Origin of the sequence: Nisaea sp., assembly GCF_034670185.1 — a bacterium.
Taxonomy (GTDB): domain Bacteria; phylum Pseudomonadota; class Alphaproteobacteria; order Thalassobaculales; family Thalassobaculaceae; genus Nisaea.
Map to the genome: position 1 here is coordinate 1 of NZ_JAXMNY010000005.1, position 115343 is coordinate 115343.

The 115343-nt window shown below is 59.5% G+C and carries 100 protein-coding genes and 1 riboswitch (1 of these 101 running past the window's edge); of the genes, 43 read left to right on the top strand and 57 right to left on the bottom strand.

Annotation, left to right across the window (positions count from 1 at the left end; translation table 11 throughout):
• Positions 1 to 370 precede the first annotated feature (370 nt).
• From VOI22_RS19050 to VOI22_RS19100, 11 genes are all read right to left on the bottom strand, one after another.
• Positions 371 to 1465, bottom strand: a complete 1095-nt coding sequence (locus VOI22_RS19050; RefSeq protein WP_323798026.1) for a polyamine ABC transporter substrate-binding protein — start codon at positions 1463 to 1465, stop codon at positions 371 to 373.
• A 266-nt stretch (positions 1466 to 1731) separates the two neighbouring features.
• Complete coding sequence (locus VOI22_RS19055) at positions 1732 to 2745, bottom strand: Ldh family oxidoreductase (protein WP_323798027.1); 1014 nt, start codon at positions 2743 to 2745, stop codon at positions 1732 to 1734.
• Between the two features lie 93 nt (positions 2746 to 2838).
• The gene (locus VOI22_RS19060; protein ID WP_156901376.1) at positions 2839 to 2976 is read right to left on the bottom strand and encodes a hypothetical protein; all 138 of its coding nucleotides are present in this window, start codon (positions 2974 to 2976) and stop codon (positions 2839 to 2841) included.
• A gap of 13 nt (positions 2977 to 2989) precedes the next feature.
• Positions 2990 to 5023, bottom strand: a complete 2034-nt coding sequence (locus tag VOI22_RS19065) for a TRAP transporter large permease subunit (protein WP_323798028.1) — start codon at positions 5021 to 5023, stop codon at positions 2990 to 2992.
• A gap of 96 nt (positions 5024 to 5119) precedes the next feature.
• Complete coding sequence (locus VOI22_RS19070) at positions 5120 to 6145, bottom strand: TRAP transporter substrate-binding protein (RefSeq protein WP_323798029.1); 1026 nt, start codon at positions 6143 to 6145, stop codon at positions 5120 to 5122.
• A gap of 236 nt (positions 6146 to 6381) precedes the next feature.
• Entirely contained in the window at positions 6382 to 6981 is a 600-nt protein-coding gene (locus VOI22_RS19075) for a 2-hydroxychromene-2-carboxylate isomerase (protein ID WP_323798030.1), read from the bottom strand.
• A gap of 112 nt (positions 6982 to 7093) precedes the next feature.
• Positions 7094 to 8026 (bottom strand): ornithine cyclodeaminase family protein, encoded by a 933-nt coding sequence (locus VOI22_RS19080; RefSeq protein WP_323798031.1) that lies wholly within the window; start codon positions 8024 to 8026, stop codon positions 7094 to 7096.
• Complete coding sequence (locus VOI22_RS19085; protein ID WP_323798032.1) at positions 8023 to 8562, bottom strand: GNAT family N-acetyltransferase; 540 nt, start codon at positions 8560 to 8562, stop codon at positions 8023 to 8025. The genes VOI22_RS19080 and VOI22_RS19085 overlap by 4 nt, the downstream gene beginning before the upstream one ends.
• Positions 8559 to 10193, bottom strand: a complete 1635-nt coding sequence (locus VOI22_RS19090; RefSeq protein WP_323798034.1) for an acyl-CoA synthetase — start codon at positions 10191 to 10193, stop codon at positions 8559 to 8561. The genes VOI22_RS19085 and VOI22_RS19090 overlap by 4 nt, the downstream gene beginning before the upstream one ends.
• A 117-nt stretch (positions 10194 to 10310) precedes the next feature.
• On the bottom strand, positions 10311 to 12341 hold the full coding sequence (locus VOI22_RS19095) for an elongation factor G (RefSeq protein ID WP_323798035.1): 2031 nt from the start codon (positions 12339 to 12341) through the stop codon (positions 10311 to 10313).
• Positions 12342 to 12523: 182 nt separating this feature from the next.
• A complete protein-coding gene (locus VOI22_RS19100; RefSeq protein ID WP_323798036.1) occupies positions 12524 to 14239 on the bottom strand; it encodes an FAD-dependent oxidoreductase in 1716 nt (571 codons plus the stop codon).
• A 106-nt stretch (positions 14240 to 14345) separates the two neighbouring features.
• Here VOI22_RS19100 and VOI22_RS19105 point away from each other — a divergent pair, with 106 nt between their 5' ends.
• The gene (locus tag VOI22_RS19105; RefSeq protein WP_028466644.1) at positions 14346 to 15092 is read left to right on the top strand and encodes an SDR family NAD(P)-dependent oxidoreductase; all 747 of its coding nucleotides are present in this window, start codon (positions 14346 to 14348) and stop codon (positions 15090 to 15092) included.
• Positions 15093 to 15107: 15 nt separating this feature from the next.
• Here the strand turns inward: VOI22_RS19105 and pyrF are convergent, their stop codons facing one another.
• From pyrF to VOI22_RS19120, 3 genes are all read right to left on the bottom strand, one after another.
• Positions 15108 to 16058, bottom strand: coding sequence for an orotidine-5'-phosphate decarboxylase (gene pyrF / locus VOI22_RS19110; RefSeq protein WP_323798037.1), 951 nt, complete (start codon positions 16056 to 16058; stop codon positions 15108 to 15110).
• A gap of 24 nt (positions 16059 to 16082) precedes the next feature.
• Positions 16083 to 17498 (bottom strand): pyruvate kinase, encoded by a 1416-nt coding sequence (gene pyk, locus VOI22_RS19115; protein ID WP_323798038.1) that lies wholly within the window; start codon positions 17496 to 17498, stop codon positions 16083 to 16085.
• 72 nt (positions 17499 to 17570) lie between these two features.
• Positions 17571 to 18872: a glycerate kinase gene (locus tag VOI22_RS19120; protein WP_323798039.1), complete on the bottom strand. Its 1302-nt coding sequence runs from the start codon at positions 18870 to 18872 to the stop codon at positions 17571 to 17573.
• A 131-nt stretch (positions 18873 to 19003) separates the two neighbouring features.
• On the opposite strand from VOI22_RS19120, the gene VOI22_RS19125 reads away from it, so the two are divergent.
• From VOI22_RS19125 to VOI22_RS19135, 3 genes are all read left to right on the top strand, one after another.
• On the top strand, positions 19004 to 19774 hold the full coding sequence (locus VOI22_RS19125) for an N-formylglutamate amidohydrolase (protein WP_323798040.1): 771 nt from the start codon (positions 19004 to 19006) through the stop codon (positions 19772 to 19774).
• Between the two features lie 39 nt (positions 19775 to 19813).
• Positions 19814 to 20137, top strand: coding sequence for a DUF1244 domain-containing protein (locus VOI22_RS19130; RefSeq protein ID WP_323798041.1), 324 nt, complete (start codon positions 19814 to 19816; stop codon positions 20135 to 20137).
• A 79-nt stretch (positions 20138 to 20216) separates the two neighbouring features.
• Complete coding sequence (locus tag VOI22_RS19135) at positions 20217 to 20462, top strand: DUF2312 domain-containing protein (RefSeq protein ID WP_323798042.1); 246 nt, start codon at positions 20217 to 20219, stop codon at positions 20460 to 20462.
• A 3-nt stretch (positions 20463 to 20465) separates the two neighbouring features.
• On the opposite strand, the gene VOI22_RS19140 is transcribed toward VOI22_RS19135, so the two are convergent.
• The gene (locus VOI22_RS19140; protein WP_323798043.1) at positions 20466 to 20948 is read right to left on the bottom strand and encodes a PAS domain-containing protein; all 483 of its coding nucleotides are present in this window, start codon (positions 20946 to 20948) and stop codon (positions 20466 to 20468) included.
• A gap of 127 nt (positions 20949 to 21075) precedes the next feature.
• Entirely contained in the window at positions 21076 to 22227 is a 1152-nt protein-coding gene (locus VOI22_RS19145; protein WP_323798044.1) for an alpha-D-ribose 1-methylphosphonate 5-triphosphate diphosphatase, read from the bottom strand.
• 93 nt (positions 22228 to 22320) lie between these two features.
• Between VOI22_RS19145 and VOI22_RS19150 the strand changes: the two genes are divergently transcribed.
• Complete coding sequence (locus tag VOI22_RS19150) at positions 22321 to 23064, top strand: DUF1045 domain-containing protein (RefSeq protein ID WP_323798045.1); 744 nt, start codon at positions 22321 to 22323, stop codon at positions 23062 to 23064.
• A gap of 5 nt (positions 23065 to 23069) precedes the next feature.
• Here VOI22_RS19150 and hisC read toward each other — a convergent pair whose 3' ends face one another.
• Together hisC and mntR are read right to left on the bottom strand one after the other, a co-directional pair.
• Positions 23070 to 24200, bottom strand: a complete 1131-nt coding sequence (gene hisC / locus VOI22_RS19155; RefSeq protein ID WP_323798046.1) for a histidinol-phosphate transaminase — start codon at positions 24198 to 24200, stop codon at positions 23070 to 23072.
• A gap of 102 nt (positions 24201 to 24302) precedes the next feature.
• Positions 24303 to 24806, bottom strand: coding sequence for a manganese-binding transcriptional regulator MntR (mntR, locus tag VOI22_RS19160; RefSeq protein WP_323798047.1), 504 nt, complete (start codon positions 24804 to 24806; stop codon positions 24303 to 24305).
• Between the two features lie 167 nt (positions 24807 to 24973).
• Between mntR and VOI22_RS19165 the strand changes: the two genes are divergently transcribed.
• Genes VOI22_RS19165 through VOI22_RS19180 form a run of 4 tightly spaced genes read left to right on the top strand, consistent with a single transcriptional unit; the run spans position 24974 to position 28542 of the window.
• Complete coding sequence (locus tag VOI22_RS19165) at positions 24974 to 25888, top strand: metal ABC transporter substrate-binding protein (RefSeq protein WP_323798048.1); 915 nt, start codon at positions 24974 to 24976, stop codon at positions 25886 to 25888.
• Between the two features lie 16 nt (positions 25889 to 25904).
• Entirely contained in the window at positions 25905 to 26804 is a 900-nt protein-coding gene (locus tag VOI22_RS19170) for a manganese/iron ABC transporter ATP-binding protein (RefSeq protein WP_323798049.1), read from the top strand.
• Positions 26801 to 27685 (top strand): metal ABC transporter permease, encoded by an 885-nt coding sequence (locus tag VOI22_RS19175; protein WP_323798050.1) that lies wholly within the window; start codon positions 26801 to 26803, stop codon positions 27683 to 27685. The genes VOI22_RS19170 and VOI22_RS19175 overlap by 4 nt, the downstream gene beginning before the upstream one ends.
• Positions 27685 to 28542, top strand: a complete 858-nt coding sequence (locus tag VOI22_RS19180) for a metal ABC transporter permease (protein WP_323798051.1) — start codon at positions 27685 to 27687, stop codon at positions 28540 to 28542. The genes VOI22_RS19175 and VOI22_RS19180 overlap by 1 nt, the downstream gene beginning before the upstream one ends.
• 54 nt (positions 28543 to 28596) lie before the next feature.
• Here VOI22_RS19180 and VOI22_RS19185 read toward each other — a convergent pair whose 3' ends face one another.
• The 8 genes from VOI22_RS19185 to VOI22_RS19220 form a co-directional block, all read right to left on the bottom strand.
• Complete coding sequence (locus VOI22_RS19185) at positions 28597 to 28797, bottom strand: hypothetical protein (protein WP_323798052.1); 201 nt, start codon at positions 28795 to 28797, stop codon at positions 28597 to 28599.
• Between the two features lie 166 nt (positions 28798 to 28963).
• A complete protein-coding gene (locus VOI22_RS19190; protein WP_323798053.1) occupies positions 28964 to 30040 on the bottom strand; it encodes an NAD-dependent epimerase/dehydratase family protein in 1077 nt (358 codons plus the stop codon).
• Positions 30041 to 30072: 32 nt separating this feature from the next.
• Positions 30073 to 30501: an iron-sulfur cluster assembly scaffold protein gene (locus VOI22_RS19195; protein WP_323798054.1), complete on the bottom strand. Its 429-nt coding sequence runs from the start codon at positions 30499 to 30501 to the stop codon at positions 30073 to 30075.
• A gap of 11 nt (positions 30502 to 30512) precedes the next feature.
• On the bottom strand, positions 30513 to 30962 hold the full coding sequence (locus VOI22_RS19200) for a SufE family protein (RefSeq protein ID WP_323798055.1): 450 nt from the start codon (positions 30960 to 30962) through the stop codon (positions 30513 to 30515).
• Between the two features lie 79 nt (positions 30963 to 31041).
• Positions 31042 to 32091, bottom strand: a complete 1050-nt coding sequence (locus VOI22_RS19205; RefSeq protein ID WP_323798199.1) for a nucleotidyltransferase family protein — start codon at positions 32089 to 32091, stop codon at positions 31042 to 31044.
• Positions 32092 to 32166: 75 nt separating this feature from the next.
• A complete protein-coding gene (gene meaB, locus VOI22_RS19210; protein ID WP_323798056.1) occupies positions 32167 to 33201 on the bottom strand; it encodes a methylmalonyl Co-A mutase-associated GTPase MeaB in 1035 nt (344 codons plus the stop codon).
• A 26-nt stretch (positions 33202 to 33227) separates the two neighbouring features.
• A complete protein-coding gene (gene scpA / locus VOI22_RS19215) occupies positions 33228 to 35384 on the bottom strand; it encodes a methylmalonyl-CoA mutase (RefSeq protein ID WP_323798057.1) in 2157 nt (718 codons plus the stop codon).
• The gene (locus tag VOI22_RS19220) at positions 35381 to 37228 is read right to left on the bottom strand and encodes a methylmalonyl-CoA mutase subunit beta (RefSeq protein ID WP_323798058.1); all 1848 of its coding nucleotides are present in this window, start codon (positions 37226 to 37228) and stop codon (positions 35381 to 35383) included. The genes scpA and VOI22_RS19220 overlap by 4 nt, the downstream gene beginning before the upstream one ends.
• A gap of 279 nt (positions 37229 to 37507) precedes the next feature.
• Here VOI22_RS19220 and VOI22_RS19225 point away from each other — a divergent pair, with 279 nt between their 5' ends.
• Positions 37508 to 38977, top strand: coding sequence for an ArnT family glycosyltransferase (locus VOI22_RS19225; protein ID WP_323798059.1), 1470 nt, complete (start codon positions 37508 to 37510; stop codon positions 38975 to 38977).
• On the opposite strand, the gene VOI22_RS19230 is transcribed toward VOI22_RS19225, so the two are convergent.
• Complete coding sequence (locus VOI22_RS19230) at positions 38970 to 40169, bottom strand: class I SAM-dependent methyltransferase (RefSeq protein ID WP_323798060.1); 1200 nt, start codon at positions 40167 to 40169, stop codon at positions 38970 to 38972. The genes VOI22_RS19225 and VOI22_RS19230 overlap by 8 nt on opposite strands.
• A gap of 302 nt (positions 40170 to 40471) precedes the next feature.
• Here VOI22_RS19230 and VOI22_RS19235 point away from each other — a divergent pair, with 302 nt between their 5' ends.
• The 8 genes from VOI22_RS19235 (at position 40472) to VOI22_RS19270 (ending at position 48664) form a co-directional block, all read left to right on the top strand.
• Positions 40472 to 42007, top strand: coding sequence for a PfkB family carbohydrate kinase (locus VOI22_RS19235; RefSeq protein WP_323798061.1), 1536 nt, complete (start codon positions 40472 to 40474; stop codon positions 42005 to 42007).
• 62 nt (positions 42008 to 42069) lie between these two features.
• Entirely contained in the window at positions 42070 to 43200 is a 1131-nt protein-coding gene (locus VOI22_RS19240) for a DegT/DnrJ/EryC1/StrS family aminotransferase (RefSeq protein ID WP_323798062.1), read from the top strand.
• A gap of 15 nt (positions 43201 to 43215) precedes the next feature.
• Positions 43216 to 43536: a hypothetical protein gene (locus tag VOI22_RS19245; protein WP_323798063.1), complete on the top strand. Its 321-nt coding sequence runs from the start codon at positions 43216 to 43218 to the stop codon at positions 43534 to 43536.
• Positions 43537 to 43543: 7 nt separating this feature from the next.
• The gene (locus VOI22_RS19250) at positions 43544 to 44284 is read left to right on the top strand and encodes a hypothetical protein (protein ID WP_323798064.1); all 741 of its coding nucleotides are present in this window, start codon (positions 43544 to 43546) and stop codon (positions 44282 to 44284) included.
• 32 nt (positions 44285 to 44316) lie between these two features.
• Positions 44317 to 45438 (top strand): radical SAM/SPASM domain-containing protein, encoded by a 1122-nt coding sequence (locus VOI22_RS19255; protein WP_323798065.1) that lies wholly within the window; start codon positions 44317 to 44319, stop codon positions 45436 to 45438.
• A gap of 16 nt (positions 45439 to 45454) precedes the next feature.
• Positions 45455 to 46423 (top strand): thiamine pyrophosphate-dependent dehydrogenase E1 component subunit alpha, encoded by a 969-nt coding sequence (locus VOI22_RS19260; RefSeq protein ID WP_323798066.1) that lies wholly within the window; start codon positions 45455 to 45457, stop codon positions 46421 to 46423.
• A complete protein-coding gene (locus VOI22_RS19265) occupies positions 46410 to 47516 on the top strand; it encodes an alpha-ketoacid dehydrogenase subunit beta (RefSeq protein WP_323798067.1) in 1107 nt (368 codons plus the stop codon). Before VOI22_RS19260 ends, VOI22_RS19265 begins: the two co-directional genes overlap by 14 nt.
• Positions 47516 to 48664: a DegT/DnrJ/EryC1/StrS family aminotransferase gene (locus VOI22_RS19270; protein WP_323798068.1), complete on the top strand. Its 1149-nt coding sequence runs from the start codon at positions 47516 to 47518 to the stop codon at positions 48662 to 48664. Before VOI22_RS19265 ends, VOI22_RS19270 begins: the two co-directional genes overlap by 1 nt.
• Here the strand turns inward: VOI22_RS19270 and VOI22_RS19275 are convergent.
• The gene (locus VOI22_RS19275) at positions 48661 to 49632 is read right to left on the bottom strand and encodes a lysylphosphatidylglycerol synthase transmembrane domain-containing protein (protein WP_323798069.1); all 972 of its coding nucleotides are present in this window, start codon (positions 49630 to 49632) and stop codon (positions 48661 to 48663) included. The genes VOI22_RS19270 and VOI22_RS19275 overlap by 4 nt on opposite strands.
• Before the next feature lie 233 nt (positions 49633 to 49865).
• On the opposite strand from VOI22_RS19275, the gene VOI22_RS19280 reads away from it, so the two are divergent.
• Positions 49866 to 50570 (top strand): GNAT family N-acetyltransferase, encoded by a 705-nt coding sequence (locus VOI22_RS19280; RefSeq protein ID WP_323798070.1) that lies wholly within the window; start codon positions 49866 to 49868, stop codon positions 50568 to 50570.
• Positions 50571 to 50610: 40 nt separating this feature from the next.
• On the opposite strand, the gene VOI22_RS19285 is transcribed toward VOI22_RS19280, so the two are convergent.
• From VOI22_RS19285 to VOI22_RS19310, 6 genes are all read right to left on the bottom strand, one after another.
• Entirely contained in the window at positions 50611 to 51834 is a 1224-nt protein-coding gene (locus VOI22_RS19285) for a TIGR04372 family glycosyltransferase (protein ID WP_323798071.1), read from the bottom strand.
• 74 nt (positions 51835 to 51908) lie between these two features.
• Positions 51909 to 54581: a methionine synthase gene (metH, locus tag VOI22_RS19290; RefSeq protein WP_323798072.1), complete on the bottom strand. Its 2673-nt coding sequence runs from the start codon at positions 54579 to 54581 to the stop codon at positions 51909 to 51911.
• Complete coding sequence (locus tag VOI22_RS19295) at positions 54578 to 55642, bottom strand: homocysteine S-methyltransferase family protein (RefSeq protein ID WP_323798073.1); 1065 nt, start codon at positions 55640 to 55642, stop codon at positions 54578 to 54580. The genes metH and VOI22_RS19295 overlap by 4 nt, the downstream gene beginning before the upstream one ends.
• Positions 55639 to 56508, bottom strand: a complete 870-nt coding sequence (locus tag VOI22_RS19300) for a homocysteine S-methyltransferase family protein (protein WP_323798074.1) — start codon at positions 56506 to 56508, stop codon at positions 55639 to 55641. Before VOI22_RS19300 ends, VOI22_RS19295 begins: the two co-directional genes overlap by 4 nt.
• Positions 56505 to 57371 (bottom strand): methylenetetrahydrofolate reductase [NAD(P)H], encoded by an 867-nt coding sequence (gene metF / locus VOI22_RS19305; RefSeq protein WP_323798075.1) that lies wholly within the window; start codon positions 57369 to 57371, stop codon positions 56505 to 56507. Before metF ends, VOI22_RS19300 begins: the two co-directional genes overlap by 4 nt.
• Positions 57371 to 58333 carry a metalloregulator ArsR/SmtB family transcription factor gene (locus VOI22_RS19310; protein ID WP_323798076.1) on the bottom strand — a complete coding sequence of 321 codons (963 nt, stop codon included), beginning with the start codon at positions 58331 to 58333 and terminating at the stop codon, positions 57371 to 57373. Before VOI22_RS19310 ends, metF begins: the two co-directional genes overlap by 1 nt.
• Positions 58334 to 58611: 278 nt before the next feature.
• Here VOI22_RS19310 and VOI22_RS19315 point away from each other — a divergent pair, with 278 nt between their 5' ends.
• Positions 58612 to 58875, top strand: a complete 264-nt coding sequence (locus tag VOI22_RS19315; RefSeq protein WP_323798077.1) for a hypothetical protein — start codon at positions 58612 to 58614, stop codon at positions 58873 to 58875.
• Positions 58876 to 58947: 72 nt separating this feature from the next.
• On the opposite strand, the gene aroF is transcribed toward VOI22_RS19315, so the two are convergent.
• Genes aroF through VOI22_RS19335 form a run of 4 tightly spaced genes read right to left on the bottom strand, consistent with a single transcriptional unit; the run spans position 58948 to position 64413 of the window.
• Positions 58948 to 59868 carry a 3-deoxy-7-phosphoheptulonate synthase gene (aroF, locus tag VOI22_RS19320; protein WP_036554418.1) on the bottom strand — a complete coding sequence of 307 codons (921 nt, stop codon included), beginning with the start codon at positions 59866 to 59868 and terminating at the stop codon, positions 58948 to 58950.
• Positions 59869 to 59900: 32 nt separating this feature from the next.
• Positions 59901 to 61082 (bottom strand): glycosyltransferase, encoded by a 1182-nt coding sequence (locus tag VOI22_RS19325; RefSeq protein ID WP_323798078.1) that lies wholly within the window; start codon positions 61080 to 61082, stop codon positions 59901 to 59903.
• On the bottom strand, positions 61082 to 62890 hold the full coding sequence (locus VOI22_RS19330) for a tetratricopeptide repeat protein (protein WP_323798079.1): 1809 nt from the start codon (positions 62888 to 62890) through the stop codon (positions 61082 to 61084). Before VOI22_RS19330 ends, VOI22_RS19325 begins: the two co-directional genes overlap by 1 nt.
• Entirely contained in the window at positions 62887 to 64413 is a 1527-nt protein-coding gene (locus VOI22_RS19335; protein WP_323798080.1) for a glycosyltransferase family 4 protein, read from the bottom strand. Before VOI22_RS19335 ends, VOI22_RS19330 begins: the two co-directional genes overlap by 4 nt.
• A gap of 319 nt (positions 64414 to 64732) precedes the next feature.
• On the opposite strand from VOI22_RS19335, the gene VOI22_RS19340 reads away from it, so the two are divergent.
• Positions 64733 to 65452: a glycosyl transferase gene (locus VOI22_RS19340; protein WP_028466602.1), complete on the top strand. Its 720-nt coding sequence runs from the start codon at positions 64733 to 64735 to the stop codon at positions 65450 to 65452.
• On the opposite strand, the gene VOI22_RS19345 is transcribed toward VOI22_RS19340, so the two are convergent.
• Positions 65430 to 67118, bottom strand: coding sequence for a hypothetical protein (locus VOI22_RS19345; protein WP_323798081.1), 1689 nt, complete (start codon positions 67116 to 67118; stop codon positions 65430 to 65432). The two genes, VOI22_RS19340 and VOI22_RS19345, sit on opposite strands and share 23 nt — an antisense overlap.
• Positions 67115 to 68428, bottom strand: a complete 1314-nt coding sequence (locus VOI22_RS19350; protein WP_323798082.1) for a glycosyltransferase family 4 protein — start codon at positions 68426 to 68428, stop codon at positions 67115 to 67117. Before VOI22_RS19350 ends, VOI22_RS19345 begins: the two co-directional genes overlap by 4 nt.
• Before the next feature lie 199 nt (positions 68429 to 68627).
• On the opposite strand from VOI22_RS19350, the gene VOI22_RS19355 reads away from it, so the two are divergent.
• From VOI22_RS19355 to VOI22_RS19375, 5 genes are read left to right on the top strand one after another with little or no spacing between them, the layout of a single operon-like run.
• Complete coding sequence (locus tag VOI22_RS19355; RefSeq protein WP_323798083.1) at positions 68628 to 70391, top strand: type I secretion system permease/ATPase; 1764 nt, start codon at positions 68628 to 68630, stop codon at positions 70389 to 70391.
• A gap of 12 nt (positions 70392 to 70403) precedes the next feature.
• Positions 70404 to 71798: an HlyD family type I secretion periplasmic adaptor subunit gene (locus tag VOI22_RS19360; RefSeq protein WP_323798084.1), complete on the top strand. Its 1395-nt coding sequence runs from the start codon at positions 70404 to 70406 to the stop codon at positions 71796 to 71798.
• Between the two features lie 29 nt (positions 71799 to 71827).
• A complete protein-coding gene (locus VOI22_RS19365) occupies positions 71828 to 73141 on the top strand; it encodes a tetratricopeptide repeat-containing glycosyltransferase family protein (protein ID WP_323798085.1) in 1314 nt (437 codons plus the stop codon).
• A gap of 35 nt (positions 73142 to 73176) precedes the next feature.
• Entirely contained in the window at positions 73177 to 75561 is a 2385-nt protein-coding gene (locus VOI22_RS19370) for a hypothetical protein (RefSeq protein WP_323798086.1), read from the top strand.
• 11 nt (positions 75562 to 75572) lie between these two features.
• On the top strand, positions 75573 to 76400 hold the full coding sequence (locus VOI22_RS19375) for an FkbM family methyltransferase (RefSeq protein WP_323798087.1): 828 nt from the start codon (positions 75573 to 75575) through the stop codon (positions 76398 to 76400).
• A 17-nt stretch (positions 76401 to 76417) separates the two neighbouring features.
• On the opposite strand, the gene VOI22_RS19380 is transcribed toward VOI22_RS19375, so the two are convergent.
• The 5 genes from VOI22_RS19380 to VOI22_RS19400 all read right to left on the bottom strand — a co-directional run bounded on the left by VOI22_RS19380 (position 76418) and on the right by VOI22_RS19400 (position 83353).
• Positions 76418 to 77101 carry an acylneuraminate cytidylyltransferase family protein gene (locus VOI22_RS19380; protein ID WP_323798088.1) on the bottom strand — a complete coding sequence of 228 codons (684 nt, stop codon included), beginning with the start codon at positions 77099 to 77101 and terminating at the stop codon, positions 76418 to 76420.
• 87 nt (positions 77102 to 77188) lie between these two features.
• Positions 77189 to 78805, bottom strand: a complete 1617-nt coding sequence (locus VOI22_RS19385; RefSeq protein WP_323798089.1) for a calcium-binding protein — start codon at positions 78803 to 78805, stop codon at positions 77189 to 77191.
• Between the two features lie 459 nt (positions 78806 to 79264).
• Positions 79265 to 81145, bottom strand: a complete 1881-nt coding sequence (locus tag VOI22_RS19390) for a tetratricopeptide repeat protein (protein WP_323798090.1) — start codon at positions 81143 to 81145, stop codon at positions 79265 to 79267.
• A gap of 40 nt (positions 81146 to 81185) precedes the next feature.
• Positions 81186 to 82262 carry a Gfo/Idh/MocA family oxidoreductase gene (locus tag VOI22_RS19395; protein ID WP_323798091.1) on the bottom strand — a complete coding sequence of 359 codons (1077 nt, stop codon included), beginning with the start codon at positions 82260 to 82262 and terminating at the stop codon, positions 81186 to 81188.
• A gap of 71 nt (positions 82263 to 82333) precedes the next feature.
• On the bottom strand, positions 82334 to 83353 hold the full coding sequence (locus VOI22_RS19400; RefSeq protein ID WP_323798092.1) for an SDR family NAD(P)-dependent oxidoreductase: 1020 nt from the start codon (positions 83351 to 83353) through the stop codon (positions 82334 to 82336).
• A 123-nt stretch (positions 83354 to 83476) separates the two neighbouring features.
• Here VOI22_RS19400 and VOI22_RS19405 point away from each other — a divergent pair, with 123 nt between their 5' ends.
• The 3 genes from VOI22_RS19405 (at position 83477) to VOI22_RS19415 (ending at position 85796) form a co-directional block, all read left to right on the top strand.
• A complete protein-coding gene (locus VOI22_RS19405; RefSeq protein ID WP_323798093.1) occupies positions 83477 to 83914 on the top strand; it encodes a hypothetical protein in 438 nt (145 codons plus the stop codon).
• A gap of 135 nt (positions 83915 to 84049) precedes the next feature.
• Positions 84050 to 84421 carry a hypothetical protein gene (locus VOI22_RS19410; protein ID WP_323798094.1) on the top strand — a complete coding sequence of 124 codons (372 nt, stop codon included), beginning with the start codon at positions 84050 to 84052 and terminating at the stop codon, positions 84419 to 84421.
• A 268-nt stretch (positions 84422 to 84689) separates the two neighbouring features.
• Positions 84690 to 85796: a glycosyltransferase family 4 protein gene (locus tag VOI22_RS19415; protein WP_323798095.1), complete on the top strand. Its 1107-nt coding sequence runs from the start codon at positions 84690 to 84692 to the stop codon at positions 85794 to 85796.
• Here VOI22_RS19415 and VOI22_RS19420 read toward each other — a convergent pair.
• From VOI22_RS19420 to goxA, 7 genes are all read right to left on the bottom strand, one after another.
• The gene (locus VOI22_RS19420; RefSeq protein WP_323798096.1) at positions 85788 to 86705 is read right to left on the bottom strand and encodes a hypothetical protein; all 918 of its coding nucleotides are present in this window, start codon (positions 86703 to 86705) and stop codon (positions 85788 to 85790) included. The genes VOI22_RS19415 and VOI22_RS19420 overlap by 9 nt on opposite strands.
• The gene (locus VOI22_RS19425; protein WP_323798097.1) at positions 86702 to 87637 is read right to left on the bottom strand and encodes a glycosyltransferase; all 936 of its coding nucleotides are present in this window, start codon (positions 87635 to 87637) and stop codon (positions 86702 to 86704) included. The genes VOI22_RS19420 and VOI22_RS19425 overlap by 4 nt, the downstream gene beginning before the upstream one ends.
• A 23-nt stretch (positions 87638 to 87660) precedes the next feature.
• Positions 87661 to 88815 (bottom strand): UDP-N-acetylglucosamine 2-epimerase, encoded by a 1155-nt coding sequence (gene neuC, locus VOI22_RS19430; RefSeq protein ID WP_323798098.1) that lies wholly within the window; start codon positions 88813 to 88815, stop codon positions 87661 to 87663.
• Positions 88816 to 88819: 4 nt separating this feature from the next.
• The gene (locus tag VOI22_RS19435) at positions 88820 to 90004 is read right to left on the bottom strand and encodes a LegC family aminotransferase (RefSeq protein ID WP_323798099.1); all 1185 of its coding nucleotides are present in this window, start codon (positions 90002 to 90004) and stop codon (positions 88820 to 88822) included.
• Positions 90004 to 91002, bottom strand: a complete 999-nt coding sequence (locus tag VOI22_RS19440; protein ID WP_323798100.1) for a GDP-mannose 4,6-dehydratase — start codon at positions 91000 to 91002, stop codon at positions 90004 to 90006. Before VOI22_RS19440 ends, VOI22_RS19435 begins: the two co-directional genes overlap by 1 nt.
• Positions 91003 to 91118: 116 nt before the next feature.
• Positions 91119 to 92267: a glycine oxidase maturase GoxB gene (gene goxB, locus VOI22_RS19445; protein ID WP_323798101.1), complete on the bottom strand. Its 1149-nt coding sequence runs from the start codon at positions 92265 to 92267 to the stop codon at positions 91119 to 91121.
• The gene (gene goxA / locus VOI22_RS19450; RefSeq protein ID WP_323798102.1) at positions 92264 to 94318 is read right to left on the bottom strand and encodes a CTQ-dependent glycine oxidase GoxA; all 2055 of its coding nucleotides are present in this window, start codon (positions 94316 to 94318) and stop codon (positions 92264 to 92266) included. The genes goxB and goxA overlap by 4 nt, the downstream gene beginning before the upstream one ends.
• A gap of 305 nt (positions 94319 to 94623) precedes the next feature.
• Here goxA and VOI22_RS19455 point away from each other — a divergent pair, with 305 nt between their 5' ends.
• Entirely contained in the window at positions 94624 to 95427 is an 804-nt protein-coding gene (locus tag VOI22_RS19455; RefSeq protein ID WP_323798103.1) for an SDR family NAD(P)-dependent oxidoreductase, read from the top strand.
• 21 nt (positions 95428 to 95448) lie between these two features.
• Here VOI22_RS19455 and VOI22_RS19460 read toward each other — a convergent pair whose 3' ends face one another.
• Positions 95449 to 96777, bottom strand: coding sequence for a nucleotide sugar dehydrogenase (locus tag VOI22_RS19460; protein WP_323798104.1), 1329 nt, complete (start codon positions 96775 to 96777; stop codon positions 95449 to 95451).
• 54 nt (positions 96778 to 96831) lie between these two features.
• On the opposite strand from VOI22_RS19460, the gene VOI22_RS19465 reads away from it, so the two are divergent.
• Complete coding sequence (locus tag VOI22_RS19465; protein WP_323798105.1) at positions 96832 to 97698, top strand: phytanoyl-CoA dioxygenase family protein; 867 nt, start codon at positions 96832 to 96834, stop codon at positions 97696 to 97698.
• 106 nt (positions 97699 to 97804) lie between these two features.
• Here VOI22_RS19465 and VOI22_RS19470 read toward each other — a convergent pair whose 3' ends face one another.
• Entirely contained in the window at positions 97805 to 98725 is a 921-nt protein-coding gene (locus VOI22_RS19470) for a pirin family protein (protein WP_323798106.1), read from the bottom strand.
• A gap of 231 nt (positions 98726 to 98956) precedes the next feature.
• Between VOI22_RS19470 and VOI22_RS19475 the strand changes: the two genes are divergently transcribed.
• From VOI22_RS19475 to VOI22_RS19505, 7 genes are all read left to right on the top strand, one after another.
• Positions 98957 to 100603: a diguanylate cyclase gene (locus VOI22_RS19475; RefSeq protein WP_323798107.1), complete on the top strand. Its 1647-nt coding sequence runs from the start codon at positions 98957 to 98959 to the stop codon at positions 100601 to 100603.
• Positions 100604 to 100849: 246 nt separating this feature from the next.
• Positions 100850 to 101725: a shikimate dehydrogenase gene (locus VOI22_RS19480; RefSeq protein WP_323798108.1), complete on the top strand. Its 876-nt coding sequence runs from the start codon at positions 100850 to 100852 to the stop codon at positions 101723 to 101725.
• A gap of 8 nt (positions 101726 to 101733) precedes the next feature.
• Positions 101734 to 102276: a hypothetical protein gene (locus tag VOI22_RS19485; RefSeq protein ID WP_323798109.1), complete on the top strand. Its 543-nt coding sequence runs from the start codon at positions 101734 to 101736 to the stop codon at positions 102274 to 102276.
• Positions 102273 to 102953 carry a glycosyltransferase family A protein gene (locus VOI22_RS19490; RefSeq protein WP_323798110.1) on the top strand — a complete coding sequence of 227 codons (681 nt, stop codon included), beginning with the start codon at positions 102273 to 102275 and terminating at the stop codon, positions 102951 to 102953. Before VOI22_RS19485 ends, VOI22_RS19490 begins: the two co-directional genes overlap by 4 nt.
• Entirely contained in the window at positions 102950 to 103612 is a 663-nt protein-coding gene (locus tag VOI22_RS19495) for a hypothetical protein (protein WP_323798111.1), read from the top strand. Before VOI22_RS19490 ends, VOI22_RS19495 begins: the two co-directional genes overlap by 4 nt.
• Complete coding sequence (locus VOI22_RS19500) at positions 103609 to 104322, top strand: acylneuraminate cytidylyltransferase family protein (protein WP_323798112.1); 714 nt, start codon at positions 103609 to 103611, stop codon at positions 104320 to 104322. Before VOI22_RS19495 ends, VOI22_RS19500 begins: the two co-directional genes overlap by 4 nt.
• A 50-nt stretch (positions 104323 to 104372) precedes the next feature.
• Positions 104373 to 105320 (top strand): tetratricopeptide repeat protein, encoded by a 948-nt coding sequence (locus VOI22_RS19505; RefSeq protein WP_323798113.1) that lies wholly within the window; start codon positions 104373 to 104375, stop codon positions 105318 to 105320.
• A gap of 46 nt (positions 105321 to 105366) precedes the next feature.
• Here VOI22_RS19505 and VOI22_RS19510 read toward each other — a convergent pair whose 3' ends face one another.
• Complete coding sequence (locus VOI22_RS19510; RefSeq protein WP_323798114.1) at positions 105367 to 106536, bottom strand: glycosyltransferase; 1170 nt, start codon at positions 106534 to 106536, stop codon at positions 105367 to 105369.
• Between the two features lie 186 nt (positions 106537 to 106722).
• Here VOI22_RS19510 and VOI22_RS19515 point away from each other — a divergent pair, with 186 nt between their 5' ends.
• Positions 106723 to 107055, top strand: a complete 333-nt coding sequence (locus VOI22_RS19515) for a hypothetical protein (RefSeq protein ID WP_323798115.1) — start codon at positions 106723 to 106725, stop codon at positions 107053 to 107055.
• A 540-nt stretch (positions 107056 to 107595) separates the two neighbouring features.
• Complete coding sequence (locus tag VOI22_RS19520; protein ID WP_323798116.1) at positions 107596 to 108231, top strand: putative 2OG-Fe(II) oxygenase; 636 nt, start codon at positions 107596 to 107598, stop codon at positions 108229 to 108231.
• A gap of 3 nt (positions 108232 to 108234) precedes the next feature.
• On the opposite strand, the gene VOI22_RS19525 is transcribed toward VOI22_RS19520, so the two are convergent.
• Positions 108235 to 108612 (bottom strand): hypothetical protein, encoded by a 378-nt coding sequence (locus tag VOI22_RS19525; RefSeq protein ID WP_323798117.1) that lies wholly within the window; start codon positions 108610 to 108612, stop codon positions 108235 to 108237.
• A 117-nt stretch (positions 108613 to 108729) separates the two neighbouring features.
• A riboswitch (cobalamin riboswitch) is annotated at positions 108730 to 108958 on the top strand.
• 103 nt (positions 108959 to 109061) lie between these two features.
• Between VOI22_RS19525 and cobW the strand changes: the two genes are divergently transcribed.
• Genes cobW through cobO form a run of 3 tightly spaced genes read left to right on the top strand, consistent with a single transcriptional unit; the run spans position 109062 to position 114578 of the window.
• On the top strand, positions 109062 to 110090 hold the full coding sequence (cobW, locus tag VOI22_RS19530; RefSeq protein WP_323798118.1) for a cobalamin biosynthesis protein CobW: 1029 nt from the start codon (positions 109062 to 109064) through the stop codon (positions 110088 to 110090).
• A 40-nt stretch (positions 110091 to 110130) separates the two neighbouring features.
• Positions 110131 to 113889, top strand: a complete 3759-nt coding sequence (cobN, locus tag VOI22_RS19535; RefSeq protein ID WP_323798119.1) for a cobaltochelatase subunit CobN — start codon at positions 110131 to 110133, stop codon at positions 113887 to 113889.
• 47 nt (positions 113890 to 113936) lie between these two features.
• A complete protein-coding gene (gene cobO / locus VOI22_RS19540) occupies positions 113937 to 114578 on the top strand; it encodes a cob(I)yrinic acid a,c-diamide adenosyltransferase (RefSeq protein WP_416366268.1) in 642 nt (213 codons plus the stop codon).
• Here cobO and VOI22_RS19545 read toward each other — a convergent pair.
• On the bottom strand, positions 114575 to 115343 hold the 3' portion of the coding sequence (locus VOI22_RS19545; protein WP_323798121.1) for an FAD-dependent oxidoreductase. It continues 515 nt past the right edge of the window; the window shows 769 of its 1284 coding nt (coding positions 516–1284); its start codon lies beyond the right edge, outside the window; the stop codon is at positions 114575 to 114577. The genes cobO and VOI22_RS19545 overlap by 4 nt on opposite strands.

The window sequence follows — 115343 nt, forward strand, 5'->3', positions numbered from 1 at the left end:
TCTCTAATCATTCCAGAGACTTCGACCCCCGCCGTCGCGCCCCACTCAGTGGTCCGCTCCCCGACGGGAGGCGCCTTATACGACCCTCCCTCACAAACCGTCAAACACTTATTTAAAAAAAAATGACGTTCTAAGAAATTTCTCATGAAAACCTAGGAAAACCGCCAAACACGCCAACCAGACAACCGAACACCGACCGAGCCGCCCCTTTGGCAGCCCCTGCGTCACCAGACAATCAGCTCAGCGAGTCCCGCAGTGAGGTGCTCCTGCCCCTCAAATCCGGGCGCAAAAAATGCGGGCGTCAGGATAGCCCCCTGACGCCCGCACATACCGTCTTCAAGCCCAGCTAATGCTGGACCCAGGCCATGCCCTACTGGCCTGCCTTAAGCTTCGTCCAGCTGCGCTTCAGCAGCCTGTCGTACCGGGCCGAACGGGCCAGGGTCGGGAACAGGTTCTTTTTGATCTCGTCCGTCGGATAGATCGACGGGTTGGTCCGGACTTCCTCGTCGACCATCGGCAGCGAGGCCTGGTTCGCGTTGGCATAGAGTACGTAATTCGAGATATCCGCCGCGATCTGCGGCTGCATCACGAAATCGATGAAGGCGTGAGCATTTTCCGGATGCGGCGCATCCGCCGGGATGGCCAGCATGTCGAACCAGACGACCGCCCCTTCCTTCGGGATGACGTACTGCACCTCGACGCCCTGATTGGCTTCCGCTGCCCGATCCGATGCCTGCAGGATGTCTCCGGAATATCCCATGGCGAGGCAGGTCTCGCCGTTCGCCAGGTCGTCGATATATTGAGAGGAATGGAAATACCGGATGTGTGGCCGAACCTTGGCGAGCAGTTCTTCTGCCTTGGCCAGATCGTCCGGAGATTCGCTGTTCGGATCGAGACCGAGATATTTAAGCGCGGTCGCCATTACGTCGGTAGGTGCATCCAGCAGGCTGACACCGCAATCGGCGAGCTTCGCGACGACAGCGGGATCGAAGAACAAGCTCCAGGTATCCGCCGGCATTTCACCGAGCCGTTGCTTGATGGCCTTCACATTGTACCCGAAGCCGGTCGTGCCCCACATATAGGTGACCGCGTGCGCATTGTCCGGGTCGTGCAAAGCCACGCGCGCGCTGATCACCGGATCCATGTTCTTCAGGTTCGGCAATTTCGCCGGATCGAGCTTCTGGAAAATGCCGGCCTTGATCTGGCGCTCGAGGAAGTTGGCCGTCGGCACAACCACATCGTATCCGGTCGATCCGGTCAGCAACTTGGCTTCGACGATCTCGTTACTGTCGAAAACGTCGTAATTGACCTTGATACCCGTCTCCGCCTCGAATTTCTGGATCGTGTCCTCGGCGATGTAATCGCTCCAGTTATAAACGTTCAGAACCTTCTCTTCGGCGCTGACCACCCCGCCAAACATTGTTGCGGCAACGGTGGCCGCTGCAAATAACCCTCGTGACACCATAACGGCTGCTCCTCTCACGGTTCTGCAGATCCAAGATATTCCTATTGCCATAGCTCCCGTCGCCGGTCACGCGGAATGCTTGGCAACAATAACGGATGAGACGAATTTATTATTGAACACTCGCCCGCATACGTTATGATGACGAACTCCAAATGCCTTCAGGGCTAGATCAAGCCTCCGCCCTGTTCGACTTGGCCCGGGCGCGTCAACACGCGACCCGGTCCATTTTTATCCGGAGCACGTTTTCCCACCAAACCCGACTGCGCTCAGGGACCAACCAACTCCGTAAGGGTGCGGAACAGGCTCTGCGGAACCCGGATGCCCTCCCTGGCCGTCTTCGACCGGGCTTTGCGCCGCCGGTCGCCAGGCAACCGCACACCATCATCCGACAACATCCGCTCGAACAGCAGATCAGCGTGGGCTGCGAATCCCGCACCATCCCCGAACCGGGCCGGGTCGAGCGCGATAATCAACTCGCCGCCGGCAGGCGGGCCGCCATCGCCGTTATCCGCCGCCTCGGCCTCGAAACTGAGCTTGTCCCCGATCAGGGCGCCCACCAGCAACTCTACCATCATGGCCAGCGCCGCACCCTTGTAGCCGCCGAAGGCAAGCTGCGCGCCGCCATCGAGGATTGCCTTGGGGTCGGTCGTGTCCCTGCCGTTGCTGTCGATCCCGGCGCCGTAGGGAACGGAATGACCGTCCCGGGCGGCGATCATAATCTCCCCCCGCGCCATGGTCGAGGATGCCTGATCGAAGACCATCGGGTGCTTGCCGGGCCGTGGCCAGGCAAACGCCATCGGGTTGGTCCCAAAGATCGGCGTCCGGCCGCCCGGCGCGACGACATACGGGAAGGCTGCTGTGAAAGCGAATGCGACCAGCCCCTGATCGGCCAGCGCCTCCGTCTCAGGCCAGAGGGCCGCAAAATGATAGATATCGTTCAGCGCCAGTGCTGCGATGCCATTGCTCTTCGCCCGCTCCACCAATGCGGGCCGGCCTACCTCCAATGCCAATGGCGCAAACCCGCCATCGCCCGCCACCCGGACCACGGAGGGCGCGAGATCGCTGACAGTCGGCCGTGCCTTGCCATTCGCCTTGCCGCTCTTCAGCGAGGCGACATAGCCGGGAATCCGGAACAACCCATGGGAATGGCAAAGGTCACGCTCCGCCGCCGCGACGATATCAGCGACCGCGCGCGCGTTTTCCTCATCCGCTCCATGCTGGGTGAGGCACCGCGCCGCAAGCACGTGCGCCTCTTCCAAACTCATAGTGACTGACTGCATCGTCTCCCTCCATCCGTCTTTCCTCACAAAAGCACGGAAAGACGGATCGTGGAATCCGGTTCGCTCCAGATTGACGGGCTCGATTGCCAGGGATCAGGAAAATCCGTCGGCAACCGCAAACATGAAGACGATAAGAGCAATGCCGATCAGGACACCGATCACAGTCGGCGATATCCCATAGGACCCGGCGATAGCGTCTTCGTCATCTTCGTGCTGATCATACAACGACATGGGATATCTCCGATCAATTCAGCAACTGTGGCATCCACAGAGCGATCTGCGGGAAGAACATCACCAGGAGCATGCCGACGATCTGCAAACAGATGAACGGAATGACACTGACAAAGATTTCCTGCAGCGTGACGTCACGCGGAGCAACCGACTTCAACCAGAAGCAGGCGGGCCCGAATGGCGGACTGAGGAAATAGATCTGGATGTTCATGACGAACAGGATCCCGAACCAGACCGCGGCCCATTCCGGCTCCATACCAAGTTCGGGCGCCAGGTCCCGCACCACCGGTGCAAAGACCGGCACGGTGATGAAGATGATCGCAATCCACTCCATGAAGGTGCCAAGGATGACCAGGATCGCCATCATCACGAAGATCGTGCCGAAAGCCCCCAGACCGGCCCCCTTGATCAGGTCCCGCATGAAATCTGCACCGCCGATCAGGTTATAGAGACCGACAAACGCGACCGCACCGAGGATCAGCCAGATGATCGTCCCGACCACCGACATCGTATTGGCAAGGCAATCCCGGATCAGAGAGTAACTGAACTGAAAACGGACCGCGGCGACGACGATCGCTCCGAAGACACCGACTGCGGCCGCCTCCGTCACACTGGTGATGCCGCCATATATCGAGCCCATGACACAGAAAATCAGCAGAATACACAAGACAACTGCCCAGATCTGATGGCGACCGAGCTTGGTCTCCTCACCGGTTTTCGCAGCAATCTCGGCAGCAGTCGGCGCCAAGTCATGATTGAGGTTGCAGCGGACCAGGACATAGGTCACGTAGAATGCGGCAAGCATGAGCCCCGGGACGAAACCCGCCGAGAACAGGTCGCCGATGCCGACATTGGCGCTCAGGCCGTAAACGATCATGACGATTGAGGGCGGTATCAGGGTCGCCAGGGCACCGGCCGCGCAGATCAGGCCGATCGTCAGCTTGCGGTCGTAGCCGAGACGCAGCATCTGCGGCAGAGCCACCAGCCCCAGCATCACGATCTCGCCTCCCATCACACCGGACATGGCGGCCAAAATCACAGCCACGATTGTGGTCTGGAGTGCGACGCCGCCGCGCAGTCCGCCGGCGAAGATCGACATGGCATCGAACAGATCCTGTGCAATACCCGATCGTTCCAGAATAGAGGCCATCAGAACGAAGAACGGCACGGCCACCAGCGGATATTTTTCCAGCAGGTCCATAGCGTTGGTCGAGACCAGATACATGCCGGTGGTGCCGTAGAACATCAGCGCACAAACGACGGAGATGATCAGGGTCACAATGCCCAACGGCATTCCTGTCATCATCAACGCGAGCAGCGCGGCAACAATCAGCAGCGAGATCGTCGCGATCCCGACCTCATCTCGGTCGACATTGAAGTGATCCACGAAGGCGCTGCCATTCTCGGCTAGCGTCTCTTCGAAACCATACCAGAGGCTCTCGGTACCGCCGTAATGACCAAAGATTTGCAGCAACAGACGAAGGCAGATCAGCGCCATGACGGCCAAAACGGCTATCTGAAGAGGGCGGGTCCTGAAATGGCGCCTCAGATTGACCAGCAACTGCATGAGATAGAGGAACAGTCCGCTGACCAATACGGTCTTCAGGACCATCGGCAACGGCGAATTCCAGGCCGTCCCGCCGCGCTCCGTCAGATCGATACTCTCGAGCGCGCGGATCAGAGTGTCCGATACCAGCATGTAGAGAGCGAAGACGCCGACCACCATTGCGAACAGATCGAGCCACCAACGGACCCGGTCGGACGCCATCAGGTAGAAAACCGTGATTCCGATATGTCGTTTGCGGAGTGTCACGAAGCCGGCCGAGAGCATCCATGAGGAGGCGCACAGGACCATCACGACTTCAAAGACCCATTGGGTGGGGCTGTTGAAAACGTAGCGGGCGATCACTTCCCACAAGGTGCAGGCCGCCGCCAGCAAATAGAGATTGCTTACTGCCAGACCGAGGAACCTGCTGACATGGTCCACAGAGCGGCTGAATGTCGCGGCAACCGGTGCCCCGACCATTAATTCAGTATGTCCGGCCATCGTGCGTGCGCTCCGTTGGTCGTCAGAAAAACTGGGAAAGAAAAGGAAGGAGCCGCCGCACCCGTCAGGGCGCGGCGGTTTCAAGAGGAGATTTCTCTATTCCTTCAGAAGACCGACGCTACGCATGTAAGCGAGATGTGCGTCCAGAGCTTCCTTCGCCAACGGAGACTTGGCAGCAAAATCGTGCCAGGCACCGACAGCAATCTCACGGAACTTGGCGCGTTCTTCTTTCGACCAATCGATCACCGTGATTTCGCCACCAGCCCGCTGCTCGGCCGCAATGGCACGGTCCTGCAGATCGGCTTCACGCCGCATGGCGTCGTAAGCGGCCGAATACCAGACTTCGAGCGCCGTCTGGCCTTCCTTGCCGAGCTTGTCCCAAACCTTCTTGTTCACAATAAACTGAAGGACAGCCATGGAGTGGATACCCGGATAGATCGGGAACTTCGCCACCTTGTACATACCGGAGGCGTTGTTGTTGACGTGGGCAGACGCATCAGCAGCGTCGATCACACCTTTCTCGAGCGCCGTGTAGACTTCGGAGAATGGCAGCGACACAGGAGCTGCGCCGGCACGCTTGAATACTTCCGCGGCAAGGCCTTCCGGAGAACGGACTTTCACGCCCTTCATATCGGCAACGGTCTTGATCGGAATGGTGGAAACGAAAGCTTCCTTGGCATAGGGGCCACAGCCAACGACATGGACTTTGCCCTTGGTGTACTTGTCGTAAAGTTTCTGAAGGATTTCCTTGCCGCCACCATGCATGCAGAAGGTGCGGACCTGGTCGACGGTATCGTATCCAGCGATCAGATCGCCGATCACCGCGAAGGCCGGGTCACGACCGGAGAAATAGCTAACGGCATTCAGGTCGCCGTCGAGGATCCCGTTCGCCACCGCATCGATCGTCTCGCGATGGGGAACAACCGCCTTCGTCGGCAACACCTCGATCTTGACCGAACCACTGGTCATCTCGCCGAGCTTCGGCGCCCAGGTATCAGTCATGAAGCGGTGCGCCCAATCGCCCGCTTTCGAACTTGCCTGTACTTTCATTGTTTTCGCTTCGGCCACGCCCGTCAAAGCAACAAGCATGGCAGCGCTCAGAATCGCGATTCCGCGTTTCATTCTAGTCCTCCCTGTTATATCCGGCCCGATTTAATTCGGCCGTTCTTTGGAGCCCTATCCGCGACAAACGCCGTTTCGCGTCAGCCGAAGCAAAAGCTCTTTGCACGGGCAACCGTAAGGGAGGAGGCTCAAAGAGCCAAGCAACAACGTATACGTAATAATGCCTGAGAAGAATGATTGCCGTTACGCGAGCGCCCCCGCCTCACCACATTCACCCCTGCCGGATATACGGACGGTCAATCAGCGCCGAGTTTCTCGGCGACAAAATCGAGCCGGTCCTGCCCCCAGAACAGTTCCTCATCGATGATAAAGGACGGAGCACCGAAGACGCCGCGATGGAGGGCCAGTTCGGTATCCTCCGCAAATGCGGCCTTGGTCTCTTCGCTCTTGGCGGCCTTGATCAACGACGCGCCATCCAGACCGGCCTTCTGGCAGCATTCCGCCAGAACGCCTTCATCGTCGATCGAGCGGTCCTGCTCCCAGAGGCTTTCCAGAATCAGCGTCGACAACAACAAGGCATCGCCACCGGCAAGTCGGGCGGCGGTCACCAGGTGAGCCGACAGGGGTGTTTTTGCCGGGAAATTCTCCGGCTCGATAACGATGGGCAAGCCGAGGTGCCGCTTCCAGCGGGCAAGTTCGACAAGCCGGTAGGCCCGCCGCTGCGGCGCCCGCTTCGGCAGCGGCAAACCGCCGGACTGCGAAAAGATCTGTCCGAAATCGACCGCATAGACATTCACCTCGGCGCCGACCTTCTGGGTCATCGCCATGAACCGCCGGGCGCCGAGATAGCTCCACGGGCTGGAAGTGGTCATAAAATAATCGACGGTCACGGTCATGATCCGGTTTCCCTGCTGAAACGTTCATCCTGGATATCAGGAACGCGCATTCTACTCAGCTTTGGGCCACGCCGCGAAGAAGTATAAAGCCCGGATCGCGGACAAGAGCCTTTCAGACACCGGTGAGTTGCATTATGGCCCGTGCTGTCATCAGGTCGAGATGCGCTCCGCCGCCGTTCTTGAATAGGGTTATCTCCGCATCGCCGGTCCGGCCTTTGGCGCCGGAAGCCAGATCGTAGAGGTCGGCCCGGACATCCGCCGGCCCGATCAGCCCCGCAGCGATCGGGATGGCAAGATCGCCAACATCCGCGACTGTGGTCTCCCGGCAGTCCACGAACAGGCGCGCCCTGACGATCAGCGCATCGTCGGCCTCCCGCATCTCCGGCGTGAACCCTCCGACCAGATCGACATGAGCTCCGGGCGATACCCACTCCCCCATCAGAACCGGAGCGCGGGACATGGTCGCCGTCGCGACGATATCGGCATCGCCCACAGCGGCAGGCAGGCTATCAACCCGGATGACAGGCAAGCCGTCCCGGCGCAATTGCTCGCAGAGATCGTCAGCACGTTGCTGGGAGCGATTGTGGATCTCGATCCGCTCCAGCCCCGGGAACAATTCCGCATAGGCCCGAGCCAACGTACCCGCGACCGTCCCCGCACCGATAATGACCAGTTTTCGGCTGTCCGGACGGGCGAGGTAACGGGCGCCGAGAACGGAATCCGCCGCCGTCTTCCAGTCTGTCACCATGGTGCCGTCGAGCACCGCTTCAGGTGTTCCGGTGCCGTCCGCGAAGACCAGCATCGCCGCCTGCACGGTTGGCAATCCCGCCGCCGTGTTCCCCGGCATCACGCTGGCGGATTTCACCCCCATGCCGAGCCCGTCGACCCAAGCGCAGCGCGTCAGCAGCGCTTCGCCGTCTCTTTCAAGCAACTGATCGCCAATCCGGGCGCGCGGCAACCGGTGACCGGCGTCCAGCGCATCGACGATAGCCCGCCAGGACAGGCGACCGGCGACATCCTCGGGGCCGATATAGCGGAGCGTCATGCCAGCTCTTCCCGTTTGATCCGGTAAAGCACGTGCCGCCGGAGCGGGTCACCGGGCTCCAGCATCGGATGGTCAAAATCATTCGCGGGATCATGGTGCATGCCGATCTTTTCCATGACGGCCCTCGACCGGATATTCATCGGCACGGTGAAGGACACGATTTCCTCCAGGCCAAGCTGCCCAAAGCCATGGGCCAGTGCTCCCCGTGCAGCTTCCGTGGCAAAGCCCTGCCCCCATTGGGCGTGATCCAACCGCCAGCCGATCTCGACCGCCGGCATGAAAGGCGCCTCGAAGCGCGGCACGGAGAGGCCGGTGAATCCAATAAAGGCGCTCTTGTCTTTCCGCTCCACTGCAAAGAGACCGAACCCGCGCTCCTCGAAATGAAGCTCGATCCGGTCCGCCAGTGCATCCGACTCTTCCCGAGTGAGCTGCTTCGGCAAGAACGCGCAAACTTCGGCCGAGGCATTCAGCGACGCAAAAGGCGCGCGATCTGCCGCGCGCCAGCGACGGAGGATCAACCGCTCCGTTTCGATCACTCTCCCTCACGCTCCGCATCGTGCAGGGCACGGAGATCCTTGCGGACGATCTTGCCCGTGGTGGTCATTGGCAGCGAGTCGACAAATGCGACATGGCGGGGATATTCATGCGCTGCGAGACGGGTCTTCACATAGTCTTGGATATCCTTGGCCAGCACATCGTCGCCAACGCAGCCACTCTTCAGAACGATAAACGCCTTCACGGCCTGTGTGCGCAATGGATCCGGCACACCGATCACCGCCGCCATTGCCACCGCCGGGTGACCAACCAGACAATCCTCGATTTCACCCGGGCCGATCCGATAACCCGCCGAGGTGATGACGTCATCGTCGCGGCCGACATACCAGAAATAGCCATCGGCATCGCGCACAGCCTGATCGCCGGTCAGCAGCCAGTCGCCGGCGAATTTCTTCTCCGTCGCTTCGGGATTGTTCCAGTACTGCAGGAACATCACGGGATCGCCTTTCGCGATACCGACATTGCCCTGGATTCCGTCCGGCAGAGGGTTTCCGTCATCGTCGACAATAGCAACATCGTGCCCCGGAATGGCCCGGCCCATCGCCCCCGGACGGACTTCCATCACATCGGCGCAGTTCCCGACCACGACATTGCACTCCGTCTGGCCGTAGAACTCGTTGATGGTGAGCCCGAAAGTCTCCCGCCCCCAGTCCAGCAGCTCCGCGCCAAGCGTCTCACCGCCAGAAACCACCGAGCGCATATCGTAGCTGTACCTGTCGCGCGGACTCTCCACCTGGCGCATCAGCTTCAGCGCGGTCGGAGGCAGGAAACTGTTCCGCACACCGTGCTCCTGCATCAGCCAGAAAGCCTCTTCCGGATCGAACTTGCGGGCCCTGTAAGCCAGCACCGGAACACCGTGATGCCAGGCCGGCAACAACACGTCGATCAACCCGCCGATCCAGGCCCAGTCTGCCGGGGTCCAGTACAGATCCCCCGGTTTCGGAAACAGCCGGTTCGGAAACTCCACACCCGGCAAATGTCCAAGCAGGACCCGGTGCGCATGAAGCGCGCCTTTAGGCGGCCCGGTCGTGCCGGAGGTGTAGATAATGAGGGCTGGATCGTCCGCTTTGGTATCGACGATTTCGAAGCCGTCCGAAGCCCGCTCCAGCGCGGGCGTGAACGCCGTGAAATCATCGCCGTCCGCCGCCACGTCGGTGACAAAGATATGGCGCAGCGCGGGCACCTGATCCCGGAAGGTCCGGATCTTCGCCAACCCAAGCTCGTCAGTGACCACAGCGGACGCGCCGGAATTGACCAGCCGGTAGACCAGCGCCTCCTCGGCAAAGAGCGCAAAGAGCGGCACCGCGATCATTCCGGCCTTGTAGATTGCCGTATGGGCAAAAGCGGTTTCGGGGCGCTGCGGCAGCAAGATCGCCACCCTTTCCCCGCGCTTGAGACCACTGGCCGTCAGTACATTCGCAAACTTGCCGGAGGATTTCGCGACATCGCCGAAACTGTAGTGGGCGACCGTGCCGTCCTCGGTCCGGTAGATAAGCGCCAGAGCGCCCGCTTTCTGCCGGTCCGCGATATCGCGGCCGATATTGTAGCGCTCCGGAATACGCCATTCGAAGGCGTCGCGGATCGCGGCGTAAGTGCTGCCATTCGGAAGCATGAGACTGAGTTCCCTCCCCAAGGAATCAGGCCAAGAAGCCAGGAGGGGAAAAAGATCATGGAATGAGGCGCCCGGCCAGTGGAAAGCCGGTCGGACGCCTTCATTAAATGCTCTAGGTCACCCCGTCGCTACGGCAGTTCTGCCTTCCACAACCTGATCGGCGATCCGGCCGGTCAGTTCCGCCAGATGGTCGAACGCGCCGTCATAGAAACCGATCCCCCCAGTGTGGGAGCGGATCTCGATGATCAGGTCCCTGGTCTCGCTCTCCGGCAGATAGGCCTCGACCTCGTCCCAGCCGCTCCAGTCTTCCTTGGCCTTGAAGCCGAGGATCTGACCGCGCCGTCCGGAGATTATCCGCTGCACCCGCGCCGTCGCATCGTTCGGCACGGAGATCACCACTTTCTGGATCGGCTCCAGCAACACCGGCTTGCACTTGGGGAGACCTTCGTTCATGGCCATGCGCGCCGCCGTCTTGAAAGCCATGTCGGAGCTGTCTACCGCGTGGGCCGAGCCGTCACAAAGCTCCACCGCCACATCGACGACCTCGAAGCCGAGCGGGCCGCGCCGCATGAAATCCTTCACCCCCTCCTCAACCGAGGGAATGTACTGCTTGGGCACCGAGCCTCCGACGATACTGTTCCTGAAGGCGAAGCCCTCACCCCGGCCAAGCGGCTCGATCTTGATCTTCACGTCACCGAACTGGCCGTGACCACCGGTCTGCTTCTTGTGGCGCGCGTGCTGCTCCGCGCTCTTCCGGATCGATTCCTTGTAGGGCACACCGGGCTCGCGGGCCTCGACATGCAGTTTGAACCGGCTCTCCAGCCGTTCGATCATCACCCGCAGGTGCGTATCGCCCTGCCCCCGGATCACCAACTCGCCAAGCGCGGCATTGTGTTCGACCCGAAAAGAGGGGTCCTCCTCCGCCAGCTTGGCAAGCGCGCCGGAAAGCTTCACCTCATCGCCGCGATTGGTCGGCGTGATGGCAAGACCGTAAACCGGAGTGAGCGGTGCGGGCCAATCCAGCGCGGCGGCGCCGCCCGGAGTCAGCAAATCGCCCGTCAGGATTTCGTCCATCCGGCCGAAAGAAACAACATCCCCTACAGACGCAGAGCTGCATTTCTCCATTTTCGCGCCGGTCACATGGTTGATGCCGCTGACCCGCTGGCCGTTCAACTCCTCTCCGTCCTTCACCGTGCCGTGCCAGACCCGGACATAGGAGAGCTTGCCCATATGGGCCGCATGCACCGTCTTGAATACCTGACAGACCGCAGTATCCACCGCGCTGATACCGAGGCGCTCAGCCGTCGCCGCAACGCCCGGCGTCTCATGGCGCAGGGTCTTGAGCAACCGCTGCACGCCATGATCCTTTTCCGCCCCGCCGAGCAGAACCGGAACCACCAGATCGCCCTGAAGCGTCTCGGTCAGCTGGCCATAGACATCCGGCGCGGCCGGCTCGACATCCTCAAGCAGTTGCTCCAGCAGCGCGTCGTCGAAGTCCGACAGGGTCTCCAGCATCTCGTTCCGGGCTTCCTTCTCCCGGTCTGTTACCGCGTCAGGGATCTGCACAAGCTTTGAGGGCTTGCCGTTCTGGTACTGGTAGGCCCGTTCGCTCACCAGATCGACATAGCCGGTCACCGCATCGCCACTGTCGCGGATCGGTACCTGGCGCAGTGCCACAGGCCGGTCGGAAACATCCTGCAAGGAATGCATGATGTCGCGCATGCGATCGTTCGAGTCCTCGATCTTGTTGACGAAAATCACATGCGGAATGTCGTGGGCGTCGAGGAACTTGAGATAAGGGGTAAGGGCCGCCGCCTTGCCGATTTCCGGGTCGGCCACCACAATCGCGATATCGGCAACCATGCAGGCATTGCGCATGTCCTGATTAAAATCGAGACCGCCGGGCGTATCGATGAAGATCCAGTCCTCATCCAGAAACCGGCCCCGCCCGAGGGTGAGTTCCGTACTCGCCTGACGTTTGCGGGACTCTTCGGCACTATCTCCGACGGTCGAACCGTCCCTGACCACGCCCTTCTTGTGCAGGGTCCCCGTCGCCAGAAGCAGCGCCTCGAAAAGCGAGGTCTTGCCGCTCAGATAGGGACCCACAAGCACCGCGCAACGGGGTGTGTTTCCACTCTTGTCTGCCATTGTATCCTCCCTGTGATTTGCCGGTTCCGGATCCATGATCGGATCGGTACGACCCGCCTCTTTTCAAGGCGGTTTCAAGCCGGCGGTAGGCGCCAGCACCAGGGAGCGGCGCGAGCGCACACGCCGTCATCATTCCCGCACTTCCGGCGGCAAGAGGCAAGGAGATTCGCCGATTCGCGGGGTCAGGCATTACCTCCCGACATGTGCCGCGCAGCGATGTAGCCGAAGGTCACGGCCGGCCCGAGCGTGATACCACCACCGGGATAATTTCCGCCCATAATGCTCGCCGCATCATTGCCGGCAGCGTAAAGGCCCTGAATTGGAGACCCGTCGCTGTTCAGCACCCGGGCATTGCCGTCCGTCACAAGCCCCGCAAAAGTCCCAAGATCGCCAATCTCCAGCCGGACGGCGTAATACGGCCCGGCACCGATCGGGGCGACGCAGGGGTTGGGCTTGTGCTCCGGATCACCGAGCGAGCGATTGTAGGACGTGCTGCCCTTGCCGAATTCCGGGTCCTCTCCATGCTCTGCCGGGCCGTTATAGGCCGCGACAGTCGCCCACAAGGCCGCCGGGTCGGCACCGATGGCGCCAGCCAATTCTTCCAGCGTCCGCCCGGTCAGCAGATAACCGCTCCTGATATGCGGGCGGAATGGCACCGGGTATGGCTTCACGTAGCCGAGCCCGTATTTCCGGAGCGTACGGTGATCGACAATGAAATAGGCGCAGATCTCGCCGCCTTCCTCGGTACAGCGCACATACATGGCCTGGCAGAAATCATGATAGGACTCCGCCTCGTTCACGAACCGACGGCCGGACCGGGTGACCGCGATCACGCCGGGTTTCGAACGGTCGACGAAATGCGGAAAGGTGCCCTGCGTTCCATCAGGCCAGACCGGACGCGAGATCGGCACCCAGGCGGCAGCATTGGGCAGGTCATCCTGCACCGTCGCGCCGACACTCTCGCCCAGGCGCAACCCGTCCCCGGTATTTCCGGGAGGGGCCGGACTCAGATGCTCATGGCCCGACGGGGCGTGCGGAAAGAGCGCGGCGCGACGCCGGACATCCTGAGGAAATCCGCCGGCGGCCAACACGACGCCCTTGCTGGCCATAACCTCGACCCGGCCTTCGGGTGTTTCCACGACAGCGCCGACAACCCGGCCAGCATCATCCCGCAAGATCTCACGCACCGGCGCCCGGGTACGGATCTCAACGCCCTTGTCGAAACAGGATTTCGCCAGCCGGGCGACCAGCGCATTGCCGTTCATCAAGCGCATGGAGCGGCCATGGAACAGCACGTCGCGCATATACTTGCAGAACAGCACGGCGACGAAGAAAGCGGACACAGGCGAGCGTGTCACGTTGAAGAAATGCAGCAGCTCCTTGCCGGTGCCGATCATCATGCCAAGGAAAGTAATTTCCTTCAGCGGCTTGCGTAGCCGCTTGATCTCGGGGCCAAGCGCGCGGCCATCAAAGGGCCGGGCGACGATGGACCGGCCGCCATCAAGGCCGCCCGGTGCATCCGGGTGATAATCGGCGAAGGTCGGGCCGAGATCGAATTGCAGGCTGGTCTCGCTCTCGAAGAACTCGACCGCCTTCGGGCCGGCATCGAGGAAAGCATCCACCCGTTCCGGGTCGTAGAACTCTCCGGCTTCGTGCTTGAGATAGGTTTCCGCCGAAGCGCGGCTGTCCTCCACCCCGGCGCGCTTCGCCGGCGCATTCACCGGAATCCACATCCAGCCGCCGGACCGGGCCGTGGTTCCGCCGAACACAGGCTCTTTCTCAACCACCAGAACCTTAAGCCCGCGATGCGCTGCCGACACGGCACTGGCTAATCCACCTGCACCGGATCCAACCACCAAGACATCGACATTTTCCTGTCGCCCCGCCTGCCTTTTCATTCCCCGCCCTCCCGTTACGCATTTTTTCTTTTGACTCTACCCCCTTCCCTGCACCGGTCCATCGCCGTAATTGTCAAAGGGCTATTCGTGGCAGGGGAGGAATAGAATGATCGACGGTAAACTGGCGCTCGTCACCGGGGCCGGGCAAGGGCTCGGCGCCGCCATCGCAATCGGGTTCGCGAAGAACGGCGCCCGGGTGGTCTGCGCGGATATCGACATGGAACGCGCCCGCACAACGGTGCACGCCATCGAAGCAGACGGCGGCATCGCATACCCGATGCAGCTCGATGTCTCCGACCGCGCGGCAGCGGATCGCGTCGCGGCAGAAACCGAGACGAAGCACGGCCCGATCGACATTCTGATCAACAATGCCGGGATCTGCCCGCGCAACCGGATCGACAGTCCGGACGTGGAGGAGACTTGGCGCCAGGCAATGGCCGTCAATCTCGACGGCACCCTGCACATGAGTCTGGCATTCGTGGCGCAGCTTCGTGAAACCCAAGGCACGATCGTGAACATGGCCTCGGTCGCAGCCTTCGTCTCGACCGCCACCTCGCTGGCCTATTCGACGTCAAAGGCAGGGGTGAAAATGCTGACCCAGAGTCTCGCCCAGGAACTCGCCGCAGACGGCATCCGGGTAAACGCCATCGCGCCGGGGCCAATGAAGACGGATATCACCCTGCCAACCCGTGAGGACCCGGAGCGATACAAACAATTCCTGACCCGGATTCCGCTCGGCCGGTTCGGCGATCCGGAGGAACTGGTCGGCCCCGCCCTGTTCCTCGCCTCGGGCATGTCGAGCTATGTCACCGGAACCACGCTGGTGGTCGATGGCGGGTATCTCGCGGTTTAGCCCAAGTCCGCTTTTTTAAACCGAAACTGCTTCACCCAGCTCGGTGGCCGCCTGATCGATAGCCGCGTCGATAGCTTTCTCCCAGTCTACCGCGCTGGCGGTATCGCCGCTGGCCGGAAACAGGATGCCGCGCGAGGAGCTGACGATCCCGCCTTCGAGGCCGTTCGGGCCTTTGACAAAACCGTTCACGGCCGCAGCCGCACTGCCGCCCTGCGCGCCATAGCCCGGCACCAGGAAGATTGTGCGCGGCATGATCTGACGAATGCGCTCCGCTTCTCCGGGATAGGTCGCGCCGACAACGACGCCGAGGGAGGACCAGCCGGTCACCCCCCCTGTCAGCGCCTCCGCCTGGCTGTTCAGCGTGTCCGCGACAGTCTCGGCGAGGCTGCGGTTGCCGATCTTCAGGTCCTGAAAGTCCCCCGACCCCGGATTGCTGGTTTTCACCAGGATGAAGAGGCCGCGCCCATGCGCCTTCGCCGTCGTGAAGAACGGCTCCAGCGTGTCCATGCCGAGATAGGGGTTGAGGGTCAGGGCATCGGCCGGGAGCGGCGCGTCATCCGTCAGGTACGCTCCGGCATAGGCATCGGCCGTACTGCCTATATCGCCGCGCTTGGCATCGAGCAGGACCAGCATGCCGAGCTTGCGGGCATGAGAGCAAACCTCCTCCAGCGCCCGTAAACCGCGCCAGCCCATCCGCTCGAAGAAGGCGATCTGCGGCTTCACCACCGCCGTCTTGCCTGCTGCCCGGTCCAGCACCGCCTTCAGGAAGGCTTCCACGGCAGGTGCAGTCAACGGATTGCCCGGGGACATGTCACCGTCGCGAAACAGGGGCGGGATACGGTCGAGATATGGGTCGAGGCCAACGCAAAGCGGAGTGCCGAGCGCGCGCACGCGTTCGATCAGGGCATCGCCAAAATGCTGCATGAAAATCTCCGGAGAAGTTTCCAGCTTGTAAGGCAAACCCATCCGCCTTGTCCAGAGGGTGCGGGCTCAGATAATGCGTTCAACCCGAAGCACATTGGTCGATCCAGGCGTGCCCATCGGAACACCCGCCGTGATCACGATCTTGTCTCCGGCACCGCCGAATTCCTCAGACTTCGCCACCTCAAGTGCCCGCTTCACCACTGCCGAAAAACGCTGTTCCTGTTCGACATGTACCGCGTGCACACCCCAGGCCATAGCCAGGCGCCGGGCCGTACGCTCATTCGATGTTACGCAGAGGATCGGTACAGCCGGCCGTTCGCGCGACGCGCGGACCGTGGTCGAACCGGAGGTCGTGTAAGTAACGATGCAGGAGGCATTGACCGTCTCGGCTACCTGCCGCGCCGCCAGCGTGATCGCGTCGGAGACCGTCGGATCCGGCTCATCATGGCTGGCATTGATGATCTGCCGATAGTTCCGGTCACCCTCCACCTCGCGGATGATGCGGTTCATCATCTCGACTGACTCGACCGGGTAGTCGCCCGCCGCCGATTCCGCCGACAACATGACCGCATCCGCCGAGTCATAGACCGCCGTTGCCACATCCGAGGCTTCGGCCCGGGTCGGGGTCGGGCTGGTGACCATGGAATCCAGCATCTGCGTCGCCACGACCACCGGCTTGCCGAGCGAGCGGCAGAGCTTGATGATGCGCTTCTGCAGCATTGGCACCTTTTCCGGCGGCATCTCGACGCCGAGATCGCCGCGCGCGACCATGACACCGTCGGTCAGCTCGCAAATCTCCTCCAGCCGGTCGATTGCCTGGGGTTTCTCCAGCTTGACGATGATCGAGGCCTGATCGCCGATCAGCTTGCGGGCCTCCGCAACATCTTCCGGGCGCTGCACGAAGGAGAGCGCGACCCAGTCGACGCCGATACTGAGGGCGAAGGACAGGTCCGTCCGGTCCTTGGCGCTCAGGGGTGAGAGCCCGAGCATGACATTCGGGACATTGACGCCCTTGTTATTGGAGAGCGGCCCCCCGGTGATCACCTTGGTCTCGGCGAAGCCGTCACCGCATTTGGTCACGGTGAGGCGGATCTTGCCGTCGTCGAGCAAGAGGTCCGTGCCCTTGTGAATCGCCTCGAAAATCTCGGTATGGGGCAGGCAGACCCGCTTCTGGTCACCCGGAGCCCGGTCCAGATCGAGGCGGAATTTGGCGCCCGGCTTCAATTCGATCTTGCCGTCCGCAAAACTTCCGATGCGGAGTTTCGGACCTTGCAGATCCGCCATGACGGCGATCGGCCGACCGGTTGTCTTCTCGAGGTCCCGGATCACGCGCAAACGTTCGGCGTGATCCCGGTGCGATCCGTGGCTGAAATTCAGGCGGAAAACATCCACCCCGGCCCGGAAGAGCTCTTCGATGCGCTTCGGGGTTGAGCTCGCCGGCCCCAGGGTCGCGACGATCTTCGTGTTTCTATATCTTCTCATGATGCCAGTTAAACGCGACCACGGTTACAATTCAAATCGTCATTCACGAGGGACTCCGGACGGTCGCTCCGGTTACTCGATCAGGATGGCGCGAAAATCGTTCACATTCGTCAAAGTCGGCCCCGTCATGACGAGACCATCCGCCTTCTCGAAAAACCCGTATCCGTCATTATCGGCCAGATAGGGTTTCGGATCGTCGAGACCATTCTCCAGACGGTCGAATATCTTCCCGTCCATGATACAGCCCGCATTGTCTTCCGTCCCGTCAATACCGTCGGTATCGCAAGCAATTGCAGAGATCCTGTGGCGGCAATCCGGCATCCGCTCCTGCAAGGTAACCAGAAGCGAGAGCAAAAACTCCGCATTGCGCCCGCCTCGGCCAGAGCCACGCACGGTGACCGTGGTCTCGCCGCCGGAAAGCAGCACCAGAGGCGCCTTAGCGGGTTGATTGTGCCGGGCGACCTGGGCCGCAATGGCCGCGTGCATCTTCGCAACTTCCCGGCTTTCCCCCTCGATGGCATCGCCAAGAATAATCGCGCCATACCCCTTTGCCGCCGCAAGCTCCGCCGCCGCTTCAAGGGAGCGTTGTGGTGCCGCGACCAGATGGGTCTCGGTCCGTTCGAACACAGGATCGCCGGCTTTCGGCGTCTCGGAACCGGCATCCATCAGCAAAGCCGCGACATGTTCGGGAAGCTGGATATCGTATTTCGCCAGGATGGCGCGCGCATCGGCGAGCGTCGACGGGTCCGGCACGGTCGGCCCCGACCCGATCACGTCGAGATCGTCGCCGGGCACATCGGAAATCGCCAGCGTCACCAGCCGCGCCGGGGCGACTGCCGCCGCCAGCCTGCCGCCCTTGATGGCGGACAGATGCTTACGGACACAGTTCATCTCGTGAATGGTCGCGCCGGATTTCAGCAATGCGCCGTTCAGCGCCTGCTTTTCCTCAAAGGAAATTCCCTCGGCTGGCGCAGTCAAAAGCGCGGAGCCGCCGCCCGAGATCAGGCAGACGGCCAGATCCTCTTCCCCCAGCGTTCCGGCCAGCTCCAGAATCCGTGCCGCCGCCGCGCGCCCCTGCTCATCCGGCACCGGATGGGCAGCTTCGACGATCTCGATCTTCTCGCACGGAACCGCATGATCGTAACGGGTGACGACAAGCCCTTCGAAGGTGCGTCCCGGCAGGGCCTCGATGAGATAGTCCTCCACCGCCTTCGCCATCGCGCCGCTCGCCTTGCCAGCGCCGAGGATGACGATCCGCCCGGTCACTGGGCGCTCGAACAACGTGTCCAGGAACGGTTTCAGGCAGCGGACCGGGTCCGCTGCGGCGACGGCCGCGCCGAACAGTTCCTTCAATAATGCACCCTGCGGCCCCATGACCCCTCCCCCGGAAAAGAGACGGGAGTCTAGTCGGGCACTCTGTGCCGGACAAGCGTCTGCATTCGCTTGTCAGCAACAAGCAAAGGGGCTAGATCGCAACGATAAATATTTTCCTACTCCGGATTATCATGACCGCCATCCTGACTGAAAAGGACCTTTGTGCCTTCGGCGAACGCAACCCCGATGGCAAGTCGTCGATTCTTTTCATATCTGACCACCACCGGAACCGTGTCCCGGCCTCGCTCAATAATCTCGGCCTGTCGGAAGAAGAACTGGCGCGCCATATCGGCTACGACATCGGCATTGCCTGGATTGCGGAATATCTTTCAGACCGGTTCGACGCACCACTCGTCCACACGAATTTTTCCCGTCTGGTGATCGACTGCAACCGGGTGCCGGGAACGCCCGATGCTTCCCCGGCCGTCGCGGACGGCACGCGGGTTCCCGGAAACGAGGGCCTGAGCGAGGCCGAGCTGGACGCCCGCCGGACCGAACTTTTCGAGCCGTACCATTCCGCAATCCGCGCCCGCATGGACGTGATGGAGGTCGATGGCCGTAACCCGGTGATCGTCGCCCTGCATAGCTTCACCCCGATGATGAAGGATCGCGGCACACCGCGCCCCTGGGAGATCGGCATCATCTGGAACGAGGACGACCGGCTCGCACGGCCGGTAATCGAGGCCTTGCGCCAGAACCGGCAGTTGACGATAGGCGATAACGAGCCCTATTCGGGTCGCGATGGCGGGTTCTCTCTCTATGCCCACCCCGAGGCGCGCGGACATCCCCATATCGGGGTCGAGTTCCGTCAGGACCTTGTCGCATCCGAAAAAGACGCGCACAGATGGGCTGCGATTTTCGGAAACGCACTGGAAATCGCTGTTTCGTCGCTTACTCTCTGAGAAGAGAACGGAACCGTTAGGACCGAGGGAGAAGACATCATGGGTAATCCGGCAGACAAATTCGACGACCAGACACGGCTTGAGCTGGAAGCAGCGGCTTTCCGGCGGCTGCTGGCGCATCTGGACGAGCGCAAGGACGTGCAGAATATCGATCTGATGAACCTTGCCGGGTTCTGCCGCAACTGCCTGTCGAAATGGTATCTGGCGGAAGCCGGGTCCCGGGACCTTGAGCTCGATTACGGCGCGGCCCGCGAAATCGTCTACGGCATGCCCTATGACGATTGGAAAGCGAAGTACCAGTCCGAGGCCAGCGGCGACCAGAAAAAGGCCTTCGATGCCGAGATGGCGAAACAAAATCACTGAGTCCCGAAGCGGCGCTTGATGGGATCGGGCGCCGCGACTATTGTCCGGGCGATTTTCCTTCTATTGACGAGGATATTCCATGACCGAAGTCGGCGGTATCGCTGCGGAACAGCTTGTTTCCTACATTGAACGGATCGAGCGGCTCGAAGAAGAAAAAGCGGCTCTCGCGGCGGACATCAAAGATGTCTTCGCCGAAGCCAAGGGCAACGGCTTCGACGTCAAGACGATGCGCCAGATCCTGAAGCTTCGGAAGCTGGACAAGGACGACCTGCAGGAGCAGGAGCACCTGCTTGAGCTTTACAAGCGCGCGATCGGCCTCGAATAGGCTTTAATCCAGAGCCGCATGATATCCGAGGATCCGGCTGATCTGATTTCCGTCCTCGGATATCGGCACAAACGCGACTTCGAGGTTGATCTTAACCAGCTTCACTGTCCGTGCATTGTCCCAAAGTCCGTGCACCGGCTTCTTTGATGCAACGCAAAGCTTCAAGGCATCCAGAAGTGCGTCCCTGGTTTCGTGCGCACAGTCGACTTGCGACACGATTTGCCGGGTCACCAGTCCGTAAAGCTTCGCGAGACCAGTCCCAATCAAGCTGAACTCGAAATCCGAACCGTCGTCCATCACCTTGATCATTGAGATGTTCGGCAGGAATTCGAACAGATCCAAGGGATCGACTTCCCCCCTTTTCGGCGCCACCCTGTCCAGGCGGAGAGTCTCCCAATGGGCGACCAACCGCTCAACGACCGGGCTGTCAAATACGGTTGACTCGTCAATTACCGCATTGCGTCTTTCGGAATCCGTCGACGTCACTTTGTTGCCGCTTCACAATTACATTGGTTGATAAAAAACCGCCCACTGACAGCATTGCACGATAGCTGCGATATACCGGGCAGCCAAGATTGCATTTAATAATAATGCAAAGGTTTCGCCGGGATCGTCAGATCCAGTCCGAGACCATAACCGGTTTGCCCGCGCAAAAGGTTGCCTTCACCACCGCACGACCGCCGTCAGGCGGCGCCACGAGAAGGAAGTCGGCACGCTTGCCAGCGGCAACCTCCCCCCGGTCGTCCAGACCGGCGGCACGCGCGGGGTTTCGTGAGACAAGATCCCAGGCATCCGCCAGCGAGGCATCCCCTGCTTCGGCGAGAATGAACGGCGCCTGGGCCAGCGCCGGGTAGTAGTAATCCGAGACCAGCGCGCTGCATCGGCCTGCCCTAACCTCATCGGCCGCGCGAATGCCGCCGTCCTTCATGTGGCTGCCGCCACGCAACACATTGGGGGCGCCGAAGATCGCCGTATTGCCGAGCTTGCGACTTTCCTCCGCCGCCTCCAGCGTCAGCGGAAATTCCGCGATGCCGCAACCAAGCGCGTTGAAACGCCGGCGCTCGTCCGGCGTGCGATCGTCGTGGGACGCCATTGGAATATTATTGGCCTTGGCAATCTCCGCCAGCCGGCTCACCGTTGGCGCCACTTCATCCGTGCGGGCCTCGAGGCCGCGCACCAGAGCGAGGAAATCCTCCTCGGAAAGCCCCGTGCGGCCTGTATAGGTTCCAAGCGGCTCACCCCGGTCTGCCTTGCGCAGGATCGGCGCCATATGCTCGTTGAAAGCCAACAGATCGACCCGGCCGCGCTGCATCCAGTCAGCCACCTCGTCCGCGACATCCAGATTGTAGAGCTCAAAGCGTAAGTGAAAACGCGAGTCGGCCAGCAACCGGGGCCGGGCTTCATCCAGCCCGTCCACGATTGCGACCACGGTATCCCGACCGCGCAAGCCCGGCTCCCAAGAAAAGGTGACGGCATGATAGGCCGTGGTGATGCCATTGGAGATCAGTTGCCGGTCCGTGTCGGCGAAAGCCACCTGCATCGGGAAATGCACCCCGGGACGCGGCATGATCTGACGTTCGAAAGCATCGCCATGCAGATCGACCATTCCCGGCAGCAGCAGCAGGCCATCTGCATCGACGATCCGATCGCCCGGCCCCGCATCAACACCGACCGCCGCGATTTTATCGCCCTCGATCCGGACACTCGTTTCAACTATTCCCTCGCCCGGGACCAGCACCCGAGCCCCCTGAACCAACGCCCCCAACACACTTCTCCAAACGCCAGCACCATGCCATAAGGGCTCGACTATACACGGTAGGCCTGACAGTTAGATGACCCTTTCGGAGCCAATCTGATCATGACCAGCAGCTCGCCCCAGTTCCCGGCATTCGCCCCGGTCACGAACCCGGACGGTCCGCGTTATGCAATCTATTTCGCACCGGACACCAACCTCCCACTACACCGCTTCGGCTCAACCTGGCTTGGCCGCGATGCAGTGAGCGGCGCAGAGGTGAAGCAACCCAAACTCGATGGAATCGATGCCGCGCGGCAGGCCGAGCTGACGGCAACAGCGAACAATTACGGGTTTCACGCCACGCTGAAACCGCCGTTCCATCTGAGAGACGGCAATACGGCTGACCAGTTGCTCGAAGAGGCGGCGGCCTTCGCAAACGGGCGCACGCCGTTCCAGACACAGCTGGTGGCCCGGGACCTTTCCGGATTCCTGGCCCTGATGCAGAAGGAAAGCAAGGCGGAGATGCGGGAGCTTGCCGCCGATTGTGTCCGCCATTTCGATCCGATGCGCGCCCTGCCCGGCGAAGCCGAACTTGAGAAACGGCGGGCTGCAGGGCTCTCGGCACAGCAGGAACAGATGCTGCAGCGCTGGGGTTATCCCTATGTGATGGGGGAGTTCCGTTTCCACATGACCCTGTCAAAGCGGATCAAGGACGACAGCGAGCGCAACGCGCTGATGCAGGAGATCCTGAAACATGGTGCCGAGGCGCTGACGACACCGGTCACGGTGGACGCCATCTCGATCTTCCATCAGGAAAACAAGAAGGCGCCCTTTACCCGTCTTGGCCGCTTCGCTTTCGGAAGCTGACCGGCTCAGCCGGCCAGAACGTCTTTCAGGGCAGCGAGAAAGCCGTCGGTATCTTCATCGCTGCCGACGGTCACCCGGATATAATTTTCGTACCCCGGATGCATCAGCCGTCCGATCATGACGCCTTTTTCCAGAAGCGCCGCAACGATATCCGCCGCTGGCCGATCCATCTTCGCGGTGACGAAATTCGCCACCGTCGGGAACGATTCCGCACCAAGCGCCGTCAGGCCCGCGACCAGACGTTCCCGCTCGATCCGGGTTTTCTCCAGCAACATGTGGCGGTGGTCCTTGTCGTACCATGCCGCCAGTGCGCCCGCCTGTGCCACCGCATTGACGTTGAACACACTACGCATCTTCTGGAAGGCGTTCGCGATCTCGTCCGATCCGGCCAGGATATACCCAACCCGAATGCCGGCGAGGCCGTAGGCCTTGGAGAAAGTACGGAACACGGCCCAGGGGCCGCTGCGTTTCGCCATCACGGCCAAATGGTCCTCGCCTCCGTCATGGATGCCGAACTCGTAATAGGCCTCGTCCAGCACCAGCAGCGCCGTATCGGGAATACCGAGGGCCAGTCGCTCAACCTCTTCGGAGGTCAGCACGTTGCCGGTCGGGTTATTCGGAGAAGCTGCAAAGACGAGACGGGTGCGGTCCGTCGCGACCGCGATCATCGCGTCGACATCGTTACTGCCATCCGCCTTCAGCGGCACCGTCACAAGCGTTCCGCCATTGACTGCGGCCGCATTGTTATAGCTCGGGAAAGACGGCACCGGCACCAGCACCTCGTCGCCCGGCGAGACAGACAACCGGCCAGCGGAAACAATCGCCTCGTCGCTGCCATTGCCCATGACAATCCGGTGCTGCGGGATACCGGTCTCTTCCGAAATCGCCGCCGTCAGCGCACGCCATTGCGGGTCCGGGTAGCGGTTCACCCGAGTGCAGGCGTCCTGCATTGCCAAAATGGCTTTCGGGGACGGCTGGATCGGGGATTCGTTCAGATTCATCCGCCGGATCACCAGATCCGGATTGTTCCGCGCGATATCCGCCTCCACCGGAGGCCGCCCCGGATTGGGGAGCGCCCGCAGCGCGGGTTTCGGGATGGTCGGCTCATTGGAATTATCGGCGGAGAATTCAGCCATTGGATGGCTCCCGGACGTCACTAGAAGGGAATAGGGAACGCGCTGCATTCCCGAAAGGATATCTGATCCTATGGTCAATCAGAGAAACCGTACAGACGGTTTTCAGCTCTGATTGCCGCCATGCCCGGATGCCTTCTTCAGCGCCTCGGTTGCCCGCGCCAGGCAGTCCAGCGTCTGCGCCGACAGATGATGTTCCAGCCCTTCCGCATCGGCTTCAGCGATATCGGCCGGCACTCCGATCGTGTGCAGGAAATCGAGGACCATGTAATGCCGTTGGCGTGCATGCTCCGCGACAGACCAGCCTTTGTCCGTCAGAAATATCGAGCGATAGGGCTTGCTCTCGACATAGCCCTCTTTCTGCAACCGCTGGATCGTGTTGTTCACGGTCGGGCGGCTGACCCCAAGTAAATCCGCCAGGTCCACTAACCGGGCCTCTCCGTTGGTCTCGATCAGATCCGCGATCAGTTCGACATAATCCTCGGCGATCTCGACACTATGGTCGCGCCGGATACGCTCGAACAATGCTGCGCGCTTCCCGGAATCCTGCAGGTCAATGACCGGAGTGTCCCGATCTTCCACACTCTTGCTGTTCCGACTTCTGCCCACACCCCAGACCCTTCACCCGATTAAGTGCCACACTCAAACTTAGCATAGGCTAATTTTATATTGACCCACTAACATAATAAGCCATATCTGACATGTATCTATCGTAGCATGTCGTGCGTTAACAACCTGTTCCGTCTCGCGGGTTGCCCTTGGGAGCTAATCGAAGAATGAAAACCGGCAAACGCCTTCTGGCACTGGCTGCGGTCTGTGCCGTTCTGATTTCGGGAGCAGTGCTCTCCTCCCCGGCATCAGCCAAGATGAAAGTGGTCACCACCTTCACCGTGCTGGCAGACATGGCGGCGAACGTCGCTGGCGACGCGGCGGAAGTTGTCTCCATCACAAAACCGGGCGCCGAAATTCACGGCTACGAACCGACCCCGAGGGATATCGTGCGGGCCAGCGGCGCGGACCTGGTGCTTTGGAACGGGATGAATCTCGAACTCTGGTTCGAGCAGTTCCTGTCCCACCTTGGCGACAAACCGTCGGCCACCCTGACGGACGGCATCGTGCCGATCTCGATTGCCGCCGGAGCCTATGAAGGCAAACCGAATCCGCATGCCTGGATGGGGTTGAACAACGCTCTCATCTATATCGATAATATCGCCGCGGCCTTGTCCAAGAATGACCCGGCCAACGCGGCGACCTATAGCGCAAACGCGGCGGCCTACAAGGGCAGGCTGCGCGCCACCATCGAGCCACTCCAGGCACGGATCTCCAGCATTCCGGAGTCCGCGCGATGGCTGGTGACATGCGAAGGCGCATTCAGCTACCTCGCCCGCGATTTCGGCCTGAAGGAACTCTACCTCTGGCCGATGAACGCCGATCAGATGGGCACGCCGCAGCAAGTCCGAAAAGTTATCGACGGCGTGCGCGACAACAAAATCCCTGTCGTCTTCTGCGAAAGCACGGTGAACTCCGCACCGGCCAAGCAAGTCGCTCGGGAGACCGGCGCCAGATATGGCGGCGTTCTCTATGTCGACTCGCTGAGCGAGCCGGACGGACCGGTGCCGACCTATCTCGACCTTCTGACCGTCACTGCCAAGACCGTCGCGGACGGCCTCACCGACGCCACCGCGAACTGACCTCCGGATTCCTGCAATGCTCACCCAAACAGAAACAGACAACAGCCCGAAAATGGAAAAGGACAGCGCCGGCGGCATCTTCGCCCACGACGTGACCGTTACCTACCGCAACGGTCACACCGCTCTCTACGACGCCAGTTTCGAAATCCCGCGCGGCACGGTCACCGCACTGGTCGGGGTCAATGGCGCCGGGAAATCGACCCTGTTCAAGGCCATTATGGGCTTCGTGCCCACCGCCAAGGGCGAGATCCGGTTGCTCGGCCGGACCGTCAAGGAAGCGATGCGCGAGAGCCTGGTCGCCTACGTGCCGCAATCCGAAGATGTCGATTGGGCCTTCCCTGTCCTGGTCGAGGATGTGGTGATGATGGGCCGCTACGGCCATATGGGGTTCCTGCGCCGCCCCTCTACCGCCGATCATGCAGCGGTCGAGCAGGCTCTGTCACGGGTGAACATGCTGGATTACCGGAAGCGGCAAATCGGCGAGCTTTCTGGCGGTCAGCGCAAGCGCGTGTTCCTTGCCCGCGCCCTTGCCCAGGACGGACAGGTCATCCTGCTGGACGAGCCTTTCACAGGCGTCGACGTGAAGACAGAGGACCAGATCGTGGAGCTGCTGCGGGAGCTGCGGGACGAGGGCCGGGTCATGCTGGTCTCGACCCACAATCTCGGATCGGTCCCGGAGTTCTGCGATCGCACCGTACTGGTGAAAGGCACCGTGCTGGCCTACGGGCCGACCGAGACGACCTTCACCCGGAAAAATCTGGAGCGAGCTTTCGGCGGCGTGCTGCGTCATTTCACCCTCGGCGGCGAAGTGATGCACGAGGATGGCGACCCGCGCGAGGTCACCATCTTCACCGACGACGAAAGACCCTTCGTACATTTCGGCGAGCTGCCGGAGCGTAACGAGGACAAATCATGATCGCGTATCTCCTCGAGCCTTTCGGCTATGGCTACATGACCAACGCCATGTGGGTTTCCGCTCTGGTCGGCGGGGTCTGCGCCTTTCTTTCCTCCTACCTCATGCTCAAGGGCTGGTCGCTGATCGGCGACGCACTGTCCCATTCTGTCGTGCCCGGCGTGGCCGGGGCCTACATGCTTGGCCTGCCTTTCGCCCTCGGAGCCTTTATCGCCGGCGGGCTCGCGGCCGGTGCCATGCTGTTTCTCTCCGAACGATCGGGCCTGAAGATCGACGTCATCATCGGCCTGATCTTCACGTCCTTCTTCGGCCTCGGTCTGTTCATGGTTTCGATCAACCCGATGGCAGTCAGTATTCAGACCATCACCATGGGCAATATCCTCGCCATCACGCCGGAGGACACGCTGCAGCTCGCCCTGATCGGGTTCATCTCGCTGGCTGTCCTGTTGGCGAAATGGAAAGACCTGATGGTTACCTTCTTCGACGAGAACCACGCCCGCTCCATCGGGCTCCGGCCCGGCCTGCTGAAAGCCGTCTTCTTCGTGCTGCTATCTGCCTGCGTAGTCGCGGCGATGCAGACGGTCGGCGCCTTCCTGGTGATCGCCATGGTGGTCACACCCGGCGCGACCGCTTATCTGATCTGCGACCGGTTTCCCCGGCTGATCATGACCTCCGTCGCCATCGGTACGCTGACCAGCTTCTTCGGCGCCTATGCCAGCTACTTTCTGGACGGTGCAACGGGCGGCATCATCGTCACATTGCAGACCCTGATATTCCTGGTGGTCTTCGTCTTTGCCCCGAAGCACGGGTTGCTCGCCGCGAAACGCAAGGCAGCCGAAGCGTTGAAGCGCGGCAGCGGCCGGCCGGCAGGAGGGGTTATCTGATGGATCTTTCCCTCGACACCCTGCTGATGCCGTTCCGGTTCGGCTTCATGCTGAACGCCTTCTACATCTCCATATTGGTGGCGGTACCGACGGCGCTTCTTTCCTGCTTTCTCGTGCTGAAGGGCTGGGCCCTGATGGGGGATGCGGTCAGTCACGCGGTCCTGCCCGGGATCGTGCTCGCCTATATTCTCGGCTGGCCGCTGATCATCGGCGCTTTCCTGGCCGGCATGACTTGCGCGCTTGCCACCGGCTATCTCTCGCACAACAGCCGGGTCAAGCAGGACACGGTGATGGGGGTGGTGTTCTCCGGTATGTTCGGGATCGGCATCGTGCTCTACGTCTCAGTCAAGACGAACGTGCATCTCGACCATATCCTGTTCGGCAACATGCTCGGGGTCGATGCAGACGAGCTTTGGACTGCCGGTCTGATCTCCCTCGCCGTTTCCGGCGCCATCGCCCTTAAATGGAAAGATCTGCTGCTGCACAGCTTCGATCCGGCGCAGGCCCAGGCTATTGGTCTGCGGGTCGCCTGGCTGCATTACGGGCTGCTCGCGGCGCTGTCCCTCACCATCGTCGCCACGCTCTCCGCCGCCGGACTGATCCTGGCCATCGGCCTGCTGATCTCCCCCGGCGCCATCGCTTTCCTGCTGGTTCGCCGGTTCGGTGCCATGCTGATGGTGGCAATCGGCGTCTGCATGGTCTCGATGCTGCTCGGCACCTATCTCAGCTTCTTCGTCGACAGCGCACCCGCACCGACCATAATCCTGATCCTGAGCGGGCTTTTCGTGATCGCGTTTGTTCGCCGGATGGCGCTGACACGTAGCGCATCGCTTAAGCGGCGCGTAATAGGAGCTTAAAAACAAAAAGGACGCTCGAAAGCGTCCTTTTACAAATCCTGTTTGCGCCAGACTTCAGTCGAGCCAGTCGGCAATCACATAGGGTGCGCGATCAACCGGGACTTCCGGGTGATGGTGTCGGTAAACTGCAACGGCTGAATTGAAGCAAATCTGCTCCTTCTGCCCCAGCATTTTCATCTGGCTATAGGCGGTAATCACGGCCCTGTAACAGGTGTCCGTCGGCCCGCAGCCCAGTTCTTCGTCACATGAACTCATGATCTGATCCACCAAAAACCACCGTTCGAATACACCGGCAGGATATGATTCCGCCCTTGGAACGCAAGGAAAATCTTTTGTCTTTCAACAAACTAGAACCATTCTAAGAATCGATCTGTGAAGCCGAAAACACGATAGAGACCTAAAATGGTCTTATTTCAATGCATTATACTGCAGTTACTAATCGTGCGCGCTGTCCGTCCATCACCTGCTCCATGATGCCCTGCATATCGTACTGCAGGTTCCAGTCCGGGAAATGGTTCTTGAACTTTGAGATATCGCTGATCCACCAGATATGATCGCCGACGCGATTCTCTTCCGAATAGGACCAGTTGAAGGCCTTGCCAGCGATCTTTTCCGCCATGGCGATGGCTTCCAGCATCGAGCAGTTGGCGTGTCGACCACCACCGATATTGTAGACCTCGCCGGCACGCGGTGCCTGGAAGAAGTGCCAGAAAGCATTCACCAGATCATGGGAATGAATGTTGTCCCGGACCTGCTTTCCCTTGTAGCCGAACACCGTATAGGCCCGCCCCGTGAGAGCGCATTTGGCGAGATAGGCGAGGAAGCCGTGCAGTTCCGCCCCCGAATGACCGGGCCCGGTAAGGCAGCCGCCCCGGAACACACCGGTCTTCAACCCGAAATAGCGGCCATATTCCTGCACCAGCACGTCGGCGGCCACTTTCGAGGCACCGAACAGGGAATGCAGGGTGCCGTCGATGCTCATGCTCTCGTCGATACCATCGGCATAAAACGGGTGGGATTGGTCGATTTCCCAGCGTGTCTCCAGCTCGACTAGCGGCAGGCGGTTAGGCGTATCGCCATAAACCTTGTTCGTGCTGGTGAAGATGAAGGCCGCCTCGGGGCAATGCTTGCGGGTGAGTTCCAGCAGGTTCAGCGTGCCGTTGGCGTTCACGGTGAAGTCGGTGATCGGCTCCCGCGCCGCCCAGTCGTGAGACGGCTGCGCCGCGGTGTGCAACACCAAGGCGATATCGGGTCCATACTCCCGAAACACCGGCTCCAGCGCATCCAGCTCACGGATATCCGCCATGAAATGCCGGTACTGGCTTTTCAGGCCTGTCTCGAGCTGCTCCCGGCTCCAGTCAGTGCTGGCTTCCGCGCCGAAAAAATAAGCCCGCATGTCATTGTCTATACCGACGACATCAAGACCTTTTCCAGCCAGAAAACGGACAGCTTCGGCTCCGATCAGGCCTGCCGATCCGGTTACGAGTGCAATCGCCATATCTCATCCAAGCATACCGCGTTTGCCGCGGCTCATGATTTAGAATTCAAAGCTCTCACCGAGGCTTCTAGCGCCAGCAACATGGAGCTGTGCCGGTTGGTCAGAGACCGCGCGGACTGCAATAAGCCAAGTTCCGCAAAACTTCCACCGGGAACCGGGCCGCCCTCTTTCAGCATCGCGCGCATTTCGTCACGGGCCTGCTCAATTTCGGCGGGCGAACAACCGACAATCGAGCTCGCCACGATGGACGCCGCGGCAGAGCCGAGCGCACAGGCATCGACTTTCTGCGCATAGTCGACGATCAGCCCGTCTTCGAGTTTTAGATAAACACTGATTTCGCTGCCGCAGGCCCGGCTGACAGCTTCCCCTTTGTGAGTCGCGTCCGGCAACTTACCAAGTCGCGGGATGTTACCCGCGTAGGCGAGGATCTTGTCCTGATAGATCGCGTCGATACCACTCAAGGGACTGGCCTTTATCCGCTAGCGGCGGCGCGCGCCTCGACCTTGATCTTGTTCAGCATGGCGCCAAGACCGTTCTTGCGGGTTGGGCTCAGGTGCTCCTCAAGACCTATCTCGCGGATGAAATCAGGCTCCGTCGCCAGGATTTCCTCCGCAGTCCGGTTGCTGTAAATGCGCAGAATTATGGCGATAAGGCCGGAGACGATGGCCGCGTCGCTGATTGCCTTGAAAACCAACCGGTCGCCGTGTCGCTCACCCACCAGCCAGACCTGGCTCTGACAGCCCTTCAACTTGAACTCGTCACGCTGGAATTCCTCATCCAGCGGCGGCAGCTTGCGCCCGAGATCAATCAGATACTGATAGCGGTCCATCCAGTCGTCGAAGAAGGCGAACTCGGAAATCAGCTCTTCCTGTTCCTCGGCGATGGAGTGTTCCGGAGCCGGCATGTCAGTCTCAGCAACCATGTCTCTTCCTGTGTTCTCGATCTGGTTTCGACTTGGCGCGGAACCGGGAGGATGTCAATGCTCAGAGCCTATCGTGCACCTATCTGCCGGCAAAGACCTGCGGAAAATCCTCTTCCGCACGGTCGAGGTCCTGATGCTGGCCGATGTCACGCCAATACTCCCGGATCGGAAAGGCGCTAATGGTTTCACCGCTCTCAATCATGCGAGAAAACAGATCGGGCATATCGAGTATTTTCCCCGCTTCGATCCGGTCCAGCACACCGGGTTCGAGAACGTAAATCCCCGCGCTGATGAAGAAATTATGGGTAGGCTTTTCTCTGATTGCGACCAGACGGTCACCCTCCAGGTCCACGACCCCGTAGGGGATATCGAACCCCTTTTCGAACACCGCCATAGTCGCGGAGGCTCTGCTTTCCCTGTGAAAATCGAGCATATGCCGGAAGTTAATGGAGGTCAGGATATCTCCGTTCATGACAAAGAACGGAGATTCCGGGCGATTCTTCATCAAAGAGAGAGAGCCCGCCGTGCCAAGGGCATCCGTCTCTCTCAGATAGCCGATTTCAGCGCCGAACCTGTAGCCGTCACCAAAATGCGCCTCGATGGCTTCGGCCCGATAGTTTACAGAGAACTCAAAGCGATAGAAGCCTTGATCGACAAAGGACTGAACCAGAGTTTCCAGCAACGGCCGCCCACCAACCGGCAACATTGGCTTCGGCACCGTTTCCGTCAGGGGACGCAACCTCTTGCCAAGACCGCCCGCCATCAACACGACCTTGTTTTCGAGCCGGTCGGCTGCAACGAAGGTGTCGATCGTGCGCAAGGCAACGATCCGTCCCTCTCTGTCGACGATCGGCACCTGATGAATTACTTCACGGCGCATCAAAGCCTGAATCTCGTCGTCGGACACGTCCACCGAAACGAGTTTGGGACTCCGGTTCATGATCTTCTCGACGGTATCGTCCAGAGTCACGCCGGCTAGCAGCCCACGGCGGACATCTCCGTCCGTCACCACACCGATCACGCGCCTCTCAGCATCAACAATGATCGCGAGTTGAGACGAACCGGCATCAATTTGCGTCAACGCATCACGGACGAGCGCGTCCTCGGGGAGCAGAATGGAGTCGAGCATTTTCACCGAACAATTGCCTCTTTGACGAAGCCCGCGAGAATAGGGGGTGCGGTCACTTCAGGAAATCTAAATCCGTCATCCGGCTTCCGGAGACGGCGACAGGCCGAATGTCTGCAACAACCGATCGGCGGCTGCGCTCGCGGTTTGGCGATTGCCTGCAACATCCGCTTCAAGATCGGCCACAAGCGCGCGAACGGCTTCATCTTCCTCGAAGCGTGCCATCAGTCGATCCCGAACCATGGACCACATCCAGCGCACCTGCTGGTTCTGGCGTTTTGCCTGAAACTCGCCTGTGGCGCTGAGCGTCTCGCGATGACGCACGATCTCGGCGAGAATATCCTCGAGCCCGACCTTGCCAAGCGCGCTACAGGTGGTCACCGGCGGCTGCCAGTTCGGGCTGGCCGGGGTCATGATTTCCAGCGCGCGTCGATATTCGGCGGCGGCCCGCCGGGCACGGGACTTGACCTCACCATCCGCCTTGTTGACTGCGATCATGTCCGCGATCTCCAGCACGCCCTTCTTGATACCCTGCAACTCGTCACCGGCACCGGGCAGCATCAGGACGAGGAAGAAATCCACCATTTCGGCAACAACCGTCTCCGACTGGCCAACGCCCACCGTCTCCACCAGCACATGGTCGAACCCGGCCGCCTCGCAAATCACCATGGTCTCGCGGGTTGCACGCGCCACGCCGCCAAGCGTGCCCGAAGAGGGGCTCGGCCGGATATAGGCATCGGGGTCACGCCCGAGTTCCTGCATCCGCGTCTTGTCGCCAAGAATCGAGCCCCCGGTCCGGTTGCTCGACGGGTCCACCGCCAGCACCGCAACCTTGTGCCCGCTGCCGGTCAGCATCTTGCCGAATGCCTCGATGAAGGTGCTTTTGCCGACACCGGGAACACCGGTGATGCCAATTCGGCGCGCTTCACCGGAGAACGGCAATAAAGCCTGCAAAACTTCCTGCGCCTGGCGGCGGTGCTCTGGATTGCGGCTTTCGATCAGCGTAATGGCACGCGCCAGCGCGGCGCGGTCGCCCGCACGGACGCCTGAGACATAATCGCCGGTACTCATCTGGCGTCGCTTCGTCACCGCGACGGTTTGCTGAGAAGTCATCTAATCCACGCGAACAGGGTGAAGGCTCACGCCGCCTCGACCGAATGGCCGAGCACTTCGCCAATCTTCGCGATCAGGTCCACCGCCGCATCGCTGATCACGGTGCCCGGCGGGAAGATCGCCTTGGCGCCGGCAGCATAGAGCGCATCGTAATCCTGCGGCGGCACCACGCCTCCGACGACAATCAGGATATCTTCGCGTCCAAGCTTCTCCAGCTCCGCCTTCAACGCCGGAACCAGAGTCAGGTGACCCGCGGCAAGCGAGCTTGCACCGATCACATGCACGTCGTTCTCCACCGCCTGGCGCGCCGCCTCCTCCGGGGTCTGGAACAGCGGACCGATATCGACATCGAAACCAAGATCGGCGAAAGCCGAGGCGATCACTTTCTGGCCCCGGTCATGACCGTCCTGGCCCATCTTGGCGATCAGGATACGCGGACGCCTTCCCTCCACCGCTTCGAAGGCATTGACCGCTTTCAACACCCGCTCCACGGATTCGGCGCCTTTGCCAACTTCACTCGCATATACGCCTGACACGGTCTTCACCTCCGCGACATGCCGCCCATAAACTTTTTCCAGCGCATCGGAAATCTCGCCAACCGTTGCCCGGGCCCGGGCTGCGTTGACCGCGATCTCAAGCAGATTGCCTTCGCCGGAACCCGCCGACTCGGTAAGCCGGTCCAGCAGACGCTGTGTCTCGCTCTCGTCGCGTTCAGCCCGCAGCCGTTCCAGCTTCTCGAGCTGTTGGCGGCGCACCGACTGGTTGTCGACCCGCAGCACCTCGACATTATCCAGCTCGTCCGTGCGGTACTTGTTCACGCCAACGATGGTCTGCCGGCCACTGTCGATCCGCGCCTGAGTGCGGGCGGCGGCTTCCTCGATCCGCATTTTCGGGATACCGGCCTCAATCGCCTTGGCCATACCGCCGAAGCTCTCGACTTCCTCGATATGGGTCCAGGCCCGCTGCGCCAGATCATGGGTCAGCCGTTCGACATAATAACTGCCGCCCCACGGATCGATGACGTTGCAGGTGCCGGTTTCCTGTTGGATCAGCAGCTGGGTGTTGCGGGCGATGCGGGCGGAGAAATCCGTCGGCAGGGCCAGAGCCTCATCCAGCGCATTGGTATGCAGGGACTGGGTATGGCCATGCGTGGCGGCCAGCGCCTCGACACAGGTCCGCACCGAATTGTTGAACACATCCTGCGCGGTCAGCGACCAGCCGGAGGTCTGGCAATGGGTCCGCAAGCTGAGGCTTTTCGGGCTCTTCGGGTCGAACTGCTTCATCAGCCGGGCCCAGAGCAGGCGTGCGGCCCGCATCTTGGCGACTTCCATGAAGAAGTTCATGCCAATGGCCCAGAAGAAGGACAGACGCGGCGCGAACGCATCGATACCGAGCCCGGCTTCCATGCCCGCGCGGGCATATTGCACCCCGTCCGCCAGCGTGTAGGCCAGCTCCAGGTCAGCCGTCGCACCCGCTTCCTGCATGTGATAGCCGGAGATGCTGATCGAGTTGAAACGCGGCATCTTCGTCGACGTATAGCCAAAAATGTCGGAGATGATCCGCATCGAGGGAGACGGCGGGTAGATGTAGGTATTGCGAACCATGAACTCCTTCAGAATGTCGTTCTGAATTGTTCCGCTGAGCTTTTCCGGAGAAACGCCCTGTTCTTCCGCCGCGAGGATATAGAGCGCCATGACCGGCAGCACGGCGCCGTTCATGGTCATCGACACGCTCATCTGGTCGAGCGGGATGCCGTCGAACAGCTGGCGCATGTCAAGAATGCTGTCGATCGCGACCCCGGCCATGCCGACATCGCTGACCACGCGCGGATGATCGCTGTCATAGCCTCGATGGGTCGCCAGATCGAACGCGACTGAAAGCCCCTTTTGACCCGCGGCAAGATTACGCCGGTAGAAGGCATTCGACTGCTCGGCGGTGGAGAAACCGGCATATTGCCGGACCGTCCAGGGCTTGTTCACATACATGGTTGGATAGGGCCCGCGCAGGAACGGCGGCAGCCCCGGCCAGGTCTTCAGGAAGTCGAGGCCTTCGATATCTTCCGCCGTGTAGAGCGGCTTGACCGCGATCCGCTCCGGGGTCTCCCAGACGGCGCCGTCTGCAGCAGGGCTGCCACCCGCAGGCCCACCGAGAGAGACGGTCGAGAAATCGGGTATCGCGCTCATTGTTCGATCACTCCCAATCCGGCTGCCAACTCACGAAGCGTCGCGAGGGTCTGGTCTCCGACATAGATGAAACCGTCGATCCCCGCAGTCCGCCAGGCCTCTTCATTGTCGCCGGGGCGGCCCGCCAAAAGAATGCGCTCCGCTCCGGATTTTTTCAGGGCCGCCGCAGTTTCCACTGCAGCTTCGCCATAGATTTTATCAGACGAGCAGAGAACCGCAAAACGGCAGCCGCTCTTTGCGAATGCGGCTCCTGCATCACTGCCGCCAGTTTCCGCCGGAACGCTTTCGATACCGCCCGCCGCGAAATAGTTCTGCGCGAAGGTTCCCCGCGCCGTGTAATCCGCCGGCGTGCCGAGATTGAGCTGGAAGATCCGGGGCCGAGCGCCCGATTTTTCAAGCGCCGCATCGCTCGCGGCCCGCAACGCCTCAAACCCTTCGCCGAGCGTGTGCCGGGCCAGCGGCGCCATCTCCACACCGGCTTTCTCACGGTCAGGCAGAGCACCTTGACCAAGGGTCGCGCGCAACGCGCCCCTGTCACAAACAAGCCCTTCCGCCGTTTCCTCAGACAGGTTCGGGAAGGTACTCACGCCGGTAACCTCGTCCTTGCGGCGAGCGAGGTTCCGTTCCCGTTCGGCCCAGCCGTCAGCAACCATGGAAGCGACCCGCCCCGAGGCGAGCGCTGCCGCCATGCCGCCATCAGCCTCGATGGATTGCAGGATGTCCCAGGCGCGGACAGCATATTCGTCGCTGAGCGTTTCCACATACCAGGACCCACCCGCCGGATCGGTCACCCGGTGCAGACCGGACTCTTCCATCAAAATGATCTGGGTGTTGCGGGCAATGCGGCGGGCAAACCCGTCCGGCAAGCCAACAGCATGATCGTAGGGCAGCACCGTAAGGCTGTCCGCACCGCCGACGCCGGCGGCAAAGGTCGAGACCGTAGCGCGCAGCATATTGACCCAGACATCCCGCCCGGCAATCGCCCGCTCCGCCGTCACCACATGCAAGCTCATCGGAGCATCTGCGGGATCGGCACCGGACGCCTCCAGCACCCGCGCCCAAAGCCGCCGTGCTGCGCGCAGCTTGGCGATGCCCTGGAACACATCAACACCGAGCGCGAAGGTAAATTCGATCTGCTTTGCGGCTGAGGCGACATCAAGTCCGGCTGCGGTTAGCGCACGCAGATAAGCAATGCCGGTCGCCATCGCGAAGGCCAGATCCTGAACCTCGTTGGCGCCCGCTTCGTAATACGGTGCGGTATCGACCGCGACGGATCGCACCTTCGGATGGCTTGCCGCCGTCCGCTTGGCAATCTCCGCCATTTCAGCAAGAGCATCTTCCGCCGTCTTTCGCAGCCAGCCTTCCCGCGCCAATGTGCCGAGCGGATCGACCCGAAAACTGCCGGAAACCTCTCCCGCATCGCAGCCGCGGCGGGTCCAGAGATCTTCCAGCATGGAAGAGACAGCAGGCGCATAAGTGCCCGCGTCGAGCGCGACCGGCGCCATGTTCAGGTGAATGCCGGCGAGCGCCTTGTCGAGATCGTCCGTCGACCCGATGACCACACCCTCGACGCCGGGCCGGTCGACCCGCAGCAGAACCGAAGTCGCGCCACGTTCCAGATCCTGTTTCGCCGTTTTGGCGACCTCTGCCGGATCGCCATGCGCCTGCATTTGCCGCACGTCCCAGCCGGTCTCGGTCCGGTCACCGCCCGGAGTTGGCGCAGTCCTCCCGGCCGGCGCATCATCGCCGGTATAGATCGGTTGCAGCTTCAGGCCTTCATAGGTCTGACGGGTGAGAACCTTGTCGAAAGACGCACCTTTCAGGACCGCTTCGACGGCACTCATCCAAGCTTCGCGAGACGTTTCGGGAAATTCCTCCGCGAGCGTCATCAAGGTTTTTTCATCCATGGTCTTCATCGCCGTGGCCGCCTCTTTGTCACGCTATCGCGTTTGTCCTACTGGGTTGCGGCTGCTTCGGCAAGAAACTCCGGTGGCGGGTTCGAGCCGTCTGATCAAGGTCAATTTACCGCATCGCACAGATTCCCGATTGTTTCGGAGGCGCGCCTCAGCTAAGGCGGGGCATCTCCGGTGCGCAAGACCGGCACGTAAGGAAAGCATCGACGCATGCCAACCGTGATCAAAGATGACAGCCGCCCCTATTTCCTCTGGCTTCTTCTCGCCGTCGCTGCGTTGACGGCCTTGCGGCTTGGCGTTCTCGCGGGCAGCGGCCTCGGCCTGCATGGCGACGAAGCACAATACTGGTCCTGGAGCCGCGATCTGGAATGGGGCTACTACACGAAGCCGCCGCTGATCGCCTTCATCATCGCCGGGGCCCAATCGCTCTGCGGTGACGCCACGGCCTGCATTCGCGCGCCGTCACCATTGCTGCATGCCGGAACGGCGCTCGCCATCTACGGCATTGCCGTGTCCCTTACAGGGAGCAAAAAGACCGGATTCTGGTCCGGGCTGAGTTTCGCCACGCTGCCTGCCGTCTCGCTCTCCAGCCTGTTGATTTCCACCGACGTGCCGCTGCTGTTTCTCTGGGCCATGGCCCTGCTCGCCTTCGTGCGCAGTCTGAAAAGCGATGCCCTCGGATGGCCCCTTCTGCTCGGCCTCACCCTCGGCGCCGGGTTCCTCGCCAAATACGCCATGGCCTATTTCATCCTCGGCCTGATGTTGTTCACACTGATCACGCCCGCATACCGTTCCTGGCTGGTTGGCCGGAAGCCGCTGGTCGCGCTCGTCATCATGCTGGCCGTGTTCGCGCCGAACCTGTTCTGGAATTTCGAGTCCGGCTGGGTGACCTTCACGCACGTCAAAGACAACACCAACCTGAAGGGCGACCTGTTCCATTTCGGAAAAATGCTGGAATTCGTCGGCAGCCAGGCCGGTGTCTTCGGGCCGGTGCTTTTCCTCGCCCTGCTCTGGCGCCTCGCCGTGCTGCGCCGGGACCCGGCTGCGCAAATGGAAAAGCTGCTGCTGTGTTTCTCCCTGCCAGTGCTGCTGATCATCACCGGCCAGTCCTTCCTCAGCCGGGCGAACGCCAACTGGGCGGCCACGGCTTATGTCGCGGCAACGATCCTGGTTGTGTGTTGGCTGCTCAAGCGCGACCGCCTGAAGCTTGTTGTCGCCGGTATCGGCATCAATCTCACGGCCGCCGCCGTGCTTGGCTTCTTCTTCCTCGACCTGCCCGGCGTTGATGTGCCGCTGAAGAAAGATCCGCTACGCCGCCTGCGCGCCTGGGATCAGGTGGCGGAGCAACTTCGCCCCGTCCTTACAGCCCATCCCGACGCCATCTGGCTGACAGAAGACCGCAAGACCATGGCCTCCCTGCTCTACGCCCTGCGCGATATCAAGCGCCGGCCGAAGATGTGGGACTATGACGGCCACCCGGACCATCATTACGAATTGACGGAACGGTATCTACCAAAGGCGGGCGATACCGTGCTGCTGGTCGCAAAATGGGACAAGCCATTTCCGATCCTGGAGCGGTTCGGTGAGGTTACGGAACTGCCCCCAATCGAAGTAAATACAGGCGAAAAGGCGTTACGCCGCTTGCACCTCTTCTACCTGACTGGACCCAAAATCAATTGAGACCAGATAAGCCTACAGATGCATGAGCATCGTCGGTGCCTATTCTCGTAAACGCTTCTGGAAAATCGCCTGGAATAGAAACGGCTTCAAATCCCGTGAGCCGCTCGCTGATTTGGGCGGCAAGAGCCGGAACGAGCGGGATATATATCGACGATGCCTGTTGGGCATCCGAAGGGTCTGCGATAGGTCGATCAAAGAACGTGCAGCCGACACGCGAGCAATCTTCGTCCAGATAAAAATCGACCCTGCGCTCAAGATTGGATGATGCCCACGCCGCCGAGATGGACGAGCCAAATATCCCGAACACGCCGTCACCGAAAACTTCCATCGATTGCCGGACCGTCCCAAGCCAGTCCAGCGCAGCCCGAAGACCGCGCCCGGTTACACTCGCGTCAAAAGACGGTGCCCGCCACGTTCCCGTCCCCTGACGGGCCACAAGCGTTATCTCCCGCTTCAATACATCCACCCGCAAGGATTCAATGTCGTAGCCGGCGCTTGAAACAACAGATGCAATACTCGCCTGCGTGAAATGGCTGCTGTGATCCGCAATCATCAGATCAAACGGGTTGTCCGGAAAATACGGCACCTGAATGAACAGGCGCCCTCTGGTCGGGTGAAGCAGCCTGCGAATGTCGCGAATGACTTTCGCCGGTGAGGGAATATGCTCGAATACGTGAATGAGCGTGACGAGATCAAAGTGCCTATCGATATCTTCGAGCCGCTCGTAGATCCCTTCGACCGTCTCTATCTCGGAAAGAACATTAACGTCTTTGACGTTCGGGTCGTATCCACTGAGCTGCCAACGCGGCAGTTCCTGTGCAAAGGCCTTTAATGTTGATCCCGTTCCGCATCCGAAATCGAGTAAGAGACCATCGTCGGCCAGTTTCAGCGCCCTGCGCATCCAGTCGATCAGGTGAACAGACCTGGATTTCAGACCAGTCTTACCTGCGATCAGCTGCTCAACGCCAGACCGGGATTGGTGGTAGAGCACGTAACTCTCATAAATCTTGTCAGCTTCCCGGGACCACTCGTCCGTATGCGGCTTCTGAACGAGACCGCATGCGTTGCAAATCGCCAACGCGCCGCCTTTGGTCCAGCTTCGGCTATCCGACGTGACCTGACACCAATCAGAATAACCTTCCACCGTTTCGAGATTGGCGGAATCGCAATGGTGACAGGAAACAGAAGTCATAAAGATTCTTCTTTCTGATAGACGCCTGGAAAACGCTGGTTAATCACAATCTCCCCAGACTCCAACTCCTTGAGCCGATCCTGCTCAGCTGCACCAGATTTTGGCCGGTCGGGCTGAGAATTCTTCCCTAATTTCCCCGCTCAACAACTTATCGAAACTGATTGAATCATAGACCGAAAATCAGTCGAGACTATCGTCTCTCCAATGGCTGAGAGCGTAAGTTATACGCGCGAATTGTTTTTCCCGGAAGGCGATGAAACTATGATACGCTTTGCACGTCTTTAAACAATTGAATCAATCAGATGCAGGCATCAGCGAGAGATAAGATCAAACCTATCTCCGAACTCTCTGAGATAGCGGAGAAAATCAGGTCGTCTGGGCGGAAAATCGCTCATGCCCACGGCACCTTCGATTTGCTGCATATGGGGCATGTCCGACACCTTGAGCAGGCCCGCCGTGAGGGCGACGTACTGATTGTAACCGTGACCGCCGACGAGCATGTCCATAAGGGGCCGGGCCGTCCGGTCTTCACCGATCAACTCCGGGCGGAGATGCTGGCCGCGCTCGAATATGTCAGTTGGGTCGGGGTCAATCACGACGTGTCGGCAGAGCAAGTGATCCATGCGATCAAGCCGGATGCCTACATCAAGGGCTCGGATTATGTCGATGCGGAGCAGGACGTCACCGGCAAGATTGTCGATGAACGCAACGCCGTCGAAAGCCATGGCGGACGGCTTGTCTTCACCAGCGACATCACCTTCAGCTCGAGCGAACTGATCAACCGGCATATCGATGTCTTCGAGCCGGAAGTCCGCGATTACCTGGACCAAGTCCGGCAGACGGTCGGGTTGCAGCAGCTGCTCGACCTGATCGAGAGCATCAAGGACATGCGCGTCCTGATCATCGGCGACACGATCCTGGACGAGTACCAGTATGTCTCGCCGTCGGGGCAACCCTCCAAAGAAAACATCATGTCCACGCGCTATCAGGACATCGAGCTGTTCGCGGGCGGCGTGATCGCGGCCGCCAATCACGTTGCAAGTTTCTGCAAGCAGGTCGATATCATCACCTGTCTCGGCGAAGACGACCCGCGCGAGAACTTTATCAAGAAGCAGTGCCATGAGAATGTGAACGTCATCCCCGTCTATCGGCCGAATGCGCCGACGACGCGGAAGGTGCGTTTCGTCGACAACAGCTATCTGCGCAAGCTGTTCGAGGTCCAGTTCATCGAAGACTCGCCCTTGCCGCCGGACACACTGGAGATCCTGCATGGCAAGATCGCCGAGCTCGCGCCGCATTATGATGTGGTCATGGCTGCCGATTTCGGGCACGGACTGATCACCGGAAGCACCATAAATCTGATCTGCGAGACAGCGCCGTTCCTGGCGATCAACGCCCAGACCAACAGCGCCAACAGAGGCTACAATCTGGTCACCAAATATCCGCGTGCCGACTATCTCTGCATTGATGCGCCTGAGGCCCGGCTGGCTGTCGGCGATCGCTTCACCGATCTTGCCAACATCGCGCAGCATGTGCTGCCGAAACGGATCGATTGTGGCCGGATGATCCTGACACATGGCCGCCATGGCTGTGTCGCCTACGATGCCGGCAGGCCCGTGACACAGATCCCGGCCTTTACCCGCCGCATCGTCGATACCATGGGCGCCGGCGACGCGTTTTTCTCGATAACGTCTCCCCTGGCGAAAGTTGGAACGGATATTGCTGATATCGGCCTGATAGGAAACATCGCCGGTGCCATCAAGGTCGGCATCGTCGGACACCGGGATTCGGTGAGTAAAGTCAGTGTGGTCAAGGCGTTGACCGCACTTTTGAAATAGCAATCCCGCAGCGGCAGAGGGACATGGCCGCAGGCGGATAAAATGTGTCGAGCAGGAAAAAAATGCCGGATACGAGTGTGACACTTTCGCCGATCCCCTATGTCGATATCGGCGCCCAGTTTGCGCAGGAACGCGACGAGCTCATGCCTGTGATCGAGGAGATCCTCCGCAGCGGCATGTATGTCGGCGGCCCGTGGAATGACAAACTCGAGGAGGCATTGGCGGAACGCTGCGGCACGAAGCACGCAATCGCGTTGAACTCCGGAACCGACGCCCTGATCCTGTCTCTCGCCGCGCTCGGAATCGGCCGTGGTGACGAAGTGATCACACCACCCAACTCCTTCGTCGCGTCGACTGCGGTCATCGCCCATGTCGGGGCGACACCCATCTTCGCCGACGTGCTGCCCGACCAGAATATCGACCCTGCTGAGATCGAGAAGAAGATCACGCCGAAGACCAAGGCCATCATGCCGGTGCATCTGACGGGACGCGTTTCAGACATGGGACCCATCCGCGAGATTGCCGACCGGCACGGTCTGGCAATCATCGAAGATGCGGCCCAGTCCATTGGTTCGCTCTATGACGGCAGGCCGAGTGGATCTCTCGGCGATGCCGGCTGCTTTTCGGCGCATCCGCTGAAGAACCTGAATGCCTGTGGCGATGCCGGCTTCCTGACTACAGACCGGGACGATATCGCTGAATTCGCGCGGCTCTACCGCAATCACGGCTTGGTCGACCGCAACACGGTGGCCCGTTTCGGCTCTGTCTCCCGGATGGACCAGATCCAGGCAGCCATTCTCCATTTCAGGCTCGGCAAGATGGATGACCTGATCGAACGGCGCCGGAAAAACGCGGCACTCTATCGGGAATTGCTCGATCCCTCTCTTGCCTTCTCCCCGCCCTGCCGGGACGTGGAATTCAACAGTTTCCACACTTTCGTCATCCAGGTTAATCGTCGGGACGACTTGCAGGCGCATCTCTCCAGCCTCGGTATCGGCACGGCAATCCATTATCCGGTGCCGATCCATCTGCAGCCGGCCGCGGCCTATCTGGGCCACGCGGCAGGGGATTTCCCGGTGACCGAATTGCAGTCCCAGCGGATCATCACACTGCCGATCCACCAGAACCTGACCGAGGCCGAGATCCACCGGGTCGCTAATGCGGTTAACAGCTTCCTTGCCACGGCCGCGTGATCCGGAGAAATGCAGATGAGCGAACAGGCCATCAATTATGAAGAGCTGGTCGAATCCTACGAAAACCGGCTGCTGAACCAGCTGCGCAGCCACGGCGTTGATCTGGAATTCCTGGAAATGTGGGTGCCGGACGAGGATTCCGTCTCGAGCATCCTGAATATGGCGGAAGCTGCAGGCGCCTTCGGGGTCGAGGCATTCGTCATCCAGGTCAACCGGAAGACCCTTCCATCCGCCCGGACCGCCGATCTAAAAGATGCCCTTGCTCCCATTGCGGATGTCGCCATCGAAGATCATGAGGACCATTGCCTTGTCCACATCAGCAACATTAAAGCGTGAGACAGACGTGATTCCGGATCCCGCTATTCCCGAGGCCTTCGCCGGCCCGATTTCAGACCGGCTGCAGCACCTTGTGCATGAAGGCCCGGTGCCGGAAACCGATGCCACGGTCATTTCCGCTGAAGCCAAAGGAATGCGCCTTAGCCTCGTTCTGGATGGCGACACCGAGACCGTCGCGAATGCCCGTTTCTCGGCTCCGGCCGGCGCGCCGGAGGCGGCGATCCTCGATCTGCTTTGCGCGCACGCCATCGGCGCTCCGATACGAGAAGTGATTGAACACGGCCTGATTTTCGCGCTTCAGGCGCTGCGCGCTCCCAAAGCGCCGTCGCCGGTTGCCGGCATCCTGACGCCGCGCAACGCGGGCGCCTGCTTCAAAACGCCGTTGCGGCTGGTCGCCGCCATCCGGCGCGAAACAGAGGCACGCTTCGGCCGCCACAAGGACACAAATTTTTTCGACCGCCCCTACAGTGACGCCTGGAGCAAACTGGACAAGATCGGCAAGCGCGATATTGTCCAGCCGCATATCGACGGCTTCAAGGCAGCCAACGGTATTTCGGACGGCGCCTTTGAACTGGTCGAAATCGACCAATATGATCGTCTGTTCCTCGCTTTCACCGACGAGATTGCAGCCTGGGACAAGCCCGTGCTGCTGATGAGACTTGAACGCTGGCTTCGCGAGCAGACCGGCGAACGCATCGAACTCTTCACCGAGGTGGTGAAGGACGCGAACCGTATCCGGCGCCTCTAGAAACCGGGACCAATAGTCCAAGGAACGAAGCCATGACCGGAATGACAGATCACGTTGAACTGATCCTGGACGGCACCAAGATCGCCTGGCATCAGGATCGTATCGACGCCTGGGAGCGCGGTGAGCGGATCGCGCCGATCACCATCGACATGTCGCTGACCCGCGCCTGCAATTTCGCCTGCCATTTCTGCTACGCGATGCTGCAGGAGAACGAACGCAAGGTGATCGACAAGAAGGCGATCTTCGAGTTTCTCGAAGACTGCGCAGAGATCGGCGTCAAGGGCATCAGCCTGGTTTCGGACGGCGAGAGCACGATTTCGCCCGTCTTCGTAGATGCCTGCAAATACGGGCATGAACTCGGCCTCTCGATGGCCGTCGGCACCAACGGCTTCGTGCTCAACCGGCGCAAGCTGGAAGAGGTCTTGCCGTCGCTGACCTACCTCCGGGTGAACATTTCGGCTGGTGAGCGTAAGCGCTATGCCGAGATCATGGGCGTTAAGGAGCACTGGTTCGACCGGGTTGCGGAAAACATCAAGGCCATGGGCGAGATCAAGCGGGAGCAGAATCTCGATGTGACCATCGGCATGCAGATGGTGCTGATGCCTGAATATCACGACCAGATCATGCCTCTCGCCCAACTCGGCAAAGAGCTGCGGCCGGACTATCTGGTGATCAAACATTGCAGCGACGACGAGGATGGCTCCCTCGGCGTCGATTACAGCGGCTATGCCGACCTCTATGAGACCCTGCATGCAGCCGAGGCGCTTTCCGACGACACCTACCAGGTGACGGTAAAGTGGTCGAAAATCGATACCGAAGGCACGCGTAGCTATCAGCGCTGTTACGGCGCGCCGTTCATGTTGCAAATGTCCGGCTCCGGCCTGGTCGCCCCGTGCGGCATGCTGTTCAACGAGCGCTACAAGAAGTTCCACATCGGCAATATCACCGAGGAACGGTTCCGAGACATCTTTTACAGCGACCGGTACTGGGAAGTGATGAACTACCTCGCCAGCCCGGATTTCAACGCCCAGAAGATGTGCGGCAGCCTGTGCCTTCAGCACAAGGTGAACGAGTTCCTCGACGGCTACCAGAAAGGCGATTTCGAGCTGCCGGAAATGAAGGGCGAGGCGCCGATGCATATCAACTTCATCTGACGCCGGAGCTGGAAAAATGGCCGACGCCGGGAACGATTACAGGCTGCGTTGCCTGAAACAGATGCTGCGCATCCGTCTGGTCGAGGAGACCATCGCGGAACGCTATGCCGAACAGGAAATGCGCTGCCCGGTGCATCTTTCCATCGGTCAGGAAGCCTCCGCCGTCGGCGTGTGCGATGCCCTGCTATCCGATGATCGGCTCTTCAGCAGCCACCGCTCCCACGCGCACTATCTTGCCAAGGGCGGGAACCTGAAGGCGATGATGGCCGAGATCTACGGCAAACGGGACGGCTGCATTGGTGGCCGTGGCGGGTCCATGCATCTGATGGACCCGGATGTTGGCATGATGGCCAGCATTCCCATCGTCGCAAGCTCGATCCCCTTGGCCACCGGCACGGCCCTGTCGGACAAATTCGATAAGAACGGCAAGGTCACGATCTCTTTCCTTGGCGATGCCTGCCTTGAGGAAGGCGTGTTCCATGAGTCCGCCAATTTCGCCAAGCTGCGCGGCCTGCCAATCGTCTATGTCTGCGAAAACAATCTCTATTCGGTCTATACCAAGCTGGCAGACCGACAGCCGGACCGACCGCTGACCGACATTCCGGCCGCGCACGGAATCGCGCACCGGCATGTCGACGGCAACGACCTTGAGGCTGTTCGCGAAGCCGCACTCTGGGCCGTCGAGACCGCACGCTCCGGAAACCCGACATTCCTGCAACTCGACACCTACCGGTGGCGGGAACATTGCGGGCCGAACTACGACAATCATATCGGCTACCGGACCGAAGAAGAATTTCAGACCTGGCGCCTCCAGGACCCACTGGAACGCTATCGCAAGGCGCTTGAAGAGAGCGGGACGCTCGGTCCGGCCAGCTTTGCGGATCTTGAGAAAAACACTCAGGCAGAGGTGAACGACGCGTTTGCTTTTGCCATCACCTCCCCGCTGCCGGAACCGACCGAGGCCCTCGCCCATGTCTATGCCTGAAGCAACCAGTGCACCGGACGCACCGGTGATCAATATGGGCACCGCCATCCGCGACGGCCTGCTTGAAGCGGCTCGGCGCGATCCGTCGGTCATCTTCTTCGGTGAAGGGGTCGAGGACCCTGCCGCCCTGTTCGGCACACTGAAGGATATCGGCAAGCATATCGGCCATGACCGGATGATCGAGATGCCCATCGCCGAGAACGGGCTGATCGGCATCGCCATCGGCGCTGCCATGGCCGGCAAGCGACCGGTGGTCAGTCTGCAACGTGTCGAGTTCGCCCTGCTGGCGCTGGAGCAGATCCTGAACAATGCCGCCAAGGCCCACTATGTCAGCAATGGCCGCCACAACGTGCCGCTCGTCCTGCGCATGATTGTCGGGCGCGGCTGGGGTCAGGGACCGGAACATTCGCAAAGCATGGAAGCGATCTTCGCCCATGTGCCCGGCCTGAAAGTCATCATGCCAGCCTTTGCCGAAGACGCGAAAGGCATGATCGCCGCCGCCGTCGAGGACGACAACCCGGTGGTCGTGATCGAGCACCGCTGGTCGCACTACACCACAAGCCCGGTTGCGGAAGGCTATCTCCACCGTCCACTCGATGGCCCCCGCACCGTGCGCAAGGGTGACGGGCTGACCATCGTTGCGACCTCATACATGACGCTGGAAGCCGTCCGCGCGGCCGACAAGCTGGCGGAAGCCGGATACCCGGTCGAGGTGCTCGACCTGCGCGTGATCCGGCCGCTCAATCTCGATCCGATTGTCGAGAGTGTGGCCCGTACCAGGCGACTTATGACAGTCGATACCGGGTTCCGGATGTTCGGTATCGGCGCCGAAATCGCCTCCGAGGTGACAAGCCGCTGTTTCGACCTTCTCGACGCGGCACCGGTCCGCCTCGGTCTGCCGGATCATCCGACACCAAGCTCGCGCGGGCTGGTCAAGGGCTTCTACCCGGATGCCGCCCGCATCGCACGCACCGCGGCCGAGATGATGGGGCTGGACGACACCAGGATCTCTGCCATGGAGGAAGAGATCCTGGCCGACCGTAAGGATCTCCCGCTCGACGTGCCTGATCCTTTCTTCAAGGGGCCATTCTGATGGCCTCTGAGGCGGACGGAACCGCCAACCAGCCCAAGCAGGTCCGTTACTCGCCCCTGGAGCAGCAATTCGCCGACGTCGATAAGATCTTCGACGAGCTGCGCGCGCTGGTCCGCTCGACAGACTTTACACTCGGTAAGGTCGTCGGCGAGTTCGAGGAGATGTTCGCGGTGGCCGCTGGGTCGAAATACGCCATCGGTGTCGGCTCCGGCACGGATGCTCTCAAGATACCGCTCAAGGCGCTCGGCGTTGGGCCCGGCGACGAAGTCATTACTGCCGCCAATACCTTCTACGCCACCGCTGGCGCTATCGCGGAGACCGGAGCGCGGATCGTCTTTGTCGATTGCGACGACACATTCGGGATCGACCCCGACCAGATCGAGGCTGCGATTACGCCAGGCACCAAAGCGATCATGCCCGTTCACCTGGCCGGCGACATGGCGAACATGACCCGGATCACGGAGATCGCCGAAAAATACGGCCTGCCCGTCGTTGAGGATGCCTGTCAGAGCCTGCTGGCAACGGAGGCCGGACGCCCCGCCGGTACCTGGGGCATCGCTGGCGGGTTCTCCATGCACCCTCTCAAGATCATCAATGTCTGGGGTGATGCCGGTGTGATCATCACCGACGACCCCGAGATGGACCGGATGTGCCGTCTCTTGCGCAATCACGGCCTGCGCAATCGCGATGAGATGGAAATCCTCGGCTACAACACTCGCCTCGATTCCGTGCAGGCGGTGGTCGGCAAATGGATCGTCGCCAAGGTTGAGGAGATCGTCTCCGGCAGGATCAAGGCAGCCGAGCACTACGATGCGGCCTTCGCGGATGTTCCTGAGATCACGCTTCCCGTCCGGCGCGCCGCAAAAGGCCCGGAAGAACGCTCCGTCTATCTGAACTATGTGGTTTACGCCGAACGGCGGGATGAATTACTCGCCCACTGTCACGCGCACCGGGTGGACGCCAAAGTGCATTACCCGATCCCGCTCTACAAACAGGATGCCCTGCGCCATCTCGGCTATCCGGACGGAGCCTTTCCGGTAACCGACCGACATGCGGAAACGATCATCAGCTTCCCGGCGGACCAGCATCTTTCAACGGCTGAACTGGATTATCTTATCGGTGTGGTTAGGGACTTTTACGGGCGTTAGCTGGCCGGGCCGCCCGCAGCCTCGGTCAAATTCTCGGTGCGCTCCGCAACCGGACGGCTCAGTACCCAGAGCAACCCGCCAAGACTTGCTGCGACAACCACCGACAGTCCCCATAGGATAGACGCTGCGAGCGCATGTTCCAGCGGCATGCCGGTCATCGCGAAGATCCCGACCATGAGCCCTTCCCGCACACCCCAGCCACCTATGGAGATCGGCAGCAAAGTGCCAAGGATCACCAGAGGCAAAGCACCAAGCACCATCAGGAAATCAACCTCGACCGAAATCGACTGGAACACGACCCAAAGCCCGAATGCGCTGATGACATGCAGCAGGTAGCTTAGACCGATAACGATGGCGGATTGATATCCCGCCCGCCAGAGCACGCGGGAATCCCGGAGCATGGCGGCCAAAGCCCCACCGAACCGGTGATCTTCGATCATGTCCGCGATCCAGTCCGCGCTGGATAGCCCCATCGCCAACAAGACAAGCGCGCCACCGACGACAAGGATCGCTACGGAACTGAGATTGGGGTCTGGTGCGACCTTCGCGACTGTCACGCTGGTCACAATCAGAAGCGTCAGAATGGACACAAGGCCCGCCGTGCGGTCCAAAAGCACTGTACTTGCCGCGCGAGACAGCGGGAGGCCATGCCGACTGACAAGCCAGATACGGACCGTGTCTGCACTAAGAGATCCCGGGAGCGCCTGATTGAAGAACATTCCCGCCAGCAGAATGCGAAATGCCTGCCAGGGCGACAGAGGTACACCAGTCCCCCGGATCAGCAGAAACCAGCGACAGGCGCCAACAAAGAACTGCGCGATAACAATCCCGACGACGCAGGCCAGCAGCGGAAGAGACGGCGATAGCGCTGCGGAAAGCAGGCGCGAAAGATCCACCTGATAGATCAAAGATCCAATCAGGACGCAACTAACAGCAACTTTCAGGAAAAGTTTCGCTTTTGTCGTCAATATGAGGCGCCTACTCCACAGTTTACAAACGGGCCTTCTGGAAACAGCTGAATGCGCCCACGAGACGCACGCCCTATTGGGTCACATTCACGAGAATTATAAAGGTAATGCCAGCAATACTGATCACAATTATATTTTCACCAATCGGCTGAACAATCGCTACCGGTACGCGGGTGTGCCGTGCGATCTTTTTGCGTCAATGATTTCCGGCCTTTGCTCCAGGAATACTCACTATGGCAAGTCAGGTGAAACAGCCCTTCGACAGCTCCCTTCTCGGCGGCCCTGTCTATCGCCTGGAAATCACAAGCGAGTCCGAGCTCCAGGATATATGTGATCTGGTGCCGGACGATGCGATTCTGGTATCCGTTCGACTGCCGGAAGCTTGGGCCCATCCATCAAAGGAGAGCGGTTTCCGGGAGATCGAGACGCTCGTCCAGCTCGAGCGATATTTCATCGAAGAAGATCACCAGCCCTCTTCCACCAACATCAGGCTTTCAAACCCGGGTGACGGAGAGTTTTGCGCAACTATCGCCGAAGCCGTGTTCCGCTCGGACAGGTATCACGCCGACCCAATGGTCTCGGAGAAGATCGCAAGCCGAGTTAAGGCCGCATGGGCCCGGAATGAAGTCAACGGGCGAACGGACAAGACCTTCGTCTGGGAAGAAGATGGAGAGATTGCAGGCTTCAACGGGTGCCTTCTTCAGAATCGCATCATGACCGTTGACCTGATCGCTGTTTCGCAAGCCCATCAGGGACGGGGTATCGGCGCCGCACTTATAAAAGCAGCCTTTTCCCATTATGCCGGACTGGCTGATTGCGCCCTGATTGCGACCCAGGACAGCAATACCGGCGCGCTCGCGCTATATCGTAAGCTGGGTTTTGTCGAGACTGCCCGTTTCCGGACGTTCCACTATGTGCCGGACCCGATTGGGTTTTAATAAGAGCCCTTACTTAAAACGGCTCAGGTTATTTTCACCGTCACGTCAGAAAGCCTGGATTTGTTTCCAGATATGCCGAGCACAAACGCTGAGGCCATCGCGATGGCGTGGACCCATTCGTTGCCGTACCGCGGACGGTTTCATCGAACTCGGCTGTGATTTGCAGGAACCTATTTTGCACTTCCGGATCCGGCGCCGTCTGTTCTTCAACAAACCGGGCCATTTCCTTGACCCCAGCGAGGACTTCCTCCTCGCTATTGCTTTCAACCCGTAGCCCCGCAGCCTCGAGTGCCCCCGCAGTGGGAATTCCCATCAGGTTGGCATGCCCCATATCGCGATATGAGAGCCGGCTGCCATCTTCCCGCACATAGTGCGTGAAGATCGACAGCTCATGAGGCAAGAATCCCCAAGACGAAACTGGATAGGCATTGGTCACCAGAAATGGCTTGCCTAAAGACTGGAATATTGAAAAGGGCCCCGATTGAGTGCAAATTCCAAACGCGGCTCCGCCAATCAACCCGAAATCAAGCGCCCGGTCATGTGCTTCGTGCCGCATGGCTTCTATGTAATTCGGGTCCGTGAGATCGAGTGCAGGGCTTGCGACATCTCCGATCCGGACCACCGCATACCCGTTTTCGAGCAGAAACTTCACTCCTTCCCGGTAGGCCTCGATAGGCGTGAACCTGAACGAGTGGTAGGCCATATCCGGAGCAAAACCGGCATCACGAACATGCAGCACGACATAGGGCCGTGACGGGTCTTCAATTGAACTGCCGAGAAACGCGCGTGCTGCATCCCGCACATTGTCCGGCACGGAGAAGAACCGGTGCGGCAGCCCATTCGCCAGCTGTTTGGTGAAATCCTTATAGAGAGTCTGTGGCGATCTTAGATAAAGGTCGTAGTTTCCCAGCCCGAAACCACCGGCATCAATGAATCCCATCGTCGTCAGAATGACGTCATCAGTCTCGATAACCGTGAATTCCGATTTCAGATATTCAAAGACCGCAGTGTTGGCCGCCTGCGCACCCGGACCGGTGACAATCACGATCTCGTCGTAGCGATCCCGAAACATTGTGTTCAGGCACCACGGCTCTGCGATCAGATGTCCCATGCGGCTCGGCTGTGCGAGCACATAGACGAGGTATCGCTTGTCGCTATCCAAGCGTTCGTTCAGCAGGGCGACAAGCCGGCCAATATGTACTTTCAAGCGCTCAGGGTCGGCCAGTTCCTCACGGAATACTCTGTCCCTGGGTGTTGCCTCCACGACCAGCCTCCGGTTCTCGCACTAACTTAGTTCCAGAACCTAACCCGTCTGAGGAGAGACGGGAATCCCTGTTGCTATGCCGCCGCCGCCTTTGGATCATAGTCGAGGTTCGATGCCAGCCAGCGCTCGACCTCTTCCACCGTAGCGCCCTTGCGCGCGGCGTAGTCCGCCACCTGATCACGGCCGATCCGGCCAAGGCCGAAATAGCGCGATTCCGGATGCGAGAAATAGAAGCCGGAGACGGAGGAAGCCGGCCACATGGCGTTGCTTTCGGTGAGAGACACACCTGTCGCCGCCTCGGCATCAAGCAGACGGAACAGTTCGGGCTTTTCCGTATGGTCCGGACAGGCGGGATAACCCGGTGCCGGACGAATACCGCGATACTCCTCGGAGATAAGCTGCTCGTTGCTGAGCGTCTCCCCCGGAGCATAGCCCCAGAATTCAGTCCGCACCCGCTCATGCATGCGCTCGGCAAAGGCTTCGGCCAGCCGGTCGCCGATCACTTTCATCAGGATCGCGTCATAGTCTTCATGCTCGGCTTCAAGAAGCTTCGCCCGCGCGTCGAATTCCTCACCAGCCGTCACCACGAAGCCGCCGATATAATCGGCCACCCCGGTATCCAGCGGCGCGATGAAATCAGACAGCGCCAGATTGGCCCGATCGGCCCGGCTGTGAATGCGCTGCTGACGCAACGTATGCAGAACGCTCCGTCGCTCGGTGCGGCTATCGTCAGTGAACAGTACGATATCGTCCTTGTCCGCAGCCGCCGGCCAGAAGCCGACAACCGCACGAGCCCGTACCCAGCCTTCGGAGATCATCCGGTCGAGCATGCGGCGCCCGTCATCATAGAGCGAGCGCGCGGTCTCGCCGACTTTCGGGTCGTCCAGGATATCCGGGAACCGGCCATGCAGCTCCCAGGCCTGGAAGAATGGCTTCCAGTCGATCCGTTCGGCCAGTTCGGCGAGATCGTAATTATCGAAGACCTTGGTCCCAAGAAAAGACGGCTTCGGCGGCTGGTAGGAGCTCCAGTCGATCTGGGTCGCGTTCTCCCGGGCCTCTTCCAGAGTCAGGCGTTTCGCCCCGCTGTTGCCTCTCGCATGGTGCGCCCGAATTTTCTCGTATTCGTTCGCTACCTCGCCAGCGAAATCCTGGCTGTTGCTCTCCGAGAACAAGTTTCCGGTCACCCCGACTGCACGGGACGCGTCGGTGACATAGACCACCGGACCGTCATAATTCGGGGAGATCTTGACGGCGGTGTGCACTTTGCTCGTGGTTGCGCCGCCAATCAGCAGCGGCAATGTCATGCCCTCCCGCTTCATCTCCGAGGCAACATAAGCCATCTCTTCCAGGCTCGGTGTGATCAGGCCGGACAGACCGATGGCGTCGACCTTTTCCGCCTTGGCGGTTTCCAGAATCTTGGCCGACGGCACCATGACGCCGAGATCGATGACCTCGTAATTGTTACACTGGAGGACGACACCGACGATGTTCTTGCCGATATCGTGGACGTCGCCTTTCACGGTCGCCATCAGGATCTTGCCGTTCGACCGAGCCTTTCCGTCCGCCGCCTGCTCCATGTAAGGCAGCAGGATCGCGACCGCCTTCTTCATCACCCGCGCGCTCTTGACTACCTGCGGCAGGAACATCTTGCCCGCGCCGAACAAGTCGCCGACGACATTCATGCCGGCCATCAACGGGCCTTCGATCACGTCCAGCGGGCGGCCGAGAGAAAGCCGCGCCTCCTCGACATCCTCGTCGATAAAGTCGGTGATACCGTGCACCAGGGCATAAGAGAGCCGGCCCGACACATCCTGTTCGCGCCAGGTCAGATCCGCTTCCTTGGCCTTGGCCTGGCCACGGAAATTCTCGGCTACTTCCAGCAGGCGCTCGGTGGCGTCGTCGCGGCGGTTGAGCACCACATCCTCAGCCCGCTCACGCAGGTCCTCGGGGATATCCTCATAAACCGGCAGCGCACCCGCATTGACGATTGCCATGTCCATGCCTGCCTTGATGGCATGGAACAGGAAGACCGCATGGATGGCTTCGCGGACAGAATTGTTCCCCCGGAAGGAGAAGGAGAGGTTCGAGAGACCACCGGAAACATGGGCGCCCGGGAGCTCTGTGCGGATCCGGCGCGTAGCCTCGATGAAGGCCCGGCCGTAATCGTTATGCTCCTCGATCCCGGTCGCCACGGCGAAGATATTGGGATCGAAGATGATGTCCTCGGGAGCGAACCCGACGGTCCCGACCAACAAATCGTAGGACCGCTTGCAAATTTCGAACTTGCGGTCGGCGGTATCCGCCTGCCCTTCCTCGTCGAAAGCCATGACGACGACGGCGGCGCCATAGCGTTTAACCAGCCGGGCCTGCTTCAGGAACGGCTCCTCACCTTCCTTCAGGCTGATGGAATTCACCACCGACTTGCCCTGAACACATTTCAGGCCGGCCTCGATGATCTCCCATTTCGAGCTGTCGATCATCACCGGCACCTTGGAGATATCCGGCTCCGACGCGATCATGTTCAGAAAGCGGACCATCGCCGCTTTCGAATCCAGCATCGCCTCATCCATGTTGATATCGATGATCTGGGCGCCGCTCTCGACCTGCTGACGGGCAACGTCCAACGCCGTCTCGTAATCGCCTTCCAGGATCAGCCGCTTGAAACGGGCGGAGCCGGTGACGTTTGTACGCTCGCCGATATTAACGAAGCGGGCGCCGGTTTCAGTCACCACTGTTTCATCGCTCATGCCGGCACCTCGAACGGCTCAAGGCCGGAAAGCCGCATGCGTCGCGGCGGTTTAGGAATGTCGCGCGGCGGCACGCCCTTGACGGCCTCTGCGATGGCCCGAATGTGATCCGGCGTGGTGCCGCAACAGCCGCCGACGATATTGACCAGCCCGTCACGGGCCCAAGCGCCAATCTCGCGCGCGGTTTCTTCCGGGGTCTCATCATAACCGCCAAAAGCGTTCGGCAGGCCCGCATTCGGGTAGGCGCTGACGCAGGTCTCGGCGACACGGGAGAGTTCGGCGAGGAAACCGCGAAGCTGATGCGCCCCGAGCGCACAATTGAGGCCGACACTGATCGGCTTGGCATGGCGTACCGAGTTCCAGAAGGCTTCGGGTGTCTGCCCCGAGAGCGTGCGGCCGGAAAGGTCCGTGATCGTGCCGGAGATCATCAATGGCAACCGGATACCGGTCTCTTCCGCCAGCTCGTCGATCCCGAACAAAGCCGCCTTTGCGTTAAGCGTATCGAAAATGGTTTCCACCAGCAGCAGATCGGCGCCACCCTCGATCAGACCGCGCGCGGCTTCCTTATAGGCTCCGGCCAGCTCGTCGAAATTGGTATTGCGAAAAGCCGGATCGTTGACGTCCGGAGAAATCGACGCCGTCCGGTTGGTCGGGCCGAGCGCACCGGCGACAAAACAGATCCGGCCGGGCTCGTCGGCCTCAGCCGCATCCGCAGCCTTCCGGGCAATCCGCGCGCCTTCGAAATTCAGCTCATAGACCAGATGCTCGGCGGCATAATCCGCCTGGGCGATTGTGGTCGCGCTGAACGTGTTGGTCTCGACGATATCCGAGCCCGCATCGAAATAGGCGCGGTGAATTTCCTCGACGATTTCCGGCCGGGTCAGGTTCAGGATATCGTTGTTACCGCGCAGGTCGGAGCCATGGTCTGCAAGACGCTCTCCACGATAGCCGGCCTCGTCCAGGTTATAGCCCTGCACCATGGTCCCCATGGCGCCATCCATCACGAAGATGCGCTCGCCGAGCAGGGTCTCGAAGGCTTTGATCCGGTCTTCCCGATTCATGTGCTTTTCCTTCTCCGGACCAACGTCGTGGCCCCGAGGCTTGTTTTGATAACGCGGCGGAGATCGCGCGGCGAGGAAGACGGCAGGAAGGCAAGCCGACCGCCCAGCATCGGGTCCTCACACAGCGTCCGGACCGTATTGGCATCCGCCGCCGGGCTCAGGGCCACAGCCCCTTTCCAGTACGGCAATACATGCTCCAGCAGCGCCGGGGCAGTTTCGGGTATATCGCCCGGGTTCACGCCGATCGCTGCGACCTGCATGGTCGCGGCAAGCGCGGCGGCCTGGGCAAGGTCTTCATGGATCTGGTCACGATCGAACTTGCCCGGATGCAATGCAGGACGAAGCAACAGCATCAGGGGAACCTTCTGCTCTGCCTCGGTCATGCCCCAGCGGGCGCCATTCATCGCCGCAGCCACATGCGACGGGCGAGCCGCAACGTCGATCAGCACCGCATCGACACCGCCCGCAACCTGCGCGGAGACAAGGCAGCGCGCGGTGGATTCGATTTCGTCCGCCGTCATGAAGCCCGTGACCGGAACCCTCGACGGCAAGCGGACATCGCCGATCACCAGCACCTGATGAGCCGCTTCGTCCGCCACCGTCCGGGCCAGCTCGGCGCCGAGATAGCTGACAGCAAAGGCTTCGTCGAACATGCGGAAGCTGCGCAGCAACTGCGGAGCAGCCCCGCCGGAATTGGTGAAAAGCACCTCGGCACCGGCCTTCACGAAACGCCTATGCACTTTCATGACCAGCTTCGGACGCTCGATATTCAGCGCCTCGACGCAGCCGCTCTTGCCGACCCAGCGCGCAAGTTGCGACGCCGGGGCGGGGGCGGCATGCGGAATGCGCTCTCCCACTCCCGTCATGCGGCCTCCGACAGGTTCGGACGCATGCCGAGCAGATGGCAGGTGGCGAAGGTCAGCGACGGCACATTCAGGGTGTAGAAATGGAAATCCGTCACGCCTTCCTGAATCAGACGATGGCACAGATCGGCGGCAGTGCTGGCGGCAACCAGCTCACGCGTCTCCGGGTCCTCGTCCAGCCCCTCGAACCGCTCGAACAGCCAATCCGGAACCGAAGCCCCGCATCGCTTGCTGAAATTCACCATCCTGCCGAAATGACCGATCGGCATGATGCCCGGCACCAGCGGAGCATCGATACCCGCTTTGGCAACCTTGTCCCGGAAACGCAGGAACAGATCGACATCGAAGAAATACTGGGTGATCGCGCGATCAGCGCCATTGTCGATCTTCGCCTTCAGATTAGCGATATCCGCAGCCTCTGACGGCGAATCCGGATGCGCCTCCGGATAGGCTGCGACGGAAATATCGAAATCACCGATCTTGCGCAGGCCGGAGACCAGATCCGCCGCATTCTCATACCCCTTCGAGTGCGGCTGATAGCGGCCCGTGGCCTGGGGCGGATCGCCACGCAGGGCGACCAGCCTGGTGATACCCGCCTCAAGCCAGCCCTTGGCAATGCCGTCAATCTCGGCCTTGTCGGCGCCGACGCAGGTCAGATGCGCCGCAGGCTCCATACGCCCGTCATCTTTCAGTTTCTGCACCACTTTCAAGGTGCGCTCCCGCGTCGTTCCGCCGGCACCATAGGTGACCGAGGCGAAAGCCGGGCCGAGAGGGGCAAGCTTCTCCACAGTGTTCCAAAGGCGCGCTTCAGCAGCCTCGCTGGAGGGCGGAAAAAATTCAAAGCTGACAGAAAGTTTCTCGGTCATCAGAGCGCCTCCGCCACAAGATCATTGGCAATTTCAATCCGGCTCTTGCCGGTCCAGATACACACCGTGAGGTCTCCACCGTCGATCCGCTCGACTTCCTGAATTTCAAGACCGGCCTTTGTGAACAGCCGCTCCACATCGGTATCGGAGAACCCGAGCCATCGATGGGCATGACGTTCCCGCAAATCCGCGAGGTCATGAGAGGCGAAATCGACCAGCACCAACCGGCCGCCGGGGCGCAACACCCGCGCCGCCTCGCGCACCATGTCCGCCGGGCTGTCGGCGTAATGCATCAGCATATTGGCCGTGACCGCATCGAACCGGTGCGCCGGGAACGGCAGGCGATACATGTCCGCATGCCGGACCTGACAGTTTCGCAGCACTTCCTGATCGAGATAGCTCCGGGCAATCGCCAGCATCTCGCGGGAATTATCGACACCGACAGCGGCCCGGACATCCTCACCGACAAGGCGCAGTACGCGGCCCGTACCGGTCCCGATATCCAGCAGATCGCGCACCGGCGCGCTGAGAATGCGGCGCTTGAGACGGGCATCGACACTTTCGTCATCGATATGCTGGCCTCGCATATCTTCCCAGTTCTGGGCATTCCGGCGGAAATACTCCTCCGCCACCTGGGCGCGCTGCAGCTTGATTTCGTCCAGCCGCTCCAGATCGACGGATATGACATCATCATCATCTGGCGTCAGGTCCACCAGCATACGGGCGAGGTCGGACACGTCGCTGTCCTCGCTCATCCGATAGAATGCCCGGCTACCCTCCTGATGGCGTTCCAGCAGATTGGCCTCGACCATCAGCTTAAGATGACGGGAAACCCGGGGCTGACTTTGCCCCAGTACCTGTACCAGTTCCGTCACAGACAGCTCGGCATGCGCGCACAGCATCAGGATGCGCAATCGCGTCGGCTCGGAGACAGCCCGGAGGCCTTGCAGCAAAGTTTCCATCAGGTCAGTTAACCAGTTCGGTTAAACACAATCATATAAAGATGTCTTTATGTTTTTATATTTATGCCGGAGAAGAGTCAAGCCGGACAGACGTGTCACAGATAGGCTTGATGGCCAGCAAAGGAGGACTAGGCGCGGGACCAAATGTCGCGGCCATGCAGGACAGACATTGGAAACCGGCAAAAAACATGCTCCAGAAGTCTCCGCGGACAATGTCGGATCGCTGTGCATCTCGCAAAATCTTTGACAAAGAAGACGCCAGACCACATAGAGCAGGCATGCTTGAAGCACCCGCTTCACAAGGAACCGAGGCAATGTTGCTTGAATTTTTAGAATCCGCAGGAAGCATCGCCCTAGCAATTGCCGGGATCGCCGCGTTCTTCTGGATCGGCCTGACGCTGACAATCCGCCGCGCCAACAAAGGCGAACAGAGAACAACTAGGGAACACAAAGCGGAAGATCTGGAAAAAGAAATCGACGCGGAAATTGCGGAACGACGCAAGAAAAGCGGTTTGGCTCAACATCCGCCGATTTCGGCATAAATCCCGGTAAACGAGCAATCCCGGGACAGATCAGGACGGCGCGACAGTTATTGCCGCGCCGTCATTTCCAGATCAGGAATTGCTGCCGACATCCAGCGTCCGGCCAATAGCCGTCGCGATCGGTCGCATTGCCTTCATCATATCGTCGAATTCCGCAAAGGAACTCGCCTGCAGCGGATCCACAGCCGCGTTGCGCGGGTCCGGATGTACTTCCAGCATCAGTGAGTCGGCACCGGCCGCGACCGAAGCCAGCATCATCGACTTGACCCAGGGCTGCCAGAACGTGGCGTGAGACGGATCGGTCATCACCGGCAGGTGCGTGACTTCCTGAGCCGCCGGCACGACCTGGAGATCGAGCAGGAAGCGGGAGGTTGCCCGGTGCGTATGCGGCACGACAACACCGCGCTCGCACAGCACGATCTGCGGCGTGATGCCAAGCCTGTCATGCTCAAGCGCGATGTATTCAGCCGCCATCAGCCAGTCCCGGAGCGAGGAGCCATAACCCCGCTTCAGCATCACCGGCATGCCGGTCTTGCCGACTTCAGTCAGCAGCGGATAGTTCTGCATATTCCGGGTGCCGATCTGCAGCATGTCGGCATGTTTGGCGACGATCTCGATCTTGTCGATTTCCATCACTTCGGTAACGATCGGCAGGCCTGTTTCCTGCTTTGCTACCGTAAGCCACTTCAGGCCGTCTTCCCGCGTCTCGAAGAATTTAGGGCTGCGATATGGGAAGCTCAGCGGCTTGAAGGCACCCCCGCGCAGGAAATGACCGCCAGAGGCTTTGATCGCCTTCGCGCTCTCGACAATCATCTCCTCGTTCTCGACCGTGTTCGGCCCGGCCATGACCGGGACCAGCGGCCCGCCGATCTCGATACCGCCACAGGTGAAGACCGTCTTGTGGTCCGGCGACTTCTTCGCGACGAGCGGGATCTTTCCGGCAATATCGTCTTCGGTCAGGTCTTTGCCGGGAAATTTGTTCTCTACGGCCATGGTGCATCCTCTCCTGCGGGAAATCTTTATCTTCAGCGTGCGTTTAGTGTCGATAAGACATAGTCCGTGATCCGGGCAAGCAGATTGAATGGCCCACGCCGTTCAAGGTCTACAGCTGCAATACGGGCATTCTCGGCAAACCGCTCGTGAGTGAGGGTGGCCGTAACCGCCTGGACAATATGCTCCGGTTGAAACTTGTTGCCACTTTTCATCACGGTGGCAGAACCGAGCTTGCCGAGATACTCGCCGTTCTTTTGCTGCTCGAAATGGCGCGGCACAATACATTGCGGCCGGCCGATCGCCATCACCTGCTCCAGTGTACCAATGCCTCCGTGGTGAACGACAACTTTGGCATTCGCCACCGCTTGCTCAATCGGTTGCGGCGTGTCGTGGATTGTCAGACCACGCTCCCGCCATTTGGTCCGGGCTTCATCGTTTGCATCACGCAGGTAGAGGTCACCGGTCCAACTGGATCCAGCAAGAGCCTCCAGAACCTTCTGCGTTCCGGCATACCCATAGGAGAGATAAGCGAAATAATCCTGCACCGGCTCCTGCGTTGCCGGAGCGGAAAGCGGCCGTAACGGAGATGATTCCGTATTTTCGCGGAAGCTGTGATAGGGATCGAGTTCCGGTATCGTCACGACGAAATTGCGCTCACCGTGCATCAGCGCCGGGACCCGGTCAGGCAAAGCCTTGCCGCGACGGCGCTGGACTTCCCGGACGGTCTCCAGCAGCCGCTCGGGATCAACCCGGTTTGGCGCATCCTTGAACGCCCTGAACTCCGACCAGTTTCCCGGTGGCAGCGTAAACCAGTCCCCGATCGGCACCACCGGTCTTTCGCCAAAAACGGCAAGGCCGGCCGTCGGAGAGTAATCGGAGATCAATAGGTCCGGGTCGAAACTGTCGATGATCGCGGCCCAGCCATCGGTCAGAGCGGTCAGCTTATCCGGCTCGACATAACCGACAGTCGCCAGAACATCCCCGATGGACGCGATCACTTTATCCCGGACATCCGGAGGTGCATATGGCGCCACCAACGGAGCCTGGAAGACTCTGTATCCCTCACGCGCGATCATAGAATGCGTAACAATCAGATTGCGGACAACAAAGGCGCACTCGACTCCATTGTCTCTCAGGATGTTCGCAATCGGCAACAATCGGCTGACATGACCCAGCCCGTCGCCCAGTTCCCACGCAAACAGGACTTTCTTCATCAGGAGGCCTTCGCTTTTTGCATTTCGCCAAGCGCGGCGCCGATCTTTTCAATGACGCCTGGCCAGTCACCCGGTTTGGCTTGCCGGAACAGGCGTGCGGACGGATACCACGGGCTGTCGTCACGATGCTGCAGCCAGCGCCAGTCCGGATTGTGGGACAACAGCACAAAGACCGGGCACCCCATGCCGCCGACGAGATGGGCAACCGACGTACAAGTGGTCACGGTCACGTCGAGCTGACGGACGATGGAGACCGTATCGGCGAATGATTTGACATCCTTGCTCAACGGAATGAGCGAGGGTGGGGCGCCCGCAATGTCTGCTTCGCGCGGCCCCTTTTGCAGGCTGTAGCACTGCACACCATCCATATCGAAAAGGGGTGCGTAGTAGTCGACTTTCGAGGACCGGATATCGTCCCCCGGAAAGGCGGGATTACCGCCCCAGACCACACCTACATTCAGTTTGGCCGGATCAAGATCCGGGACAGGGAAGCGGTCCGGGCCGATTGAATTTATATAGGGGGCTTTTGGCAGGTCATCGACCGTCTTGACTCCCAGGAGCTTCGGTAAAGACAATTGCGCGATATGGCAATCGAAGTCCGGCTCCTGACCGGGCCGCCGCGGGACCAGCTCGACCATGTCCTTGTAGTCAACATAGACGTCCTGAATCTCATCATGCGCCTCCAGAAGAACACGCCCTTTCTTCGCTCCCGCCTGTGCCCGCTCGACAGCCCCGGGAATGAACCGGAGGAACTGAAGGGCATCACCAACACCCTGCTCGGCGACAACTAGCAACGTGCGACCTTCGAGTGGCCCTCCGTCCCATTCCGGCTGGGTTACATCGCGCTTCTTGGTCGGGAATGACTCTGTTTCCCAGCGCCATTCATACTCATCAAACCCTTCGCCGAGCTGCCCGTCGGCCAACAAGGCAAGCGACAGGTTCCAATGGAATGTCGCTTCCTCCGGTCGACACAACAGAGCGCGGCGAAAAGCCAGGATCGACGGCTTTAGGCTTCCAGCCTCTTTTTCCAGATTTCCGAAATTGTAGTAGCCGCCCGCATTCTCCGGCTCGGACAGCAGTGCCCGCTTGAGAGCCCGCGCTCCTTCCGGGAACTGCAAATTGTGGCGGTAGGCCGATCCCAGATTTGAATAGGCCGGGGAAAAATCCGGCTCCAGCCGACTGGCCGCCTCATAAATAGCCGCCGCCCCGTTGTAATTCTTGGCGCGATACCGGGCGTTCCCCAGCTCCAGGAGAGCATCCCGAAGCTTCGGATCAAACTCCCGCGCCCGATGAAGAACTTTAAGCGCACGGTCCTTTTCACCTGTTTCGTAATAGAGAATGCCCAGATCACGCATAGCTGGCACGAATTTGGGCTTCAGGTTTACAGCCGCCTCATAATGCCCTCGCGCCGCTTGCGTAACGCCTTTGCGATAGCAGTAGCCTGCTGCGGCGTAGCGGATTACCGCATCACTCGGCGTGTTCTTGAGCGCAACCCGAAACACGGCTTCGAGCAATGCGTCATCGCCCATCTGGCGCCCCAGCTCGACAGCAATCCGGTTAAAGACCAGATCGCCGACCGCTGACATTTTCAGGCCTTTTTCGAGGCATTGACGCGCTGCCTTCGCATTCTTCTGCGCCCATGCCACTTTGGCTTCCACGCCCATCAATATGGCGGTTTGCCCGACCTCCTTGCGCATATTCGCAATCGTCTTCTGGGCTTCATCAAGCTTGCCATCGGCAATATGCTTGAGACCGGCATTAGCGTCTCTGAAGAGTTTCGCACGGGCAGGAAGGTCGATCGGTTTCATTGTTCACTCAACTTGATGAGGCCGAACTTCGCCAGCCAGGGCAACGTGCGATGCAATGTCGACCATCCTCGGCCGTCGATCCATTGCTCGATCTCTCCGACAGTGACAACGCCGCGTTCCGACAATCGCCGGAGTAATGCAGTCGTCTGCTCTCTCGGAAGCATGAGTTCCTGCGAAAACGTACAGAACTCATAAGCAAGAATGGTCTGGAAATCCGCCTCCACGTCGCTGCTGTCAACGGTGACAACGGTTTCGGGCCCAAGAACAAAACTCGGATGCGGAGAGAAAATATTAAAAGGATCCGGATAGAACGGGCTGGCTGTTTCGTTGCTTTGACGCGGCGCGACTTCCGGGGCTTTTGTGCGAATCTCCCTGAGCTCCAGCCAGAGATCCTCGTAGGTCCGGATGATGACGGACCAGTCGTAATGCGTCCGGGCACGGGCCCGGCCTGCCTCACCCATCCTTGCACGCAACTCCGGATCCTCCGCCAATCGGACCAAAGCGTCCGCCGCCGCGTCGAGATCACAGGACGTCATCATGCAAGCCCGGCCGATAAAGCGGTCATAATCATCCCGACCGGTCTGGTAGAGGAAGGCCAAATCGAAACCATCTCCTGCCGCAGGCGCGGTTGTGGGCACCCGGAAACCAGTTTCACCGTCGACGATAGTATCCTTGTAGCCGTCCCAGTCGCTGACCACTGCCGGCAGTCCCGCCGCCATCGCTTCAATCGGTGTGAGGCCGAAAGTTTCCTGAATATTGTCCGAGAGAGAGAGAAATACGTCAGCGCCCTGCCATGAGGCATGGACGAGATCGTCATCCTGACCGTCGATAAAGTGCACGGCAGCAGTCTTCGTGAATTGCTCCGCTCCCTCCTGGTATATCGACATGATTCGGTCATTCGGCGCTTGGCCGACCATGACAAGATGGACCTTGCGGTTCGGCATCCGTTTTGCCGCACGCTCCGCCGCGAGATACATCGGGACCGGATGTGCCTTGGCGTGAAACGTGAACCGGCCAAGAAAAAGGATCACCAAATCCTCCTCGCCGGCACCAATGCGGTCCCTCAGCATCTGCCGGGCCGGCTCGTCCTTTACGTATCGGCTGCCGTCCACGCCGAGTGGGATGACCGGCAATTGCAGCGTCGGCTCAATCCGGACCCCGGCACGGCGGCCGAGATAGTCAGCGTAGTTTTCCATCGTCCGTGTCACCACATCGCGGGCAACCTGTGACGTGCAGACAAGGGCATCCCATGGCTGCAGCGGCAACAGAAGGTAATTCGACAGACTGGCAATGATCCGGTCCGATGACAGGGTATGGGTGACACCACACAAGCTGTATGCCCGCTGGTCTCTGGCTCGGCGCCCCCACGCAAAGGCGTCAAAAGAAGGGCCGGCGATCATCAGGCATTCCACCGACGGAGCAGCCTGATACATTGAGTCGAGCCGCTTGACCTCTCTATTTCTCTGATCGCGCTCCTGCGCCATTTCGGCGAATTCGGCAGCGTGCCCGTCGTTACCGGTCATGCACACGAGCTGATCAGCGCGGCCATGCTGAAACATTCCGGTCAGGAACCCGGCCCCGGCAGAGTGCCGGCCTTTTATACCCGGGCGATCTGCCCTGTAGGCGTCAGGGTGATAGTGAATTGCACAAACAGGGACAGACGACACTGAGAACCTTCCGGATTCGGAAAGACACGGGAACAAATATAAAAGCGTTGCGTTTATAGAGGATGGCTTGAGCGGTGCAAAGCACTGTAGCTTCCTGCGACAAACCGGCCCTTTCTGAGCCGACAGCAGACATGCTAATGAGACGCAAATTCGAATAGACCGAATGGAACGGTAAATGAGCACGGAAACAGCTGATTCGGGCCCCTTAAGGATTTATGTCGGATGGGACAGCCGCGAGCCCATCGCCTATGACGTCTGCGAAAACTCCTTGCGGCGTCATAGTCAAGCCGCCCTCGAGATCATCCCGCTCAAACTCGACGAATTACGGGAGAAGGGCCTCTATAGCCGCGACGAGGACCCTCTGGCCTCGACCGAATTCACCTATACCCGATTCCTGATGCCGTATCTGGCCGGTTATCAGGGCTGGGCGTTGTTCTGCGATTGCGATTTCCTGTGGACCACGGATGTCGCAAAGCTCTTCGCACTCGCCGACGATGACAAGGCATTGATCTGCGTCCAGCACGACTATCAACCGACCGAGCGAACAAAGATGGACGGCAAGGCCCAGACCGTCTATCCGCGGAAAAACTGGTCAAGCATGATGCTGATCAATTGCGGGCACCCCGCGAATGCCGCCTTGACACCGGAAGTCGTCAACCGCGAGAGCGGCGCCTACCTGCACCGCTTCCAATGGCTTTCGGACGATCTTCTCGGATCTGTAGATCATACCTGGAACTGGCTCGAAGGCTGGTACGACAAACCGGCGGACGGCTCCTACCCGGCGGCAATTCACTATACGCGTGGCGGACCTTGGTTCGAAAACTGGCAGGATGTTGATTACGGGGATCTTTGGACGGCTGAAAGCAAGCTGGTCACCCCTTCAGAAAGCACCTGACGGCATCTGACAGGCAGGCAATAGGATCATTCCATCCAGAATCGGTGCGGCGAAACAGCTGCAAACTCGGATACCAATCGGTTCTGGGGCCACTTCGTCCCCAGAACCACAGCGGCGATCTCGGCAACAGGACGAAACCGGGCCGGCGAAGCGCGCCTGCCATATGGGCATTAACGCCGGATATGGATACCGTTGCATCCAATGCCTCGATAAGGGCGGCAAGGCCCTCGATATCGTTTCGGAGGTCGTCAATCGGCGACGGACATAGATTTTTCGGCCAGCCTTCGGCATCCGAAGCATCGTCATACTGAAGGCTGATGAAAGTCACTCCAGGCAACTCCAGCAAGTCTTTCCAGTCCACCAGATCCGTCGATTTCGACCAAGATGTTCGCCTTCCTCCGCCGCCCCAGGCAAACCCGAGCTTTGGACCGTCGCCATATTGCGCCAGTTTTTCCCGGATTCCTGACACCCGCTCCGGGTCGGCGCGCAATGGCAACAAGGCATTTCCTTTGTCGTCTCGCTCGTAGAAACGGGCCAACAATGCAGACGGCACGTGAAAATCGAAGGCTGCAATATCGACACCCGCTTCGCCACGCGGCACCACAGTTAGGTTCGGGAAGCTGCGCTGCGCGAGCGAAACAAGTCGTGCATCCGATTCCAGCACAACCGCCGCCCCCCTCTCCGCCAGCCAGGCCGCAAGCGGAGCGAAGACGATTTCGTCGCCAACCCCGAAATCGCCCCAGACAAATATCCGCGCGCCTTTCATGTCTTGCCCGAGCCAAAGCGGCAACGCGCCAAAAGAAAGGGTTCGGGCTTGCGGGTGCGGCTCGGTCCAGCGCACGTGGTGGCCCCTGTATCCACCATTCCGGTCGCCAGCACCTATCCGCAGCAAGGATGATAACCAGAGTGCATCCCGGTGCCCCGGATCTTCCACCAGCGTCCGGCGCAGTGCCCTTTCCGCCGCTTCTGTTTCTCCGCAATCAACCAGCGCCGCCGCCAGATTGGCGCGGGTGTCGCGCGCAGAGGGATCTGCGAACAAGGAAGCACGGTAAAGGCTCACCGACTCGCTCAAGGCACCTGCCGCATGCTTTATCGCTGCCAGATTTCGTGCAGCGGTTGCGAATTCCAGGCCGTCTGGCTGAGCGCAACAAATTGCACGGGCGAATGCGGTTTCGGCATCCGGGCCTTTTTCGTTCTGCAATGAGAGCCCGCACTGGGTGTGAAGCTGGGTTGAGTCTGGATGAAATACAAGGGTTTGACGGACCCTTGCGGCAGCAGCCTCCGCCCCCCTTTGCCCATGCAGATAGATGGCATGCGCCCGGGTCACATCGGGGTCGGTTCCATATCTCGCAAGGAGCGCTGGCACACTGTCAGGCAACGGTGCCTGCAGTTCGGCGCATGTCGTCAACAGCGCTACCAAAGGGCCGAGGGTATCCGGGTCCGAGAAAAGGGCATACCGCGTCAGGGTGGAGAGGCTCGGTATCGGCATGCCGCGCCTGCGCGCGATGGCAAGCAGATTGGCGTACCCCGCGCCGTCTTCAGAAAACAGGCAGACATATCTCTTGAGTTCGACTTGTGCCGCCGCCAAATCGCCGGCCCGGAAAGCGGCACTGGTCCTTGCCTTGAGCGCTGCGCGCTCCGCCTCCGATACTGGAATGTGGATCACGCACCCATCTCGGACCATAGCGCCAGGTCGCGGGTCTTCGTTGCATGCCACCCCATCGCCTTTGCAATATCGGACGGAACGTCAGCAGTCGCTTCGGGTAGCTCCCCCCGGCCGAGCTTCTCGATGATCTCTTTTTGTATAGGGAGGCAGACCGTCTTGAGATCATAGCGCTCGACCACAGTCTTCCGTGCCGCCTTGCGCACAGGGTCTAGCTTCTTGCCTTTCGCCAGCGCTTCCACAACTGCTTTTGCAAGCGCATCGTCATCGCCATACTCAACAAGAATACCGTTCTTCCCATGCCGGATCACCTCACGCACGGGTGCTGTACCACTGGCCACCACGAGACATTCCTTCGCCATGGCTTCGAGCATCGACCATGACAGCACGAACGGATAAGTCAGATAGATATGCGCCCGTGAGATCGACAACATCCGGCCGAACTCCTCGTAAGGCAGCCGCCCGAGAAAATGCAGACGCGAGGTATCGAGCGAGCGGTGCGGGATCAGGGCATCTTTCCAGCTTTCGGCATAGCCCGGACCATTCCCGTAGCTCACCTCTTCGCCCCCGGTGATCAGGATGTGTGCGTTCGGCCGGCCTTTTTGAATTTTCTCAAGAGACCGAGCGACCACATCGAAGCCACGATAGGGTTCAAGATTACGGGCAACGTAGGTCACCACCTCATCATTGGCGGTAAGACGGCGCCCATCGGCGAGGTCGATATAGGCATCCCGGTCCCTGATACAGACATCCGTGTCGATCCCGTCATGCACAACCGTCATGTTTTCCCGGAAGGCCTTCGGGTGTGTCGACCACTGCCAATAAGTCGGAACATACCCCCAGTCAGATGCCGCCATGCTCAACAGCATGTGGGCATTCCTGACCCGGGTCCGACAATCGCGGTCGATATCCACCCCCTTGTTGACAAAGTCGGTATCGGTACCGTGCGAGCGGTAGAAGAACTCATTGAAGCTCAAAAGCCGGGCCTTCGGGAACACGTCTTTCAGGAACATTGCCTCGCCCCAACCTGTATGAGCGCAGATCACGTCTGGCTCGAAACCGGACGCCTGAATCTTGAGGCAAGCTCTCGTTACTCCTTGGCCATGCAGGATCTGATCCTCGTAACGATCAAAATACCGATGCGGGGCCTGCCCTGCCTGGCGGTGCAATTCATATTCGAACTTGCGAACACCGGGCAGACTTGGCTTCCCTCGTTTCGTCAGGAACGCAACGTCATGTCCATCCTCGGCCAGTGCCGGCGCCAGATGCTTGAACTGGCCGGGCATGTTCTGATGTACGAACAGGACTTTCATGGATCGTGTACCTTGTTGTCACAGGAGACGAATTATCATTGATACTCTAACCGCACGCGCTTATGAATTCCCGGAAGCTGCGATGCAAGTTCGGCGTCAGAGAAGTGTGTGGAATTGTGCGGTGCATTCTCAACTCAGATAGCGTTGCGTTATTCTGCTATACTCAAGCAGTATATCAATAAGTACGGACAAGATCTTTATGGCGAAAGCAAAAACGCCGTCAGAGGCCAGTTCGGCGCTCGACGATCCAATGCGGCATATCTTTGAAGGGTGCCGCAGCGCTTTCGTGACCGCCGGCGTGTTCAGCTTTGTCGTGAACATGCTTATTCTGACGATGCCGCTCTACATGTTCTCGCTATTCTCCCGAGTGCTCGGGACCGGCAACATGGCGACCTTGACGATGCTGGCGCTCATTGCTGCTGCAGCATTACTTGTGCAAGCGCTGGTCGACATAGCCAGAACGTATGTTTTTACGCATGTCAGCGCCTGGATAGACGAGCAAGTCTCCCCGCAGCTTTTTGAAAAATCCGTATTAGGCGGCCTCGCGCGCGGTAGAGGTGGCAGCGACGCGCTTGATCAGCTGCAGGGGCTTCGCCAGTTTCTCTCTGGCAGCAGCATTTTCATGCTTATGGACGTGCCGTTCATTCCCATTTTCCTAATGGTGCTGTTTGCGCTGAACTTCAGCATCGGCATGACGGCAACGATTGGCGGCTTGATTCTGCTGATTCTCGCCGCTATCAACAAAATGATCTCAGACGGGAAATTGCAGCGAGCTTCCGCTGCGGCAAGCCGGGCCAGAAAAATCAGCCGATCTGCTATCGAGAATGCTGACATTGTCGAAGCCATGGGGATGCGGAAAACCCTGATGGCTGGCTGGTCTATGTACAATGAGCTTGCACTCAAGCTCCAGAACGACGCCAGTCAGGCATCCGGCATTATCCAGGCTATAATCAAAATGATGCGCATGGGCATCATGATGGCTGTGATGACGGTCGCCGCTATTCAGATCGTTGATCCAACAAGCGGCCTTTCGCGCGGCGCCATGATGGCATCAGTCATTCTGGTCGGCCGCGCGCTCATGCCCCTGGAAGCGGTCGTATCCTCTTGGGCTCAAGTGTCCGATGCGCTCCAGAAATACAGATATCTTTCCGATTTGCTGACCAATACCGCAAGCAAGCCGGAAGACAGCGTGTTCCCACTTGAGCCAAAAGGCGCGCTCTCCGTCGAAGGTGTTCACTTCCAGATAAAAGGCATGAAGCGACCCATCCTTTCCCGCGTTTCGTTTGACCTTAAAGCTGGGGAATCGGTTGCCGTCATCGGTCCTTCGGCAGCAGGAAAAACCTCTCTCGCGCGCCTGCTCGCCGGCATAGAACAACCGAATGCCGGTGTCGTGCGTATGGATGGTGCCGATGTATATCGCTGGCCCAGCGATGACCGCGGACGGCATGTCGGCTACCTCCCCCAGCAAGTCCTTCTGTTCGAAGGCACGATCAGGGATAATATAGCCCGGTTTGACGACACCATTACCAATGAGCAGGTCATTCAGGCCGCTGAAATGGCCGGCCTGCACAAAATGATTTTGCAGATGGAGCAAGGGTATGACACCGAAGTTGGCTTCGGCGGCAACTTGCTTTCCGGTGGTCAGAGGCAACGCGTCGGGCTGGCCCGCGCGCTACTCGGTGATCCAAAGCTGGTTATTCTCGACGAGCCTAACGCGAACCTGGACACTGAGGGCGACAACGCTCTGCGGAATTCGATCGAAATCTTGAAAACGCGGGGCGCGACGGTTGTCGTGATCCTGCATCGGCCGAATATCCTCCAGATCGTAGACAAAATTCTCGTTCTGCGTGACGGCATGGTACAAAAATTCTCCGACCGCGATGAGGTTATGCCCCTGATCAGCGGTGTTGGCAGCCAGCAGACGATCGAAAAACCGTCTGCCAAGGCAGTGGCGGAAAAGTAACTGGAGCCCTGAATGGCTGAGACCCTTCCAACAATTGACAGCAATTTCCTCTCAAAGCGCCTGCCGATTTCTACGCGCGACGTTGGCTCAAAGAACGTCAGCGCCAGCTTGGCGCTCACCAAACAGACCTGGCGGCGTTCGTCGTTGTTTGGTTGGGGTGTGCTGTTTTCATTCTTTGTGCTTTTCGGAGGCTGGTCCGTTGTCGCCCCCTTAGCAAGTGCCGTTCGCGCACCAGGCACGCTCCATGTCGTAAGCGAGCCCCAGGTTGTGCAACATTTCGAAGGTGGTATCGTAGATACTATCTTCGTCCATGAGGGTGACACGGTCGAAAAAGGCCAGGTGCTTGTAAACCTCAATCCCCTAACAACCGATGCGCAGATCGCACAAATAGAAAACCGGTTATTTGCCCTGCTGGCAGAACGCGCGAGGTTGCAAGGAGAACGTGACGATCTGAGCGAAATCGAATTTCCCGAAAAAATTCTGAACCGCAAGAATGACCCCGAAATCTCGGGGTTGATTCAGCGAGAAGAAATTCTGTTCCAGAAGCAGAAGAAATCGCTCAACGATCAGAAAAAACTGATCGCAGAGCGGATTGCTCAGTATCAAACTCAAATCGACGGTTCAATTGAACGGCTTGCGTCTATCGGCAGGCAGATCGAAATTGTCGAAGAGGAACTCATCGGGGTTCGCACACTGTTTGATAAGGGCTTGGAACGTAAACCGCGCGTCCTTGCACTGGAACGTGGACAAGAGCAACTCCGTGGAGCAGCAGCCCAACTCAAGTCAACTATCGCACAATCTAGACAGGCCATCACCGAGCAGGAGCTGCGTCTAGCAGCCTTAGAAAATCAGCGCGAAACAGACATCTCAAACCGGCTGCGTGAAAACGCCCTGCAACTGAATGATATTCAAGAGCAGGAAAGTGTCTGGCGCGACCGCCTTGATCGCATCCAGATCAGAGCTCCAATGAGCGGGCAAATTGTTAATCTGAACGTTCACACCCAAAATGGCGTCATCAGGCCTGGCGAGTCGCTGATGACCGTCATCCCGACTGAGGACGAGTTACTGGTATCGGCCAAGATCGATCCGAAAGATATCGATGTCCTTCTTGTCGGCGCTCCCGTTCAATTGCAGTTGTCTGCCTTCAACCCCCGGACTACTCCTCCAATTGAAGGAACCCTGACGTCCGTGTCAGCTGATGCTGTGACAGACGGCCGTTCCTCTAAAGAGTTCTTCGAAGCCCGTATCGTGATTGATCCGGATTCTCTTTCGCATAACCTACCAGGTGTCAGGCTGACTGCGGGCATGAAGGTCTCGTCTCTTATTTCAGTGGGCGAGCGGACCTTGTTCGAATACATCGTAACACCACTGAGCCAGAGCCTCAGTCAGGCTATGAGGGAGCCATGAGGGGGGGGGCTTCTTCTTCCGAGCCAGACATGTCGCACTTAAAGCCTGAGCTCGCCGATGGCACGGACGGAGCGGAAGGTCACGTATGGTCAATCAAGGAGCACCCTCTCCGCGTCATTCTGTCAACTGGCGAGAGGCTTCTAGAACAGAAGCGGTACGGTGTCGCTGAGCGAGTCTTTAAGGAAGCTTTACTTAAACGTCCTTGGTCTATCCGCGGTCTTACCGGCCTCGGAGTCGCATACAATGCCACAAACAGGCCTACCGAAGCAGTGCGTTGCTTTGCGAAAATTATGTCTTATCGCCCTGATTTACCAAAGGCCATGGAAGGCTGCGGTCATGCTCACTCCATGTTGGAAGACTATCGTAAATCGGAATCCTGGTATCGTCGTGCCGTCGCGTCTGCACCTTCAGCACGGTCTGCTTCCATTGCGCTCGGCGTCACCAAACTAAGACTGGGTGACTGGCAGCAGGGCTTCGCGCTCTATGATCTACGAGAAGGCGTCAAAACGCTTGAACAATCAATCGGCCAAGAAAAGATGTGGGATGGGCATGCCGATCTTGATGGCAAAACCATATTCGTCGTAGGCGAGCAAGGCTATGGCGACCACATCCAGTTCTTACGGTACTGCGCTCTTCTGAAAGCCAGAGGCGCGCATATTATCTTCTATACACGCGAGCCGCTTCGGCAACTCTGTGAATGGGTTCCCTACATTGATAGAGTCGTTGTTGGTGGGCAAAAAGCAGCTTTCGATTATGCAGTAATGGCGATGAGCCTACCCGGACTATTCGGAACATTACCTGACAACATACCATCCAGATCCGCTTACATTCCCACCCCGTGCAGCCAGCGACTGGGGAAGCCAGAAAAAGAAAAGACGGCGCTGCGAATTGCAATTGCCTGGACAGGCAATCCCGCAAATTCTCGGAACGAGATTCGCTCCTGTCCTTCAGAGTTAATTGCCGAGCTTATTGAAGGTACAGAAAAGGCAACCTTCCAGGCACTGCCTTTCGATCTTGCATCAGAAGACAACACCGTTCTAGCCAACCTCCCGCCGCTCTGCGAGCTCGATGCCACATTCGCCGATGTCGCAGTAAAGCTGAATCAGATCGATCTTATAATATCGGTAGACACGAGCCTTGTTCATCTTGGCGGGGCGCTCGGCAAAAAAACCTGGCTAATGATCGGCAAGCAACCCGATTGGCGTTGGCTTACCACCGGGGAAGATAATTTGTGGTATGACAGCGTTCGCCTGTTCCGAATGACCACGGATTGGCCTCAATTGATTACCCAGGTCAAAGAATCTCTGGACCGTTTCCTAGACGACCCAACCTCGCAAATATAACTCCCCCCAAGCGGATGAGTACGAAGGATCAATTGGTGACAACTTCTGCAATTCTGAAATCAATCGACCGGGATCGTGTAGTTACCATTCTTGAAGCGCCAAGCAATGCAGAGGTTTGGGATCTCGCCGGCCAGGACTTTATACGACTTCAAGACATGCAGTCGGCTCTTCGTTCTTTCAAACGGTCCGAAGTCGCAGGTCCACCATTTTTGCAAAACTACCTTTATCGCCTCGCAATGGCGCTAGAGATCAGCGGTGAACTCGACGCGGCAGCGACACGGTACATTAGAATCTACGAAGAGAAATCAGAGCATTCACGGGACGCACTCTATCGGGCTATTGGGTGCCTGCATCGCACAAATGCACATGCTGCAATCGTAGCACTGCTGGGCAACCTAAGGCCGAGCGAGTGGCGCGGGTATCAGGAGCTCGGTCTCATCGGAGGACTGGCCTTCTCAGAGCAGGGAGATATCTCTCGCGCAGCCAGCTGGCTATTCATAGAGCCCGACATTACAAAACGCTGCGGCCCCGCCTGGGACCTGCTTTCGCAACTAATCGCCAGCGGAGCGAGTATCGGAGGCCCTGAAGACGTGAAACGGTTTCTCCATGAGACCGCACATTCAGTGTTTCAAGCTGCCATTCCTGCTCGAAAAGTACTTCGTTGGATTATCCGATCAGGACATGCAAACACTCTAGCTACACTTATTGCGCACCCCACCCTCATTCAGTTGAGCAATGGTCAAAACCTAAGTCACGCTTCAATCTTCATACGTGAATGGGGCTTGAAAGAGGCGGGATTACGGGCAGCACGAATGGCACTAGTTATGCTGCCTGATAACCCAACCGCCGTGCGGGCTATCCTGCCGAACGCCAGTGAGCCCAATCAGGCGATATCATTTTCAGAAACTCTTTGGGCTAAAACGGCAATCATCCTGCCCGATACGGAAGATGTTACAGTCAATGAAGCCGTTATAACACTCAAAACGGCTGAGCTTGAAAACTTGACGACACTATACCTGAAGCGAGCCGCTGAGAGATTCAAGGCAAGTCCGTCGCTACTTTACAATGTCGGAAGCCATTTCAATGAGAAGGCACTTGCCGAGATGGCAGAGCCCGTCCTGCGGCGGGCTGTCATCTTGGAGCCAGGCTACGCAAAGGCTTGGAGCTCCTATACGGTTGCCTTGTGCACCCAACTTGAGAGCGAACGGGGCGTAATTTCATCACATCGCGCACTCGCTGCGGATCCCAAGCTTCAGTCAGGGTATACCAATTTGGCGATGGCATATCGCGGGACCGGGGAGCTGGACCTCGCAATTTCTGCCGGCAAGCAACAGCTACGAATTTCTCCGAAAGATGCGACCGCCCGCATGGGCGTTGCTTTTAACCAGCTTTCTATCGGCGCTATAGAAGAAGGTTTCGAAAATTACCTTTGCCGTTGGGCACAACCAGGGTTTCCCTCCGCAAAACGACCTTTTCCGCAAGCTGAGTGGACTCTTCAAAAAATCCCTAAAGGAAAAAAAGTTCTGATTTATATGGAACAAGGCATGGGCGACGAGCTGATGTTCTCCTGGTTCCTGAAATATGCCGAAGAACACGCATCGGGCCAAATCGTGGTGGAATGCGACCCTCGGCTCATTCCTGTTTTCGAGCGATCATTCCCAACAATAGAATTTTGGCCAATGACAGGGCCTGCCCAAAAACGCCTACTTGCCCCGGATATTCTTTACAAGATCCCCATTGGCCACCTTCCGAGCATGTTTACCTCGCAGCTCCGTGAGTTAATAAAAGAACGCTGGTCGCTTGCATTAAATGATCGTGTACGAGGATATGGCTGGATTGTTCCGGACGCTAAAGCTGTCTGTCATTGGCGCAATCGACTCCAGGAGCTTGGAGCCGATAACAGGATGTGTATCGGCATATCCTGGCGTAGCGGGAATCAAGCACGCGCTCGGGTCTCCCAGTATCTAAATCCCCATCAGATTGTAGATAGCTTACCGGATAACTGTATTGCTGTTGTTCTTCAATATGTTTACGAGGAGGATGAATTCGAAGAAATTCGACGTGAAGCTGCTAAACGTGGCATTGATGTTGTTGTCTTTGATGGCCTAGATCTTAAGAATGACCTTGCTGATGTAATCGATCTCTGTGCCGCTGTTGATGTCATTGTGACCCCATTAACATCAATAGCATTTATGGGGGGGGTAATCGGGACCCCAACATGGGTATTCCGCACCTCTGCATCTTTAACTATCTGGCAACAACTCGGAACACCTCACATTCCCTGGATTCCATCAATTCAATTACTATTTCGCCGCCCCCAGAATCTCTGGGATGAGGTTGTGCAAGAGATGCGTAAAGAACTCAGCGCAGCCTGCGACTGGTTCATGGACCGCAGTTCAACACATTTATCTGATACATGACGGGAAATGGTGTGACAAATCCCGATGTTCTGAGACTTCCATCTCGCCTGTTTACGAAGGATCGCTTTTATCTTCCGCTAAAAACAAGCACGTCGTCTCAGACAGCGCTTCATCTACAATTTCCTGTTGATCAATTAAATGACCCAGGCTTGCGTCGATTTATTTTTGCTGAATACCATGAGAGTGGCTTCGAATTAAGAGAACGTCAGATCCTGTGCCAGTTGGTAGGCTCGGATGCCTTGTTTATCGACATTGGCGCCCATTTCGGTCTCTTTTCACTTGTCCTTTCGGAAGCAGCTCCTGGCTTACGTTGTCTTTCTGTTGAGCCGGAGCCAAGTAATTTTTCTGTCCTTAGAGAAAACATCGACGCTAGCGGCTACACTGACTCGATAGTAGCCATAGAGTGCGCTCTTGGCAGTCAATCCGGTATCGGTAGACTTCGGCTTAATTCCAGCATGGGGCATCATCTGTCTCTTCAAGAGAGCGGGAGCAACAGCGAAGCTATTGATGTTCAGGTTCTAAGTTTGGATCAACTTCTTGCCCAGTATTCAGAACCGGACTGGAGTGAACGCCCTATCTGGCTCAAAATTGATACAGAGGGCCGAGAAAGTGATGTTTTTTTCGGTGCGCGCAACCTATTCAAATCCCAGCGTATTCAAGGTGTGCTTTGGGAATTCCGCGTAGGGCACTTAGAAAATCCAAACAAGAATAGTATTCTGGATTTTTTGGATGAGTTCGGGTTCGAATCCATCCCTATTTCCGACAGCAATATGATTTCAGTCTTGGGACCAAACGTTAAAGACAGACTTTCTGCTTGTGGATATCACAACACATTCTGATACCAAGTGTATGGTGATCAAATCCCGTATTGCCGTGCCAAAGCTTTGGCTATTTTTACGTCATCATTATAATCGATATCGACTGATCGCCATGTTTCCATGACATGGATCGCCGCGTTGGAAGTATAGAGCTGCCCTGTCTGCATAAATTTCTCTGCTTCAAATACATATAAGGCTCCATTGATCGCCCAGGTGCGATCATGCGCTATTGACCTCATGTTTGAATTGAGCAGGGCTTCATCCCCCAGTTTCATAATGTCATCCGTATTGCCAAATGGGGGGGATGGCGGCATTCGCCATCGGCAAACGGAAACGCCGCTTGATTGACCTGAATCGACCATCCGTTGGAGCAGCGTTTTTATATCCTCTGCCGTCCGAAAAGGGGAGGTCAACTGCAGAAGTATAATTCTGCTATCTTCCAATCCCATTTTAGCGATGAGGTAACGCAGAACGTCAGTGGATGAAGTGCTATCAGCCGATAATTCTGCGGGTCGTAAATCAGACTCTAACAGTGAATGTTTTTTTGCCGCCTGAATAAGGTCCAGATCATCAGTACAAAGTATTGATCGCTGAATTGCGCCACTCTCTTCAATTGCGGCGATCGTGCGATCAAGCAAAGTCTGTCCACCGATAATTAACCGGTTCTTTCCTTTGACACGCTTCGACCCTTTTCGGGCCGGGATAATTGCGACGTTCCGCATTGAACCAGTCTACATTTAACGTGCCTTCAAATGAAACCGGGCGGGCCAAATTGGCCCGCCCGGTATTATTCAGTATGTTTGATCGACTTAGCTGAAAGTGAAGTCGTTCAGATCAAGTGTGGTTACACCCTGAACCGTGATCACAGTGTAATCAGCAGCGCCATTACCGTTGATGGCAACGGTAACCTGATTTGCACCACTAACCTGTGTAATCGAGTTGGTCAAACCTGTCAGGGTGGTGGTCAGCACATTGCTTGGTGAGCCAGTGAACCCAAACCCGGTCAGGTGAATCTTGTCCGAACCATCTTCAAAGCTGAAGATCGCAGCAACAGTTGCACCATCAAAGCCAACACTACCAGCAGCTGTTTCGGTATTTGCTTCGATCACGAACGTGTCGTTACCGGCACCGCCGTAAAGCGTTTCAGAACCAGCCGAATTTCCAGCAGCCCCTTCGCGAGCATACAGGATGTCGTTACCGTCAGATCCGTAGATCACATCACCGCCGCCGCTCGCGCCGTACAGGATGTCATTACCAGCTCCGCCAGACAGGATATCGCTGATGCCAGAATCACCACGCCCATACATGATGTCGTTACCGTCATCACCAAAGAGGGTGTCGCTTCCGCTACCTGCCTGGATGCTATCGTTTCCGGTACCACCATAAAGGACTACGGAACTGCCGTTGCCAAGTGCACCAAGCGTATCGTCGCCGGCACCACCGTACAGCGTGTCGTTTCCGAGTGTACCGCCCATGCTATCGTTACCAGCGTCACCGAAAGCTAGATCAGCATCAGATCCACCATTCATAACGTCGTTGCCGTCGCCGCCATACAGCGTATCAGCACCACCAGAACCGAAGATGCTGTCAATGCCAAGATTACCGTTCAGCAGATCATTACCTGCGCCACCGGAGATGACATCGTTATCAGCACCACCGAAAATGGTATCTGCACCAGCAGCACCAAGGATGGTGTCAACACCGGCGTTACCATAAATCAGATCAGCACCACCAGCACCGGTGATGGCATCGTTACCAGCACCACCGAAGAGAGCACCACCGGTACCACCGACGATCGTATCAGCACCTGCACCACCGTAGATCGTGTCAGCGCCACCGGAGCCGAAAATGCTGTCAGCGCCCTTGTTACCATAGATGAGATCGGAATCGGCACCACCGGAGATGGTATCGTTATCCGCTCCACCGAAGATGGTATCCGCACCCGCGCTGCCCATAATGGTATCTTTTTCAGAATTACCATAAATGAGGTCAGCACCGGCACCACCGGAGAGCGCGTCATTGCCAGCGCCACCCCTGATCACGTCAGAGCCATCCTCACCAGAGACTACGTCGTTTCCGAGATTACCGAAAATCGAATCGGTACCAGAGCCACCCAAAATCGTGTCATTACCCTGGCCGCCATAAACGATGTCGGAGTCGCCATCGGCCGAAATAACATCGTTGGCAAGGTTACCATATAGAATGTCGTTGCCGTCAGAACCTGACAGCGTGTCGTCCCCTTGGCCACCAAACATGGTGTCCGAGCCGGAACCGCCGAGAAGAGTGTCACCACCCGCGTTACCATAGACGAGATCCGCACCACCAAGCGCAGAGACAATATCCGAACCACCAAGTGCGGTGATCAGATCAGAATCTCCAGTGCCAGTAATCGTATCTGTCGAACTGGTGCCCGTTATCGTTGCCATTACAACCCCCTAGTTAGCATCAAAGCTACACCAAAATCGTTCTGGGTTAGCTTTGGTGCCGTATCTGGATTTCGTCAACCAAAAAATCCTGCACACCAAGCGAACGCCAGTCCTATTGCTAGCCGCGACGAAACGGCTCGGGTGGTTTATTACACCGCTTGCCTAATGAACGCAAGCGGTTACCAGACGGTTTTAGCGTACAAGAACACTGCAACCTCTGCCGCCCCCTTGCATTACCCCCCCAAGGTTGGCATTCCCATCCGCATCCCGGTTAAACACTTTAAATCAATATGTTAAATGCAAATACTTTATCCTTTTGAGCGCACGGCATATAGCAGCACGATTTCCTCACCTTCCGTAATTAGGGCAATGACACGCCGATCCCGGAAAATTCCAACCTCTTACCGTGTCTTCTTGGCAACAGATTCGAAATCGGCGGCTGGATTTGGCTGTAAAAATTTATGGAAGAGATTTGACCACCGCCCTTAGCAGTGATTCTGAATCTTCGCTTTCCGGCGGCCAGAGCAATGTCGAACAAGGCAACAACCGGGACTCTCCAGCACCGACTCGATAACGCCAGTCACGCTGAACCGGCATCAACATCGCCACAGAGCGCGTGTCTGTAGCAACAGCCATCGGAACCAAAGCTGTTGCAAGGGTTACAACAACATCGGTAGCAGCGATGGCATCGGCGAGCCGTACGAGGTCGTCACGCACATCAAAATCAGGACGCACAACCCGGTCTGCTCCGAATATACTGATGAGCGCATCCCATTCATGCCTCTCCATGCCATATTGCAACGGCAGGAAGACTGCGTTCTCTATGGCTTTAAGTGCAGAGAATTTCTCGAAATCGATGGAGAACGAGAGATGTTGCAACGGTTTTATGCTGCGCCAGGCAAGGCCAATGAGCCTTACAGACCGTCCCCCGGTCAGTCGATGCTTGGCTGCCGCCACCCGAGTTGGGCCTGGTCGCATCCAGCCTGCCGGTGTTTGCTCTTCCGCCAGGCCCAGCCGGTGCGGGAGGCTGAGAAGAGGCAATTGGGCCTGGTAGCTCGAAATGTCGACCTGCATATCGACATGCCTTGGCAAGGGCGTAATCGCCGGGAAGCAACGCTTAACAAGAGGCACCAGCCGGGCATCAATCTCGACCGTGAAATGCTCCGGACGACCAGCAAGTGCCGTTAAATAAGACAACCCCCAGATTTCGTCCCCGACACCCTGCTCACCCCAGAGCAGTATTTTTCCGCCTGTAGAGCGTCCCGGCTCCCACAATGGCAGGTCAAAAGAAGCATTTGGCCAGAGTGAACGTTCGCTGGTCGGCATCTCCGCCGGCGCGAACCACCGTCCCTCATATGCTGCGAAGCCTTCCGAATAGCGACCTGACTTCAGGAGCGCTATCGCTAGGTTGTTTTGAAATCGCAGATCCTTCGGAGCAGCGACACCAGCGCGCCGCAGGTTCGTTAACGCATCGGCGACATTGGCCATGTCCTGAAGAATTGTGCCGTAGATGAAATAGCGTTCTCCATTATGCGGATAAAGAATGGCCAATCGCCTGGCAATCGTGAGCGCCTCTTCTAGTCGTCCCATGCGCTCGAGAATCGCCGCCCGGTTGGCAAGAACCGCGAACGCTCCAGGTACCAGAATGTCAGCAAAATTGAGCAGCCTGGTCGCACGCGTGAATGAACGCCGTTCGATAAAGTAGCTTGAAGCTGCGATGTAGGCATTGAGGTTGGCGGGATCGCAGATTAGAGCCCGGCAATAGGACCGGCGACTTTCAGCACTCTTATACAGGCGTTGCTGAAGGACACCCCGCAGCCGCCATGCATCGGATAGCAGCACTGAGGATCGGAGTAGTTTCTCGACAACCTCGAGCGGCTCCAGAATCTGGCCACCTGCGATCTGCCTCTCAACTTGACCGAGTCCCGTCCCTTCGAGGACTCCCTGAACCCAAGCACGGGACTGAAACTTCCAACGCTTCGCCCTGCTTGCCACCAGGGCGGACAGGTTCATGGAAACCCTCGCCAAATCAGGCTGCAACAATGCCGCGCGCCTTAGGCTGACAAAAGCTTTGCCCCCTGCTTCGGCCTGCACATGCCGGTTGGACAGGTTGATATACAGGCGAAAATCGTCGGGGATCAGGATGATAGCCCGATGCAGAAGCTGCGCGCTTCGCTCCGGCCAACTCCCGGCAAGAGCCGCCCAACGCATGCCTTCAGATGGGCTCAATAGCGCCAGTGCCTGGAAAGACTCACGTTTTTCATCGTCAGCAAGATCCCCCTGCGCAACTTGAGCGCGCAGGGTTTCCTCTAGACTAACTAACGTATTAGCGTCAGGCATATCATTGTCACTCGCCACGTCCGAATGACCCGCGCAAGGGTTAGAGCCCCAGGCGCTCTGATTTCGGAGCGTCCTTAAGCTGGACCCATCCGCCTACTTCCATGCTCCGGTATAGGGCATGAAGGAAGGCCAGAGCCTTGCTGCCTTCATCAACGGAAACGGGAACGTCCGTCTTCCCTGCCCGCCAATAATCGATAACTTCGCGAATATAGGGACCGTGCCCGAGGCCATAGCTGGTCGGCACCTCCTGCGAGAAGGCGGCCTGTACGTCTTCATCGCCAGCTTGCGGCTCGATCGATTCCCAGGTCTCAACCAGATTGATGGCCCGGCCGCCGACCTTGGCCAGGGCTTTGTCGCCGACGATATGGAGGGAGGCCTCGAAATCCCGCGGGCGGGCGGCTGTCGTGGCTTCGATGGTACCCATAGCACCATTCTCGAATCGCACGATTGCTGTCGCCGTATCCTCGGCCTCCAGTTTATTAATCACCGCCCGGCCCTGGGCGCAAACTGCTTCGATCGGGCCGCCGAGCCAACGCATGGCATCAATATGATGGATCGCCTGCTGGGAAAGCACCCCGCCATCCATCCGCCAGCGGCCATGCCAAGGATCGTCATAATAGGACTGGTCCCGGCTCCAGTGCACCCGGATGCCGACTGAAACCAGCTTACCAAACCTGCCCTCATCCATCGCGCTTCGCAGGAACCGCATTGCCGGATTATATCGGTTCTGTTTGATTTCGGCACAGATCAAGCCACGCTCACGGGCAATCCGCGACAACTCCTCGGCATGCTCCAGACGCAGAGCGACCGGCTTTTCGACAATCACATTGATGCCGGCCTCAAGCGCCTTCTTCGCATGCTCGTAGTGATTCCCCGACTCGGTCAGAATGCAAAGCAGGTCCGGTTTCTCGGAGAGCAGCGCATCCATGTCGGCAACCACCGGACTGCCGCCAATATCACCGGCGAAAGATTCCGACTTGGAGCGGTCGAGGTCCGTCACCGCCACGACATCCGCAATATCCGTCAGCTCGTCGCGGAACACCTCCCGGTATCGCGCCGAAACCCGGCCGCACCCCAGAACGCCTATCCGGGCGCGATTTGCCCTGTTCGCTTCCATCCTCACCTTACTCCGCTTACTTCTTGCAAAGCGCTCCACCCGAAATACGGCAGCGCCATTAATGTTGCCCGTCAGACTTTTTCGCTATCATCACCCAAATAGGCGAACCAGGTCTTTGTCGCGTCCGCGATTGAATCCGGATCCCAGAGCGGGGCATCCTTCCAGCGTTCGATATCCGCCAGCATCCGGGCCACACCATCCTCAAAGGAAACTTCCGGCGCCCAGCCCAGCTCGCCCTGCAGCTTGGAGATATCCGCCCACGTTACGTCGGGCTCGCCCGGCCGTTTCGGAACATAGACCACCTCGCCACCAATCAATTCGACAAGCCGGTTGATAGATTGCGGACTGCCACCGCCCGCATTGTAGATTTCGCCGGAATTCTCCGTCAGCGCGGCGGCATGAAATGCGCGCGCCAGGTCAGAGGCATAAATGAAATCTCGTCGCTGTGTGCCGTCACCGACGACCGTGAAAGGTTTCCCAGCGAGCTTTTGACGCAGGAAAACACCGAAGACGGCGCCATAGGCTCCGGTCGTCCGGACCCGAGTACCGTAAGCATTAAAAATACGTACCGAGTTGGCTGGCAGCCCATAGACCTGATGCCAGTGCAAAACCGCCTGCTCGCCCTGATATTTGCTAAGAGCATAGGGATATTGGGGCTGTGCGGGATGCTGCTCAGTGGTCGGCGTGTCAGCCAACCCGTAACAGGACGACGAAGCGGCATAGACGAGCTTCTCGACATTCGCCTCCCGCGCGCATTCGAGAACATGGACAGTGCCTTGTACATTCGTCGCCATATAATCGATCGGCCGCTCGATTGATGGTACGATATCGCCGATTCCGGCGAAGTGGTAGACGAGCCGTGCCCCTTCGAAGGCAGACCGCATGGACTCGATATCCCGGATGTCCGCCTCAAAAATCTTGAGATCCGTATTGTCTGCATGGTGCTTTAGATTCGAGCGATGGCCGCCCGCAAAATTGTCGACCACATTTACACGGAACCCCTCGGACAACAGGAGGTCGACCATGTGGCTCCCAATGAAACCGGCTCCACCGGTAACGACCGCGATCCCGCGTTCGCTGTTCCCAATCATTGAAACCAATCCCCCTGTTGAATTCCGAACCCATCTTCACGATAACTCGCTGCTTAGCACAAGAAGTGGCAATTCGGACAGCACGACCCAATTCGCTGCATCTTATGACAGGATGGGCGTGTGATGCCGACTAAATGGGTTCTCGAATCCGATCTGATTTTCCTAGAGCCAGCAGCGCGTTTTGCCGGACTGAACCCGAATGCCGTTCGTGAGTACCCGGGGCCGACGAAAGTTGCCGCCCTGATCTATCCGTCTCCCTTTTGCCAGAACTCCATCGACTGGATGCGTGCCTTGTCGCACCTTGTAGCCCGCAATCGGGACTTCGAGCTGTTTCTGGTCAATGTGAAATCCGAAAGCGATATGCGGGAAAGCAGCAGGACACGAGTTTATCCCGTTCTCGATGACCAGATCCTCACGCTTCTGAACCAGATAAACCAAGCCGATACGTTAAACCTCGCGCAACAAAGCCGCAGGGTGGAAAACATCTTGGAGCGCCTCAAACAGCGCGCATCCGAAGCCCTGCGCGATGAAATCGCCTATTTGTACAACAAAGAGCGATAGCACGTGCTCCTGGCTAAGCGCGACCGCAGCATGCCGGCCTCTTGAACGGAAACACCGCATCGACTAATGAACTCTATTAGGTCTCGCGGGCGTCTGTTTAGCCTCGACGCGACGCCACTACCAGATCAGGTCCCAATGAAACAGATTCTTGCATCCATTGCTCTCGTATTGAGTCTAGCAGCCTGTAAGTCAGAGGAAGAAGCCATCGATGGCCGGTGGGTCGGCACGATTTCGGATGAAGCGCGCAAAGAACTCCGGATTGACGGCAAAATTGCCGATGACACATTCGTCGTAGTGTTCGAGCCAGATGCCATTCATCTGAACGACACAGTTCGCATGGCTGAATATCTTTCGAACAAAGGACGGACGCTGGTCAAATTCAAGAATGAAAACCGCGTCATGACCATCTACTTCGACGAGGACGATAAAAATAAGATCCGCATGACGGCCGTCAGCTATTTCCGCGGAAAAATCTACGAATTCGAACTGGAACGAGATAGCGACTAACGGAATAAATTCCGGCGTAGGACCTCGGGCCAGAATACAACCACAACACATTGGAATTTCCCCGCATGCCTCCTCACGCTGAGGGTAATTTCCAACGCGGCAGGTGGTTCGGAATTTGAGGCCTCAATCGAGGATATTACCGAGCAAGTGAAATTGGCTTATCAGAACCCTAAGACCGGTATCGAGATCAGCTTGCATAAAGTACAAAGGGTGCATGCGCTTTCCTGGGGCCTACAGGTGAGCCAATTGCTCACAGCCATTGAAACTGATGACCCTTCCTGAATCCGAACCGGAATCTATGGGCAGCCGCCCGGTGCATGCGATCGGCTGGTTCGATGGGCGTTTCGGATACAACGTTCACACCCGGAATTTCTTCGATAATCTTTCAAGATTGATACCTGTCGCGGCCTCGCCACTGATTGGCCTGGACGGGCCATGGCAACAAGATCGTGCCATCCTGACAGCGTCTACGGAACTTGCTCCCCGCGCGACCATCGCCCTGCTGTACGGCGATATGATGGACATTCTCGACGGCGCCCCCGGTAAACGGATTGCTTATACTGTCTGGGAATCGACCGAATTCCCGGCCGGCTGGCTGGATCAGCTAAAGCGCGCCGACGAGATATGGATTCCGACGGCCTGGGGCCGCTCCGTACTTATCGACAACGGGATATCAGCCGATCAGATACACATCATGCCGGAAGGCGTCGACCCTGATGTGTTCAACCCTGAAATAGAACCTACCAACGCACTGATGGCATATGAAGGGTTCAAGTTTTTGAATGTCGGACGCTTCGAAACCCGCAAAGGGACAGAGCTTCTCATCAAGAGCTTCGATGCGGAATTCGGCCCCGGCGATGCGGTACGCCTTGTCCTCTCTTGCGACAATCATCACGATCCGGATTTCGATATAGGACGTATCCTAAGGGAAATGCGGCTTCAGCGCCCGGATCGGATTGTCATTATCCCTCCCGTACGAAGCCATGCCCGGTTCGCCGAGCTGTATCGCGCCTGCGATGCGTTCGTTTCCCCGTTCCGGGCCGAAGGCTGGGGGCTTCCAATCTGTGAGGCCATGGCCTGCGCATTACCCGTGATCGCAACGAACTATAGCGGCCCCACCGGCTTCATGGACGACTCGGCCTATCGCCTTTCCTATAAACTGGCCCCGATTGAGGACAATTATTATCAATCGGCCGCCAATGTTGGCGGGTTTTGGGCCGAACCTGATGCCCAGCATCTGCGAAAATTGATGCGCGAGGTTTACGAGAACAGGGAAGATGCGGCCAAGCGCGGGCGCGCCGGGTCCCGCCACATCCTGGGTAATTTCACATGGATGGATGCAGCCCGGAAAGCTATGGAAGTCCTATCAAGCTGAAAGGGCTCTTTCGGTCAGCCGCTTCCAAACCTCCAGATTGTCACCAAAAGTAGCATCCACGCTGTTTTCTATAGCTGTTTCAAACGCTCGGTCGATGAGTTGCCGATGCCACACCGGATCGGCTGCCAGACGCAGAAGGCCATCTGACAGCTCTTCTGCAACAGTCTCAAGTGTCGCACTGTTGATCCAGATACCGTTTTCCGGACATGCAACATCGCGCAAACCTCCGCCATGCGTTCCAGCAACCACAATGCCTGATGCCATAGCGTCAAGAAGGGGGAGAGCACTACCGCAGAGCCCTCTGAGAGAGATAAGAACATCACAGCCCGCAAGATTATCTCGCCACTCCTCGAGGGCTTCAGCATCCAGATCAACCCACTCACATTCAGCAAGCTCGGGCCAGCCTCGTGTCAAGATACCTTTGATGAAATCAATCGCGAACTGACTACTCCCAAAACAGCCGATCCGTGACACCTGCAAGTGGTCCACGATGTTTCGAGCACTGGGATTAAAGTCCAGATATTCCGCTGATATTCGAAGTGTTTCGACCGACTTCCCAAGGGCGAATTTTTGTAACATCCGACCCGATTCCTCGCCCGGAGCAAGCGTAGCAAGCACAAGGTCGGAGGTGCTAATCCAATGATGGTCGATTTTGAAAAATATATAGGGATTCCAGACGATAGGCGCATGGGGGATCCGTCGCTCATCAAGATAGCGACGCAGGAACTTCCGGCACGCGACATCAAACACCGCAATTGCACCGTGATCAGGCAGATGGTGTGCATCATCTGAGAACTCGTAAAGACCTGCTTCCAGACCTACTGCACGTAACCGATCGATCTGTCCCTGATAGAAACGCCGCTTCTCTGCACGCGCGGGTTCTCCCTCCGCCAGAACAAAGCCAATCACAGGAAAGATCTCCAGAAACCGAGAAGCGCATCATCCATTGCCTGGTCCGTGTATCCGGCAACAGTATGACGCCCAGCCTCCACCAATCCGGCAAGTGCATCGGGGTCAGCACGCAATGACATAATCGTCTCACCTAGCAGGTGAACCAGATTGTCCGGCGTCGCCTCATCGTACCAACGACCATTAGCTGGCGTCGCATAGTCCAGACCACCACCACCATGATATCCGACCACGACACAACCTGCGGCCATCGCCTCGAGAGGTGGGAGCCCAAGCCCTTCATTCCGGCTAAGCGAAAGGAACACGGCACTTTCCGCCATAATCGCGGCGACGTCTCTTGGGTGCCTGTTATGAATACTGGCAAAGGGCGTTACCGCGATATCCGGGTACAGATACCGCAAACCATACATAACCGAACCGAATTCGATCATACGCTTGCGCGGCATATAGCAAATCTGGACTTTTTTCTCGCCCGCCGGGCCTATGAGTGGCCGAATTGCGGGACGGATGACAACCGGATTCGCAATATTGTGGACATCGCGCAGGTACGCGGCGATCGGCTCTGATACACAGAGAAAAGTATCAATCGGGAAATCCGATAACCGTTCGTGAGGCTGCAATGTTCCTCCGAGAAAATAATGATTCTGACAGAAGAAAACGCGCCTCACAGGCATAGACAAGAAACGGTCAAAAACGTGCCTGGGTAACGAATCATGCATGACAAGGATGTCGTCAGGACGAATGGCCAGCTGTTTGCTGTTCTCGAAAACAGCCTCTTGATCGACCCAGGACGGAAGCCCGCCTTCATGCGTGCTGGCCAATTTTGCGTCGAAGCCAGCCCGCCTCAGGCTCGCGACATGAGCCGCCTGCACGATCACGCCACCTATCGGCTGATCAAGATTCCTCACCGTCAAATAAACTATCTGAACCATCAGTTTACGGCGCCGCCTGCTGCTTATAACGGATCGTGGTAGCGCTTCATGCCTATACCGGCGAAAGGCGCTGCTGCCCGGAGGCGTTCGATGATCCGTTTAGTCGCCCGACCGTCGCCGTATGGATTGTCCATATCGGAACAATCCATCGCGGAAGCCTTAGCAATCGCAGTGGCGATAGCATCCCGTTCCGGCGGACAGTCAATCACTGATGAAGCCCGTATCCGGCCATCCTGACGGGTACCGATATTGACCGTCGGTATGCCGAAAGACGGTGCCTCATAGAGGCCGCTGGAAGAATTCCCCACGACCATCGAAGCATGGCGCAACGCCGAGAGATACAGCAATTGACCGAGCGACTCGCGGGCAATGATCCGGGATGAGCGCGCGGTAGCAGCCTCCAGAGCCTCGTTGAGGGCCGCGCCACCACTATCGGCATTGGCATAGGTGACAAGCGACACGTGATCCGCCGGAAGCGCCTCGAGCGCGGTCAGAAGCTCGCCAAACTGCTCTACGGGTGAGCCTTTATCTGCGGTCGCCGGATGGAAGGTCACGACGAGCAAGTGTTTGCCGAGCGGCGCTCCAACTCGCCGCTCCACCTCGTCTTTCGACAGCAACTCGAGAGAGCGGATCGAATCGAGCGCCGGTGTGCCGGTCGTATGCACTGTCGCCGGGTCCTCCCCCATCCGGACCAGACGCGCGCTGGCCTCATCATTGGTGGTGAAGTGCAGGTTCGAGAATTTCGAGATCGCGTGCCTCAGCCCGTCATCAAGCGAGCCTGACGTGACATCGCCACCGGCAATATGCGCAATGGGAATATTCAGCAGATAGGCAGCCGACGCAGCGGCAAAGGTTTCGAAACGGTCCCCCAGCAACAGTACGAGATCCGGTCGCTTCAGACTCCATGCTTTGGTGAAACCGGCCATCCCGGCACTGGTCGACAGCGCGATCTCTTCATGAGAGCCGCCAGTCGCCTCGCAATCGATCCGGCCGGCGATCTCGAAGCCCGCAGATTCAACCTCTTCAACCGTGTTTCCGAACCGGGGCGACAGGTGCATGCCGGTGACATAGAGATCGAGCGCAAAATCCGGCTCCGCTAGAATAGCTTCCAGAACCGGTTTCTGGATGCCGAAATCAGCGCGACTGCCGGTCACGCCGGCGACGATCTGGCGCTGCATGCCGTCAGCCCTGGCGTCCGAGCTTCGGGCTGCTCGGCAGATTAACGATCCGGTCCACCAGATCTTCCGTCACCGGAAGAGAAGCTCGCGGGCATTCGCTATTGAAGGAAAGCTCGTGCATGGGCGTCCAGCAGGGCCGGGCCTGTATGCCGTCCGCATTCAATGCTTCCAGCAGAGCTTCACGCGCGGCCCGGTCAGGCACCATGACCACATTGAGCCAGTAATTGCTCTCGCAGCCTGCAGGCTGACTGAAGAACTGCACGTCCGGAACAGTGGCCAGCGCCGCGCGATACCGCTCCGCTAGTGCCCGCTTCTCCGAAAGAAATTGCGGCAGCATCTCGAACTGAGCGCAGCCAAGGGCCGCGTTCAGGTTCGGCAGCCGGTAATTATAGCCAATTTCGTCATGATCGAAGGCCCAGCGGTGCGGGAGTTTCGCCGTCGTCGTCAGGTGCTTCAACCGCTTGGCCAACGCCTCATCATTGGTCACCACCGCGCCGCCGCCGCCGGTCGTGATCGTCTTGTTGCCGTTGAAGCTGACTGCGGCAAGCTTCCCCCAACTTCCCATCAGCCGGCCGTCCCGGGTGGAACCGAGGCTTTCCGCCGCATCCTCGACCAGAACCAGATGCCAGCGGGCCGCGACCTCGACCAGCCGGTCCATCCGCATCGGATGCCCGAAAACATGCATCGGCACGACCGCGCTGATCCGCCGGCCGGTCTTGCGGTTATACGCGGCTCCGTCACGGACCACAGCGATGTCATCGAGGTAGGCGTCGAGCGCATCCGGATCGAGGCCCAGAGTCTCACCCTCGCTATCGACGAAATGCGGCACCGCCCCCGCATGATAGACAGCATTGCAGGACGCGACGAAGGTCAAAGCCTGGACCAGCACCTCGTCATCCCGCTCGACACCTGCAGCAACCAGAGCGATGTGCAGCGCGCCAGTTCCGTTGACGCAGGCGATGCCGAAACGGGTTCCCGACGCATCCGCCACAAGTTGCTCGAACCGATCGACATAAGAGCCGACGGAGGATACCCAGCCGGTATCGAGACAATCCTTTACGTACTCCCATTCGCGGCCGATGAATTCCGGCTCGTGCAGGGGCAACGGCCGGCTCTCCGGGAGCACGGAGCGCACGGCATCGACAATGGCGGACGGATCGAACGCACTGTTCTTCAGAACGGTAGTCATCAGACCTGGTATCCTTCCGGATAGCGGGCGAGGTTCGCCGGGTCGGTGAACCACTCGATGGTTTTCTCAAGCCCCTTGTCGAAGCCGTCGCGGCCGCCATGTGCCGGCGCCCAGCCAAGACTACCCTCGGCCACCGCAACGCCGGCGAACAAGCGCTCGACCTCGCTGGCGTCAGGACGCATGCGCTGTTCGTCCGAGACAATCTCCACATTGCGGCCCATCACCCGGCCGATGGCCGCTGCCGTCTCACCGATGGAAATCTCGAAACCGCTGCCGATATTGGTCACACGGCCGATGGCCGCGTCGGCTGTCATCGCCGAAACGAAGCCCTGCGCCGTGTCCCGGACGAAGGTGAAATCGCGGGTCGGCGATACGGCACCCAGCCGGATTTCCTCCGCCCCGCGCGCGAGCTGCGTGATGATGGTCGGGATCACCGCACGGGCGGACTGGCGCGGCCCATAGGTATTGAACGGGCGCAGCACCGAAACCGGCAGGCCGAAGCTCTTTTCATAGGATAGCGCGAGATGATCCGCTGCCGCCTTGGAAGCTGCATACGGGCTCTGCGGGTTGACCGGATGTTCCTCTGTGATCGGCACGAACTGGGCGGTGCCATAGATCTCGCTGGTCGAGGTGCAGACGACCCGCTCCGTCTCCCAGAGACGCGCCGCTTCCAGCACGTTCAACGTGCCCGTGACGTTGGTGTCGATGTAGCTCTCTGGCGCCCTGTAGGAGTAAGGAATCGCGATCAGCGCCGCCAGATGCAGGATAGCCGACGCGCCCTTCGCCATGCCGACGACACAGCTCCTGTCGCGAATGTCGCCGAGCTCAATCTGAAGGCCGCCACGCAGCTCTTTCGGAATCGTCTCAAGCCAGCCGGTCGAGCCGAAGGAATTGTAAAGCGCGAGCGCCCGCACTTCCTGGCCTTGTTCCAGCAGCGTTTCAACCAGATGCGAGCCGATGAACCCATCGGCGCCGGTCACCAGAACCGGACCCGTCATGCCTGTCCCCAATAAGTTCGCGCGCGCGGGAACTATGCGTCGCCCGCGTCAGACGCCGGACGATACATCAGGCAAGGGATCGGGTGAAAGCCAGATAAGTCATGCCGTGCAGAAGATCAGGAGCCGGCCACCATTGCATCAGTCACTGCTCCCTTGCGGCGCTCCCAGAACGGAGATGCATCGAACCGCCGCTCCTCGGCATAGATCGTAGCCCTGCTCTGCAAAAACTCCTGGACGCCCCGGCCGACTTTCTCGGCATAGTCGGCGAGCGGCTCTGCGTCGCCGCCAAGCCGGGCTATCGCCGCATCGGCTCCCCTGATTCCGGTCCAGAGCGCGGTTGTCATGCCATGGGACGACAGCGGATCGAAGGCCGCCGCCGCATCGCCGATAGCAACCCAGCCCTCCCCTGTGGCAGGGGCCAGCCAGGTTGTGCCCGCGCTCACCAGATCCGGCGGAGCATCAAGGCTGAATTCGGCGTCACGTAGCCATCGCCCTACATAGGTCGTGCGTTCCAGCATCGCCCGAAAAACAGATGTATCCCGTGTCACATCCCGGGGGAGCAAATCAGGGTCCGTATAAAAATTCAGTATCAACCGACCGCCTGCCTGCAAGGTCGCATACCACCAGCCTTCCGGCACGGTCTCAAGCAGGGTTGCCCGGGTCGGCTCAACCCCGGCATTTTCTTCCTGCGAAAGAACGACGCACAGCGCGACAAGCTGGTCCGCCCGGAGCCGGGCGGCATGATCGGGTGCCTGTATCCCGGCCACCACAGCGGCCCGGCCCGAGCCGTCCAGAATGAACTGGGCGCCGCAGCGCCCCAGCCTGTCCCCGTCGTCAACCTCCAGGATCCAGCCCTCACCACTCCAGTCAAGACCGGTCAGGCGAGCTTCGGCCGGTGCCGCGCCAGCGCCAATGGCAAGTGCCCGCAAATCCCGCTCGAACGCAGCCCGTTCCAGAACCGTGCTCGGCCCTTCGAGATGAACAATCCCGCTGCGTTCCGCCAACTGGTCACTGCCCCAGGCGGAAAACACGGATTGCTCCGGACGATGACAGGCAGCATCGAGCAGTCCGGCCGCGCCGATCTCTTCCAGCATGGGCCTGGCTGCCGGGGACAGATGCTCCCCCGGCAAATTGCCCTCTTTCTGAGCCGGCGCGATCCAGAGAGGAGAGTGACCAGTCCGGAGAAGACGGAGAACGGCGGCAGTCGAGGCGATCCCGCCACCGACCACTGCGATGTCAGCAGTCGAAAAAGCCGCAGCGGTCATTTAGGCAACATGCCGTCCTTCGGTTTCCAGTCGAAACGGAACTCCATCGTGTCCGCACGCCCGACCTCGACATAGACCTCTTTCGGCACCCCGGCGGGTGCATTGTCGTCTCTCGGGCCGGGGAGCTTCACGACAAAGCCCATCCGCTCCCAGAGAGTGATCATGTTGGTGATGCCGTCCCAGTAACTGCCATTGGCATGGTAGCCAATCCCGGCCACGGCACGAGACCAGGCCACCCTGTTGTCAAAGAACTTCCGGCGCTCGCTTGTCGAGAGCGTCTCATCCATCAGTTCCTTGTAATAAGTCTCTGGCAGCACATCGATCGGCAACAGCGCGGGCCACCAGACTGCGGTCGGATAATTCTCCTGCATCAGCACCTGCTGACAGGAGAAAGCATCGCACTGCCAGGGCAGCCCCATCCACCGGGTCAGATCCCCCGCCATTTGCGGGCCAATCGGCGGCGGCGTATCACGGTAACCTTTGAAGGCAATCTCCGGCGTCAGCAGGAAACCGAGATCCTGGATCAAGCTGGGCCGATCGCCATGAGCCAGCCGGAACGGTTCTGCATTCTCGTCGGTGTTCCGCAGGTACATCGGCGCCAGACGCAGATAATAGGTCAGTTCCACTCCCGGATGGAACGCACCGCCAGAACAGGGCTCAAGCGCGGCTTCCGTCAGCGCATGGGGCTGCAGCTCGACCGGCAAATCCTCCAGCCGCTCGACTGCGTCCACCTCGGAATCCTTCCAGTCATCGAAGAACTGCCCTTCCGCCCACATCCGCAGATGCTCGTATTGCTGTTTCGGAAACTGGAACCACTGCAGCGGACTGCCGGAATAATTCACCCCGTCCCCCATCATGTAGGGGATCTTCAGGCGCTCTTCCTTGAAGGCGTCTGGTTTGGTGTTATAGGGATTGCGGAATTTCTCGAAGACGGCAAACCGGAACGCCTTGTTGTTATCCTTCGGGTTTGCCAACTTCTTGATGAAGGCCGGATCTGAGAAGTCGCCGGCATCCAGCCAGCCCTGCCGCAGGTTCGCCGCATCGGTCAGCCACGACATCAGAGCCACGCGCCGGAAGGTCGGATAGATGTATTTCAGGAACGAGATCGGTGCCTCCGGCGGCTCCACCCAGCCTTCTTCGACATTCAGGTTGCTGACCACGTCATACATAGTGGAGATCGGCGGGATATCGGGCGCGAAGTTCGGCCCCACACATGCGACCCAGGCAGGGTCGGCTTCGAAAGTCACACCGTTGGCAAGCTGAACCGTTGCCGTCACCGGCCCGTCGCACCAATCGTCATGCCAGCCGTCATTATCGGCGAAACTTGTGATCGCGGCTTGGGTCGGGGAATTCGAGACACCGGACGGCGGCACAACCAGCAGCCTGCCTTCCTCATCGGTCCGGACATTGCCAAGCCCGACTTTCTCTTCCCCCCAGAACTCACCCTCGAAAGCATAGGTTGGGTCGTTACCGTCCGGGTTCACGTTCGGCCCGGAGATGTCCTTCTTCCCGCCATCGATCACCAGCATCCGCTCACGTTCCGTATTATCCGTGAAATACTGGTTCCGTTTCTGCCCTGGCAAACCAGGGGCGAGGTCGCCATTGTCGAGCGGGTTGTTGAAGCCGTACCAGGCCGCCTTCGCATTCACCAGATGGGCAGACCAGGAGATTTTCGCCGCCCTGCCCGTCACCTCGCCGATGACACGATCCTGCGCATCGAAGGCATAGACCCGGAAGCGCTGGACCTGCTTCTTGATCTTTCGGTCACCGTCCTTGAAGCCGCCGTCCGGTTTCGGCGGCAGGCCGGGAACTTCCGGCGCAAGGAACCATTCATCGCTGCCACCGACCCGGCAGATCCCGATGGCGGGATAGATCCGCACCTTGGCGATCTCGGCCCCCTCGGGCGCGGGGTTCGCATTGCCTGCGGCAACAGCGGCTTTCGGCTGCCAGATCAGACTTCCGCCAAACGCCCCGGCAGCCGCTCCCGCCAGAAAGTCCCGGCGGCGAACTGCGTTGCTTTGCGGCCTCTTGTTTCCGGTCTTCTCTCCCACGACGTTCTCCCCGTTTGAATGACCGGAACAGATTGCCATCATTGCGTGCATTTTGATAGAATAAGAATTTACTTTTTCTCGTAAAACTTTATTCCGAGCAATCGCGCACCTCTGCATTAAGGGCGGATTATCGAAAGCTCTCCTCGGCGGGGACAGGCCGTCAGACAGCGTCATGACCGGTCTCGGTAGGGCCGGCATCCGCAGCCGCTCGACTGTCTTCCTCTTTTCACAAGCCACTAAACGCCTTCCGGCGGGAAAGCGGAAAATCGTTTAGGATCAGTCAAAACAATGCAGGGAGAAACGACATGCCCGGACGGGTGGAAGGCAAGGTCATCGTGGTTGCGGGTGCGGGATCCGTCGGCCCCGGATGGGGTAACGGCAAGGCAGCGGCTGTACTCTATGCCCGCGAGGGGGCAACACTTTATCTTATCGACCGCGATGGAGATGCGCTGGCGGAAACCTCCCGGCTGGTTGAGGCAGAAGGCGCGCAAGTTCATGCCGAAGCTGGAGATCTCACCGACGGAATAACCGTGGAACGCCTGCTCGGCGACTGCGCCGCCCGTTTCGGACGCCTCGATGTTCTGCATAACAATGTCGGCGGCTCGGCTCCCGGCGGCGTCGCGGAAATGGACGAGGCAACCTGGGACCGGCAGGTCGATCACAATCTGAAAACCGTTTATCTCGGCTGCCATTTTGCCATCCCTCGGATGCGGGAAACCGGCGGCGGCGCCATTGTCAATATCGCCTCCGTCGCGGGCTACCGGCATATCGGCGCGCCGATCCATGCCTATGCCGCCACCAAGGCCGGCGTTGTGCAACTCTCCCGCGCCATGGGCGTCAGCTATGCCAAGGAAGGCATCCGCTGCAACACGGTCGTGCCGGGGTTGATGCATACGCCCCTGGTGGAAGCCCGCCTCACGGGACAACGTGGCGACGGTGACGCAGAGGCTCTGATTGCCCGGCGCCATGCACAAGTCCCGATGGGCCATATGGGGGATGCCTGGGATGTCGCCTATGCCGCGCTCTATCTCGCCAGCGACGAGGCAAAATATGTCACCGCGACGGAAATCGTCGTCGATGGCGGCCTGACCATGAGCGCGCCGGTCTAGACCTCGGTTTGTCCGATGTACTCAGGCGGGAACGATATGCGTACCTTCGAACCCCCGTGACCGCATCGCGTTTCGAGTATCGAGGACCAGCCGGGCATGCTCCGCGATAAGGCCATACTCCACATCGTCATGATCCGTGACGATCAGCACCGCATCCGCCGCAGCCAGGCGCTCAGGCGTCAGTGCCTCGCTCTTGCAGCCCGCGAGCGCACCGAATTCGCGGCTCGGCAGGATTTCCGGAATCCATGGGTCATGGAATCCGGCCTTCGCTCCGGCCGCCTGGAGCTTCTCCAGAATGGTCAGGGCCGGGCTTTCACGCTGGTCGGCCACGTTCTTCTTGTAGGCCATGCCGATCAGCAGGATGTCTGCGCCGTTCAGGCCCTTGCCAGATTGCCGGTCCACCGCCTCGCGCAGCCGGTCGATAACATAGTCCGGCATAGCCCGGTTGATCTCGCCCGCAAGCTCGATAAAGCGGGTCGACTGGCCGACGCTGCGGGCTTTCCAGGCGAGATAGAACGGATCGATCGGGATACAGTGACCGCCGAGGCCCGGTCCCGGATAAAACGGCATGTAGCCAAAAGGCTTGGTCGAGGCCGCCTCGATGACTTCCCAGACATCGATATCCATGGCGCCGTAGATCACCTTCAGCTCGTTCACCAGGGCGATATTCACCGCCCGGAACACATTCTCGGTGATCTTCACCGCCTCCGCCGTTGCGGCCGAAGAGACCGGCACGACCTTGTCCAGCACGGCACTGTAGAGCGCGACGGCGAGTTTTCCGGAGGCCTCGTCAACGCCGCCGACCACCTTCGGAATACGGCCGATAGAATAATCCGCGTTGCCGGGATCTTCCCGCTCCGGTGCGAAGGCGAGGAAGAGATCCTCACCGACCGTGTGGTCCGCGCTTTCCAGAATTGGCCGCAGCACCTCGTCCGTAGTGCCCGGATATGTCGTCGATTCCAGCACCACCAACGCGCCCGACTTCAGCACCGGAGCCAGCGCCGCGGTGGTATCGCGGACATAGCGCAGATCGGGGTCGCGCTCCGGTGTCAGTGGCGTCGGCACGCAGATCAGCACCGCGTCGGCATCGCCGAGATCGGTGATGTTGTCCGTCGCGAGGAAATCCCCATTCGTGATCCGCTCGCCAATCCCGTCCACCGGGATATGCGGAAGGTAGGATTGCTCCGCCGTCAGCGCTGTTATCTTCGCAGCATCGATATCGTAGCCAGTCACCCGAAACCCGGCCTTCAAGCAGGCGAGCGCCAGGGGCAGGCCGACATAACCGAGTCCGATCACGCCAATTCGCGCGCTCTTGTCGGAAACTTTGTTGAGGAATGCTTGCACCATCATGGGCTCAGTCCGTAGCCTGAAGACGGTTCACACGCAAGCACGGGAGAAGATGCGATGGCCGGTCTCAGCGACGCGCAAAAGGATGCCTTCTGGCGCGACGGATACCTCACCATCGAAAACGCGGTATCGCCGGACCTTCTGGGTCGGCTGCGCGATACCTTCAGCGGCTGGGTCGAGGAAAGCCGGGGGCATGCCTCCCCCTATGGCGAGACCATCAACGCCAAGCCGCGCTTTGACGTCGAGCCGGGCCACACGGCAGAGAAACCGGGCCTGCGCCGGGTCAATGCGCCGGTCGAGGTCTCCGAGGCCTATTACGAGGCGATGGCTTCCAGTCACATGACCGACTGCGTCGCGGACCTGATCGGCCCGAACCTGAAATTCCACCACTCGAAGATCAATTCCAAGCTGCCCGGCGGCGCCACCCAGGTGAAATGGCACCAGGATTTCCCCTTTACCCCGCACACCAACGACGACGTGATCACTGCGCTGCTGATGGTGGATGAGGTGACGGAAGAGAACGGCCCGCTGGAAGTGCTGGCGGGCTCGCACAGGGGCGAGATCCACGGGCTCTGGCATGACGGTGTTTTCACTGGGGCCATCGACGATGATATCGCGACGGAATGCCAGAAAAAGGCGGCACTCTGCACCGGCCCGGCGGGCTCGGTCTGCCTGATGCACACCCGCCTGCTGCACGGCTCCGCCCCGAACCGCTCGGCAAACCCACGCACGCTGTTCATCTCGGTCTATTCTGCGGAAGATTCAGTTCCGGTCTCACCCAGCCCGATGCCGAACAAGTTCGAAGGCACCATTGTGCGCGGCGTCCGGACGGGACGGGTCCGCGCGATCCCCTACGAGATCAGCCTGCCGCAACTGCCCTCCACGGCTTCGTTCTTCGACCAGCAGGCGCAGCACAAGAAGTAGCCGCCTCTCACCCGTCATCCCGGCCGAAGAGCCGGGACCTTTGGGCCTTAGAGCGGCGCCCGACATTCGGAAGATCCCGGATCAGGTCCGGGATGACGGTTAACCCTCAGATCCCCGTCGCACCTTCGCGGATGAAGGTGCCATTGTTCAGGTCGTGGATCGCCTGCCGGAGCTCTTCCTTCGTGTTCATCACGATCGGGCCGTGCCAAGCCACCGGCTCCTTGATCGGCTTGCCGGCGACGAGCAGGAAGCGGATGCCCTCCGGCCCTGCCGTAACGCTGATCTCGTCGCCACTGTCGAACTTGACCAGCGTACGGTTACCGGACATGTCGCGTACAGTCAGCTCCTCGCCGGCGAACTCCTTTTCCACCAGCACGCCCACCGGGTTCGATGCGTCCCGGAAGCGTCCGGCGCCGGCGAAGATATAGGCGAATGCGTTCGCATGGGTATCCACCGGTAGCCGTTTGGTCGTGTTCGGAGGAACCGAGATATCGAGATAGAGCGGATCGGCGGCGATACCGTCGACGGGGCCCCGCTTGCCCCAGAAATTGCCGGTGATGATCTTCACCTTCGTGCCGTCATCGTCGGTGATTTCCGGAATGTCCCCACCGGAAATATCCTGATAGCGCGGCGTGGTCATCTTGTGCGCCGAGGGCAGGTTGGCCCACAGCTGGAAGCCGTGCATCTGGCCGCTGGCGTTTCCGCGCGGCATCTCCTGATGCATGATGCCGGAGCCCGCCGTCATCCACTGCACCGAGCCCGCTCCGAGGACTCCATGATTGCCGAGAGAATCCCCGTGCTCGACCTCTCCCGCCAGCACATAAGTGATGGTCTCGATGCCGCGATGCGGGTGCCACGGAAACCCGGCGGCGTATTTCGCCGGATCGTCGTTGCGGAAATCGTCCATCATCAGGAACGGATCGGTCTCGGACGTATCCCCGAAACCGAACACCCGATGCAGATGCACCCCCGCTCCTTCCATCGTCGGCTGGGCATGAGACTCGGACTTCACGGCGCGGATCGACATCACTGATCTCCAAAACTCAGAGCGCGGCGGAACTGCTGCGCTTCATGAGAGATGGGATGATGATAGCAGATTGGGAGGGGGTGATTGTTCGCGGATAGGGACACTCTGTTGCCCCCTGTCAACCGATGCCGTTAGCGAAATTTTCACCACTTTCGCGCACAACCGCTCTGTCTGTGTTGGGGATTGGCGCTTCCCGCAAAAAAAAGCGCCTCGAGAAGGAGATCGACAACGATGCGTCTCAAGCATCTCTTGATTATTGCTTTTGTCATCGTGTCCGCAGCTCCCATGTTCTTTGGCCTGCAGTATCTGAATGGCCAGTTCGGCCAGTACACACGCCAATTGTTCTCCGAGAATCTTTCGGCCCTCTCCCTTATCGCCAAGCAGCGCCTTTTGGGCGCTGTCGAACGGATCAGGGACACAACGTCCCTCGTTGCCAGCCGAACACAGCTTCGGCACGACATGGCAGAGTGGAACCGGACCCACGACACGGCCTATGCCGATGATATTGCCCGTATCATCTTCGATGCGAGGCAGGGGCTCACTCTTCTGAAAGAGATCTCTGTTTATGACCGGAAGAGCAATCTTGTCGCCTCAACGTCGTCCGCGCCGATACCCTGGCGACTCGAATCTGATCAGGTCTTCAAGGTGAGCATCCAACTGACACAGGACGGCGACGATGTTGTTGCCACCAGCGTCGCTCCGCTGGTGTTCGACAACAAAGTCACGGGCTATGTCCGTCTCGCATTCGAGACAGACTTTATTACCGAACTGGTGCAGCAGCGTGCCGGACTGGGCGAGACCGGCGAATGGCTGTTCGCCGTGCGCCACGAGAGCGGCGACGCCTTGTTCGCCGTCCCTCTTAAATACGATCAGACGGCTGCATTCCGGCGACGTGTTGCGAAGGACCGGCTCGACGTCCCGATCATTCGAGCCATGCTGGGCAACGAGATCGTCATGAGCTTCGCCCCAGACTATCTGGAAAGGCCCGTCCTGGCTTCGACGCGCTACATCCGGGAGCTCGATTGGGGGCTCGTCGTGAAGATCAACGAAGACGAAGTCGCGTCTCTGGTGAACCGCAACAAGAAGCTGATCTATATTGCGGAGTTCTCCATCATCCTTCTCGCGATCCTCGCGGGAGTAGGGCTGTCTTTCTTCATTGCGAAGCCAATCGAGAAATTGCGGGCACACACCGCGAAAGTTGCCAAAGGCGAATGGGATAAACCGCCAGAGGGTGGTGGATGGCGAGAGGTCAAGGAGTTGACCGAACATTTTTCGGTCATGATTGCCGCTCTCAAGGAGTTCAACGAAACACTGCAAAGCAGAATCGACGAACGAACACACGACCTTGGTGAAGCCAACCGGAAGCTGACCGAGTTGGCGACAAGAGACCCGCTGACGGGACTTTATAACCGGCGCCATCTTGACGTCTGCCTGAACCGTGAGATCGAGCGGGCCCATCGCTACGGAAGTCCTCTGGCGATCGTCATCATGGACATCGACCATTTCAAGGCGGTCAATGACTCGCACGGCCATGGTGTCGGCGACCTAGTGCTGCAAAGGCTCGCGGGATTTCTCAAGGACACTCTGCGCTCTTCTGACATCGTTGCGCGGATCGGCGGGGAGGAGTTCTGTTTCATCCTGCCAGAGTCGCCCGAGGATGCGGCTCTAGCTTTCCTCGAACGCGTACGCATCGGCATTTCAGAGATTACATTTGAAGCGAACGCAACCGCCTTCAACGTGACTTGCAGCTTCGGGCTCGCGGAGCTGAATGATGTATCTCCCGACCCAGAACACCTCATGAAGAATGCTGATTTTGCACTCTATGAGGCAAAAAGAGCGGGGCGGAACCGGATCGTCGCATTTCGCGCTAAGACCTGAAGAAGTGCAGGCGAGCATCTGACACCAACGATCCGTCAATCGAAAACGCACATCAGCCGTACCGCAATTTTTGAGCTCGCCAAAATCGACCCACGATTGGTAACGACGGACGAGGAGCAAGGCTCTACAGTGGCTTGACCGTGTTCTTCACCCTTCCCTCTCCCACCTGACCTGCGCTAAACCATCATTCGAGTTTTCCGGCGGCTTTCCGCCGCTTTCCGAACCGCTACCCGGGACCGCATCCACGTGCAGGACTTTCTCGACAACGACCCAAGCATCGCCACCGCTAAATTCGCCGCTATTCTCGGGCTGACGCCGTCGAAGGGCGCGCGCTCGCCGCTGCTCTGGAACGCAGCCTTCAAGGTTGGCGGCATTGACGCCGCGATGGTACCGATGGATGTGACGCCGGAAAATCTGGCGGGACTGGTCACGGCGCTGAAGGCAGACAAACGCTATATCGGCGGCGCGGTCGCGGTGCCGCATAAGCAGGAAGTCGCGAAACTGCTGGACCGGCTGGAGCCAGAAGCTGAGCGGATCGGCGCGGTAAATGCGATTTACCGGGACGGTGACGAGCTGGTCGGCGCCAATACGGACGGGGCCGGGGCATTGTCACAGATTGCCGACGCCCTGCCCGATCTCGCCTCCCGCAAGGCGGTACTGATCGGGCTTGGCGGGGCCGGGATCGCAGTCGCGGCCTATCTTGCCGGTGCGGTGAAAGAGCTGGTGGTCGCCAACCGGACCCCGGCGAAGGCCGAAGAGGCGGCAGCAAAGCTCGGCGGCCATGTCTCAGCGGCAGCGCTGCCGCTGACAACGGAGCTGCTCTCCGACTGCGGCCTGCTGGTGAACTGCACGTCCGCCGGATATCAGGATGGCGACGCGGGCACTCCGCTCGGCACAGATGCGGACGCCCTGATCGCCGCCCTACCTGTCGGCGCGCTGGTCTATGACATCATCTATCAGCCGGCGGAAACCCCGCTGATGTCGCTGGCGGCCGCACGCGGGCTGAAAACACGGAACGGGCTCGGCATGAATCTCGACCAGGCGGTGATCGCCTTCCAGAAAGCCAATCCGGGCGTCCTGTCAATCGATGCAATACGCGACGCCATGCGGAATGCGGGGTAAGCCGGAGCATGAAAATCAGACCCGCCAGCGATCAGGACACGCATTTCAAGCACGGCGTGATCCTGCTCGGCGACCATGCGGATACAGTCGAGGCAGAAGCTTGGCCGATTGCCCTGGATGCGATTCGGCACGAGCAGCTGCTGCAGGTGGCGGAAGATTTCGACATCGTCGTTCCAGCCGACCACCTGTCCGAACCGCCGCTGCTCAAGGCCGGCACGAAACCCGCCTTTCTGGTGCACGATCTCGACGCGCTGGAACGGCTGCGGGCGATGCAGGAGACGGGCGACCTCAGAGGAACCATCCTGTTCGCACCGACCCAGGTTGCGCGCATTGAGCTGCACAGGCTGGCCCGGCCGACTTTGAAGGCCGCCCGGCCTATCCCGCTCGGCAAGGTGCTGGAAGAAGCGGACATCGCGGAGGAAACGGGCGGGCCCGGCATCGCCGCCGCGCTGAAGCCCTCCGTGCTCGGCAAGAAGGTGCTGTACGCCCTAACCGAGGGCGCCGCGCTCGATTTCGGCGTGGTGGATGAAGACGACTGGAGGCAGTCATGATCAGTGTCGTTCTGCGGGCCAAGAACGAGGCCGCCTGGATCGGGCGCTGCCTGACCGCACTTAAGCATCAGCGGGTGAAGGATATCGACGTCATCCTGGTGGATAACGACTCCACCGACGATACGCTGCCGATCGCCGAAGCCTATGGCGTGAACATCCAGTATATCAGCCGCGCGGAATTCTCTTACGGCCGAGCCCTGAATATCGGCATCGCCGCCGCGAAATACGACACCGTGGCGCTGATCTCCTCGCATTGCGTGCCGGTGGACGAGCTCTGGGCGGATTACCTGCTGGCCCATCTCGGCCCGGACGGCGATCCGAAACTCTGCGGCATCTATGGTCGGCAGGAGCCGCTGCCCGATACCAGCGCCATCGACCGGCGCGATCTCTGGACCACCTTCCGGGACGAGCGGGTGCGCCAGCGCCGGGATTACTTCTTCCACAACGCCAACTCGGGCATCCGCAAATCGATCTGGGACGAGCATCCGTTCGATGAGGAGATCCGGGGCGTCGAGGACCGGGAATGGGGCAAGCGCATGATCGCGCTCGGCCACGAAATCCTCTATGAGCCGGGCCTCCGGGTCTATCACCATCACGGTATCCATCAGGGCCGCGACGAGGGCCGCGCCAAACGCGTCGCCGAGGTTATCGATTACATCCGGACGAGCGCGCCATGAGTGACATCCTTGCCATCATCCCCGTCTATTCCGGCGCCAGTTCGACCCCAAAGCTGGTGAAGCCGCTGCACGGCGCCTCCAGCCTTGTCCGCACCATAGAGGCGGTGCTGGAAGATCTGCCGGAAGCGCATGTCGTGCTGACCGCCGACGATGACGCGGTGAAAGCCCAGGCCGCGCCCTTCGCAGACCGGATCACCATCCATGACCGCAAAGCCGAGAGCTATTCGGACGCGCTGGTGGACGTGCTGGATGCCCACCCGGCAAAACAGGTCGTCGTCGTCGAGCCGACCCATCCGTTCCGGCCGCGTGGCCTGATCCGGCGCACGGCGGAGAATCTCGCGGCCCGCGATCATCTCGACAGCGTGGTCTGCGTCCGTGAATTCGACGCCAGCCTGTGGCGACTCGATCCTGACCGCACCATCCAGGCTCTCGATCCGGGCGGCGACCGGCGCAGCTCGACCTATTTCCAGGAAGTCGTTGGCCTCGCGCTCGCCACCCGGCCGGAGCTGATCCGCGAGGGCCGTCGTCTCGGCGACGCGGTCGGCTTCGAGGTGGTCGACCAGTTCTGGGCCCTTGTCGATATCCGCGACGACATGAGCCTCGCCATGGCCGAAATGGTCGCGGACCGCTTTACCGAACTCAGGAATTCCATCGCATGACAAAGTCTGACCGCGTTCTCGCCATCCTGCCCGCTCGCGGCGGCTCCAAGGGACTGCCCGGCAAGAACGTCAAGCCGATCGGCGGAAAGCCGCTGATCGCCCATTCCGTCGAGCATGCGCTCACCTCCGGCGTCTGTGACCGGGTGCTGGTCACCACCGACAGCGAAGCAATCCGCGATGCCGCCGTTGCCGCTGGGGCCTGGTGCCCCTTCATGCGCGAAGGCTCTCTGGCAGAAGATCTGACACCGACCGAGCCGGTGCTGAAAGATGCACTGGAGCGGGCAGAAGAGATCGATGGGCCGTTCGGCATCGTCGTCTTCCTGCAACCGACGGATATCTTCCGCAAGCCGGAATGGATCGCCGAATGCGTCAACCGGCTGAAGGCGGATGACAGCCTGGAGACGGTCTTCGTCGCCAACAAGACGCACAAGAATTTCTGGTCCCGGAACGCGGACGGGGAATGGCAGCGGGTGTTCGACTGGATGGCCGTCTACGGCCCGCGCCAGACCCGCAAGCCTCTGTTCCGTGAAGATACCGGCCTCGCCTCCGCCATCCGCGCCGACCTGATCCGGGCCGGCAAACGGACCGGCATGAAGGTCGATATCCTGGAGATCGACGATGTCGCCTCCGGCATCGACATCCACGACGCCTTCGACCTCTACATGGCCGAAAAGGCGCTGGAATATTTCGCGAAGAACGGCGGGCAGTAAGCCCGCCAGGGACGGAATAATAATGCTGCGACTTAAGGCCGGAGAGACTCATGCACTTCTACCCCGACGAAGCCTTAAACGAGCAGCAGGTCCTCGAGCGTTATCAAGCCGCCCGATTGAGCGGGCACCCGGATACCGCACTCGGCTGGCTCCGAATGCTGATCGCGGCCAAACCTGGAGATGCCCGGCTCGCCTTCCTTATGGGCCGCACTCTGGTCTCGGCCGGCAGGTACGATGAGGCCGAAGCCTGGCTGGAACACGGCCTCGCCTATCATGTCGGGAGACAGCCTCCGGCGACGGCAGAGATCCGGACGCCGCTTTGCATCATCGGCATGCCACGAAGTGCCAGCAGCAACCTGACAAAAACCCTGGCCACCTTCACCCACCGTCCAACAATGGAACTGGGCTTCGGCGAATTGGCGCCACGTATCGACGTTCCTTTACAGGACGCTTATCTGAAGGCCTTCGTTGAAGGGCGTTTCGCCTGCCACAGCCATCTCAGCCCGACGAAGGAGTCACTTGAAAGGCTTGCGGCAAGCGGCGTCGACAAAATCTTCGTGCAAACCCGCGATCCGCGGCAGGCTCTGGCTTCTTTTCACGGATACTCTCTTAAGTCGGCAGAGATCCTTTCCCGCCTCAACCATGTCTATGCTGGATACAGTTACCTGCCGGCGAAAGAGCAAGTGACTTTACTTGCACGAATTTATTATCCGAGCCTCCTGACATGGCTGAAAGGTTGGGAAGATGCCCAGAAGGAACGGAGGGCCGGATTGGAGATTTCCATCGGCCGGTTCGAGGACATGGTCGCCGATGAGGCCCGCTACCGCTCAACACTGGCCGATTTTCTGGCGGTTGCGTTGGAGAATGTTCCGCCAATCCAGGAAGACGGGCGGCGTACGCCACCCAAAGACGAATGGCGCGGACTACTCGCACCTCAGGAACAGCAGGTACTGGATGACAGATTGAACGGCATCAGGTCTGAGCTTTATTCAGCCTGAAATCCGGCAGCGTCATCTCCGGTGCCTGCAACCTCAACCATTTCCCTCAATGCTTGCTCAAGATCAGATCGAGTCGATTGCCAATGAGGTGCTGACTGTGGGTCTTGTCGAACCCACTTAATGCCACTTCCTTCAGTTTCTCCTGGTCACTCAGGATATACCGCACCCGCTCTTTTATATCCGAAAGGTTGTACGGATCGTAAAGGAATACGTCCTCATTATCCGTGAAGTTATTTTCCAGGTAGCTGTTCTTTTCAGAAAGCACAGCCGCTCCCCTGGCCTGGGCATTGAAAAAACGTTCGGTAACACCGTTACGGTAATTGGGTAGATTGTTGATCATCAGCTTCGCGTGGCACATCGCGTACAATCCGAGGATAAAAGGATCTGATCCTCGGAAGTTGGAGTCTTTCAGCTGCTTTACCCCTCGCCCCGCCAATGAAGAAATCGCCTCACGGTGCGGGGACACAACTTTGATGTCGATACCGTTGAGAGCGCGAAACAAATTCACCCGGTTCTCACCCCTAACGAAAGCGTCAACCCGTGTCATAATCTCGCGGAAAATCTTCCTGTCGTCGGAATAAAGTCCAATACCTAACGAATCGTCCACCGCCATGCCAATGCGGGTTACCGAGCGGGTATCGCCAGACCGCATCAGATCAAGAGTCCCCGTTGCCAGATCGAGCAGGTGGGACGGAAGCGCGTTCAGTTTCTTGAGGTCCTTCTTCAACTCCTCAAGATCAACGCTACCGACGAACAGGAGCTCTATTGGCCGATCAGAAAAGGTTTTCTCGATAAACTCGCGATCCATGATCGCCGGGGTCATCATGGTCGCCCAATGCGGCACGTGAATTGCTGGATTGACGGCGTCGAACCAGTAGTTGACTTCGCTGATGTGGTCCGCGTCCGCACAGAGAAAGTATTGATCTGGATCGCTACATACTCCCCGGTCACCAACCATGAATGGATTGTCCTGCATCCAGCTGAGTGTTTTGACCCGCTGGAAATGCTTTAAAGTATCCATGGTCATGTTCATGAGCAGGCGAAACCGGATCATTTCCTTAAACCCGATATTACGCTCGTATTCGGGAAGGGTTTTTCCGATGACGTTAATTCCGGCCCTCTCCAGCCCGCTCCAGAAATCTTGGGCGACTACCGAGGGAAAGCCTGAAAGGGCATGATAAGTGATAAGAATTTTTTTCAAATTCAGAGGAGACATCAGTGCATCCGGCAGGTGGGAAATTTTCGAAAAAAGATTGAAATGATACCCGGAATATCGGCTTATCAAAATGCAAAAAGTTCACTTTTTAGTTGAGCTCACTCATATTTCGATTGTCCCGTTATTCAATGCGTAAAGGTTAATCAATTTAAGCGCTATACAAAATGCGTGAAAAACCATCAATTCATGACCTATCCTATCGATTATTTGCGAACGGTGATTGCGCCTGGCGACCGGACGGAAGCGCGCCTGCTGCTGAGCGAACGGGCATTGGCGGCATCTAAGGTCTGGACTGGCCCCAGTGCCGGAATTGCGCCGCGCCCTACTCTCCGCTCCGCCAACGCGGGCCCGCTCAACGGCGGCGATGCGCTGAAACAAAACGGCATGACGTCAGCCGGGAGTCTGCATGTTATCGATCTGCCGCACGGCCTTGTCATCCTGGTCAGCAAAATCCGCGCCTTTGGCAATGAAGGGCAAGGTAATGCCCGGAGTCAAACTTTCCAGTCACAGCAACGTTGAAGCACGCTTTCCGCTGGCCTGTGCTCTGGAAGGAATGGAACAACGGGGTACGGCCATAATGCGCTGCCGGACAAGCCAAATCCTTGCCCCGGAGGATGTTCTCGGTGCGGGCCAGCGTGGTTTTTCCGCCAGCTCATGTCAGACAGCCGTTCGACAGGTATGCGAAGAATTTCGCCACACCTGAACAAACGCCTCAACTAAACGGCACCGAAAACGCTGCGGCGACTGGGGCTCGCCTGCTGCGCGGTGACAGAACAACCGGTGCGAGCCGCTCTCGAGCCGGAACCCGGCGAAACTCCATGGATCGGCCCGGACGGAGCTCACACCTACGAACCGGCTTTGCTCGAGCAGTGAGCAGAAAATACCGGATTGCGGCGGCGGGCCCATAAGCGTGGGGCCAAGCGGGAAGGCGCCGGACGGTCTCTCACCGCTTTTCTTCCCGGCCTTCACAAAACTACGACAAACCGGTGTTTGACCGAGCGTCGCCCTGGCATGCTATGGAAGTAGCCGGACACGGACGTGATTGCAGGGGGCTGGCCGATGGAACTGAAGTTCGATTCCCGCACGGATATTCTCGAGGTTTTCCCGACCCGGTTGTTCATGTTCGCCATCGAAGGCAGCGCGCCGCTCAATGACGCGCTGAAAGCCGCCGTTCTGACCCGTGAGGCATCAGGCGAGCAGAATGCCGGTGGCGTTATCGGCGGCTGGCGATCCGGCGGGAATCTATTCGACTGGCAGGACAAGGGCATCGACACCATCCGGCAAACCGCCCTCGGCGCCGTCCAGACTGTGGTGCCGCAGATCGCCGGAGGTGACTGCACATTCAACGCCCGGCTCTCTGGCTCGGCGACGGTGCTGCGCTACGGCGCCTATGAAAAAAGCCATCTCAAACCGGGACATCACCTGACGATGATCTATACGGTCGAGGCCGGCGACACACCCAACGCCGACGCACCCGAGAGCGGGACTATCGAGATCGACGACCCCCGTGGTGCCGCCAGTCTAGCAGGATTACCCATTGATCCTGTTGGCAGCCCCATGCTGGTCGCTCCCAAGAATGGCCAGCTCACCGTTTTCCCGAGCTGGCTCACTTTCCGCACGAACCCTTATTACGGAGATGGCGAGCGGGTTACGCTCACAATCTCGGCGGAAATCCTGAGCCTCAAACGGTCCTGATTTTCAGACGGAAATATTAACCAGGGAGCCACGCTGGAGGTCTTCGGCAAGGGCAACCCGTTCGGCTCCCTCCGCCTCGGACAAAGCCCGGCGGCGCTGGTCAGCCCGGTCGGAGGCGGCGGCAGCGGCGCTTTGTGCATCGCTCAACTCGGCCTCGCGCCGGGCGACGGCATCCTCTGCGGAGCGCAGCTCGGACTGGGCTTGCGACACGGCAGCGCTTTGCTGGCCGGACGTTCCCAGAACCGTGGTTGCGGCAACCGCCGCACTGTTTTCCGCCGCAACAGGTGCGCCGGATTCCGTGGGCGAGCTTGTCTGTCCCGTTCCATTGCGGTTCAGGGTGCTGAGTTGAGGCGCTATCGAAGCCGTCGCTGTGATGGCCATTTCTGGATGTCCGGTTCCGGCCCGCCGGGGCGGGGCTTCCCTTCGATATAGTCATGAATGTAGCCGATTTCAGCCTCTCCGTCGACGCGCTCCCTTGACACTGCCCCCACGCCGTCCGACAACGGTTTTGCTTACGGTTCCCGCCCTTTCATTCGGAGGGGGGATCAAAAGGGAACGCGGTCGGTTCGGCGTGTCTGCCGGATCAAGCCGCGGCTGCCCCCGCAACTGTAGCCGGCGAGCGGTCTGTCCCGAAGCCACTGGACGCAGGATTTCCTGCATCCGGGAAGGCGGACAGAACGTTATGACCCGGCGAGCCAGGAGACCTGCCGTCAGCATCGTCGCCCGCCTTGATCCGGGGTGTGATCAGGGCACGGTCTTCCGTTCGGTGACGAGAGCGCAACGCACCGGTCCAAGGCATAATGTCGTGGAAGGCCCAGGAGACAGAAGACATGACAGAGAAGATCCCCGCCACCGTCATCACCGGCTTTCTCGGCGCCGGCAAGACCAGCCTGATCCGGTATCTGGTCGAAAATAACGGCGGCCGCCGCTTCGCCTTCATCATCAACGAATTTGGCGATCTCGGCGTCGACCGGGAACTGCTGACCGGCTGCGGCATCGAAGGCTGCAGCGAGGACGATGTGGTGGAGCTCGCCAACGGCTGCATCTGCTGCACCGTGGCGGACGATTTCCTGCCCGCCATCGAAGCCATCCTGGCACGGCCGGAACGCCCGGATCACATCATCATCGAGACCTCCGGCCTTGCCCTGCCAAAGCCGCTGGTGAAAGCTTTCGCCTGGCCGGAAGTGCGGACCCGCATCACTGTCGACGGCGTGGTCACCGTGATCGACGCGGCCGCCGTTTCCGAAGGCCGCTTCGCCGACGATCACGACGCAGTGCAGGACCAGCGCACGGCAGACGAATCCCTCGATCATGAAAGCCCGCTGGAGGAGTTGTTCGAGGAACAGCTTCAGTGCGCCGACATGGTGGTGCTGAACAAGACCGACCTGCTGGACGACGCCGGGCTTGCCAAGGTTCGGGAAGCCGTTGCGCCCTATCTCCGGAGCGCGGTGAAGACCGTCACCAGCGCCCATGGCCAGCTCGGCGCGGACGTGCTGCTCGGCCTTGGCGCGGCAGCGGAAGACGATCTCGACAGCCGCCCTTCGCATCATGACGACGGGCACGAGCACGACCACGAGGATTTCGACAGCTTCGTCATGCCGCTCGGCGTGATCGAAGACGCCGACGCGCTCGAAGAACGGATCATCGCCGCCGTCCAAAACCATGATATTCTGCGCGTAAAAGGCTTTCTCGATATTCCGGGCAAGCCGATGCGGCAGGTGATCCAGGGCGTTGGCCCGCGCATCCAGCGCTATTTCGACCGCGACTGGCAGGCAGGCGAGACCCGCGCCTCCCGGCTCGTGGTGATCGGCCATCACGGGCTCGACCGGGACGCCATCACCAGCGCCATCGCCGGGTAACACCCGCCCCGCAGACCCACCCGCATAAGGCGGAGGCTCCATGCATCTCCTCGCGGCTACTCCCGGCTCGGTCACCGACGGCAGCGAAGCCGTCGATCTCGGCCAAACGCCGGGCGACATCCTGTTCCTGAGCGCAGCGGACACCGAACTCGCCTGCCTCGCGCAAGGCTATGCACAGGTGACAGCGGGTCATGACGGCCCGTTCCCCAGCCTGCGGCTGGCGAACCTGATGCAGCTCGGACACAATCTCTCCGTCGACCTCTATGTCGAAGAGATGGTCGTCCACGCCAAGATGATCGTGGTGCGGGTGATCGGCGGCACGGGCTATTGGCCCTATGGCGTCGAGCAGCTCGCGGCCATCTGCCGGAAGAAGAAGATCCCACTCGCCTTCCTGCCCGGCGACGATCAGCCGGACCCGGAGTTGACCGGGTATGGCAGCCTCGATACCGCCGCAACACAGCGGCTCTGGCGCTACATGATCGAGGGCGGGATCGGCAATGCCGCCGAGGCCATCCGTTTCGCCACCAGCCTGATCGGAACCGAGACCGAGTGGCGCGAGCCGGCACCTCTTCCAAAGGCGGGGTACTATCTGCCGGGCCGCGCTCACCCGTCTCTGGAAGAGGTGCTGGCCGCGTCTGAACCCGGCGCGCATCCGGCGCCCATCGTCTTCTACAGGGCGCTGGTACAGGCCGGCAACACGGCTCCAGTCGATGCACTGATCGAGGCGATGCGCGCCGAGGGACTGGCCCCGGTGCCGATCTTTGTCTCCAGCCTGAAAGACCCGGTTTCCGCCGGGCTTGTGCGCGGGGCCATCGAGCAGGCGCCGCCGGGCGTGATCCTGAACGCCACCGGGTTTGCGGTTTCCAAACCGGGCGCGCCGGGTACGGAAACCCCATTCGACGGCGGCGATTGCACGGTGCTGCAGGTGATCTTCTCCGGCGGCAACCGGGAGAATTGGGAGGCCTCGACCAACGGCCTCTCCGCCCGCGACATCGCCATGAACGTGGCCCTGCCGGAGGTCGACGGACGGGTGTTGACCCGCGCCGTTTCTTTCAAGGCGGAAGCCCGGCGCGACGAAGCCACGGAATGCTCCCTCGTTACGTACGAGCCCGTCCCGGATCGCATTGCCTTCGCAGCGAGGCTCGCATCGTCATGGGCCCACCTGCGCGCAGCCACTCCGAAAGAGCGCAAGCTGGCCATCGTCCTTGCCAATTATCCGAACAAGGACGGACGGCTCGGCAACGGCGTCGGGCTGGACACCCCTGCCGGCACGGTCACCGTGCTGCGCGCACTGGCCGAGGCCGGGTATGGCGTGCGCGATATCCCGATCAACGGCGATGCCCTGATCGGCAGACTCTCCGTAGGACCGACAAACGATCTCTCCGACCGGGCCTCCCGCAAGGGCGGCGCGCTGCTGTCCCTCGAAACCTACAAGGCGGCTTTTGCACAGCTTCCGGAGACAGTCCGCACCGAGATTGAGGAACGCTGGGGGAAGCCTGAAAGCGATCCGTTCGTCTCCGGCGATGCCTTCCGGCTTTCGGTGCTCAGCCTCGGCAATGTGCTCGTCGGCATCCAGCCTGCGCGCGGCTACAATATCGACCCGACCGAGACCTATCACTCTCCGGACCTCGTCCCGCCGCACGGCTATCTCGCCTTCTATATCTGGCTACGGGAGCAGTTCGGCGCCCATGCAATCGTGCATATGGGCAAGCACGGCAACATGGAATGGCTGCCGGGTAAGTCACTGGCCCTGTCCGAGAGCTGCTATCCGGAGGCCGTGTTCGGCGCACTGCCGAACCTCTATCCCTTCATCGTCAACGATCCGGGCGAGGGAACGCAGGCGAAGCGCCGGTCTGCCGCCGTAATCATCGACCATCTGACACCGCCACTGACTCGGGCTGAAAGCTACGGCCCGCTGAAGGAACTGGAAGCGCTGGTGGACGAATATTATCAGGCCGCAGGCGTCGATCCACGCCGCCTGACGCTGTTGTCCCAGCAAATCCTGGAAAAGATGGCAACCATTGGCATCGACAAGGATCTTGGCCTCTCTGACCGGGAGGATGAAGCGGAGAAGCTGAACCGGCTGGACGGCTATCTCTGCGAGCTGAAGGAACTACAAATCCGGGACGGGCTGCATATCTTCGGTGCCGCACCGGAAGGCCGTCTGCTCGACGACCTGCTGACCGCTCTGGTCCGTGTGCCGCGCGGTAAGGGCGATGGCGGCGACGCCTCCCTGCAGCGGGCGCTGGCGCGTGACCTAGGGCTTGAGCTGGACGGCGAGCCCTTCGATCCACTGGCCGCCGACATGGGCCTGCCTTGGGAAGGAATTCGTCCGGACGCGCTTGCGGATGCCGATGAGCAGCTCTGGCGAACCCATGGCGACACGATCGAGCGGCTGGAATTGCTGGCTCACGATCTTATCGCTGGGCGCCGAGAAGCCCTGTCCCACTGGCAGCGCACCCGGACCGTACTGGAGGCCGTCGACAGCCACCTTCGCCCAACGGTCGCAAGCTGCGGCGATGCGGAACTGAAGGGCCTGCTGACCGGGCTCGACGGGCGGTTCGTTGCTCCAGGCTCCTCCGGCGCGCCGACACGCGGACGGCCGGACGTGCTGCCGACGGGCCGGAATTTCTATTCCGTCGATACCCGCGCGGTGCCGACCCCGGCCGCCTGGCAGCTCGGCTGGAAATCCGCCTGCCTGCTGCTGGAACGCTACCGGCAGGAGAATGGCGCCTGGCCGGAGCGGCTGGCGATCTCCGCCTGGGGCACCGCCAACATGCGGACCGGCGGTGACGATATAGCCCAGGCCCTCGCCCTGATGGGGGTGAAGCCGGAATGGGACGTTGCCAGTGGCCGCGTCACCGGCTTCGAGATCCTGCCCGCCTCCGTGCTCGACCGGCCGCGTGTCGATGTCACCTTCCGGGTCTCCGGCTTCTTCCGGGATGCCTTCCCGTTCCAGATAGACCTGCTGGACAGCGCCGCCCGTGCGGTTGCGACGCTGGACGAGCCCGCCGCACAGAACCCGCTCGCGGCGCGCTACAAAGCCGATGCGGACGCGTTTGAGAATGCGGGCGCCAGTCGCGAGGCGGCGGAAAAGCAGGCTGGTTATCGCGTTTTCGGCTCCAAGCCCGGCGCCTATGGCGCCGGCCTGCAGGCAATGATCGACGAGCAGCTCTGGGAAAACGAGGAAGACCTCGCCAACGCTTATGTCGCCTGGGGCGGCTATGCCTACGGTCAGGGTACCGAGGGCGAGGCCGCGCATGCGCTGTTCGAGTCGCGTCTGAAGGATGTGGAACTGGTACTGCACAACCAGGACAACCGCGAGCACGACCTTCTGGACAGTGACGATTACTACCAGTTCGAGGGCGGCATCACCGCTGCGATCCGGCATCTTTCGGGTGCCCAGCCGACGGTCTATCACAACGACCATTCCCGGCCCGAACATCCTCGTATCCGCTCGCTGGAAGAGGAAGTCGCGCGGGTCGTGCGGGCCCGGGTGGTCAATCCGAAATGGATCGCGGGCGTCATGCGGCACGGCTACAAGGGCGCCTTCGAGATGGCCGCGACCGTCGATTACATGTTCGCCTTCGCCGCCACCGCGCGCTGCGTCGGAGATCACCATTTCGATGCCGTGTTCGATGCCTATCTCGGCGATGACAAGGTCCGCACCTTCCTGGAGCGGCATAATCCGGCTGCACTGAAGGAGATGGCTGCGAAGCTCAGGGAAGCGCTGGATCGCGGGTTATGGCGTCCACGCCGGAACGCGGCCCACGAGGAATTGACGGCGCTTGCCGGTTGACCCGCACGGGTCGCCGGGCGTCATGATGGACGGCAAGAGGGAGTGAGATGATGAGCGACGAGAATATCGAGACTGGCACCGAGATTGACCCGGAAAAGGCCGCCCGCCACGCCGAGAAGATGGCGAAGAAGAAGGCCGCCCGGAACAAGATCATGGCCACCAAAACCGAGACCGGCGGCTTGCTGATCGTCCATACCGGCAAGGGTAAGGGTAAAAGCACAGCCGCTTTCGGCATGGTTTGCCGCGCCCTTGGCCATGGCATGAATGTCGGCGTCGTCCAGTTCGTCAAAGGCAAGTGGGAGACCGGCGAGCGCAAGGTGCTGGAAGCCTTCGCGGATCAGATCTCCATCCGCACCATGGGCGAAGGCTTCACCTGGGACACCCAGGATCTGAACCGCGACATCGCCGCCGCCCGCGCCGCCTGGGAGCAGGCGAAGGAGCTGATGGCGGATCCCGAAATCGACATGGTGCTGATGGACGAGCTGAACATCGTCCTGCGCTACGATTACCTGCCGCTTGAGGAAGTCGTCGAGACCCTGAAAAACAAACGACCAGACCTGCATGTCATCGTCACCGGCCGGAACGCCAAGGAAGAGCTGATCGAGGCGGCCCATCTGGTCACCGAGATGACCCAGATCAAGCATCCCTTCCGCCAGGGTTTCAAGGCGCAGGCCGGGATCGAATTCTAGGGACGGATCAGCGGCAGCCGTGCGCGCAGGGTCGATGCGATGCCGTTGATCTTCGGATCACGGGCGTAGCTTTCCCACGCGCCGTCGACGAAATTGACATAGCGCGTCGTGCAGAGGTCACGGAAAGCGTCGAACCGCGCACGGTCCGCCGGCGAGAAGAAAATATGGCGGCGCTGCGGCTGCTGGTCGGCGACCTCGATCCGGACATCGCCATAAAAGGAGCGGCAGATCTCCTGCACATGCGCCTGCAATTCCGGCGCGCTTTTGCCGTCCGGCATATGCTCGACCGTAACGGAGTGCCCGTCCTCCCGCGGATAGGTGAAAATGCGCGTGACCGGGCTGCCGGTGCTGTAGACCTGCATATAATGGGGATCGGCCGGAAGCCCGGGGCCGGAGATGCTGCCCGCGCTCACGGTGATATCCACAAAGGGATCATCAAGACGCCCCAATCCGGCGGCGGCAATCACCGGGGTCGGGTTCGCCGCCCAGACGATCAGGTCCGGCCTCAGGGTCTCGCCACGCAGCTTCAAAATGGCAGTGTCATCTTTGAACCGCGGCACGACCGGCTGGCCTGTGCAAACAATGACGCCTGCCTCGGTCAGAATGGTTTCGAACACATCGAAAAAGGCGTTGTAGCCATGGGTTGGCAGACTGCCGACAGGGCGCCCCTCGCCCCGGACAGTGCGCGGCAAGCCCAGCAGATCGTCCGCAACGGGCGAGCCGGTCTTCAGAGTATCGATCTCTTTATCGTCACCGCGCAGGTAG

Bases quoted from the DNA above. Each gene is read 5' to 3' on its own strand.
- VOI22_RS19245 (WP_323798063.1), top strand. From the start codon at position 43,216: ATGAGCGAACAGGCCATCAATTATGAAGAGCTGGTCGAATCCTACGAA.
- VOI22_RS19495 (WP_323798111.1), top strand. From the start codon at position 102,950: ATGAGTGACATCCTTGCCATCATCCCCGTCTATTCCGGCGCCAGTTCG.
- VOI22_RS19395 (WP_323798091.1), bottom strand. From the start codon at position 82,262: ATGGAAGCGAACAGGGCAAATCGCGCCCGGATAGGCGTTCTGGGGTGC.
- VOI22_RS19470 (WP_323798106.1), bottom strand. From the start codon at position 98,725: ATGTCGATCCGCGCCGTGAAGTCCGAGTCTCATGCCCAGCCGACGATG.
- VOI22_RS19525 (WP_323798117.1), bottom strand. From the start codon at position 108,612: ATGGCCATCACAGCGACGGCTTCGATAGCGCCTCAACTCAGCACCCTG.
- VOI22_RS19185 (WP_323798052.1), bottom strand. From the start codon at position 28,797: ATGAGTTCATGTGACGAAGAACTGGGCTGCGGGCCGACGGACACCTGT.
- VOI22_RS19260 (WP_323798066.1), top strand. From the start codon at position 45,455: ATGGCCGACGCCGGGAACGATTACAGGCTGCGTTGCCTGAAACAGATG.
- VOI22_RS19325 (WP_323798078.1), bottom strand. From the start codon at position 61,082: ATGAAGAAAGTCCTGTTTGCGTGGGAACTGGGCGACGGGCTGGGTCAT.
- VOI22_RS19230 (WP_323798060.1), bottom strand. From the start codon at position 40,169: ATGACTTCTGTTTCCTGTCACCATTGCGATTCCGCCAATCTCGAAACG.
- VOI22_RS19135 (WP_323798042.1), top strand. From the start codon at position 20,217: ATGACCGAAGTCGGCGGTATCGCTGCGGAACAGCTTGTTTCCTACATT.
- VOI22_RS19065 (WP_323798028.1), bottom strand. From the start codon at position 5,023: ATGGCCGGACATACTGAATTAATGGTCGGGGCACCGGTTGCCGCGACA.
- VOI22_RS19060 (WP_156901376.1), bottom strand. From the start codon at position 2,976: ATGTCGTTGTATGATCAGCACGAAGATGACGAAGACGCTATCGCCGGG.
- VOI22_RS19300 (WP_323798074.1), bottom strand. From the start codon at position 56,508: ATGACGGGAGTGGGAGAGCGCATTCCGCATGCCGCCCCCGCCCCGGCG.
- VOI22_RS19385 (WP_323798089.1), bottom strand. From the start codon at position 78,805: ATGGCAACGATAACGGGCACCAGTTCGACAGATACGATTACTGGCACT.
- VOI22_RS19200 (WP_323798055.1), bottom strand. From the start codon at position 30,962: ATGGTTGCTGAGACTGACATGCCGGCTCCGGAACACTCCATCGCCGAG.
- goxB (WP_323798101.1), bottom strand. From the start codon at position 92,267: ATGACCGCTGCGGCTTTTTCGACTGCTGACATCGCAGTGGTCGGTGGC.
- cobO (WP_416366268.1), top strand. From the start codon at position 113,937: ATGATGAGCGACGAGAATATCGAGACTGGCACCGAGATTGACCCGGAA.
- VOI22_RS19405 (WP_323798093.1), top strand. From the start codon at position 83,477: ATGCCGACTAAATGGGTTCTCGAATCCGATCTGATTTTCCTAGAGCCA.
- VOI22_RS19280 (WP_323798070.1), top strand. From the start codon at position 49,866: ATGGCAAGTCAGGTGAAACAGCCCTTCGACAGCTCCCTTCTCGGCGGC.
- VOI22_RS19255 (WP_323798065.1), top strand. From the start codon at position 44,317: ATGACCGGAATGACAGATCACGTTGAACTGATCCTGGACGGCACCAAG.
- VOI22_RS19520 (WP_323798116.1), top strand. From the start codon at position 107,596: ATGGAACTGAAGTTCGATTCCCGCACGGATATTCTCGAGGTTTTCCCG.
- pyk (WP_323798038.1), bottom strand. From the start codon at position 17,498: ATGAGAAGATATAGAAACACGAAGATCGTCGCGACCCTGGGGCCGGCG.
- metH (WP_323798072.1), bottom strand. From the start codon at position 54,581: ATGAGCGATGAAACAGTGGTGACTGAAACCGGCGCCCGCTTCGTTAAT.
- metF (WP_323798075.1), bottom strand. From the start codon at position 57,371: ATGACCGAGAAACTTTCTGTCAGCTTTGAATTTTTTCCGCCCTCCAGC.
- neuC (WP_323798098.1), bottom strand. From the start codon at position 88,815: ATGCAGCGCCAGATCGTCGCCGGCGTGACCGGCAGTCGCGCTGATTTC.
- VOI22_RS19265 (WP_323798067.1), top strand. From the start codon at position 46,410: ATGTCTATGCCTGAAGCAACCAGTGCACCGGACGCACCGGTGATCAAT.
- hisC (WP_323798046.1), bottom strand. From the start codon at position 24,200: ATGGCTGAATTCTCCGCCGATAATTCCAATGAGCCGACCATCCCGAAA.
- VOI22_RS19220 (WP_323798058.1), bottom strand. From the start codon at position 37,228: ATGAGTGCCGTCGAAGCGGTCCTGAAAGGTGCGTCTTTCGACAAGGTT.
- VOI22_RS19170 (WP_323798049.1), top strand. From the start codon at position 25,905: ATGCTCACCCAAACAGAAACAGACAACAGCCCGAAAATGGAAAAGGAC.
- VOI22_RS19130 (WP_323798041.1), top strand. From the start codon at position 19,814: ATGGGTAATCCGGCAGACAAATTCGACGACCAGACACGGCTTGAGCTG.
- VOI22_RS19050 (WP_323798026.1), bottom strand. From the start codon at position 1,465: ATGGTGTCACGAGGGTTATTTGCAGCGGCCACCGTTGCCGCAACAATG.
- VOI22_RS19190 (WP_323798053.1), bottom strand. From the start codon at position 30,040: ATGGCGATTGCACTCGTAACCGGATCGGCAGGCCTGATCGGAGCCGAA.
- VOI22_RS19410 (WP_323798094.1), top strand. From the start codon at position 84,050: ATGAAACAGATTCTTGCATCCATTGCTCTCGTATTGAGTCTAGCAGCC.
- VOI22_RS19150 (WP_323798045.1), top strand. From the start codon at position 22,321: ATGACCAGCAGCTCGCCCCAGTTCCCGGCATTCGCCCCGGTCACGAAC.
- VOI22_RS19080 (WP_323798031.1), bottom strand. From the start codon at position 8,026: ATGACGCTCCGCTATATCGGCCCCGAGGATGTCGCCGGTCGCCTGTCC.
- VOI22_RS19120 (WP_323798039.1), bottom strand. From the start codon at position 18,872: ATGGGGCCGCAGGGTGCATTATTGAAGGAACTGTTCGGCGCGGCCGTC.
- VOI22_RS19100 (WP_323798036.1), bottom strand. From the start codon at position 14,239: ATGAAAAGGCAGGCGGGGCGACAGGAAAATGTCGATGTCTTGGTGGTT.
- VOI22_RS19355 (WP_323798083.1), top strand. From the start codon at position 68,628: ATGGCGAAAGCAAAAACGCCGTCAGAGGCCAGTTCGGCGCTCGACGAT.
- VOI22_RS19510 (WP_323798114.1), bottom strand. From the start codon at position 106,536: ATGTCTCCTCTGAATTTGAAAAAAATTCTTATCACTTATCATGCCCTT.
- VOI22_RS19165 (WP_323798048.1), top strand. From the start codon at position 24,974: ATGAAAACCGGCAAACGCCTTCTGGCACTGGCTGCGGTCTGTGCCGTT.
- VOI22_RS19095 (WP_323798035.1), bottom strand. From the start codon at position 12,341: ATGGCAGACAAGAGTGGAAACACACCCCGTTGCGCGGTGCTTGTGGGT.
- VOI22_RS19500 (WP_323798112.1), top strand. From the start codon at position 103,609: ATGACAAAGTCTGACCGCGTTCTCGCCATCCTGCCCGCTCGCGGCGGC.
- meaB (WP_323798056.1), bottom strand. From the start codon at position 33,201: ATGACTTCTCAGCAAACCGTCGCGGTGACGAAGCGACGCCAGATGAGT.
- VOI22_RS19365 (WP_323798085.1), top strand. From the start codon at position 71,828: ATGTCGCACTTAAAGCCTGAGCTCGCCGATGGCACGGACGGAGCGGAA.
- VOI22_RS19235 (WP_323798061.1), top strand. From the start codon at position 40,472: ATGCAGGCATCAGCGAGAGATAAGATCAAACCTATCTCCGAACTCTCT.
- VOI22_RS19455 (WP_323798103.1), top strand. From the start codon at position 94,624: ATGCCCGGACGGGTGGAAGGCAAGGTCATCGTGGTTGCGGGTGCGGGA.
- VOI22_RS19415 (WP_323798095.1), top strand. From the start codon at position 84,690: ATGACCCTTCCTGAATCCGAACCGGAATCTATGGGCAGCCGCCCGGTG.
- VOI22_RS19270 (WP_323798068.1), top strand. From the start codon at position 47,516: ATGGCCTCTGAGGCGGACGGAACCGCCAACCAGCCCAAGCAGGTCCGT.
- VOI22_RS19350 (WP_323798082.1), bottom strand. From the start codon at position 68,428: ATGAAAGTCCTGTTCGTACATCAGAACATGCCCGGCCAGTTCAAGCAT.
- VOI22_RS19485 (WP_323798109.1), top strand. From the start codon at position 101,734: ATGAAAATCAGACCCGCCAGCGATCAGGACACGCATTTCAAGCACGGC.
- VOI22_RS19090 (WP_323798034.1), bottom strand. From the start codon at position 10,193: ATGCTTCCGAATGGCAGCACTTACGCCGCGATCCGCGACGCCTTCGAA.
- cobW (WP_323798118.1), top strand. From the start codon at position 109,062: ATGACAGAGAAGATCCCCGCCACCGTCATCACCGGCTTTCTCGGCGCC.
- VOI22_RS19475 (WP_323798107.1), top strand. From the start codon at position 98,957: ATGCGTCTCAAGCATCTCTTGATTATTGCTTTTGTCATCGTGTCCGCA.
- VOI22_RS19440 (WP_323798100.1), bottom strand. From the start codon at position 91,002: ATGACGGGTCCGGTTCTGGTGACCGGCGCCGATGGGTTCATCGGCTCG.
- VOI22_RS19400 (WP_323798092.1), bottom strand. From the start codon at position 83,353: ATGATTGGGAACAGCGAACGCGGGATCGCGGTCGTTACCGGTGGAGCC.
- VOI22_RS19175 (WP_323798050.1), top strand. From the start codon at position 26,801: ATGATCGCGTATCTCCTCGAGCCTTTCGGCTATGGCTACATGACCAAC.
- VOI22_RS19310 (WP_323798076.1), bottom strand. From the start codon at position 58,333: ATGGAAACTTTGCTGCAAGGCCTCCGGGCTGTCTCCGAGCCGACGCGA.
- cobN (WP_323798119.1), top strand. From the start codon at position 110,131: ATGCATCTCCTCGCGGCTACTCCCGGCTCGGTCACCGACGGCAGCGAA.
- VOI22_RS19390 (WP_323798090.1), bottom strand. From the start codon at position 81,145: ATGCCTGACGCTAATACGTTAGTTAGTCTAGAGGAAACCCTGCGCGCT.
- VOI22_RS19070 (WP_323798029.1), bottom strand. From the start codon at position 6,145: ATGAAACGCGGAATCGCGATTCTGAGCGCTGCCATGCTTGTTGCTTTG.
- VOI22_RS19425 (WP_323798097.1), bottom strand. From the start codon at position 87,637: ATGGTTCAGATAGTTTATTTGACGGTGAGGAATCTTGATCAGCCGATA.
- VOI22_RS19335 (WP_323798080.1), bottom strand. From the start codon at position 64,413: ATGACCGGTAACGACGGGCACGCTGCCGAATTCGCCGAAATGGCGCAG.
- VOI22_RS19460 (WP_323798104.1), bottom strand. From the start codon at position 96,777: ATGATGGTGCAAGCATTCCTCAACAAAGTTTCCGACAAGAGCGCGCGA.
- VOI22_RS19240 (WP_323798062.1), top strand. From the start codon at position 42,070: ATGCCGGATACGAGTGTGACACTTTCGCCGATCCCCTATGTCGATATC.
- VOI22_RS19490 (WP_323798110.1), top strand. From the start codon at position 102,273: ATGATCAGTGTCGTTCTGCGGGCCAAGAACGAGGCCGCCTGGATCGGG.
- pyrF (WP_323798037.1), bottom strand. From the start codon at position 16,058: ATGGGTTTGCCTTACAAGCTGGAAACTTCTCCGGAGATTTTCATGCAG.
- VOI22_RS19055 (WP_323798027.1), bottom strand. From the start codon at position 2,745: ATGCAGTCAGTCACTATGAGTTTGGAAGAGGCGCACGTGCTTGCGGCG.
- aroF (WP_036554418.1), bottom strand. From the start codon at position 59,868: ATGGCCGTAGAGAACAAATTTCCCGGCAAAGACCTGACCGAAGACGAT.
- VOI22_RS19105 (WP_028466644.1), top strand. From the start codon at position 14,346: ATGATCGACGGTAAACTGGCGCTCGTCACCGGGGCCGGGCAAGGGCTC.
- VOI22_RS19330 (WP_323798079.1), bottom strand. From the start codon at position 62,890: ATGAAACCGATCGACCTTCCTGCCCGTGCGAAACTCTTCAGAGACGCT.
- VOI22_RS19295 (WP_323798073.1), bottom strand. From the start codon at position 55,642: ATGAATCGGGAAGACCGGATCAAAGCCTTCGAGACCCTGCTCGGCGAG.
- VOI22_RS19225 (WP_323798059.1), top strand. From the start codon at position 37,508: ATGCCAACCGTGATCAAAGATGACAGCCGCCCCTATTTCCTCTGGCTT.
- VOI22_RS19340 (WP_028466602.1), top strand. From the start codon at position 64,733: ATGAGCACGGAAACAGCTGATTCGGGCCCCTTAAGGATTTATGTCGGA.
- VOI22_RS19180 (WP_323798051.1), top strand. From the start codon at position 27,685: ATGGATCTTTCCCTCGACACCCTGCTGATGCCGTTCCGGTTCGGCTTC.
- VOI22_RS19075 (WP_323798030.1), bottom strand. From the start codon at position 6,981: ATGACCGTGACCGTCGATTATTTTATGACCACTTCCAGCCCGTGGAGC.
- VOI22_RS19125 (WP_323798040.1), top strand. From the start codon at position 19,004: ATGACCGCCATCCTGACTGAAAAGGACCTTTGTGCCTTCGGCGAACGC.
- VOI22_RS19380 (WP_323798088.1), bottom strand. From the start codon at position 77,101: ATGCGGAACGTCGCAATTATCCCGGCCCGAAAAGGGTCGAAGCGTGTC.
- VOI22_RS19515 (WP_323798115.1), top strand. From the start codon at position 106,723: ATGACCTATCCTATCGATTATTTGCGAACGGTGATTGCGCCTGGCGAC.
- scpA (WP_323798057.1), bottom strand. From the start codon at position 35,384: ATGAGCGCGATACCCGATTTCTCGACCGTCTCTCTCGGTGGGCCTGCG.
- VOI22_RS19360 (WP_323798084.1), top strand. From the start codon at position 70,404: ATGGCTGAGACCCTTCCAACAATTGACAGCAATTTCCTCTCAAAGCGC.
- VOI22_RS19315 (WP_323798077.1), top strand. From the start codon at position 58,612: ATGCTTGAAGCACCCGCTTCACAAGGAACCGAGGCAATGTTGCTTGAA.
- VOI22_RS19435 (WP_323798099.1), bottom strand. From the start codon at position 90,004: ATGACTACCGTTCTGAAGAACAGTGCGTTCGATCCGTCCGCCATTGTC.
- VOI22_RS19465 (WP_323798105.1), top strand. From the start codon at position 96,832: ATGGCCGGTCTCAGCGACGCGCAAAAGGATGCCTTCTGGCGCGACGGA.
- VOI22_RS19205 (WP_323798199.1), bottom strand. From the start codon at position 32,091: ATGCTCGACTCCATTCTGCTCCCCGAGGACGCGCTCGTCCGTGATGCG.
- VOI22_RS19505 (WP_323798113.1), top strand. From the start codon at position 104,373: ATGCACTTCTACCCCGACGAAGCCTTAAACGAGCAGCAGGTCCTCGAG.